This window comes from Pseudomonas sp. LBUM1648 (genome assembly GCF_059716145.1).
Genome location: NZ_CP166808.1, coordinates 819349 through 934691, shown reverse-complemented (window position 1 = coordinate 934691; position 115343 = coordinate 819349). Strand labels below are relative to the sequence as shown.

The 115343-nt window shown below is 59.0% G+C and carries 101 protein-coding genes, 3 tRNA genes, 1 other RNA gene and 1 pseudogene (2 of these 106 only partly in view); 41 read left to right on the top strand and 65 right to left on the bottom strand.

Features of this window, described 5'->3' with window-relative positions; translation table 11 throughout:
• The 4 genes in view from ACA043_RS04045 to ACA043_RS04030 are tightly spaced (at most 10 nt apart) and all read left to right on the top strand, a layout consistent with a single transcriptional unit that may run on beyond the window.
• On the top strand, positions 1–797 hold the 3' portion of the coding sequence (locus ACA043_RS04045) for an ABC transporter permease subunit (protein ID WP_008085273.1). Its footprint begins 214 nt before the window's first position; 797 of the gene's 1011 nt are visible here — the last part of the coding sequence; its start codon lies beyond the left edge, outside the window; it ends in the stop codon at positions 795–797.
• 10 nt (positions 798–807) lie between these two features.
• On the top strand, positions 808–1719 hold the full coding sequence (locus ACA043_RS04040) for an ABC transporter permease subunit (protein WP_187676745.1): 912 nt from the start codon (positions 808–810) through the stop codon (positions 1717–1719).
• A gap of 10 nt (positions 1720–1729) precedes the next feature.
• Complete coding sequence (locus ACA043_RS04035; RefSeq protein ID WP_187676744.1) at positions 1730–2698, top strand: ABC transporter ATP-binding protein; 969 nt, start codon at positions 1730–1732, stop codon at positions 2696–2698.
• On the top strand, positions 2698–3678 hold the full coding sequence (locus ACA043_RS04030; RefSeq protein ID WP_053117064.1) for a peptide ABC transporter ATP-binding protein: 981 nt from the start codon (positions 2698–2700) through the stop codon (positions 3676–3678). The genes ACA043_RS04035 and ACA043_RS04030 overlap by 1 nt, the downstream gene beginning before the upstream one ends.
• A 189-nt stretch (positions 3679–3867) precedes the next feature.
• Here the strand turns inward: ACA043_RS04030 and ACA043_RS04025 are convergent, their stop codons facing one another.
• The 4 genes from ACA043_RS04025 to ACA043_RS04010 all read right to left on the bottom strand — a co-directional run bounded on the left by ACA043_RS04025 (position 3868) and on the right by ACA043_RS04010 (position 9005).
• Positions 3868–4122 (bottom strand): hypothetical protein, encoded by a 255-nt coding sequence (locus ACA043_RS04025; RefSeq protein WP_497616417.1) that lies wholly within the window; start codon positions 4120–4122, stop codon positions 3868–3870.
• 180 nt (positions 4123–4302) lie between these two features.
• Positions 4303–5496 (bottom strand): MFS transporter, encoded by a 1194-nt coding sequence (locus ACA043_RS04020; protein WP_497658654.1) that lies wholly within the window; start codon positions 5494–5496, stop codon positions 4303–4305.
• A 134-nt stretch (positions 5497–5630) separates the two neighbouring features.
• Positions 5631–6602: an IS110 family RNA-guided transposase gene (locus ACA043_RS04015; RefSeq protein ID WP_497657778.1), complete on the bottom strand. Its 972-nt coding sequence runs from the start codon at positions 6600–6602 to the stop codon at positions 5631–5633.
• Positions 6603–7421: 819 nt separating this feature from the next.
• Positions 7422–9005 carry a peptide chain release factor 3 gene (locus ACA043_RS04010; RefSeq protein WP_187676741.1) on the bottom strand — a complete coding sequence of 528 codons (1584 nt, stop codon included), beginning with the start codon at positions 9003–9005 and terminating at the stop codon, positions 7422–7424.
• A gap of 357 nt (positions 9006–9362) precedes the next feature.
• Between ACA043_RS04010 and ACA043_RS04005 the strand changes: the two genes are divergently transcribed.
• Genes ACA043_RS04005 through ACA043_RS03990 form a run of 4 tightly spaced genes read left to right on the top strand, consistent with a single transcriptional unit; the run spans position 9363 to position 12800 of the window.
• Positions 9363–10052, top strand: coding sequence for an ABC transporter permease (locus tag ACA043_RS04005; protein ID WP_178120922.1), 690 nt, complete (start codon positions 9363–9365; stop codon positions 10050–10052).
• A gap of 21 nt (positions 10053–10073) precedes the next feature.
• Entirely contained in the window at positions 10074–10979 is a 906-nt protein-coding gene (locus tag ACA043_RS04000) for a glycine betaine ABC transporter substrate-binding protein (RefSeq protein ID WP_497658653.1), read from the top strand.
• Between the two features lie 13 nt (positions 10980–10992).
• Positions 10993–11646 (top strand): ABC transporter permease, encoded by a 654-nt coding sequence (locus ACA043_RS03995; RefSeq protein WP_007915307.1) that lies wholly within the window; start codon positions 10993–10995, stop codon positions 11644–11646.
• Positions 11643–12800: an osmoprotectant ABC transporter ATP-binding protein OsmV gene (locus tag ACA043_RS03990; protein WP_489879249.1), complete on the top strand. Its 1158-nt coding sequence runs from the start codon at positions 11643–11645 to the stop codon at positions 12798–12800. Before ACA043_RS03995 ends, ACA043_RS03990 begins: the two co-directional genes overlap by 4 nt.
• Positions 12801–12849: 49 nt before the next feature.
• Here the strand turns inward: ACA043_RS03990 and ACA043_RS03985 are convergent, their stop codons facing one another.
• Positions 12850–13770, bottom strand: coding sequence for a hypothetical protein (locus ACA043_RS03985; RefSeq protein ID WP_489879250.1), 921 nt, complete (start codon positions 13768–13770; stop codon positions 12850–12852).
• A gap of 507 nt (positions 13771–14277) precedes the next feature.
• Between ACA043_RS03985 and ACA043_RS03980 the strand changes: the two genes are divergently transcribed.
• A complete protein-coding gene (locus ACA043_RS03980) occupies positions 14278–15441 on the top strand; it encodes a type III PLP-dependent enzyme (RefSeq protein ID WP_010213203.1) in 1164 nt (387 codons plus the stop codon).
• A gap of 65 nt (positions 15442–15506) precedes the next feature.
• Here the strand turns inward: ACA043_RS03980 and ACA043_RS03975 are convergent, their stop codons facing one another.
• Positions 15507–16256 (bottom strand): tetratricopeptide repeat protein, encoded by a 750-nt coding sequence (locus tag ACA043_RS03975; RefSeq protein ID WP_497658652.1) that lies wholly within the window; start codon positions 16254–16256, stop codon positions 15507–15509.
• Positions 16253–16933 carry a Fe2+-dependent dioxygenase gene (locus ACA043_RS03970; RefSeq protein ID WP_187676737.1) on the bottom strand — a complete coding sequence of 227 codons (681 nt, stop codon included), beginning with the start codon at positions 16931–16933 and terminating at the stop codon, positions 16253–16255. The genes ACA043_RS03975 and ACA043_RS03970 overlap by 4 nt, the downstream gene beginning before the upstream one ends.
• 207 nt (positions 16934–17140) lie before the next feature.
• Here ACA043_RS03970 and ACA043_RS03965 point away from each other — a divergent pair, with 207 nt between their 5' ends.
• The 3 genes from ACA043_RS03965 to ACA043_RS03955 all read left to right on the top strand — a co-directional run bounded on the left by ACA043_RS03965 (position 17141) and on the right by ACA043_RS03955 (position 22856).
• Positions 17141–19444 carry a TonB-dependent receptor gene (locus ACA043_RS03965; protein WP_497658651.1) on the top strand — a complete coding sequence of 768 codons (2304 nt, stop codon included), beginning with the start codon at positions 17141–17143 and terminating at the stop codon, positions 19442–19444.
• Positions 19445–19662: 218 nt separating this feature from the next.
• Complete coding sequence (locus ACA043_RS03960) at positions 19663–22191, top strand: PepSY domain-containing protein (protein ID WP_497659617.1); 2529 nt, start codon at positions 19663–19665, stop codon at positions 22189–22191.
• 296 nt (positions 22192–22487) lie between these two features.
• Positions 22488–22856 carry an endonuclease domain-containing protein gene (locus ACA043_RS03955; protein WP_401268889.1) on the top strand — a complete coding sequence of 123 codons (369 nt, stop codon included), beginning with the start codon at positions 22488–22490 and terminating at the stop codon, positions 22854–22856.
• A gap of 262 nt (positions 22857–23118) precedes the next feature.
• Here ACA043_RS03955 and ACA043_RS03950 read toward each other — a convergent pair whose 3' ends face one another.
• The 4 genes from ACA043_RS03950 to ptsP all read right to left on the bottom strand — a co-directional run bounded on the left by ACA043_RS03950 (position 23119) and on the right by ptsP (position 30383).
• Positions 23119–24660: an alkaline phosphatase D family protein gene (locus ACA043_RS03950; RefSeq protein WP_497658650.1), complete on the bottom strand. Its 1542-nt coding sequence runs from the start codon at positions 24658–24660 to the stop codon at positions 23119–23121.
• 175 nt (positions 24661–24835) lie between these two features.
• Positions 24836–26569, bottom strand: a complete 1734-nt coding sequence (locus ACA043_RS03945) for a PTS fructose-like transporter subunit IIB (RefSeq protein ID WP_497658649.1) — start codon at positions 26567–26569, stop codon at positions 24836–24838.
• Between the two features lie 11 nt (positions 26570–26580).
• Entirely contained in the window at positions 26581–27522 is a 942-nt protein-coding gene (gene pfkB, locus ACA043_RS03940) for a 1-phosphofructokinase (protein ID WP_497658648.1), read from the bottom strand.
• The gene (gene ptsP / locus ACA043_RS03935) at positions 27522–30383 is read right to left on the bottom strand and encodes a phosphoenolpyruvate--protein phosphotransferase (RefSeq protein WP_497616402.1); all 2862 of its coding nucleotides are present in this window, start codon (positions 30381–30383) and stop codon (positions 27522–27524) included. Before ptsP ends, pfkB begins: the two co-directional genes overlap by 1 nt.
• A gap of 305 nt (positions 30384–30688) precedes the next feature.
• Here ptsP and cra point away from each other — a divergent pair, with 305 nt between their 5' ends.
• Both cra and ACA043_RS03925 read left to right on the top strand, forming a co-directional pair.
• Entirely contained in the window at positions 30689–31684 is a 996-nt protein-coding gene (gene cra, locus ACA043_RS03930) for a catabolite repressor/activator (protein ID WP_187676730.1), read from the top strand.
• Between the two features lie 3 nt (positions 31685–31687).
• Complete coding sequence (locus ACA043_RS03925) at positions 31688–32464, top strand: TatD family hydrolase (protein ID WP_489879256.1); 777 nt, start codon at positions 31688–31690, stop codon at positions 32462–32464.
• 16 nt (positions 32465–32480) lie between these two features.
• On the opposite strand, the gene ACA043_RS03920 is transcribed toward ACA043_RS03925, so the two are convergent.
• The 4 genes from ACA043_RS03920 to ACA043_RS03905 all read right to left on the bottom strand — a co-directional run bounded on the left by ACA043_RS03920 (position 32481) and on the right by ACA043_RS03905 (position 38321).
• Positions 32481–33185 carry a methyl-accepting chemotaxis protein gene (locus tag ACA043_RS03920; protein WP_410457990.1) on the bottom strand — a complete coding sequence of 235 codons (705 nt, stop codon included), beginning with the start codon at positions 33183–33185 and terminating at the stop codon, positions 32481–32483.
• A gap of 1491 nt (positions 33186–34676) precedes the next feature.
• Positions 34677–35516, bottom strand: coding sequence for a regulatory signaling modulator protein AmpE (ampE, locus tag ACA043_RS03915; RefSeq protein WP_489879257.1), 840 nt, complete (start codon positions 35514–35516; stop codon positions 34677–34679).
• Entirely contained in the window at positions 35513–36073 is a 561-nt protein-coding gene (gene ampD, locus ACA043_RS03910) for a 1,6-anhydro-N-acetylmuramyl-L-alanine amidase AmpD (RefSeq protein WP_497658647.1), read from the bottom strand. Before ampD ends, ampE begins: the two co-directional genes overlap by 4 nt.
• A gap of 64 nt (positions 36074–36137) precedes the next feature.
• Positions 36138–38321 (bottom strand): DUF1631 domain-containing protein, encoded by a 2184-nt coding sequence (locus ACA043_RS03905; protein WP_497658646.1) that lies wholly within the window; start codon positions 38319–38321, stop codon positions 36138–36140.
• A gap of 279 nt (positions 38322–38600) precedes the next feature.
• Between ACA043_RS03905 and nadC the strand changes: the two genes are divergently transcribed.
• Positions 38601–39449 (top strand): carboxylating nicotinate-nucleotide diphosphorylase, encoded by an 849-nt coding sequence (nadC, locus tag ACA043_RS03900; protein WP_489879259.1) that lies wholly within the window; start codon positions 38601–38603, stop codon positions 39447–39449.
• Positions 39450–39500: 51 nt separating this feature from the next.
• Here nadC and ACA043_RS03895 read toward each other — a convergent pair whose 3' ends face one another.
• The 17 genes from ACA043_RS03895 to rlmE form a co-directional block, all read right to left on the bottom strand.
• Positions 39501–39806, bottom strand: a complete 306-nt coding sequence (locus tag ACA043_RS03895; RefSeq protein ID WP_497616396.1) for a DUF6388 family protein — start codon at positions 39804–39806, stop codon at positions 39501–39503.
• 229 nt (positions 39807–40035) lie between these two features.
• Positions 40036–40111: transfer RNA gene (locus ACA043_RS03890), tRNA-Thr, on the bottom strand.
• A 131-nt stretch (positions 40112–40242) separates the two neighbouring features.
• A complete protein-coding gene (pnp, locus tag ACA043_RS03885) occupies positions 40243–42348 on the bottom strand; it encodes a polyribonucleotide nucleotidyltransferase (RefSeq protein ID WP_187676722.1) in 2106 nt (701 codons plus the stop codon).
• Positions 42349–42542: 194 nt separating this feature from the next.
• Positions 42543–42812, bottom strand: coding sequence for a 30S ribosomal protein S15 (rpsO, locus tag ACA043_RS03880; RefSeq protein ID WP_003177875.1), 270 nt, complete (start codon positions 42810–42812; stop codon positions 42543–42545).
• Positions 42813–42954: 142 nt separating this feature from the next.
• Complete coding sequence (truB, locus tag ACA043_RS03875) at positions 42955–43872, bottom strand: tRNA pseudouridine(55) synthase TruB (RefSeq protein WP_187676721.1); 918 nt, start codon at positions 43870–43872, stop codon at positions 42955–42957.
• A gap of 4 nt (positions 43873–43876) precedes the next feature.
• Positions 43877–44278, bottom strand: coding sequence for a 30S ribosome-binding factor RbfA (gene rbfA, locus ACA043_RS03870; RefSeq protein WP_095191053.1), 402 nt, complete (start codon positions 44276–44278; stop codon positions 43877–43879).
• Between the two features lie 159 nt (positions 44279–44437).
• Positions 44438–46966: a translation initiation factor IF-2 gene (gene infB, locus ACA043_RS03865; RefSeq protein ID WP_187676720.1), complete on the bottom strand. Its 2529-nt coding sequence runs from the start codon at positions 46964–46966 to the stop codon at positions 44438–44440.
• A gap of 27 nt (positions 46967–46993) precedes the next feature.
• Positions 46994–48475 (bottom strand): transcription termination factor NusA, encoded by a 1482-nt coding sequence (gene nusA / locus ACA043_RS03860; protein WP_187676719.1) that lies wholly within the window; start codon positions 48473–48475, stop codon positions 46994–46996.
• A gap of 47 nt (positions 48476–48522) precedes the next feature.
• The gene (rimP, locus tag ACA043_RS03855; protein ID WP_305441326.1) at positions 48523–48981 is read right to left on the bottom strand and encodes a ribosome maturation factor RimP; all 459 of its coding nucleotides are present in this window, start codon (positions 48979–48981) and stop codon (positions 48523–48525) included.
• 139 nt (positions 48982–49120) lie between these two features.
• Positions 49121–49197: transfer RNA gene (locus tag ACA043_RS03850), tRNA-Met, on the bottom strand.
• A 97-nt stretch (positions 49198–49294) separates the two neighbouring features.
• Positions 49295–49380: transfer RNA gene (locus ACA043_RS03845), tRNA-Leu, on the bottom strand.
• 22 nt (positions 49381–49402) lie between these two features.
• Positions 49403–49789: a preprotein translocase subunit SecG gene (gene secG / locus ACA043_RS03840; protein WP_027610782.1), complete on the bottom strand. Its 387-nt coding sequence runs from the start codon at positions 49787–49789 to the stop codon at positions 49403–49405.
• 4 nt (positions 49790–49793) lie between these two features.
• Entirely contained in the window at positions 49794–50549 is a 756-nt protein-coding gene (gene tpiA, locus ACA043_RS03835) for a triose-phosphate isomerase (RefSeq protein WP_187676717.1), read from the bottom strand.
• A gap of 65 nt (positions 50550–50614) precedes the next feature.
• Complete coding sequence (glmM, locus tag ACA043_RS03830) at positions 50615–51952, bottom strand: phosphoglucosamine mutase (RefSeq protein WP_401272058.1); 1338 nt, start codon at positions 51950–51952, stop codon at positions 50615–50617.
• Positions 51953–51968: 16 nt separating this feature from the next.
• Complete coding sequence (folP, locus tag ACA043_RS03825) at positions 51969–52820, bottom strand: dihydropteroate synthase (protein WP_401272057.1); 852 nt, start codon at positions 52818–52820, stop codon at positions 51969–51971.
• A gap of 8 nt (positions 52821–52828) precedes the next feature.
• Positions 52829–54736, bottom strand: coding sequence for an ATP-dependent zinc metalloprotease FtsH (ftsH, locus tag ACA043_RS03820; RefSeq protein WP_489879283.1), 1908 nt, complete (start codon positions 54734–54736; stop codon positions 52829–52831).
• A 202-nt stretch (positions 54737–54938) separates the two neighbouring features.
• The gene (gene rlmE, locus ACA043_RS03815; RefSeq protein WP_401272055.1) at positions 54939–55568 is read right to left on the bottom strand and encodes a 23S rRNA (uridine(2552)-2'-O)-methyltransferase RlmE; all 630 of its coding nucleotides are present in this window, start codon (positions 55566–55568) and stop codon (positions 54939–54941) included.
• A 101-nt stretch (positions 55569–55669) separates the two neighbouring features.
• On the opposite strand from rlmE, the gene ACA043_RS03810 reads away from it, so the two are divergent.
• On the top strand, positions 55670–55978 hold the full coding sequence (locus ACA043_RS03810) for a YhbY family RNA-binding protein (protein WP_016771761.1): 309 nt from the start codon (positions 55670–55672) through the stop codon (positions 55976–55978).
• A gap of 9 nt (positions 55979–55987) precedes the next feature.
• Here ACA043_RS03810 and ACA043_RS03805 read toward each other — a convergent pair whose 3' ends face one another.
• The 8 genes from ACA043_RS03805 to grpE form a co-directional block, all read right to left on the bottom strand.
• The gene (locus ACA043_RS03805; protein WP_489879263.1) at positions 55988–56392 is read right to left on the bottom strand and encodes an MFS transporter; all 405 of its coding nucleotides are present in this window, start codon (positions 56390–56392) and stop codon (positions 55988–55990) included.
• Positions 56393–56420: 28 nt separating this feature from the next.
• The gene (gene greA / locus ACA043_RS03800; protein WP_187676712.1) at positions 56421–56897 is read right to left on the bottom strand and encodes a transcription elongation factor GreA; all 477 of its coding nucleotides are present in this window, start codon (positions 56895–56897) and stop codon (positions 56421–56423) included.
• Entirely contained in the window at positions 56894–60115 is a 3222-nt protein-coding gene (gene carB, locus ACA043_RS03795) for a carbamoyl-phosphate synthase large subunit (protein WP_187676711.1), read from the bottom strand. Before carB ends, greA begins: the two co-directional genes overlap by 4 nt.
• A gap of 126 nt (positions 60116–60241) precedes the next feature.
• Complete coding sequence (gene carA / locus ACA043_RS03790) at positions 60242–61378, bottom strand: glutamine-hydrolyzing carbamoyl-phosphate synthase small subunit (protein WP_187676710.1); 1137 nt, start codon at positions 61376–61378, stop codon at positions 60242–60244.
• Positions 61379–61635: 257 nt separating this feature from the next.
• The gene (dapB, locus tag ACA043_RS03785) at positions 61636–62442 is read right to left on the bottom strand and encodes a 4-hydroxy-tetrahydrodipicolinate reductase (protein ID WP_401272169.1); all 807 of its coding nucleotides are present in this window, start codon (positions 62440–62442) and stop codon (positions 61636–61638) included.
• A 9-nt stretch (positions 62443–62451) separates the two neighbouring features.
• Entirely contained in the window at positions 62452–63576 is a 1125-nt protein-coding gene (gene dnaJ / locus ACA043_RS03780; RefSeq protein ID WP_038357478.1) for a molecular chaperone DnaJ, read from the bottom strand.
• Positions 63577–63872: 296 nt separating this feature from the next.
• A complete protein-coding gene (gene dnaK / locus ACA043_RS03775) occupies positions 63873–65789 on the bottom strand; it encodes a molecular chaperone DnaK (RefSeq protein ID WP_497658645.1) in 1917 nt (638 codons plus the stop codon).
• A gap of 102 nt (positions 65790–65891) precedes the next feature.
• Positions 65892–66458, bottom strand: coding sequence for a nucleotide exchange factor GrpE (grpE, locus tag ACA043_RS03770; protein ID WP_103303213.1), 567 nt, complete (start codon positions 66456–66458; stop codon positions 65892–65894).
• A 240-nt stretch (positions 66459–66698) separates the two neighbouring features.
• Between grpE and recN the strand changes: the two genes are divergently transcribed.
• On the top strand, positions 66699–68372 hold the full coding sequence (recN, locus tag ACA043_RS03765) for a DNA repair protein RecN (RefSeq protein WP_187676706.1): 1674 nt from the start codon (positions 66699–66701) through the stop codon (positions 68370–68372).
• Positions 68373–68454: 82 nt separating this feature from the next.
• Here recN and fur read toward each other — a convergent pair whose 3' ends face one another.
• Positions 68455–68859 carry a ferric iron uptake transcriptional regulator gene (gene fur, locus ACA043_RS03760; RefSeq protein ID WP_187676705.1) on the bottom strand — a complete coding sequence of 135 codons (405 nt, stop codon included), beginning with the start codon at positions 68857–68859 and terminating at the stop codon, positions 68455–68457.
• A gap of 97 nt (positions 68860–68956) precedes the next feature.
• Here fur and ACA043_RS03755 point away from each other — a divergent pair, with 97 nt between their 5' ends.
• Positions 68957–69484 (top strand): outer membrane protein assembly factor BamE, encoded by a 528-nt coding sequence (locus tag ACA043_RS03755; RefSeq protein ID WP_187676704.1) that lies wholly within the window; start codon positions 68957–68959, stop codon positions 69482–69484.
• Positions 69485–69544: 60 nt separating this feature from the next.
• Here ACA043_RS03755 and ACA043_RS03750 read toward each other — a convergent pair whose 3' ends face one another.
• Genes ACA043_RS03750 through ACA043_RS03740 form a run of 3 tightly spaced genes read right to left on the bottom strand, consistent with a single transcriptional unit; the run spans position 69545 to position 71697 of the window.
• The gene (locus ACA043_RS03750) at positions 69545–69859 is read right to left on the bottom strand and encodes an RnfH family protein (protein ID WP_187676703.1); all 315 of its coding nucleotides are present in this window, start codon (positions 69857–69859) and stop codon (positions 69545–69547) included.
• Positions 69852–70286, bottom strand: a complete 435-nt coding sequence (locus tag ACA043_RS03745) for a type II toxin-antitoxin system RatA family toxin (RefSeq protein ID WP_016986510.1) — start codon at positions 70284–70286, stop codon at positions 69852–69854. Before ACA043_RS03745 ends, ACA043_RS03750 begins: the two co-directional genes overlap by 8 nt.
• 7 nt (positions 70287–70293) lie before the next feature.
• Positions 70294–71697, bottom strand: coding sequence for a sodium-dependent transporter (locus ACA043_RS03740; protein ID WP_497658644.1), 1404 nt, complete (start codon positions 71695–71697; stop codon positions 70294–70296).
• 119 nt (positions 71698–71816) lie between these two features.
• Here ACA043_RS03740 and smpB point away from each other — a divergent pair, with 119 nt between their 5' ends.
• Positions 71817–72299, top strand: a complete 483-nt coding sequence (smpB, locus tag ACA043_RS03735) for an SsrA-binding protein SmpB (RefSeq protein WP_007915208.1) — start codon at positions 71817–71819, stop codon at positions 72297–72299.
• 98 nt (positions 72300–72397) lie between these two features.
• Here the strand turns inward: smpB and ACA043_RS03730 are convergent, their stop codons facing one another.
• Positions 72398–73165 carry an FCD domain-containing protein gene (locus tag ACA043_RS03730; protein WP_187676701.1) on the bottom strand — a complete coding sequence of 256 codons (768 nt, stop codon included), beginning with the start codon at positions 73163–73165 and terminating at the stop codon, positions 72398–72400.
• Between the two features lie 262 nt (positions 73166–73427).
• Here ACA043_RS03730 and ACA043_RS03725 point away from each other — a divergent pair, with 262 nt between their 5' ends.
• The 8 genes from ACA043_RS03725 to ssrA all read left to right on the top strand — a co-directional run bounded on the left by ACA043_RS03725 (position 73428) and on the right by ssrA (position 82409).
• Entirely contained in the window at positions 73428–75122 is a 1695-nt protein-coding gene (locus ACA043_RS03725; RefSeq protein ID WP_401272164.1) for a lactate permease LctP family transporter, read from the top strand.
• A 150-nt stretch (positions 75123–75272) separates the two neighbouring features.
• Positions 75273–76097, top strand: a complete 825-nt coding sequence (locus ACA043_RS03720) for a (Fe-S)-binding protein (RefSeq protein ID WP_401272165.1) — start codon at positions 75273–75275, stop codon at positions 76095–76097.
• The gene (locus ACA043_RS03715) at positions 76094–77548 is read left to right on the top strand and encodes a LutB/LldF family L-lactate oxidation iron-sulfur protein (RefSeq protein WP_489879268.1); all 1455 of its coding nucleotides are present in this window, start codon (positions 76094–76096) and stop codon (positions 77546–77548) included. Before ACA043_RS03720 ends, ACA043_RS03715 begins: the two co-directional genes overlap by 4 nt.
• Complete coding sequence (locus ACA043_RS03710) at positions 77548–78219, top strand: LutC/YkgG family protein (protein WP_489879269.1); 672 nt, start codon at positions 77548–77550, stop codon at positions 78217–78219. The genes ACA043_RS03715 and ACA043_RS03710 overlap by 1 nt, the downstream gene beginning before the upstream one ends.
• Complete coding sequence (locus tag ACA043_RS03705; protein ID WP_497658643.1) at positions 78216–81026, top strand: FAD-binding and (Fe-S)-binding domain-containing protein; 2811 nt, start codon at positions 78216–78218, stop codon at positions 81024–81026. The genes ACA043_RS03710 and ACA043_RS03705 overlap by 4 nt, the downstream gene beginning before the upstream one ends.
• A 132-nt stretch (positions 81027–81158) precedes the next feature.
• Positions 81159–81440, top strand: a complete 282-nt coding sequence (locus ACA043_RS03700; protein ID WP_497616382.1) for a PA2433 domain-containing protein — start codon at positions 81159–81161, stop codon at positions 81438–81440.
• Between the two features lie 204 nt (positions 81441–81644).
• Positions 81645–81920 (top strand): PA2433 domain-containing protein, encoded by a 276-nt coding sequence (locus ACA043_RS03695; protein WP_489879272.1) that lies wholly within the window; start codon positions 81645–81647, stop codon positions 81918–81920.
• A 96-nt stretch (positions 81921–82016) separates the two neighbouring features.
• Positions 82017–82409: a transfer-messenger RNA gene (ssrA, locus tag ACA043_RS03690) on the top strand.
• Between the two features lie 108 nt (positions 82410–82517).
• Here the strand turns inward: ssrA and ACA043_RS03685 are convergent.
• Complete coding sequence (locus tag ACA043_RS03685; RefSeq protein ID WP_497658642.1) at positions 82518–83558, bottom strand: DMT family transporter; 1041 nt, start codon at positions 83556–83558, stop codon at positions 82518–82520.
• Positions 83559–83799: 241 nt separating this feature from the next.
• Between ACA043_RS03685 and ACA043_RS03680 the strand changes: the two genes are divergently transcribed.
• The 4 genes from ACA043_RS03680 (at position 83800) to ACA043_RS03665 (ending at position 87638) form a co-directional block, all read left to right on the top strand.
• A complete protein-coding gene (locus ACA043_RS03680; protein WP_497658641.1) occupies positions 83800–84726 on the top strand; it encodes a hypothetical protein in 927 nt (308 codons plus the stop codon).
• A 197-nt stretch (positions 84727–84923) separates the two neighbouring features.
• Entirely contained in the window at positions 84924–85295 is a 372-nt protein-coding gene (locus tag ACA043_RS03675) for a DUF6124 family protein (RefSeq protein ID WP_187676633.1), read from the top strand.
• Between the two features lie 246 nt (positions 85296–85541).
• The gene (gene rimJ, locus ACA043_RS03670; RefSeq protein WP_497658640.1) at positions 85542–86129 is read left to right on the top strand and encodes a ribosomal protein S5-alanine N-acetyltransferase; all 588 of its coding nucleotides are present in this window, start codon (positions 85542–85544) and stop codon (positions 86127–86129) included.
• A gap of 69 nt (positions 86130–86198) precedes the next feature.
• Positions 86199–87638: an ArnT family glycosyltransferase gene (locus ACA043_RS03665; RefSeq protein WP_497658639.1), complete on the top strand. Its 1440-nt coding sequence runs from the start codon at positions 86199–86201 to the stop codon at positions 87636–87638.
• Here ACA043_RS03665 and ACA043_RS03660 read toward each other — a convergent pair.
• Both ACA043_RS03660 and pmrG read right to left on the bottom strand, forming a co-directional pair.
• Complete coding sequence (locus ACA043_RS03660) at positions 87620–88459, bottom strand: phosphatase PAP2 family protein (RefSeq protein WP_497658638.1); 840 nt, start codon at positions 88457–88459, stop codon at positions 87620–87622. The two genes, ACA043_RS03665 and ACA043_RS03660, sit on opposite strands and share 19 nt — an antisense overlap.
• Positions 88456–89127 carry a lipopolysaccharide core heptose(II)-phosphate phosphatase PmrG gene (gene pmrG / locus ACA043_RS03655; protein WP_497658637.1) on the bottom strand — a complete coding sequence of 224 codons (672 nt, stop codon included), beginning with the start codon at positions 89125–89127 and terminating at the stop codon, positions 88456–88458. Before pmrG ends, ACA043_RS03660 begins: the two co-directional genes overlap by 4 nt.
• Before the next feature lie 244 nt (positions 89128–89371).
• Here pmrG and ACA043_RS03650 point away from each other — a divergent pair.
• Positions 89372–90433: pseudogene (locus ACA043_RS03650) on the top strand (methyl-accepting chemotaxis protein); the annotation flags it as partial.
• Complete coding sequence (locus ACA043_RS03645; protein ID WP_401270513.1) at positions 90428–91291, top strand: methyl-accepting chemotaxis protein; 864 nt, start codon at positions 90428–90430, stop codon at positions 91289–91291. The pseudogene ACA043_RS03650 and the gene ACA043_RS03645, both read left to right, overlap by 6 nt.
• 90 nt (positions 91292–91381) lie before the next feature.
• Here the strand turns inward: ACA043_RS03645 and ACA043_RS03640 are convergent, their stop codons facing one another.
• Positions 91382–91801 (bottom strand): type II toxin-antitoxin system VapC family toxin, encoded by a 420-nt coding sequence (locus tag ACA043_RS03640; protein WP_497658636.1) that lies wholly within the window; start codon positions 91799–91801, stop codon positions 91382–91384.
• Positions 91798–92043, bottom strand: coding sequence for a FitA-like ribbon-helix-helix domain-containing protein (locus tag ACA043_RS03635; protein WP_401270478.1), 246 nt, complete (start codon positions 92041–92043; stop codon positions 91798–91800). The genes ACA043_RS03640 and ACA043_RS03635 overlap by 4 nt, the downstream gene beginning before the upstream one ends.
• 193 nt (positions 92044–92236) lie before the next feature.
• On the opposite strand from ACA043_RS03635, the gene gliR reads away from it, so the two are divergent.
• Entirely contained in the window at positions 92237–93253 is a 1017-nt protein-coding gene (gene gliR / locus ACA043_RS03630; protein ID WP_497658635.1) for an AraC family transcriptional regulator GliR, read from the top strand.
• Between the two features lie 415 nt (positions 93254–93668).
• Positions 93669–94034: a DUF6124 family protein gene (locus ACA043_RS03625; RefSeq protein ID WP_187676624.1), complete on the top strand. Its 366-nt coding sequence runs from the start codon at positions 93669–93671 to the stop codon at positions 94032–94034.
• A gap of 227 nt (positions 94035–94261) precedes the next feature.
• On the opposite strand, the gene ACA043_RS03620 is transcribed toward ACA043_RS03625, so the two are convergent.
• The 7 genes from ACA043_RS03620 to mdaB all read right to left on the bottom strand — a co-directional run bounded on the left by ACA043_RS03620 (position 94262) and on the right by mdaB (position 101434).
• Complete coding sequence (locus ACA043_RS03620; RefSeq protein ID WP_187676623.1) at positions 94262–94630, bottom strand: glyoxalase superfamily protein; 369 nt, start codon at positions 94628–94630, stop codon at positions 94262–94264.
• Positions 94631–94748: 118 nt separating this feature from the next.
• The gene (locus tag ACA043_RS03615; protein ID WP_497658634.1) at positions 94749–96206 is read right to left on the bottom strand and encodes an N-acyl-D-amino-acid deacylase family protein; all 1458 of its coding nucleotides are present in this window, start codon (positions 96204–96206) and stop codon (positions 94749–94751) included.
• A 1-nt stretch (position 96207) separates the two neighbouring features.
• On the bottom strand, positions 96208–97068 hold the full coding sequence (locus tag ACA043_RS03610) for a MurR/RpiR family transcriptional regulator (protein ID WP_489881296.1): 861 nt from the start codon (positions 97066–97068) through the stop codon (positions 96208–96210).
• A gap of 15 nt (positions 97069–97083) precedes the next feature.
• Complete coding sequence (locus ACA043_RS03605; protein WP_401270467.1) at positions 97084–98433, bottom strand: GntP family permease; 1350 nt, start codon at positions 98431–98433, stop codon at positions 97084–97086.
• Positions 98434–98743: 310 nt separating this feature from the next.
• Entirely contained in the window at positions 98744–99637 is an 894-nt protein-coding gene (locus ACA043_RS03600; RefSeq protein WP_497658633.1) for an NAD-dependent epimerase/dehydratase family protein, read from the bottom strand.
• A gap of 103 nt (positions 99638–99740) precedes the next feature.
• Positions 99741–100652: a LysR substrate-binding domain-containing protein gene (locus tag ACA043_RS03595; protein WP_187676617.1), complete on the bottom strand. Its 912-nt coding sequence runs from the start codon at positions 100650–100652 to the stop codon at positions 99741–99743.
• A gap of 191 nt (positions 100653–100843) precedes the next feature.
• Positions 100844–101434: an NADPH:quinone oxidoreductase MdaB gene (mdaB, locus tag ACA043_RS03590; protein WP_497658632.1), complete on the bottom strand. Its 591-nt coding sequence runs from the start codon at positions 101432–101434 to the stop codon at positions 100844–100846.
• Between the two features lie 182 nt (positions 101435–101616).
• Between mdaB and ACA043_RS03585 the strand changes: the two genes are divergently transcribed.
• A complete protein-coding gene (locus ACA043_RS03585; RefSeq protein WP_497658631.1) occupies positions 101617–101931 on the top strand; it encodes a putative quinol monooxygenase in 315 nt (104 codons plus the stop codon).
• Here the strand turns inward: ACA043_RS03585 and ACA043_RS03580 are convergent.
• Positions 101921–102685, bottom strand: coding sequence for a sulfite exporter TauE/SafE family protein (locus ACA043_RS03580; RefSeq protein WP_497658630.1), 765 nt, complete (start codon positions 102683–102685; stop codon positions 101921–101923). The genes ACA043_RS03585 and ACA043_RS03580 overlap by 11 nt on opposite strands.
• A 134-nt stretch (positions 102686–102819) precedes the next feature.
• On the opposite strand from ACA043_RS03580, the gene ACA043_RS03575 reads away from it, so the two are divergent.
• The 4 genes from ACA043_RS03575 to ACA043_RS03560 all read left to right on the top strand — a co-directional run bounded on the left by ACA043_RS03575 (position 102820) and on the right by ACA043_RS03560 (position 105199).
• Positions 102820–103701, top strand: coding sequence for a LysR family transcriptional regulator (locus ACA043_RS03575; RefSeq protein WP_497658629.1), 882 nt, complete (start codon positions 102820–102822; stop codon positions 103699–103701).
• Positions 103702–103747: 46 nt separating this feature from the next.
• Positions 103748–104323, top strand: coding sequence for an NAD(P)H-dependent oxidoreductase (locus ACA043_RS03570; RefSeq protein WP_401270448.1), 576 nt, complete (start codon positions 103748–103750; stop codon positions 104321–104323).
• A gap of 47 nt (positions 104324–104370) precedes the next feature.
• Positions 104371–104742 carry a MerR family transcriptional regulator gene (locus ACA043_RS03565; RefSeq protein ID WP_401270446.1) on the top strand — a complete coding sequence of 124 codons (372 nt, stop codon included), beginning with the start codon at positions 104371–104373 and terminating at the stop codon, positions 104740–104742.
• Between the two features lie 106 nt (positions 104743–104848).
• Positions 104849–105199 carry a cupin domain-containing protein gene (locus tag ACA043_RS03560; RefSeq protein WP_016770579.1) on the top strand — a complete coding sequence of 117 codons (351 nt, stop codon included), beginning with the start codon at positions 104849–104851 and terminating at the stop codon, positions 105197–105199.
• A 104-nt stretch (positions 105200–105303) separates the two neighbouring features.
• Here ACA043_RS03560 and mmsB read toward each other — a convergent pair whose 3' ends face one another.
• Positions 105304–106191 carry a 3-hydroxyisobutyrate dehydrogenase gene (gene mmsB, locus ACA043_RS03555; RefSeq protein ID WP_187681272.1) on the bottom strand — a complete coding sequence of 296 codons (888 nt, stop codon included), beginning with the start codon at positions 106189–106191 and terminating at the stop codon, positions 105304–105306.
• A 10-nt stretch (positions 106192–106201) separates the two neighbouring features.
• On the bottom strand, positions 106202–107728 hold the full coding sequence (locus ACA043_RS03550; protein WP_187681271.1) for a CoA-acylating methylmalonate-semialdehyde dehydrogenase: 1527 nt from the start codon (positions 107726–107728) through the stop codon (positions 106202–106204).
• A 149-nt stretch (positions 107729–107877) separates the two neighbouring features.
• Here ACA043_RS03550 and ACA043_RS03545 point away from each other — a divergent pair, with 149 nt between their 5' ends.
• A complete protein-coding gene (locus tag ACA043_RS03545; RefSeq protein WP_489881307.1) occupies positions 107878–108825 on the top strand; it encodes a LysR family transcriptional regulator in 948 nt (315 codons plus the stop codon).
• On the opposite strand, the gene yfiB is transcribed toward ACA043_RS03545, so the two are convergent.
• The 5 genes from yfiB to recB all read right to left on the bottom strand — a co-directional run.
• A complete protein-coding gene (gene yfiB / locus ACA043_RS03540; protein ID WP_187681269.1) occupies positions 108822–109322 on the bottom strand; it encodes an outer membrane lipoprotein YfiB in 501 nt (166 codons plus the stop codon). The two genes, ACA043_RS03545 and yfiB, sit on opposite strands and share 4 nt — an antisense overlap.
• On the bottom strand, positions 109322–110590 hold the full coding sequence (gene dgcN / locus ACA043_RS03535; protein ID WP_489881273.1) for a diguanylate cyclase DgcN/YfiN: 1269 nt from the start codon (positions 110588–110590) through the stop codon (positions 109322–109324). Before dgcN ends, yfiB begins: the two co-directional genes overlap by 1 nt.
• Positions 110587–111162, bottom strand: a complete 576-nt coding sequence (gene yfiR, locus ACA043_RS03530) for a regulatory sequestration protein YfiR (RefSeq protein ID WP_187681267.1) — start codon at positions 111160–111162, stop codon at positions 110587–110589. The genes dgcN and yfiR overlap by 4 nt, the downstream gene beginning before the upstream one ends.
• Positions 111163–111284: 122 nt before the next feature.
• The gene (recD, locus tag ACA043_RS03525; protein ID WP_497658628.1) at positions 111285–113390 is read right to left on the bottom strand and encodes an exodeoxyribonuclease V subunit alpha; all 2106 of its coding nucleotides are present in this window, start codon (positions 113388–113390) and stop codon (positions 111285–111287) included.
• Positions 113387–115343 carry the 3' portion of an exodeoxyribonuclease V subunit beta gene (gene recB / locus ACA043_RS03520; protein WP_497658627.1) on the bottom strand. The gene runs 1733 nt beyond the window's last position, so only the last 1957 of its 3690 coding nucleotides appear in the window; its start codon lies beyond the right edge, outside the window; it ends in the stop codon at positions 113387–113389. Before recB ends, recD begins: the two co-directional genes overlap by 4 nt.

The window sequence follows — 115343 nt, the reverse complement described above, 5'->3', positions numbered from 1 at the left end:
AACTGGCCCACGGCGATCTCGGCGAATCCCTGCGTACCCGTGAGAGCGTCTGGACCGAGTTCACCTCCCTTTTCCCGGCGACCCTGGAACTGTCCATGGCCGCCCTGCTGTTCGCCGGCATTCTGGGCCTCTTGGCCGGGGTGATCGCGGCACTCAAACGAGGATCCCTGTTCGACCACGGGGTGATGGGCATCTCCCTGGCGGGGTATTCGATGCCGATCTTCTGGTGGGGCCTGATCCTGATCATGTTCTTCTCGGTGAGCCTGGGCTGGACGCCGGTTTCCGGGCGGATCGACCTGCTTTACGACATCGAGCCACGCACCGGTTTCATGTTGATCGATACGCTGCTGGCCGATGACGTCGGCGCGTTCTTCGATGCGCTGCATCACCTGATTCTGCCGGCCATCGTGCTCGGCACCATTCCACTGGCAGTGATCGCGCGGATGACCCGTTCGTCGATGCTTGAAGTGCTGCGCGAAGACTACATCCGCACCGCCAAGGCCAAAGGCCTGTCGCCGTCGCGCGTAGTGTTCGTCCACGGTCTGCGCAACGCGCTGATTCCGGTACTCACCGTGGTCGGCCTGCAAGTCGGCACCCTGCTGGCCGGTGCAGTCCTGACCGAAACCATTTTCTCCTGGCCCGGCATCGGTAAATGGCTGATCGAAGCCATCGGCGCCCGGGACTACCCGGTTGTGCAAAACGGCATCCTGTTAATCGCCTGCCTGGTGATTCTGGTCAACTTCGTAGTGGACATCCTCTACGGCTTTGCCAACCCACGCATCCGTCATCAGCGCTGAGATCATGACCATGACCACTCCAACTCCAGCGGTAGCAGTCGATCAAAGCCTGCTGTATCCGTCCCCGTACAAAGAATTCTGGCAAGCCTTCTCCAAGAACAAAGGCGCGGTTGCCGGCCTGCTGTTCATGCTGCTGATCATCTTCTGCGCGCTGTTCGCGCCGTGGGTTGCGCCGCATAACCCGAGCGAGCAATACCGTGACTTCCTGCTGACGCCGCCGGCGTGGCTTGAAGGCGGGCAGATGCAGTTTTTGCTCGGTACCGATGAACTGGGTCGCGACCTGCTGTCGCGTCTGATCCAGGGTTCGCGCCTGTCGCTGCTGATCGGCTTGTCGTCGGTGGTGATGTCGCTGATCCCGGGGATTCTGCTCGGTCTGTTCGCCGGCTTCTTCCCGAAGATGATTGGCCCGACCATCATGCGTCTGATGGACATCATGCTGGCCCTGCCGTCCTTGCTGCTGGCTGTGGCGATCGTCGCCATCCTCGGCCCTGGCCTGATCAACACCGTGATCGCTATCGCTGTGGTGTCCTTGCCGTCCTACGTACGTCTGACCCGTGCAGCCGTGATGGGCGAACTGAACCGCGACTACGTGACCGCCGCGCGCCTGGCCGGTGCCGGTCTGCCACGCCTGATGTTCATCACCGTACTGCCGAACTGCATGGCGCCGCTGATCGTTCAGGCAACCTTGAGCTTCTCCTCGGCGATTCTCGATGCCGCCGCCCTGGGCTTCCTCGGCCTTGGCGTACAACCGCCAACCCCTGAGTGGGGCACCATGCTGGCCTCGGCCCGCGACTACATCGAACGCGCCTGGTGGGTGGTGAGCCTGCCCGGTTTGACCATTTTGCTCAGCGTGCTGGCAATCAACCTGATGGGCGACGGTCTGCGCGATGCGCTGGACCCGAAACTCAAGAACGCCGCCTGAGGAGATTCCAATGTCACTGTTAGAAATCAAGAATCTCAACGTTCGTTTCGGCGACAAGACGGCTACACCCGTTGTTGATGGACTCGACCTGAAAGTCGACAAAGGCGAAGTGCTGGCCATCGTTGGCGAATCGGGTTCGGGTAAATCCGTGACCATGATGGCGCTGATGGGGCTGATTGAGCATCCCGGCATCGTGACCGCCGACTCGCTCAGCTTTGACGGCAAAGACATGCTCAAACTGAGCAATCGTCAACGTCGGCAAATCGTCGGCAAAGACTTGTCGATGGTGTTCCAGGATCCGATGACCGCGCTCAACCCGAGCTACACCGTAGGTTTCCAGATCGAAGAAGTGCTGCGCCTGCACCTGAAAATGTCCGGCAAGCAAGCGCGCAAACGTGCGATCGAACTGCTGGAAAAAGTTGAAATCCCAGGCGCCGCGAGCCGTATGGACGCCTACCCGCATCAACTTTCGGGCGGTATGAGCCAGCGTGTTGCAATCGCCATGGCGATTGCCGGTGAGCCGAAACTGCTGATCGCGGATGAGCCGACCACGGCACTCGACGTGACGATTCAGGCACAGATCATGGATCTGCTGCTGGCGTTGCAGAAAGAACAGAACATGGGCCTGGTGCTGATCACCCACGACCTCGCCGTCGTGGCCGAAACCGCCCAGCGCGTGTGCGTGATGTACGCAGGGCAAGCCGTTGAAGTCGGTCAGGTGCCACAACTGTTCGACATCCCGGCGCACCCATACAGCGAAGCGCTGCTCAAGGCGATTCCGGAACACAGCCAGGGCGCCGAGCGCCTGGCGACGCTGCCGGGCATCGTCCCGGGCCGTTACGACCGTCCGCAGGGTTGCCTGCTGTCGCCACGCTGCCCGTACGTGCAAGACAGCTGCCGCACGCAGCGTCCGACCCTTGACCCGAAAAGCAACAGCCTCGCCCGCTGCTTCTACCCGCTGAACCAGGAGGTGGCGTAATGGCCGTCGTACTTACCGCCCGCGACCTGACCCGTCACTACGAAGTCTCCCGTGGCCTGTTCAAGGGCCACGCGACCGTGCGCGCCCTCAACGGTGTGTCGTTCGAACTGGAGGCCGGCAAGACCCTCGCGGTTGTCGGCGAGTCGGGCTGCGGCAAATCCACCCTCGCCCGCGCCCTGACCCTGATTGAAGAACCGTCGTCCGGCTCCTTGAAAATCGCCGGCCAGGAAGTGGCCGGTGCCGACAAGGCCCAGCGCAAGCAACTGCGCAAAGACGTGCAGATGGTGTTCCAGAGCCCGTACGCGTCGTTGAACCCACGGCAGAAAGTCGGTGATCAACTCGGCGAGCCGCTGCTGATCAACACCAACCTGTCCGCCGCCGAGCGTCGCGAAAAAGTCCAGGCGATGATGAAGCAGGTCGGCTTGCGTCCCGAGCACTACCAGCGTTATCCGCACATGTTCTCCGGCGGTCAGCGCCAGCGGATCGCCCTCGCTCGCGCGATGATGCTGCAACCGAAAGTGCTGGTGGCAGACGAACCGACTTCGGCGCTGGACGTGTCGATTCAGGCGCAGGTGCTGAACCTGTTCATGGATCTGCAGCAGGAGTTCAACACCGCCTACGTGTTCATCTCGCACAACCTGGCGGTAGTGCAACACGTGGCCGATGACGTGATGGTGATGTACCTCGGTCGCCCGGTGGAAATGGGCCCGAAAAACGACATCTACGAACGCCCTCTGCACCCGTACACCCAGGCGTTGCTGTCGGCGACCCCGACCATTCACCCGGACCCGAACAAGCCGAAAATCAAAATCGTCGGCGAATTGCCCAACCCGCTGAACCCGCCGCCGGGCTGTGCGTTCCACAAGCGCTGCCCGTATGCCACCGAGCGTTGCAGCACTGAAGAGCCGGCCCTGCGCCCTCTCGACAACCGCCAAGTGGCTTGCCACTACGCGGAGCAGTTCCTCGACGGCGCGGCGTAAGGCACAACACCTGTAGGAGCTGCGGCACGCTGCGATCTTTCTTTTGATTTTTAGAATCAAGATCAAAAGATCGCAGCGTGCCGCAGTGCCTACAGGGATTGAGTTGTTTGTGATTCAAGTGTTGAGCAAACCCCTTCCACCTCGATTGCGCATCGGTCGAGGTAGAAGGGGTTTTCTTTTGCCTGAAATCTACGTCTGGCTGTCGCCCTCGTCATCGCTGTCCGGCTCATCGGTTGTCGAGTCGTCATCATCCTCGCTGCCGCCCTGCCCCTGATCACCCGGCTCGGACTCGGACTTGGCCAACATCAAGCCGCTGTGCCCCACCTGCCCGTTAAAGGCCTGGGAATCATGATCCTCGCACTCGGCCCAGGCCGTCGCGGTGCCGAGGGACAGCATGACCATCACTTTCAACAGCAGTAAAACCCGTAGAAACCTGTTTTTCATGATCGATTCCATCCTGTGCAGGTGAAACACCAATGCCGATCCGGCGCTGAATGAAATCTAGTTCCGATCAGCCGGGTTCACCAGATAGGACGTTATCGAAGCCATAGAAATGCCGTCGCCCGGCAGAACGCTTTCGAATAATCCCTAGTACCGATTCGGCTAAGCAGCACGTGCAGCCATTTAGAGGGTGGACGCACGGGTTGCCCGCCACGCCAACGGGATCGCCGCCAGCGCGAGTACGGCACTGACCACCCAGACACTGTGCCCGCCAAATTGGCCGTAGATCTGCCCGCCCAGCACTGGCGACAACAGTGCGCTGGCGCTCCAGCACATGAAGAACAGGCCGAAGTACTGCCCGCTTTTGCCACCCTGCGCGTGTTGCATGACCAGCACATTCAACGGCGGCATGAACAGCGCCTCGCCCAGTGTCCAGATCAGCGTCGACAAACAGACATAAGCCAGCCCGGACCCCAGCGGCAACATGCCCAGCCCGATGGCCAGCAACACGCAACCGGCGACCAGTTGTGCACGCACGCCCCAGCGCTCGCCCCAATGGCTCAGCGGAATCTGCAAGGTCACCACCAGCACCGCGTTCAAGGCGAACTGCCAGCCGATGGCCTCGGTGCTCAAACGGTAGTAATCGGTGAGGTAATTGCCAAGCATGCTGTAGACCGTGTCGAAGGCCATGCCGAGCAGAACGGCCGCAGCCAGCAGCCATAGAAATGGCCGGTCGCGATAGGGGACACCAGGGGATTCAGCGCTGTCGGCTGAGTGCTCCGGTGCGAGCACCGAACGGCGCCATGTCGTGCGGACAAACCACAGCAAGGCCAGCAACGTCATCGCCGCACTGGCGAAGAACACCCAGCGAAAATCAGTCTGCGCCAGCAGCCCGCCAGCAATGCCGGCGGCGGCCATACCGAGGTTGCGCGCGACCCGGCTCAAAGCCTGCGCGCGTGAGCGTTGCGCGGTTTCGCAATACTCCATGATCAGCCGCTGATGCAGCGTGCGGATCGCCCCATCGAGTACGCCACTGAACAGCAACAACGCCGCGAGCCACGGCACCTCGGTCACCAGCCCCAACAGCAGCAGAGTCCATGCCGACAGGAAAAACAGCGCCGCCGTAAGCCGCGCCGTGGGAAAGCGGTCGCTGAGCAACCCGCCGACCATCGAACCGATCAACAGTCCCGCGCCGTAACCGGACAGCAGCCAGCCAACGGTCTCAATCGCCAGCCCCAGTTCCTGACGCAGATACAGCGCCATGAACAACTTGACCATGCTGCTCAGACGATTGATGAACAGCAGCGCCGCGAGCACCCAGGCCATGACGCCGAAATAGCCATCGAGTCGTAACAGGTGAGTCAGTCGACTCGTCATTCCATTGACCTCTCAAAGCGACGTTCGTGAACCTGAAACACTAACGGCCAGCTCGCTGGTTGTCGCGCTCAAGTATGCCGAGATCACAAAAAACGGAGTCGCCCTACAACCCCCTGTAGATACCGTCTTGCCCCTCATCGGGCAAGGGCAATTTTCGGGTCAAATGGCTGGCCCGATTTAAGAACGGCGTAGACAAAATGTAGGAGTTTGCGCATCGCTGCACAGATGATTTGCTTGGGGGCCTTGCCGTTGGCCTTCAAGCGGTCCTTCATGGCGATGATTGCCTTGTTGTGCTTCAGTGCAACCAACCCAGGCATGTATAGACCCGCCCGAACGCGAGCCGATCCGATCCTCGAAATCACTGTTCTGCCTTTGAATTTTCCCGAGTCCTGCAGCTTTGGGTTCAACCCGGCGGCAGCGACCAGCTTGCGAGGGTCGTCATATTTACGCAGGTCGCCCAACTCGGCCAGCAGCCGCTCAAGGGTTTTCTGGCCGATACCGTCGATGGTCACGATCAAGTCGCGCATTTGGCGCATGTCTGGATCATCGTCGATGTGTTTTTTGATTGATTTGTGAGTTTCAACGATCTCTTTCTCGATGTGACGCAGCACAGAGTTGATCGAGTCTTTGACCTTTTCGTCGGATACATCCAGGCGATTGAGCTCCATTTGCTCCATTTCCTGAAGGTCATCCAAGCGACGTACCATCGCCTTTAGCTGACGATATTTCAGCGGCTCTGGAGCCCAAAGCTGAAGCTTTTCAGCCTTTTCCCGAGCAAAGTCAGCGATCAATTTGGCGTCGCTTTTGTCGGTTTTGATCCGGCGCAGCTCGCTGTCGGCGTAAGCGTGGGTCGTAGCCGGATTGACGACGCAGACCCGGTAACCCTTGTTGTAGACGAACTCGGCAAGTTCCAGGTGATAAACGCTGGTGGCTTCCATCACGATCAGAGCTGTAGGCTCGACCTGCTTGTTCAGCCAGGCGTCAAACTCTTTGAAACCTTTTGAGTCGTTAGCCAGTTTGGCCTTGGTTTTGTGCTTGCCGTTTGGCAGGTGAGTGGCGATATCAAAGGTATTTTTAGCGACATCGACGCCGACGAAATTGGACATGACCGTTTCTCCATTAATCCGTTTTCGATCATCACTGCACTCTGTCCAACCTTGCGAATGCGGGCTCTCGCCAGAGACGGGCCCAAGATACCGTTCGAACTATACGAGTGAGTGTGGAGGGCTGGAGCACGATCTACATCACAGGCAAAAAGCCTAAGGAGCTGCACGGCTTCCAAGTCCCTCCCTCGATGATCAGTCGAGAACTATCGCTCCTGACGGAGCGATAGTCGAGATACAAGGAGCTGCCGCAGGCTGCGATCTTTTGACTTTGCTGCTTTCGGAAGCTCAGTTGTTGAGTGCACTCAGCTAGAAAATGGTCGGCTGTAAGGCCGCCATCGCTGGCAAGCCAAGCTCCCACAGAAAAGCAAAATCAAGATCAAAAGATCGCAGCCTTCGGCAGCTCATACACAGGATGAGCGCAAGCTCGGCTGCAGCTCTTGATCTTGATCCACAGGCCGCGTCGGCAGGCTGAGTGGAGGGATTGATCCGGGGTGGGCGCGAAGCGCCGTTTGGCGGAGCCAAACACATCGAAAGGAGGTGCAGCGAAGCAAACCGGAAGCGATGCGGCCGGATCAATTCCGGAGCGAAGGAACCCCGAGCCTCAGCGAGCGGGCCGTACGTTGCGGCAAGCCTTTTTGGGTACTTTTTCGGCGTTTGGAAAAAGTACCTCGCCGTAAGGGCGAAACCGCCAGCCGCAACACCCAAAAAAACGGATATTCACAAAGAACACCCAGAGCCTGGTCGGCCCACAGGCCGCCAAGACCAAAAAAAGCCCCCGAGGCGTACACCTCAGGGGCTTCGGACATAACAGCTCAGCGCTTAGTGATGCTCACGCGTCGCCCGGAACTTCACATCCGGCCAACGCTCTTCCATCAACGCCAGGTTAACCCGCGTCGGTGCGAGATAAGTCAGGTGACCACCGCCGTCCAATGCCAGGTTCTCCACAGCCTTGTTGGAAAACTCCTCAAGCTTCTTCTTGTCGTCGCATTCAATCCAGCGCGCCGAGTAAACAGTGATCGGCTCATAGGAGCACTCGACCTTGTATTCCTCTTTCAAACGACTGGCGACCACATCGAACTGCAGCACACCCACGGCGCCGAGAATGATGTCGTTGCTGCGCTCCGGGAAGAACACCTGAGTCGCGCCCTCTTCGGCCAATTGCTGCAGACCTTGGCGCAGTTGCTTGGATTTCAGCGGATCGCGCAGACGCACGCGACGGAACAGTTCCGGCGCAAAGTGTGGGATGCCGGTGAAGCTCAGGGCTTCGCCTTCGCTGAAGGTGTCGCCAATCTGGATCGTGCCGTGGTTGTGCAGACCGATGATGTCGCCCGCAAACGCCTCTTCCAGTTGCTCACGCTCGGAAGAGAAGAACGTCAGGGCGTCGCCGATGCGCACGTCCTTGCCGGTACGCACATGGCGCATCTTCATGCCTTTTTCGTATTTGCCAGAGCAGATACGCATGAAAGCGATGCGGTCGCGGTGTTTCGGGTCCATGTTCGCCTGGATCTTGAAGATGAAGCCCGAGAACTTCTCTTCCACCGGCTCCACGGTGCGCTCGTTGGCCACACGGGCCAGCGGGCGTGGCGCCCAGTCAACGACTGCGTCCAGGACGTGGTCAACACCGAAGTTGCCCAGCGCGGTACCGAAGAACACCGGGGTCAGTTGACCGTCGAGGAACTCCTGCTGGTTGAACTCGTGGCAGGCACCCTGCACAAGCTCAAGCTGTTCGATGAAGCGCTCGTACTCGTCGCCCAGATGCGCGCGCGCTTCGTCGGAGTCGAGCTTCTCGATGATCTTGGTTTCGGTGCGTTCGTGACCGTGACCGGCGGTGTAGACAATGATGTAGTCGTCGGCCAGGTGGTACACGCCCTTGAAGTCGCGGTAGCAACCGATCGGCCAGGTGATCGGCGCAGCCTTGATCTTCAGGACGGCTTCGATCTCGTCGAGCAGTTCGATCGGGTCGCGGATATCACGGTCGAGTTTGTTGATGAAGCTGACGATCGGCGTGTCACGCAGACGGCAGACGTCCATCAGCGCGATGGTCCGTGGCTCGACACCTTTACCGCCGTCGAGAACCATCAATGCCGAGTCCACCGCCGTCAGGGTGCGGTAGGTATCTTCGGAGAAGTCTTCGTGGCCCGGGGTGTCGAGCAGGTTGACCATGTGGTCGCGATACGGGAACTGCATGACCGACGTGGTAATGGAAATACCACGCTGCTTCTCCATCTCCATCCAGTCGGATGTCGCATGGCGGTCGGATTTACGGGATTTCACCGTGCCGGCCACAGCAATCGCCTTGCCCATCAACAGGAGCTTTTCGGTGATCGTGGTTTTACCGGCATCGGGGTGGGAAATAATGGCGAAAGTGCGGCGTTTCGCGACTTCGGCGGCCTGGTTGGTCATGGGAAATCGCCTGGCGGTGATTCAAAAAAGGGCCGCGATTATAGCCCAAGTCAGTGCAATAACCGAACCGTTGAGCACATTAAGGGTGGCCAAATGCTGCCTCAGATGGGAACCTTTTAAAGCACGGAGACGTCCATCCCCTGTTACGACATTTCGTCAGGGGCTGAAAAATCAGCAAGTTAGCCTGACGAGGCTGCGCTCATGGCTCGCTTTCAGACCGCTTTTTGCCGGTGCTGAGGGAGCTGCTTCTCGCGAACGTTTTTCCCGGCAGCCAAGGTTTGGCATGCCACACGGGATTGCGCTCGCCGACTATAAAAAAGGAGTCCGCCTGTGGCTATCCGCTATGGCAAAGGGCTGATGGGAGGTGCGGTGGTTATCGCGCTCCTGGCCCTGCTGGTCCACTGGATCGGCATCAACACGATCGAACACTACCGCGACGATTTGTTGTTTTACCTGCAAGCTCATCTGATTCTCGTCCTCGCTTCAATGCTGGCCGCCCTTGTCGTGGGCATCCCCGCCGGCATCTTCCTCAGTCGCCCGACCATGGTCGGCCGTGCTGAACGCTTCATGCAGATTTTCAATATCGGTAACACCGTGCCGCCGCTGGCCGTTCTCGCGATTGCCCTGGGGATTCTGGGCATCGGCAGTGGTCCGGCGATCTTCGCTTTATTCCTCGCCTCGTTGCTGCCGATTGTGCGCAACACCTACGAAGGCCTGAAGAACGTTCAGGGTTCACTCAAAGAAGCCGCCGTCGGCATCGGCATGACCCCACGTCAGGTGCTGTGGCGAGTCGAGTTGCCCAACGCCGTGCCAATCATCGTCGGTGGCGTTCGTGTCGCGCTGGCGATCAACGTCGGGACCGCGCCGCTGGCGTTCCTGATCGGCGCCAACAGCCTTGGCAGCCTGATCTTCCCCGGCATCGCCCTGAACAATCAGCCGCAACTGCTGCTCGGCGCCGCGTGTACCGCGCTGCTGGCCTTGCTGCTCGATGGCGTGGTCACCCTCGCCAGCCGTCTCTGGCTGGAACGCGGTTTGCGCCCGTCTTAAGGCTCTTGCGAAGGAATGAATATGAAACGACTTAGCTTGATCTCAGGCCTGATCCTGAGCAGTGCCCTGCTGTTCGCAGGCATCGCCCAAGCCGCTGAAAAACCGGTCATCCGCCTCGGCGCCCGGGTGTTCACCGAGCAAACCCTGCTCGCCGAAATCACCGCGCAATACTTGCGCAGCAAAGGCTACGACGCGCAGATCACCGGCGGTCTGGGCAGCAACCTTGCCCGCAGCGCCCACGAAAGCGGGCAACTGGACATGCTCTGGGAGTACACCGGCGTCTCCTTGGTGGCCTACAACCATGTCACCGAAAAACTCGACAGCGCCCAGTCCTACGCCCGGGTCAAAGAACTCGACGCGAAGAAGGGACTGGTCTGGCTCACGCCGTCGAAATTCAGCAATACCTACGCCCTCGCCCTGCCGAAAAACGTCGCCGAGCAATATCCACAGATCAGCAACATCAGCCAGTTGAACGAAGTGCTGCGCGCTGAAGCCAAGACCAATCACCTGGTGGCGCTGGACACCGAGTTCGCCAACCGTTCAGACGGTCTGGACGGCATGGTCAAGCTCTACGACATGAACCTGAGCCGCAAGAACATCCGCCAGATGGATGCGGGGCTGGTCTACACCGCACTGCGTAACGGTCAGGTGTTTGCCGGTCTGGTTTACACCACTGACGGTCGCCTGAATGCCTTCGGCCTCAAGCTGCTGGAAGACGACAAGCATTACTTCCCCGACTACACCGCAGCTCCCGTAGTGCGTCAGGCCTACCTCGACGCGCACCCGAAACTCGCCGAGCAGCTCAAGCCGCTGGCCGAACTGTTCGATGACGAAACCATGCGCCAGCTCAACGCGCGGGTCGATGTCGATCATGAAAGCCCGTCGTCGGTTGCCGCCGATTTCCTGCGCCAGCATCCACTGAATTAAGAGAGGAGAAGTCATGGAATTCTTGAACGCCTTTTCCCATCTCGACTGGCAGCAGGTGATGCACCTGACCTGGCAGCACATCACCCTGGTCGGCATCGCTGTGACGCTGGCGATCGTCGTCGGTGTACCACTTGGCATTCTGATGACGCGCTTCCCGACACTCGCCGGCCCCTTGCAGGCCAGCGCCACGGTGCTGCTGACCGTGCCGTCGATTGCCCTGTTTGGTTTGCTGCTGCCGTTCTACTCCAAATTCGGCCAGGGCCTCGGCCCAATGCCGGCGATCACTGCCGTGTTCCTTTATTCACTGCTGCCGATCATGCGCAACACCTACCTCGCCCTCACGGGTGTGGAACCGGGCATTCGTGAAGCCGCACGCGGCATCGGCATGACCTTCGGCCAGCGCCTGCGCATGGTCGAGCTGCCGATCGCAGTGCCGGTGATCCTCGCTGGTGTGCGCACCGCCGTGGTGATGAACATCGGCGTGATGACCATCGCCGCGACCATCGGCGCCGGTGGCCTCGGTGTGTTGATCCTCGCTTCAATCAGCCGCAGCGACATGTCGATGCTTATCGTCGGCGCGCTGCTGGTCAGTCTTCTGGCGATTTTCGCCGACCTCTTCCTGCAGTGGCTGCAACGTTCGCTGACTCCAAAAGGATTACTCAAATGATCGAACTTCAAAACCTCAGCAAGACCTTCCAAAGCAACGGCAAAGATGTGAAAGCCGTGGACTCGGTGAGCCTGACCGTCAATGAAGGCGAAATCTGTGTGTTCCTCGGGCCATCGGGCTGCGGCAAAAGCACCACGCTGAAGATGATCAACCGCCTGATCAAACCGACCTCGGGCAAGATCCTGATCAACGGCGAAGACACCACCGATCTCGACGAAGTGACCCTGCGCCGCAACATCGGTTACGTGATCCAGCAGATCGGTCTGTTCCCCAACATGACCATCGAAGAGAACATCGTCGTGGTGCCGAAACTGCTCGGCTGGGACAAACAGAAGTGCCACGACCGCGCCCGCGAACTGATGAGCATGATCAAGCTTGAGCCCAAGCAGTATCTGCATCGTTATCCGCGTGAATTGTCCGGTGGCCAGCAACAACGCATCGGCGTGATCCGCGCACTGGCAGCTGATGCACCGCTATTGCTGATGGACGAACCGTTCGGCGCGGTCGACCCGATCAACCGCGAGATGATCCAGAACGAGTTCTTCGAGATGCAGCGCGCGCTGAACAAGACCGTGATCATGGTCAGCCACGACATCGACGAAGCAATCAAACTGGGCGACAAGATCGCGATCTTCCGTGCCGGCAAACTGTTGCAGATCGATCACCCGGACACCCTGCTCGCGCATCCGGCGGACGACTTCGTGAGCAGCTTCGTCGGTCAGGACAGCACACTGAAACGCTTGCTGTTGGTCAAGGCTGAAGACGCGGCGGACAACGCGCCGTCGGTGAGCCCGGAAACCCCGGTGGCCGATGCGCTGGAGTTGATGGACGAGCATGACCGTCGTTACGTGGTGGTTACCTGTGCCGAGAACAAGGCACTGGGTTACGTGCGTCGTCGCGACCTGCACCGCCAGACCGGCACCTGCGCGCAGTACCTGCGTGAGTTCAACGCCACGGCGGCGTACGACGAACACTTGCGTATCCTGCTGTCGCGCATGTACGAGTTCAACCGTGCGTGGTTGCCGGTGATGGATGCCGAGCGAGTGTTCCTGGGCGAGGTGACGCAGGAGTCGATTGCGGCATATCTGAGCTCGGGCAGATCCCGTGGGGGCAAGACCAGCATCGTCTCTCCCGCCGAGACTGCACCGGCCTGACAGAAGGCCGCCTGCGTCTCTTTCAAGGGGCACGGGCGGTCCGCTCTGATCAGGAAGAAATGGCCTGGTCTGCGGGGATGAACTCGAACCGCACATCAGCCGCCGTTGTCTGCGGCAACGTGATCTTGATCGCTGGAATCCAGATACCCGTCTGCCCCTTGAAATCTCGCTGGTCATACTGCGCGCCGGCCTTGCCCGTATCGTTCACATAAAAAACCGCCTCGATCGGCAATGTCGCCCCCAGGTTCTGTGCCCACTTGGCCAGACGGAACTCATTCTGCGTACTAAAAGCGAAGGCTCCCCCTTGCCCCTGAGCCTTGACCGCTTCGTTAAAGGCGGTCGTGGCTCCCTGATCCAGAACATCGCGTACATCAAAACCGCAGAGCGAGCCATATTTGCTCGACTGCTGATTGTAATGCGCCAGGTATTGGGCAGCGGTATTAATGCCTTGGGATTGGCACGGCCGACTGGACGCTAACCCCGGGGTTTGGCCACAGCCCTGATCAGTACGAGCGGTCGTTGCACCATCCACCGGAAAGAAACAAAGTATTTCCGGCTCGATTTTTCCGATCGGTTTGAAAAAATAGGGATACAGGATAAATCCATTGTTATAGCCGAAGACCAGCTTGCTGAACTTCGCGTCAGCTCTAAGGTAGGAAAAAGATACCCCTGTAGACGTTGGATTGGGGTTCCAGAAATGAAACTGGGTGGAGTGTTGTGTAGCTCTCAACATGACGCCGGAACACAGAAATGCAGGTGCTCTCGGGTTGTCTCGGCACATGTTGACTTTATTGTGGTAGGCCTCCGTCAGATAGGCCGCGATTTGCGGCCCGGTGCCTGCGGCCATCACCCCCGATGCCTGGGCGCCAATCTGTTGCTCTTGATGAACGGCAACCGTTGGCGTCACGACCTCATGCCTCACGCATCCGGACAGCGTAAACACAATCAGCCATAGCCATAATCTGTTCACTACGATTCTCCCTGCGCTCGTTTGATTAATGAACTGCCGGGTCGATCATAGAAATAAAGCTGGACGTAAACACCTGTCAGAAATACTAGTGTTTCGCCCCTTTTCAAGGCCTATTCGAAATTAAAAAACCAGGCCTTATTTCTGTTTTTCTATGATGCGCGGAGCGTGTCAAACGGAGCACCGGGGAACATCAGCCTGTCATATCGGTCGGTTACATCAGTAGCGGGGCAAGACCGCACGACGGAAGCGTGCAAAAACGCGACATTTTTAGTTGATCTCACGCCCCTCACGCCCTAAAGTTCGCGCCGAACGTCCATGCTGGAAACGATCCATCCGGCTCAAGTACTGACGACGAGACAGCAAGGCCAAGGGAAAGAAGCTGCATTTCCCATGGCCTTTTTGCTTTCGGCGACATGCCTTGGGAAGTAGGCGAACCAAAGTGGGGATACGGAGGACGTTCATTTGCACCCATTGATCAATTCAGTTTGCCCTTAGGAGTCTCCCAGCATGTCGATCAACGTCGAAGATTATTTCGCGCGCGCCACTTTTGACAAAATGAAGGCGTTCGCCGACAAGCAAGAAACCCCGTTCGTGGTGATCGACACCGCGATGATCAGCCAGGCCTACGATGACCTGCGCGCCGGTTTCGAATTCGCCAAGGTCTACTACGCGGTCAAGGCCAACCCGGCCGTCGAGATCATCGACCTGCTCAAAGAGAAAGGTTCGAGCTTCGACATCGCCTCGATCTACGAGCTGGACAAAGTGATGGATCGCGGCGTCAGCGCCGACCGTATCAGCTACGGCAACACCATCAAGAAATCCAAGGACATCCGCTACTTCTATGAGAAGGGCGTGCGTCTGTTCTCCACCGACTCCGAAGCCGACCTGCGCAACATCGCCAAGGCTGCGCCGGGCTCGAAAGTTTATGTACGTATCCTTACCGAAGGCTCGACCACGGCCGACTGGCCACTGTCACGCAAATTCGGTTGCCAGACCGACATGGCCATGGATCTGCTGATCCTCGCTCGCGACCTGGGCCTGGTGCCTTACGGCATCTCGTTCCACGTTGGCTCGCAACAGCGCGACATCAGTGTTTGGGACGCAGCGATCGCCAAGGTCAAAGTGATCTTCGAACGTCTGAAAGAAGAAGACGGCATCCACCTGAAGCTGATCAACATGGGCGGTGGCTTCCCGGCCAACTACATCACCCGCACCAACAGCCTGGAAACCTACGCGGAAGAAATCATTCGCTTCCTGAAAGAAGACTTCGGTGATGACCTGCCGGAAATCATTCTGGAGCCGGGCCGTTCGCTGATCGCCAACGCCGGCATTCTGGTCAGCGAAGTGGTGCTGGTTGCACGTAAATCCCGCACCGCCGTCGAGCGTTGGGTGTACACCGATGTGGGCAAGTTCTCCGGCCTGATCGAAACCATGGACGAGGCGATCAAGTTCCCGATCTGGACCGAGAAAAAAGGCGAGATGGAAGAAGTCGTCATCGCCGGCCCGACCTGCGACAGCGCCGACATCATGTACGAGAACTACAAGTACGGCTTGCCGCTGAACCTGGCGATCGGTGATCGTCTGTACTGGTTGTCGACCGGTGCGTACACCACCAGTTACAGCGCAGTTGAGTTCAATGGCTTTCCGCCGCTGAAATCGTTCTACGTGTAACGCACACACGCCGAAATGCAAAAAGCCCATGACGTGTCATGGGCTTTTTCGTATCCGCCGATCCCCTACAAGGATTGCGCGTAGCGTTGAGAATATTGGTTGGCCATGGCCTGGATTCTGGGATCCGTTGCGCTCGCCAGCGTCTGACTCGCTACTCGCAGGAAATTCAGGTTGCCACCGGCCAAGGCCTTCTCAAGCCAGAAAATGGCTTCATCGACATTGCCCTCATCCGCCAACACCGCCGCGTAACTGAACTGCCCACGAAAATCTCCGCCCTCAGCCGAACGTCGATACCACTCGCGCGCCGCTGCCGAATCCGCGGGGCACACCTGCCCTTCTTCCAGATATCGCCCGAGCAAGTTCATCGATTTCGCATGGCCCGATTCGGCGGCACGCTGATAAAGCGCAAACGCCTGAAGATGATCCTCAGCCACGCCTCGTCCGGTCGCCCGCAAGTTGGCCAGGTTATACATCGCCCAGTCCAGCCCTGCCTCGGCGGCCATTCGATAATGTTGCGCCGCAACCGCGGCATCCAGTGCACAACCCCAGCCATGCTCGTGACAACGGCCGAGCATATTGCGCGCCATCAGATGCCCTCGCCCCGCAGCGATGCCGAACCAGCGCAGCGCCAGCGCTTGATCCTGGGCAATGCCTCGGCCATCGAGCAGGATCTGCCCGAGCAACGCCTGCGCCTCTAGGACACCCTCGCCCGCCGCCAGCAAAATCGCCTGTGCCGCACGGGCCGGGCTCTCTTCGAGCATGGCGCTGAGCTGCTCAACGTTGAGGACTTCTTCGCGGCGCAGATGAAAACTCATACCTCGACCCAGCGACGCAGCAGGTTGTGATAGGTGCCGGTGAGGCGGATCAGCGACGGGTGATCAGGCATGTCCTGGGTGAGCTGCTGGATCGCCCCGTCCATCTCGAACAGCAACGCGCGCTGACTGTCTTCGCGCACCAGACTTTGCGTCCAGAAGAACGACGCATACCGCGCGCCGCGAGTGACTGCATTGACCTTGTGCAGGCTGGTGCCGGGGTACAGCACCATGTCACCGGCGGGCAGTTTCACCCGTTGGGTGCCGAAGGTGTCCTGGATTTCCAGTTCGCCGCCGTCGTAATCCTCAGGTTCGCTGAAGAACAGTGTTGCCGACAGATCGGTACGCACCCGCTCGATGCTGCCCTTGGGCTGGCGCACGGCGTTGTCGATGTGGAAATCGAAACTGCCGCCAGCCGTGTAGCAGTTGAGTAACGGCGGGAACACTTTGTGTGGCAGCGCGGCAGACATGAACAGCGGGGTTTGCCACAGCCGTTCAAGCATTGCCGCGCCGATTTCCTTGGCCAGCGGATGGCCTTCAGGCAGTTGCAGATTGTGCTTGGCCTTGGCCGACTGGAAGCCGGCGGTGATCTTGCCATCGGCCCAATCCGCTTCTTCCAGCGCCTGGCGGATACGCTGCACTTCTTCTTTCGCGAACAGGCCGGGAATGTGCAGCAGCATGGCAAACGTACCTGATGGTAAAGGGGCGCCAATGGTATTGATTCTTATTGGCCAAGTAAAACCCGAGAGACGAATGAATCAGTAAAAACCGTAAGGCCAAATTGTAAAGAATGTAAATTCAGTGCGAATAACAATGTTTCGCAATTGATACGAATAACTGTTTACCCTATATTCCGCGACCTCAAATCCTTGGGGAGGGGAATAAAAATGGCACGTCAACACGCACAATTACCGGTCAGTTCACCACGCTTGCTCGCCTCTGCAATCGGCGTGGCAATCACCGCTGGCTCCGCCGGCCACATGGTGTTCGCCGCCGAAAAGACCGACAGCAAAGCTGCCGGCAATGCCATCGCCCTGGACGCCACGTCGATCACCGGCGAAGCCCAGGACGCGACTTCCTATCAGGTCGAGAAAGCCTCCTCGCCCAAGTACACCGCACCGCTGGTCGACACGCCGCGCTCGGTGACTGTGATTCCACAACAAGTCCTCAAGGATACCGGCGCCCTGAACATGCAGGACGCGCTGCGTACCGTGCCGGGCATCACCTTCGGTGCCGGTGAAGGCGGCAACCCGCAGGGCGACCGTCCGTTTATCCGTGGCTTCGACGCCCAGGGCGACACTTACCTGGACGGCGTGCGCGACACCGGTTCGCAGAGCCGCGAAATCTTCGCGGTGGAAAACATCGAAGTCAGCAAGGGTCCGAATTCCGCCATCGGCGGTCGCGGTGCGGCCGGCGGCAGCATCAACCTGGTGAGCAAGAAAGCGCACCTGGGCAACTCGTTCGACGGTGGCTTCACCTGGGGCTCCGACCAGACCCAGCGCTACACCCTCGACGGCAACTATCAGTTCAGCGACACCGCTGCCGGCCGTCTGAACCTGATGAGCCACGAGAGCAACGTCGCCGGTCGCGACAAGGTCGACTACGACCGCTGGGGTATCGCGCCATCGCTGGCCTTCGGCCTGGGCACCGACACCCGCGTCAACCTCGATTACTACCATCTCGAAAGCAACGACACCCCGGATTCGGGCGTGCCTTACACGCTGTCGAATCCGCGCTCCAAGTCCAATCCGGACAAGCCCTACGCCGGCGGTGATGACAGCAACTTCTACGGTCTGGATCGCGATTTCCGCAAGGGCCGCACCGACACCGCGACCTTCGCCATCGAGCATGACCTGAGCGACTCGCTGACGATCAAGAACACCCTGCGCCACGGCACCAGCATGCAGGACTACATCCTGACCCAGCCGGATGACAGCAAAGGCAACGTCAACAACGGCAGCGTCTGGCGTCGTGCGAACACTCGCGTGAGCAACACCGAGACCACCACCAACCAGACTGACTTGTTCGGCAACTTCTACGTCGCCGGCTTCAAGAACAGCTTCTCCACGGGCGTGGAATACACTCGCGAGGAAAGCAAGAAATCCTCGTACAACGTCAACACCGACACCACACCGCGCACCACTGCCGCGTCCACCAACTGCACCCCTTCGATGATCGGCGCAACGAGCGGCTACAACTGCACCTCGCTGTCGAACCCGAACCCGAACGATGCGTGGAACGGCGCGATCTCGCGCAACTACGCCGGCACCGACACCAAGGCCAACACCTACGCGCTGTATGTGTTCGACACCCTGGAATTGTCCGAGCAGTGGCTGGTGAACATGGGTCTGCGCTACGACCACTTCGACACCGAGTACAAGACCTACACCGCTGCTGGCGCCACCACCTCCAAGGGCGATGACACCAGCGAGTTCGTTACCGGTCAGTTCGGCGTGGTCTACAAACCGGCGGAAAACGGCAGCATCTATGCTTCTTACGCCACCTCCGCCACACCGCCGGGCAACACCCTCGGCGAAGGTCAGGAAGGCAACCCACTGGGTGGCACCCCGGATCGCAGCGGCAACCTGCTGAGCAGCGACATGGAGCCGGAAACCACCAAGAACTACGAAATCGGTACCAAGTGGGATCTGCTCAATGATCGCCTGTCGTTGACCGCCGACATCTTCCGTACCGAGAAAGAAAACGCGCGTGTGCAAGTCGATACCACGTCGTACGAAAACGCCGGCAAAACCCGCGTGCAAGGTATCGAACTGTCGGCCAGCGGCAAGATCACCGACAAATGGCAAGTGTTCGCCGGTTACGCCTACATGGACAGCGAGCAAGTTGATGGCGGCGCTTTGAACCGCGCCACCGACGGCAATCAACTGCCTAACACACCGAAAAACAGCGCCAGCCTGTGGACCACTTACCAAGTCACGCCGAAGCTGACCATCGGTGGCGGTGCGTTCTATGTCGACGACGTGTTCGGCAACGTGGCCAACACCACCATGGTCGACTCCTATGTTCGCTACGACGCAATGGCCGCTTACAAGCTGACCAAGAACGTCGACCTGCAACTCAACGTGCAAAACCTGACCAACGAAACCTATTACGACAAAGCCTTCTCGACCCACTTCGCCAACCAGGCGGCGGGCCGTACGGCACTGTTGAGCACCAACTTCCACTTCTAAGGAACCTGTAGGAGCTGCGGTACGCTGCGATCTTTTGATCCTGCTTTTGACTCTGGGAAATCCAAGAACAAAAGATCGCAGCGTGCCGCAGCGCCTACAAACAACAAAGCCCCGTTCATTAGATTGAACGGGGCTTTTGTGCGTAATCAAAGAAGCTCTCGATAACCCACGGCATAATGTGCGCCGTGATGACAATTTCCGAACGGACGGCGAGTGACGTGTTGAAGAAAACCCTGTTCCAGTTGCACTGGTTTTTTGGCATCACTGCCGGCCTGGTGCTGGCCCTGATGGGCATTACCGGCGCCGCCTATTCGTTTCAGGACGAGATCCTGCGGACGCTGAACCCGTCGGTGTTGCAGGTGGAAAAACAAGTTGCCGGCGTGCTGCCTCCCGTTGAACTGGTAGAACGCATCGAAGCCACCTCGGGCAAAAAAGTCTCGATGCTGTGGGTCGAGACCGACAGCGGCAACGCCGCGCGGGTGTACTTCACCCCGCCCAAAGGCGAGCGCCGTGGCGAGATGCGCTACTTCGATCCGTACACCGGCGAGTTCATGGGCAATGCCGTGGGTCAGGACTTCTTCGGCCTGATGCTGCAGTTGCACCGTTTCCTCGCCATGGGCGACACCGGTCGCAACATCACCGGCGCCTGCACCCTGATCCTGTTGTTCTTCTGCCTCTCGGGCCTTTACCTGCGCTGGCCGCGCCAGTGGAACAGCTGGCGTGTGTGGCTGACCCTCGACTGGAAGAAAAAGGGCCGCGCCTTCAACTGGGACCTCCACTCAGTAGCCGGCACCTGGTGCCTGTTGGTGTATCTGCTGCTGGCGCTGACCGGGTTGTCGTGGTCTTACGAGTGGTACAACAAGGGCCTGACCAGACTGCTTTCCGACGCCCCGCAAAACGAACGCGTACGCGGTGGTCGCGGGCCTGCGCCGCAAGGGCCTGCGCCCACAGCCGACTACGCCGCGATGTGGAGCAGCATCTACAGCGCCGCCGGTCCAGGCCTGTCTGCCTACAACATCCGCATGCCGCCCGTGGCTGGCCAACCGGCGACGGTGTTCTACCTGCTCGACAGCTCGCCCCATGATCGTGCGCTGAACCAGATCACCCTCGACCCGGCCACCGGCATCGTCAAACGCGTCGACCGCTACGCCGACAAGAGCTTCAAGGCGCAACTGCTGACGAGCATTTATGCACTGCACGTCGGCAGCTATTTCGGTCTCATCGGGCGGATCATCATCACTGTCGCCGCCATATGCATGCCGCTGTTTTTCATCACCGGGTGGCTGCTGTATCTGGATCGTCGCCGCAAGAAAAAGCAAATCAAAGATGCGCGCAAAGGCCTCGCACAACCGGCCGGCGATGCTCCGGCGTGGCTGATCGGCTTCGCCAGCCAGAGCGGTTTTGCCGAGCAACTGGCCTGGCAGACCGCCGGCCAATTGCAGGCCGCCGGGTTGCCGGTCAAGGTGCAGCCGCTGGCCAATGTCAGCGAACAGGATCTGCGTGATTCAACCAACGCGCTGTTTGTCGTCAGTACCTTCGGCGACGGCGAAGCGCCGGACAGCGCCCGTGGTTTCGAACGCAAGGTGCTGGGCAAAGCCTCGACACTCGACAGCTTGAACTACGCGGTACTGGGCCTCGGTGATCGTCAGTATCAACACTTCTGCGGGTTCGCCCGTCGTCTGCACCAATGGTTGAGCGAGCACGGCGGCAAGACCCTGTTTGCCCCGGTGGAAGTCGATAGCGGCGATCCGTATGCCCTGCGTCACTGGCAAACCCAGCTGGGCCAACTCACCGGGCAAGCACCGGTCGACACCTGGCAGGCGCCGAGCTACGACAACTGGACGCTGGTCCGCCGTGAACTCATGAACCCGGACAGCAGCGGTTCGCCGGTTTATCTGTTGGGCCTGAGCGCACCGAATACCAGCAGTTGGCTGGCCGGTGATCTGGTGGAAGTGCTGCCACGCAACTGCCCGTGGATCATCGAGCACTTCCTCGACGGCCTCGGCATTCGTGGCGAGACCACGGTGAACATCAACGGACTCGAAGAACCGCTTGATGTGGCACTGGCCTCGCGCCAACTGCCAGAGCATCGCGCGCATCTGGTGGGTCTGCATGCGCAGGCGCTGGTCGATGCCATGGTGCCGCTGGCCATGCGCGAATACTCGATCGCGTCGATTGCCGCTGACGGTTTGCTGGAGCTGATCGTGCGTCAGGAACAACACAGCGACGGCAGCCTTGGCGTCGGCTCCGGCTGGTTGACCGAGCATGCGCCGGTGGGTGGCAGCATCAGCTTGCGGGTGCGCCGAAACAGCGGCTTCCACTTGCCGAATGAACCGGTGCCGATGATTCTGATCGGTAACGGCACCGGCCTTGCCGGGTTGCGCAGTTTGCTCAAGGCGCGGATTGCCGACGGTCAACAACGTCAGTGGTTATTGTTTGGCGAACGTAATCGTGAATACGATTACCTGTGCCGTGCGGAGCTGGAAGAGTGGTTGATCAATGGTGATCTGGAGCGGCTGGATCTTGCGTTTTCGCGGGATCAGGCCGAGAAGATTTATGTGCAGGATCGGTTGCGTGAGTCGGCTGATGAGTTGAAGAAGTGGCTGGCCGACGGTGCTGTCATCTATATCTGTGGCAGCTTGCAGGGAATGGCATCAGGCGTGGACCAGGCACTCAACGAAATCCTCGGCGCCGCCGAAGTTGAACGTCTGATCGAACAGGGCCGTTATCGCAGGGACGTTTATTGAAATCACTGAAAAGCCCCTCACCCTAACCCTCTCCCGGGGGAGAGGGGACTGATTGGGAGATGCCGGAGAGTTACGCCGACCTGAACGCTCTGTGCCGAATCCATAATCGCCTTCGCGCGCTGTGCCAGATCCATTTCGCCATCCGCGTCTGTACCAAATCCATAATCGACTCGGTCTTTCAGGTCGATGTACAACCTGAAACAACTCCGTAGGCCCCCTCTCCCCATGGGAGAGGGCTGGGGTGAGGGTCGTGAACTAAAGTGAAATCTCAAGCCACTTCACAAGGATCGTGAAGCATGCCAAACCGCCCCACACTCGCTCAATTCGCCCGCCATTTACGCACTCACCAAACCGACTGTGAACACCTGCTCTGGCAAAGAATACGTTCGCGCCAAATCGTTAATCTCAAGTTCCGCAGGCAATTCCCCTGCCCGCCCTATGTGCTGGATTTTTATTGTGTTGAGTTGAAACTGGCCATCGAATTGGACGGCGGTCAGCACTATGAAACGGCGGGTGTGATTCACGACCAGCGTCGGACGCTGTTCCTTCAACGTCAGGGCATTGAGGTTGTGCGGTTTAGCAATCTGGAAGTGATTCAGCAGATGGGGGATGTGCTGGAGCAGATCATCAGGATTGCGGAGGGTCTGAAAAACCCCTCACCCTAGCCCTCTCGAAACGTCGGACCGCCCAAAGGGAGAGGGGACTGATTGGGGGATGCTACAGAGTTACGCCGACCTGAAAGCTCTGTGCCGAATCCATAATCGCCATTCGCGCGCTATGTCAAATCCATAATCAACCTGAAACTGCTTCACCAAATCCATAATCGACTCGGTCTCTCAGGTCGATGTATAACGCCAGACACCCCGGTCGGCCCCCTCTCCCTCAGGGAGAGGGCTGGGGTGAGGGTAGCTTTTGACTCCCCCCATCTCAAACCGGCTGCAACTTCTTCTCAAACACCGCCACCCCATCCAGATCCCGCAACACCACACTCATCTCCCCGCTCTGCCCTTCAATATTCACCTCGCCAAAAAACTGAAACCCGGCAAACGGTGAAGTGTTCTGTGCCGGCGGAGCCTTCTCGAACACCACCTCGGGGCCGAAGGTTTTATCCAATGGATTAGGTCCAAAACTCCCGGCGTTCAACGGCCCCGCGACAAATTCCCAGAACGGTTCGAAATCCTGAAACGCCGCACGATCGGGGTGGTAGTGATGCGCCGCGCAGTAATGCACGTCTGCCGTCAGGAAGACAAAATTGCGCACCTGTTGCGCTCGCAGATAACCGAGCAATTCAGCGATTTCCAACTCACGTCCCTGCGCTGGTCCCGGGTCGCCGTTGGCCACCGCTTCCCAGCGCGCCACGCCCGGGCTCACCTCGCCATCAGGCACGCCAAGACCAATCGGCATGTCGGCGGCAATCACCTTCCATTGGGCTTTCGATTTCTTCAAGCCACGCTTGAGCCAGTCCAGTTGCTCACGCCCCAAGAACGGTTTCGCCGCCCCGAGGTTGTCGTCGTTGGCTTCTCGATAACTGCGCATATCCAGCACAAACACATCGAGCATCGGCCCATAACTGATCTTGCGATAGATCCGCCCGCCACCGTCGGCCGCCTGTAAACGCATGGGCGAATATTCCAGCCAGGCCTTGCGCGCACGGCCGACCAGGGTGTGGATATCTTTTTCCTGATAACGCTCGTCGAGCTGTTTGCCGGGTGACCAGTTGTTGACCACTTCATGGTCGTCCCACTGCCAGATCTGCGGCACTTCGGCGTTGAAGCGGCGGATGTTTTCGTCCATCAGGTTGTAGCGGTAGTTGCCGCGATAGTCGTCGAGGGTCTGGGCGACTTTGCTCTTGGCTTCGGTGGTGATGTTGCGCCACACCCGACCGTTTTCGGTGGTCAGTTGGGCCGGCACCGGGCCGTCGGCGTAGATGGTGTCGCCGCTGTGGATAAAGAAGTCCGGCAGGCGCAGGCGCATCGCTTCGTAGATACGCATGCCGCCGATGTCCGGGTTGATGCCGAAGCCCTGGCCGACGGTGTCGCCGCTCCAGACGAAGCGAATATTGCGCCGCGCCGTCGGGGCGCTGCGCAAGTGGCCGAGCCACGGTTCGCTGGCCACACCAGTGCGAGCGTCCTTGAAGTACACGCGATAGAAAATCGCCTGATCGGCGGGCAGCCCGGTGAGCTCAACACGGGCGGTGAAATCGCTGTGGGCATCGGCGAGCGCCGAGACGACGCGGCGTGGATTGCGAAACTGGCTGCGGGTGTCCCACTCGACCACCATCCGCGCCGGACGATCGCTGCGGCTCCAGATCATCGCGCGGTCGCCTTGCAGGTCGCCGGACTGCACGCCATCGGTGAGTTGCGGACGATCCTTGACCGACGCAATCACCGCCGGCGCCAGGCTCGGCATCAACAGACCGGCGCCGACGACTTGCATGACACGCCGGCGGCCCACATTGAAATCGCTCATGCTGTTCTCCCTGAAAAAAGGAAAACTAAAGCACGCGATGATGAATCCGGCATGACAACACATCCTCCTGTGGGAGCGAGCCTGCTCGCGAAAGCGGTGTGCCAGTCAACATCCATGTGACTGACAGATTGCATTCGCGAGCAGGCTCGCTCCCACAGGGGATTTGTGTTGTCAGTCAGGCCTTGGCGGGTTCCAGCGCCAGCTCAACGGCCTCCGGGCGTTTGACCGTTGCGTAGACAACGGCGGTCAACAAACTCCCCGCCACAATCGCCAGCAGATACAGCAGCGCATGATTGATCGCATTCGGGATCAGCATGACGAACAAGCCACCGTGCGGCGCCATCAGTTTGCAGCCGAAGTACATCGACAACGCACCGGTCAGCGCACCGCCAGCGATGCTCGCCGGGATCACCCGCAATGGATCTTTCGCGGCAAACGGAATCGCCCCTTCGGAGATAAAGCACAGCCCCAGTACGAAGGCAGCCTTGCCGGCCTCGCGTTCGGTCTGGGCGAACTTGCGCCGGGTGATGAACGTGGCGATGCCCAGACCAATCGGCGGCACCATCCCGGCCGCCATGGTCGCGGCCATCGGCGCGTAACTCTGCGAGGCCAGCAGCCCCACCGAGAACGCATACGCGGCTTTGTTGATCGGCCCACCGAGGTCGACGCACATCATGCCGCCGAGCACGATCCCAAGCAGAATCGCGTTGGTGGTGCCCATGCTGTCGAGAAACTGCGTGAGCGCCGCGAGCATGCCCGCCACCGGTTTGCCGACCACGTAGATCATCACCAGGCCGGTGAACAGGCTGGCGAACAACGGGATGATCAGAATCGGTTTCAGTGCCTCAAGACTTTGCGGCAACGCGACATAACGACTGATCGCCTTGGCCGCATAACCAGCGATAAACCCGGCGACGATCCCGCCGATAAACCCGGCGCCCAAAGTGCTCGCCAACAGGCCGCCAATCATCCCCGGCGCCAGGCCTGGACGGTCGGCAATCGAGTAGGCGATGTAACCGGCCAGCAGCGGCACCATCAGCTTGAACGCGGTCTCGCCGCCGATCTGCATCAGTGCCGCCGCCAGTGTGCCTTCCTCTTTGAACGCGGTGATGCCGAAGACAAACGACAACGCGATCATCAAACCACCCGCCACCACCATCGGCAGCATGTACGACACGCCGGTCAACAGGTGTTTGTAGACGCCAGTTTTCTCCGACTTGGCCGGTGCCTTGCCGTCGCTGGCGGCGCTTTCCTGCTGGCCTTCAGCGAGGGCTTTTTTCAGTGTGGCTTCGGATTGCTTCAACGCAATGCCGGTGCCGCAGCGGTAGATTTTCTTGCCGGCGAATCGCTCGGTGGCGACGTCGATATCCGCCGCCAGCAGCACCACGTCAGCCTCGGCAATCGCTGTCGCGCTCAGCGGAGTTTTCGCGCCGACCGAGCCTTGGGTTTCGACCTGCAATTCATAGCCCAGACGCTTGGCCGTTTGCTGCAACGCCTCGGCCGCCATGAAGGTGTGGGCGACGCCGGTCGGGCACGCGGTGATGGCGACGATGCGTGGCGCACGCTGCGCAACGGCAGCCGGGGCAGCTGCGCTGGCGACATAAATTTCGGCTTCTTCGGCACCACGACGCAGCACCGCTTCGACGTCCTGAAGGGCTTGCGCCGGGGCAATCTGAAAGACCCGTTTGCCGACGAAACGCGTCATGTCGACGTTACCGGTGGCGACCAGCAACACCCACTCCGCCGCTTCGATGGTCGCTGCCGACAATTCACGTTCCGGGTGCGCCGCGTCGACCACTTCGACGCTGGTGCTCCAACCCTGACGCTGGGCCGCCGCATCGAGCAAACGGGCGCACAGCACACTGGTGACCATGCCGTTCGGGCAAGCCGTAACAATGGCTAACTTCATGACAAACCCTCTTATTGTTCTGTCAGGGGGCGCACGCGCACGCCCTGTTCGAGCTGCGCCAGTTGCGCGGCGTCGTTGATGCCAAAACCGATCTGAGTCACCGCCATTGCGGCAATCGCCGTGGCTGTGCGCAAGGTTTGCTCCGGCGTGTCGGCACTGAGCAAACCGTGGAGCATGCCGGCCAACAGTGAATCACCGGCACCCACGGTGCTGGCGACGCTGACCTTTGGCGGCGAGGCATGCAGCGCCGAGCCGACGCTGAACCAGTTCACGCCGTCGGCGCCGTGGGAGATCACCACGTGTTCGATGCCTTGCCCGTGCAACTGCGCCGCTGCGTGCGCCTCGGCGGCGTGGGAAACCACTTCGCAACCAAGCGCATCGGCCAACTCTTCCGTATTCGGTTTGATCAGCCACGGACTGGCCTTGAGCGCTTCGCGCAATGCTTCGCCGCTGGAATCGAGGGCGACTTTCAGGCCAAGGGAATTGAGCCGTTCGATCAGTTCGCGCAACCACCGTGCAGTCACGCCGCGCGGCAGACTGCCGGCGACCACGACCGCGTCGTGCCCCGGCGCAATCTGCACCAGACGATCGAGCAATGCCTGCTGCGCCGCTGCATCGACCACCGGCCCCGGGCCGTTGATGTCGGTGATACGGCCATCGCGCTCGGCGACTTTGATGTTGCTGCGCGTTTCGCCCGGTACACGGACAAACGCATCGACAAAGCCACGCTTGGCGAACAGGGTCTCGAACGCTTGCAGATTGTCTTCGCCGAGAAAGCCGCTGACTGTCAGTTGATGGCCGAGGTCGGCCAGCACCTGCGCGACGTTCACGCCTTTACCGGCAGCATGGGTGTGCATCTCATTGCTGCGATTGACCTGACCGGCAGCCAGTACCGGCAGCTCGACCGTGAGGTCCAGCGCCGGGTTGAGGGTCAGGGTGAGAATCTTGGCCATTACAGGGCCTCCACTAATGCACGCACTTCATTGGCGCTGCCCACGGTGAGGGCTTGTTGAGCAAGGGTTTGCGCCTGGGTCAGGCTGATTTCGCGGATGCGTGCCTTGACCTCGGCAATGCTGCGGCCGGACACGCTCAACTCATCGACACCGAGCCCGACCAGCACAGGTACTGCCAACGGATCGGCCGCCAGCTCACCGCACACGCCGACCCATTTGCCATGGGCATGGGCCGCACGCACGGTGATGTCGATCAGTTGCAGTACCGCCGGGTGCAAGCCGTCAGCCTGGGCCGACAGCGTCGGGTGACCACGGTCGATGGCCAGGGTGTATTGAGTCAGGTCGTTGGTGCCGACGCTGAAGAAGTCGACTTCCTTGGCCAGCACCGGCGCGAGCAACGCGGCGGACGGCACTTCGATCATGATCCCCAGTTGCAGATCGGCGACCGGGATTTCCAGACGCAGACGTTCGGTCATGTCGCGGGCCTGACGCCACTCTTCGACACTGCCGACCATCGGGAACATGATCCGCAATGGGCGGTTATCCGCCGAACGCAGCAAGGCACGCAATTGCGCTTCCATGATCTGCGGGCGCTGCAAGGTCAGGCGAATGCCGCGCACGCCGAGGAACGGGTTTTCTTCCTTGGCAATCGGCCAATAGGGCAGCGGTTTGTCACCGCCGACATCCAGCGTGCGCACCACCAGCGGTCGACCAGCGAGGCCGTCGAGGACGCGGCGGTATTCGGCTTCCTGAGTCGCCTCGTCCGGCGCCTGCGGGTGGGCCATGAAAATCAGTTCGGTGCGCAGCAGACCGATGCCTTCGGCGCCCTGCTCCACCGCACTGATCACACCGGCGCTTTCGCCGATGTTGGCGAACACTTCTACCGCGTGACCGTCGGTGGTGTGCGCCGGTTGATGGCGTTGTTCGGCGGCTGCTTTGAGGCGTTGCTCACGGGTGTCGCGTTCTTCGGTGGCGCGTTGCAGGGTCGCCGCATCGGCGTCGACATGCAGGCGACCGCGTTGGCCGTCGAGCAGCAACGGCGTGCCCGGCGCCAGCAGCAACACCGCTGCACCTGCACCGACCAGCGCCGGAATGCCCAAGGCACGGGCGACGATGGCGCTGTGCGCGGTGGCGCCGCCGCGAGCAGTTAGAATCCCTGCCACTCGCGCCGGATCGAGCCGCGCCACGTCGGACGGGCCGACTTCGTCCATCACCAGAATGTACGGCTGCTCTGGCTCGTTCGGCGTCTGCACGCCACATAGTTGCGCCAGCACCCGGCGGCCGATATCACGCAGATCCGCCGCCCGTTCGGCGAGCAAGGCGTCCTGCAGCGATTCCTGCTGTTTGGCTGCGGCCTCAATCACTGCCATCCACGCAGCTTCAGCGCTTTCGCCTTGCTTGAGGCGCGTGTCGACTTCGTCGGTCAGTTCCGGGTCGTCGAGCATTTCCTGGTGGGTGATGAAAATCTCGCGAATGGCTTTGGCTTTGCTGCGTTCGATCAAGCCTTGAATGTCGCTGCGCACATCGCTCAGCGCTTGCTTGAGGCGCTCGCGTTCGACGGCGGCGGACTCGCCACGCAGCGGGTATTCGATGGTTTGCTGCACTTGAATGTGCGCCGGGCCAATGGCGATGCCCGGTGCAGCGGGAATCGCTTGCAACTGAGTGCCGGACGCCGGAGCGATCACGACTTCGGCGATATCGGCGATGACTTCGCGTTGCTGACTCACGGCCGGTAATGGCTCGACCTCTTCGCCAAGACCTTCTTCGATGGCCGCAAGCAATGCCGGCAACGCATCGGCAGCGATGCTTGGCTCGGCGATAAGCTCCAGCACCTGACCACGACGGGCGCCGAGGCTGAGCAGTTTGCTCAGGCTCTTCACCGACACGGCGCTGTCCTGACTGTCGACGATGCGTACACGAATCTCGCCGTCAAAACTCTTCGCCAGTTGCGCCAGGATTTTCGCCGGACGCGCGTGCAAACCATGGGCGTTGGCCAGCGCGATGCGTGCGCTCGGCCAGTCGGCAGGCAGCTCGCCGCCGAGCACTTCAAGGACTTTGCGGCTGCTGGTGGCGCGGCCCAGTTCATGGCCGCGACCTTCGATCAACAATGCGCAGAGGCGTTCAAGCAGCGCCTGATGGGCTTCGCCAAGGCTGGCCAGGCAGAACAGACCGCTCAGCGGTTGACCGAGGTAGCGTATTGGCTTGTCCGGGGTGACGAAGGCCAGCCCCGGACGCTTCACGGTTTGTTCGCTGTGCAGCCACCACAAACCATCGCCCAGCGGCAGCGCTTCGACTTGCTGCAACACGCCGGCAAAACCGTTGCTCACACAATCAGCCTGACGCAGCAGACGCGCCCCCCGCCAGACCAATTCTTCAAAATCGTCGGCAGCGACACCGAGGCCGATCATCTGTGCGTCCAGCGCCAATTCCTGCGGCGCGCCTTGCAGCAGTTTCAGCAGCGCTTCGGGGGAACTGGCGCGACGCAGGGCCTGGCCCAGATCGGTCTCGCCGAGGGCACGGGTCAGCAGTTGCAACAGGCGCAGGTGTTCGTCGGATTTGGCGGCGATACCGATGGCCAGATAAACGATCTGGCCGTCGCCCCAATCCACGCCCTCGGGAAACTGCATCAGGCGCACGCCTGTGGCGAACACCTGATCGCGGGTTTCGGGCGTACCGTGGGGAATGGCAATACCTTGACCGAGAAAGGTCGAGCCCTGGGCTTCTCGGGCCTGCAATCCGGCGAGGTATCCGTCGGCGACCAGTCCATCGGCGACCAGATGATTGGCCAGCAATTGCAGAGCAGCGGGTTTATCCACAGCCGATTGGCCCATGGATATCTGCTCTATAGTGAGCTCGAGCATGCGATCTCCTTTTTGGCACATGAAGGCGCCAGGTATTGTTTTGGATGGTTGCAGCTTAGGCGCTTGTCAGCCTCCTTTTCAGGGGCAGTTTTGGCGGTTTCACGGCAGAACCGGCCAAAAGCGTCTAAAACGTAGAAAATACGCTTGCTGAAACGTTTAATCTAGATTGATCGGCACGTTACTCGATAATGTCTCATCGTTGAAGTCCAACTTGTCGGATGCGTTGCGACAATGGTCGTCTGCCCGAATCGGGTAGGATTGGCGAAAATCTCGCCGTACGCTCGAAAAAACAAGGAAATACCGGGTTGAAACTCAGTGATATCGCGCGGTTGGCCGGAGTGTCCGTGACCACCGCCAGCTACGTCATCAATGGCAAGGCCGCACAGCAACGCATCAGCACCGCCACCGTCGAGCGGGTGCGTGCGGTGGTTGAGCAACACGGCTTCACGCCCAATCCACAAGCCGCCGGGTTACGCAGTCGGCATACCCGCACGCTGGGCTTTATCCTGCCGGATCTGGAAAACCCCAGTTACGCGCGGATCGCCAAACTGCTGGAACAAGGTGCGCGGGCGCGCGGCTATCAGTTGCTGATTGCCAGCTCCGACGATGCGCCGGACAGCGAACGCCAACTGCTGCAACTGTTCAAGGCGCGCCGTTGCGATGCGCTGATCGTCGCCAGTTGCCTGCCGGCCGGGGATGACAGCTACCGCCAGTTGCAGGCCAAGGGCCTGCCGATCATCGCCATCGACCGGGTCATGGAACCCGAGCATTTCTGCTCGGTGATCAGCGACGACCGCGAGGCCAGCCTGCACCTGACCCAAAGCCTGCTCGATCCTCAGTTGAAGCAGATCGTCCTGCTTGGCGCCCGCCCTGAGCTGAGTATCAGCCAGGAACGTGCCGCCGGCTTCAAACAGGCCCTCGTCGATTTCAAAGGCGAAGTGCTGGTCGAGCATGCCGAATCTTTCAGCCGCGAATGTGGCAAGCAACTGATGGAAGAACTCCTGCAACGTCTGGGGCATTTACCGGACGCGCTGGTGACGACTTCCTACGTGCTGTTGCAGGGCGTGTTCGACGCGTTGCATGACTTCCCGCTCAAATCCCGTCCACTGCGCCTCGGCACGTTCGGCGACACGCAGTTGCTCGACTTCCTGCCGCTGCCGGTCAACGCCATGGCCCAGCAGCACCAGTTGATCGCCGACAAGGCGCTGGAACTGGCACTGGCCGCCGTCGAACAGTCGGAATACAAGCCAGGCGTGCAAGCCATCGCGCGTACCTTCAAGCAGCGTATTCACCGGGACTGAACCGTGGAGCTGATCGACAGCCACACCCACCTGGACTTCCCCGACTTCGACGCCGACCGTTCGCAGTTGCTCGCCGAAAGCCGCGCCCTCGGGGTGCGGCGGATGGTGGTGCTGGGGGTCTGTGAAGGTAATTGGCAGCGGGTGTGGGATCTGGTGCAGAGCGATCCCGAGTTGTACGCGACGTTCGGTCTGCACCCGGTTTATCTCGATCAGCACCGCCCCGAAGATGTAAAGGCACTCGGCGACTGGCTGACGCGGCTGCGCGGTCATCGGCAGTTGTGTGCGGTGGGTGAGATCGGTCTGGACTACTTCATCGAAACCCTTGACCGCGAGCGCCAGCAGGCGCTGTTCGAAGCGCAACTGCAACTGGCGGCGGACTTTGCATTACCGGCGCTGATTCATGTGCGCCGCAGCCACGCGGCGGTGATTGCCACGCTCAAGCGTTTTCGTTTGAAGCGGGCCGGGATCATCCACGCCTTTGCCGGCAGCCGTGAAGAGGCGCGCGAGTACATCAAACTCGGTTTCAAACTGGGTTTAGGTGGCGCGCCGACCTGGCCGCAGGCACTGCGCATGCATCGGGTACTGGCGGATCTGCCGCTGGATTCGATCGTGCTGGAAACCGATTCACCGGACATGGCGCCCGCGATGTTTCCCGGTCAGCGCAACAGCCCGGCGCATCTGCCAGCGATTTGTGCAGTGCTCGCGCAACTGATGAATATCAGCGCGCAGCAATTGGCTGCTACCAGCACTGCCAACAGCTGCGAAGTGTTCGGCTGGTAAGTTAGCTGCGTACACGCTACACGCGGAAGGCGCTGATCAGCTGTTTCAGTTCCACCACCTGCGCCGACAAAGCCCGACTCGCATCTTCAGTCTGATGCGCGCCCTGCGCCGTGCGTTCGCCGGCACGGTTGATCTCGACGATGTTCTGGTCGATGTCATGGGCCACCGCTGTCTGCTGCTCCACCGCAGCGGCAATCTGCTGGTTCTGATCGACGATCATGCCCACCGCGCCAAGGATGTTTTCCAACGCCTGCTGAACCTTCTCCGACTGCCCGACCGTGCCGTTGGCCATCTGATGGCTGATGCCCATGGCCTTCACCGCCGCACCGACGCCGCCGTGGAGCTTGGCGATCATCTGCTCGATTTCTTCGGTCGACTGCTGCGTGCGTTTGGCCAACGTGCGCACTTCATCCGCGACCACGGCAAAACCGCGCCCCTGTTCTCCGGCGCGAGCGGCTTCGATCGCAGCGTTGAGTGCCAGCAGGTTGGTCTGTTCGGCGATGCTCTTGATCACTTCCAGTACGCGGCTGATCGACTGGCTGTCACTCGCGAGTTGATTGATCACCCGCACAGATTGATCGATCTCGCTGGCCAGCGCGGCAATGCTGCCCTGCTGCGACTCCACCAGACCACGACCATTGACGGTCTCGTCATTCACGCTGTGGGCGCTGCTCACCGCCGCTGCGGCACTGCGCGCCACCTCCAGTGAGGTCGCCGACATCTGGTTCATCGCCGTGGCCACTTGTTCTATCTGCGTGCGCTGCCCGGCAACGGCCTGATTGCTTTGCGCCGAGACATTTTCAACCTGCGCGGCCTGACGCTCGACTTCGCCAACGGTGTGGCCAACGCGCTCGATCAAGTCGTGAATTTTCCTCACCGTGCCATTGAACACTTCGCCCAACTCACCCAGCTCATCACGGCTGCTGGCCTTGAAGTTGACGGTCATGTCGCCGGCTGCAACCTTGTCCATCATCGCGCCAAGGCGTTTGAGTGTGGTGCGAGTCGAAGCGTAGAAACCGCCGTAGAGATAGAAAATCAGCACAAACACCACCGACAACGCCACAGCTTGCAAGACCATGTGCGTGCGGTTTTGCGCCAGACGCTGCTGCAATTGCGTGTCGAGGAATTTCAGGGAGGCTTCGTCGAGCTGGTAGGTCTTGTCGATCAGCCCGGTGATCTGGTCGTAAAAGGCCTGCCAAGGTGCGTCGAGGGTGTCGGCCATCACCACTTGCTCTTCGAACAATTCGCTGGCCTGTTTAAGCGACGCTTTACTCGTCTCGGCCTGAGCGCTGAGTGTTTCGTGCGCCGCTTTGCTGGAGCCGAGGGCGTCCTGTAGCTTCAGGCCATATTCAGCTTGAAGCTTTTCGATCTGCACCAGCAGTTCATCAAAACGGGTGCTCGACGAACTGTTGAGAAAACCCTGCCCCAGCGAATACGAACCCATCGCCCGGCCTTCGCCGAGGGTCTGGGTAACGGCCGGTGTTATCAAGGTAACGAGTTCGCTGAGCTGACGGATGTCACCCTGATTGTCGCGACTCAGGCCAGCCTGACCGGTGATGATCTGGCTGAAAATCTGCGCACTGGCCAGCAACTTGCCGATCAAGGCACTTTTGCTTTGCAGGGAGTTTTCCGCTTGCTGGGCTTTGAACGCGGCAATCATTTCATCGCGTTTACCGTCAAACACTTTGATCTGCTCAGGATCGTCGGTCATTGCCGTCAGCCCTTGCAGGCGCGCCAGAACGGCTTGTTCGAGAATGGTGATCTGCGCTTCGACATTGCCAGCCTTGCCGGACTGGCCGAGGGTGACGTTGATCTGCACCAGGTTGTTGAGGGTTTCCAGATCCCGACGCAGGCTCAGGCTGCTGCCCAGCAGGTCGAGGCTTTGCAGCTCGACGCGAGTGCCCTGAAATTCGCGATAGGAATCGCGCACCAGATAGAAATTGGTCACCAGCATCGGCACCAGGAACAGCACGCTGATCAGGCTGAACTTCATGCCGAAGCTCAGACGGTTCATCAGCGAGACGGCGGGATAGAGCAAGCTCTTCACTGGAAGTCTCCCTTGGTTTTTCTTGTTTTTATTGGCAGGCGCGCAGAGACAGCAGATAGCCACCATCGGGCGCTATCTCTGTATAGCTCAAATCGGAGGGAGGTTTTGTAACTTAAGGTTAACGGTGGCGTGTGCCGAGGGAGTTTGCTCACTCGGCACCATCAATCAGTGAATCAGCACCGTCCACAAGGCAAACCCGGCATACCACAGCACCGCCGCGCGCAGCAGCAATTCCCACAGGCAATCGAGGGTGTTGATGCCTTCAGGCCCAACGGCAGGAGCCGGGATCTCCCCCGCTGCCAATCCGACCTTGTTGATCAGTTGCGCAGCACTGATGTTCCAGTTCAGCAACTCATGCAGCATCACTCGGCTGACCGCGACGAAGTTGCCGACCAACGCAAAACTCGCCGCCAGCAAGCGCACAGGCACCCAGTCGAAGGCGTGGCGCAGTTGCGCGGCACGCTCGACCAGCGCCGGGTTCTGACCGTGCTCTTCGGCCAGCGCCAACAAGCGATAGGCCAGGGCCGCCACCGGGCCGAGCACGAAATACCAGAAGATCACCGCGAAGAAGCTCTGGTAGGCCTGCCACAACAGATGCCCCTGCACCCGGTCGAGCAATTGCTCGCCGCTGTCGGCACAGATATCCAGATCACGCTTGGCCACATGCGCCGCCGCTTGCAGATCCTCGCGCCGCCAGGCATCGCGGAACGGCCCGAGCCCGCCGAGCAAGTCACCACGCCCCAGGCTGTAAATCACCACCAGCAAATGCACTGGCAGGGCCAGCAGGCCGTATGCCACTGGTTCCAGCACTACCAGCAACAGACCCAGCAACGCCAACGGCAGCAACACCAGAATCGTCAGCACCAGCCAGGGCTGTTTGGCCAGACGCTCGCTGCTTTCGAGTTTGTTCAGTTCGCGGATCCATCCGCCATCGCGTTGAACCCGATGGCGCAAGGCCGAGAATTTCTCGATCCAGACCGCCAGCAGTAACACCAGAAAACTCATTGTCCTTCCTCTTGTGCCAGGGCCGCGCGGTAACGCGCCCAGTCGAATGCCGGGCCAGGATCGGTCTTGCGCCCGGGTGCAATGTCGCTGTGTCCGCAAATACGTGCGCCGGTGATGGCCGGAAATGCGCTTTGCAACTGGCGGGTCAGCACGGTCAGCGCCTGATACTGCGCGTCGGTGAACGGCAGATCATCGGTGCCTTCAAGCTCGATGCCCACAGAAAAATCGTTACAGGTTTCGCGCCCCTCGAACATCGACACGCCCGCATGCCACGCCCGCTCAAGACAGGAGACAAACTGGATGACCTTGCCGTCACGTTCGATCAGAAAATGCGCAGAGACCCGCAGGTCGGCAATCCCTGCAAAGTAGGGATGTTCGGTGACATCCAGACGATTCTGGAAAAATTCCTGCACCTTGCCGGTGGCGAACTGCGCTGGTGGCAGGCTGATGTTGTGGATCACCAACAGGGAAATTTCGCCCGCAGGGCGTTCATTGAAGTTGGGCGATGGGCAGGCCTGCACCCCGTGACACCACCCGCTAGCGGGATCCAACTGCATACCGATTCCTTCAACGCCGACTGTGTTGGCGCCCAGTATGCCGTGATCGGCCCCCGGCGCGCGATCACTTGGCGCGATTGAGTCGTCGCAGATTGCCGAGCACCGACTCCAGCGCGCGATCGAACAGCAGGGTGTCATCGAGCGCGCGCACCGCACCGCGCTGGAATTCAAGGGCCAATCCGATGCGGCTGCGCTCCAGCACTTTCATCCCGGTGCGGTCGACAAAGACGTATTTGTCGGTGACGTCGATGATCGCCGCGAGTTTGCAGCGCAGGGTGTGTTCATCTTCTTCCTGAAACACTACCCAACTGCCCATACGCAGTTGATCGACCTGTTGCAGGCCTGCTTCGTCGCGGGACGAGCGCGCCGATGCCAGCGCCATCACGCCTTCATCTGAGGTTTGCAACCGGATCTGCTGCGACACCTCGATCAGCGCCGGCGCCGCTTCATCGGCCACAGTTGAAGGTTCAAGCACCCGTACGTGAAGCGCTTCCAGCTCGCTGAAGAATTCGCTGGTGGCAAACGGATCGAATGCCGATCTGCTCAAACCATCACGCAGCGATTTCAGCAACCCCGGTACCAGCGCCAACAAACGCATGCCGGACTCGGTATCGTCATGACGCTGCACACTCCAGATCAGTTGTTCCAGAGTCTGCACATCAGCCTGCCACTCGGCAGACTGCTCGCCATGCTTGAGGCCGGTCAGCAGCAGCACTTTACTCCAGGCGTTCTGGACGAATGTCACCACCGACGGTGGCAGGACTTTGCCCAACAGTGCCTGATTCAAAGCCTGCTCGACCCGTCGACGGGCCAGCTCGGTTTTCGCCCGACCTTCTTCGGCATCCCGCAGACGCTGTTCGAGCAACTCGCTGCGACGGCGTTCATCACTGGTGAAGGCGAGGAAGTCGGCGAGCAATTCGGAAAAAATCGCCGGATCATCGACAAAGTCTGTGAGCAAGCGCTGCACCACCTGCTCGATTCGCAGGTACAAGCTGTCACGCGTCTCACCGTCGCAATCACCCCAACCCATCGCCGCTTCGGCAATTTCATTGAGCAAGCGACGCGCCGGATGGCTGCTGCGACTGAAGAAACTCTTGTCGAGCACCGCCACCTTGAGCATCGGAATCTGCAAACGGGCGATCAGTGCCTTGAGCGAGTCCGGGACATTGCGATCATCAAGAATGCAGTCGAACACCATGGCAATCAGGTTGATCACGTCTTCATCAGCGCCGCCGACGATCCGCGATTTGCCACTTTTGACGCTGACCCGCGTAAGCAGCTGTTCAAGTTGGTTACGCAGATCGAAGTCGTCCTGTGAAGCCAGTGCCGGCACATATTGCTGCAAGTGCGAGAGCAGGCGCAGCAGGTCGCGGGTGGAGATGGGTTGAGCCGCAGCGCTCGACTCCAGAATCGGCGCAACGCTGCCGCGCACGTGCAACAGCAACTCCTGCAACGCGGCAAAGACTTCCTGCACACCTTCGTCTGCTGGCGGCGGATCGTTACTTTCTTCGCTGTTCACGTCGGCCACTGCGCGATCGATAGCGCGGCGCGCGGGCACCGGTTTCAATTCGGGCAACACGCCGGTGGCGCTGAGCAACTGATTGGCTTCGGCATACAGCTGTTCGGTGTCCGCCAATACATAGCGTTCGAACAGTTTGAGCAGGATCAGCTTGACCTTGATCTCCACGCCCAGGTTGCGCCCGGCCTGAAGGAAATATTCACAGAGCAGCGCCGGACCGAGCGGGTTGTGCTGGTCGTGGAGGGGATTGCCGAGCAATGCACTGAGACGCGCGGTCAGTTGATCGAGCGCGAAGCCATCACGCTTGAGCACGCGGCCGACCATGGTCTCTACGGCCACATTGCGCTCCATGTCATCGGTGCGCGGCGCGGATTCTTCGTATAGCAAAGTGCGCGGAAGCGCGTTGTGCGCAGAATCGTTTTGAGTGAGACCGACAAAAGCCTCGAAGAACTGCTCAAGAAAGCCGCGCTCGATGTTTTTGCGCTTGAGGCGCAAGTCGCGCATGGCTTCGAAGAAAATGTTCTGTTCGACGTCGTTGCGCGCCCGGTCGGCCATTTCGAACAGGGTGTCGTCGGCGTTGTCGAACAGCTCCTGCAGACCGTGGCGCAATTGCTGAGCAGCCTTGTCGCGAACCTGAAGCAGAATCACAGGCAGGCGGGCGAGCGGCGAATGATTCGCCTGATCGGTAGCGGCCTTGTGCAAAGGCACTACTTTCCCGTCTTTGTGCATCCAAGCCTCCTGAAACGGTGATTCTTTCGTTGATCAGCAACATCGATGGCAACGTCAAAGCTATGACGTCAAACGCAAGGCGAATTATCTTGCAAAAGTTATCCCCGGCGCCATAGGCGTCAGGGTTTCCCCTATGCCCCGGACACCTTCCACTGACCACGTGCGAACACTGTTTGCTCAAAGAAAATCGACCAGATGCAGTCAAGCAGGCGAGTTATCGCCTTGGGTTGGCTCGTGCCATGCCCCTATAATCGAATCACTTTGTTTGTGGAGCCCGTTATGCCGAATCTACGTCTCGCCGATTTGACCGCCGAAATCGAAGCCAACGTGCGCCGTGCGTTGCTCGAAGACATCGGCAGCGGCGACATCACCGCACAACTGATCCCGGCCGAACGCCTGGCCAAAGCCACCATCATCACGCGCGACGACGCCGTCATCTGCGGCACTGCTTGGGTAGATACGGTGTTTCGCCAGCTCGATCCGCGTGTGGCGGTGCATTGGCAAGTGGTCGATGGCGAGCGGGTCAAACCCAATCAGCCACTGTTTCACCTGGAAGGCCCGGCCCGTTCGCTGTTGACCGGTGAACGCAGCGCCCTGAACTTCCTGCAATTACTCTCGGGCGTGGCAACCCGCGCGCAGTATCTGGCGGACTTCGTCGCCGAAACCCAGGTCAAGCTGCTCGACACCCGCAAGACACTGCCAGGCCTGCGTCTGGCGCAGAAATACGCCGTGACCTGCGGTGGCTGCCACAACCATCGCATCGGCCTGTACGACGCCTTTCTGATCAAGGAAAACCACATCGCTGCCAGCGGTGGCATTGCGCAAGCCATTGAAGCCGCGCACAGGATTGCCCCGGGTAAACCGGTGGAAATCGAAGTGGAAAGCCTGGATGAGCTGAAAGAAGCTCTGGCGGCCGGCGCCGACATCATCATGCTCGACGAACTGAGCCTGGACGACATGCGCGAAGCGGTGCGCCTGAACGGCGGCAAGGCCAAACTGGAAGCCAGCGGCGGGATCAACGAAAGCACACTGTTGCCGATCGCCGAAACCGGAGTGGATTACATCTCGATTGGTGCGATGACCAAGGATGTGAAGGCGGTGGATCTGTCGATGCGTCTGAGCCTCTGAAGACTGCACGCCATAAAAAACGCCAGCCTGGTTGAGGCTGGCGTTTTTGTTTCAAACCACCAGATTGTTCATCTCGCAGTACTCTTCCCACTCGACGCCCAGTACGTCGGCAGCCTCTTTGTGCAATACGAGACGCTGAGCCTCGAACTCTTCAGGCGTGCTGGTGTACTTGAGCGTCAGTTCCCACGGCTGCAAACCCTGGGCCTCGGCTTCATCTTCGAATGCCCACTGGATCTGGTCTTTCTGATCATCGGCACTCAAGTCTTTGATCTCTGCAGCCAACTGAGGCGACTCGAGGAGATACTTTTTTAGTGCTTCTTCGTGTGTTGCTTCTTGGGTCAATTCTTTCGCGGTCATGGCGTTCTCGCTGATCTTAGGAATGGAAGATGGATCTGGATCATCAAGGATCTCTCTGACGCGGTTAGCCCGGCCTTCGGAACCATTCGGGATCATCTGAAAACTGCTAAGCGATGCTCATGCAGGCACCGAATATAGGACGTTTGCATGACGAATTACACGGCTCTTTACATCTCTTGCACAAAAAGCTGACCTGCGGAACATGAATCGGAGGGTGAAATTGCGGAGGTGGTGCCCGAGACAGGAATCGAACCTGCGACCTTCGCGTTACGAGTGCGCTGCTCTACCGGCTGAGCTACACGGGCGGTGGGCTAAACCTAGCACCGGTCCTGGACTCCGGCAACTTGACTGGGGCACTGTTGCTTTACAGCAGACAAAAAAATGCCCCACCGTTTCCACAGTGGGGCATTTTTATTGCGCTAAAGCGTTCGGGTGATTAAACGCCCGAAGCCTTGGCCGCTGCCACGTCTTTGATGGACAGCTTGATACGGCCGCGGTTGTCCACGTCCAGTACCAGCACTTCCACTTCCTGGCCTTCTTTCAGGATGTCGGTCACTTTCTCAACACGAGCGTCGCTCAGCATCGAGATGTGAACCAGACCGTCCTTGCCCGGCAGGATGTTGACGAATGCGCCGAAGTCGACGATGCGCTCAACCTTGCCGACGTAGATCTTGCCGATCTCGGCTTCAGCAGTGATACCCAGAACGCGCTGACGTGCAGCTTCAGCCGCTTCCTTGGTTTCGCCGAAGATCTTGATCGAACCGTCGTCTTCGATGTCGATCGAAGCCTTGGTTTCTTCGCAGATCGCACGGATGGTCGCGCCACCTTTACCGATAACGTCACGGATCTTGTCGGTGTCGATCTTCATCGCGATCATGGTCGGAGCGTTGGCCGACAGTTCGGTACGCGACTGGCCGATGATCTGGTTCATCTGACCGAGGATGTTCAGGCGCGCTTCCAGGGCTTGGCCCAGAGCGATTTCCATGATCTCTTCGGTGATGCCCTTGATCTTGATGTCCATCTGCAGCGCGGTCACGCCTTTGGCGGTACCGGCTACTTTGAAGTCCATGTCGCCCAAGTGGTCTTCGTCGCCGAGGATGTCGGTCAGGACTGCGAACTTGTCGCCTTCCTTAACCAGACCCATCGCGATACCGGCAACCGGTGCCTTCATCGGTACGCCAGCGTCCATCAGAGCCAGGGACGCGCCGCAAACGGAAGCCATCGAGCTCGAACCGTTCGATTCGGTGATTTCCGAAACCACGCGGATGGTGTACGGGAACACGTCAGCGGCAGGCAACATGGCCGAAACCGAACGACGGGCCAGACGGCCGTGACCGATTTCACGACGACCAGCACCACCCATGCGACCACACTCGCCTACCGAGAACGGAGGGAAGTTGTAGTGCAGCATGAACGGGTCTTTTTTCTCGCCTTCCAGGGTGTCCAGCAGCTGTGCGTCACGGGCGGTGCCGAGGGTCGCAACTACCAGAGCCTGGGTTTCACCACGGGTGAACAGGGCCGAACCGTGGGTCTTCGGCAGAACGCCGACTTCAATGTTCAGCGGACGTACGGTGCGGGTGTCGCGGCCGTCGATACGTGGCTTGCCGTTTACGATGTTTTCGCGAACGGTGCGGTATTCGATTTCGCCGAATGCAGCTTTGACTTCGCTGGACGAAGGCTGGCCTTCTTCACCGGACAGCTTGGCAACCACCTGATCCTTCAGCTCACCCAGGCGAGCGTAACGGTCGGCCTTGATGGTGATGGTGTAAGCCTGGGAGATCGCTTCGCCGAACTCGGAACGGATTGCGTTCAGCAGTTCGGTAGCTTCTGGCGCAGGAGCCCAGGTCCAGGTTGGCTTGGCAGCTTCAGCAGCCAGTTCTTTAACGGCGTTGATCACAACCTGGAACTCGTCGTGAGCAAACAGTACCGCGCCCAGCATCTGGTCTTCGGTCAGCTCTTTGGCTTCCGATTCAACCATCAGCACAGCGTCGGAAGTACCGGCAACGACCATGTCCAGGCTCGAAGCAGCTTGCTGCTCGTAGGTCGGGTTCAGCAGGTAGCCGGTGCTTTCGTGGAAAGCGACACGAGCGGCGCCGATCGGGCCGTCGAACGGGATACCCGAGATGGCCAGGGCTGCCGAGGTACCGATCATCGCAGCGATGTCCGGATCGGTCTTCTTGCTGGTGGAAACGACGGTGCAGACAACCTGCACTTCGTTCATGAAGCCTTCTGGGAACAGCGGACGGATCGGACGGTCGATCAGTCGGGAAGTCAGGGTTTCTTTCTCGGAAGGACGGCCTTCACGCTTGAAGAAACCGCCAGGGATCTTACCAGCAGCGTAAGTCTTTTCCTGGTAGTGAACGGACAGAGGGAAGAAGCCCTTGCCCGGATCGGCTTGCTTGGCACCAACAACGGTCACCAATACGCTGACGTCGTCGTCAACGGTGACCAATACTGCGCCGGAGGCCTGACGGGCGATACGGCCAGTCTCGAGGGTAACGGTCGACTGACCGAACTGGAATTTTTTGATTACCGGGTTCACGGTGTCCTACCTTCTTTGTGGCTCTTGGGGGAACTGGTTTCTTGCGAAATTCTTGGGCAATGTCGGGAATCGGCCCAACGCCTGTCCAGGGTAAAACGTGTATCCAGATAAAACTTGAGGCTGGGAGCCTGCAAGGCGCCAGCGGTAAACCGCTGACGCCTGACAGACAACCAACCTCATAGCGCAATCGCTGATTAGCGACGCAGACCCAGGCGACCGATCAGAGTCTGGTAACGACCCAGATCCTTGCCTTTCAGGTAGTCCAGCAGCTTACGGCGCTGGTTTACCATGCGGATCAGACCACGACGGGAGTGGTGATCTTTACCGTTGGCCTTGAAGTGACCTTGCAGTTTGTTGATGTTGTGGGTCAGCAGTGCAACTTGCACTTCTGGCGAACCAGTGTCACCAACAGCTTGCTGGTAGTCAGCAACGATTTGAGCTTTTTCTTGAACGTCGAGAGCCATGAGGCAATCCTTTTATCAGGAAACTGTTTCAGGGAAACAGCTTCAACAGGCCAGGGACAAATCCCTGTATCTATAAATGAGTCGTGACCGTGCCTGTTAACAGCCACACTCGCCGACCTGCTGTTACACAGGCCGGTTCCGGTCATTCTGACCGAATCAAGCGACGCGGCGCGATACGCCCGTCTTCGCTCACTTCACCGATACCGATGAAGCGACCATTGTGATCCTGTACCCGCACCATGCCGAACTTCGGAGCATCCGGGGCACGTACCGGCTGGCCGTTGAGCCAGTAGAACGCGCTCGCTTCCGAGAAGTGCAACAGCGGCCAATCCTGCAGGCCGCTGTCCGATGGCATCAGGAAGCGGTCGACCGCTTCGTTGCCGCCTTCGGCATGTACCGCTTCGAGCTCTTCGAGGGTCACGGTCTGCGCCAGGGTGAAAGGCCCGGCCTGGGTACGGCGCAACTCTGCGACGTACGCACCACAACCGAGTTGCTCACCGATATCCTCCACGAGGGTGCGAATATAGGTGCCCTTGCTGCAATCCACCGCAAGTCGCGCAGTATCGCCTTCGAAGGCCAGTAATTCCAAGCGCGCAATAGTAACAGAACGCGGTTCGCGCTCCACTACTTCGCCTGCACGGGCCAGCTTGTACAGCGGCTGGCCATCACGCTTGAGCGCGGAGTACATCGGCGGTATCTGACTGATTTGGCCGCGAAATTTCGGCAAGACAGCCTCGACATCGGCGCGACCAACGGTCACCGGGCGTTCCTGCAAAACCTCACCTTCGGCATCCGCCGTGGTGGTGGTCTTGCCCAGTTGCGCCAGGGTTTCATAAGCCTTGTCGGAATCGAGCAGGTATTGCGAAAACTTGGTCGCTTCGCCGAAGCACAACGGCAACACACCGCTGGCCAATGGATCGAGACTGCCGGTGTGCCCGGCCTTCTCGGCGTTGAGCAGCCAGCGAACCTTCTGCAACGCGGCGTTGGAGGTGAACCCCAGCGGCTTGTCGAGCAGAATGATACCGCTGACGTTACGACGGATACGTTTGACCTGAGCCACCGAATTACTCCTTGGTGTCTTCAGGTTCAGCAACTGCCGGGTGCTGATTGTCTTCAGCAACGGCACGCTCGATCAGGGCCGACAGGTGCGCACCCCGCACGACGGATTCGTCGTAGTGGAAGTGCAATTGCGGCACGCTGCGCAGCTTCATTTCGCGGGCCAGTTGCATACGCAGGAAACCCGCAGCGGCATTCAGGACCTTGATGCTTTGCGCAATATCTTCAGCGTTGTCCTGCCCCATTACGGTGATGAAAATCTTTGCGTGACCGACGTCACGGCTGACTTCCACAGCGGTAATGGTGACCAGACCGACGCGCGGATCTTTGACTTCACGACGGATCAGTTGGGCCAGCTCACGCTGCATCTGATCGCCGATACGTTGGGTACGGCTGTATTCTTTTGCCATGACTTGTTACCTGTTACTGCCCCACGGTGAAACCCGCAAGGTCTGAAAGCGGCAAACGCCCGGCCTGACAAAAGCCAGACCGGGCGTTGCGTTTAGAGTCCTGACGCCGTGGCGCGCATCTGCATGCGGCGGCTCGACGTGGCCCTTGAAGTGCGCGAGTTAGAGGCTGCGAGCAACCTGAACCTTCTCGAAGACTTCGATCTTGTCACCGACTTTGACGTCGTTGTAGCTCTTCACGCCGATACCGCATTCCATGCCGGCACGTACTTCGGAAGCGTCATCCTTGAAGCGGCGCAGGGATTCCAGCTCGCCTTCGAAGATAACGATGTCTTCACGCAGTACACGGATCGGACGGTTACGGTGCACAACACCTTCGATCACCATGCAGCCTGCGATCGCGCCAAACTTCGGCGAACGGAACACGTCACGCACTTCGGCGATACCCAGGATGTTCTCGCGAACATCGCTGCCGAGCATACCGGTCAGGGCTTTCTTGACGTCTTCGATGATGTCGTAGATCACGTTGTAGTAACGCATATCCAGACCTTCCTGCTCGACGATCTTGCGAGCGCCAGCATCGGCACGCACGTTGAAGCCAAACAGTACAGCGTTGGAAGCCAGTGCCAAGTTAGCGTCGGATTCGGTGATACCACCGACACCGCCGCCGACTACGCGCACTTGCACTTCGTCGTTGCCCAGGCCATTCAGAGCGCCCTGCAAAGCTTCCAGCGAACCACGGACGTCGGATTTGAGGACGATGTTGAGCGTCTTCTTCTCTGCCTGACCCATGTTTTCGAAGATGTTTTCCAGCTTGCCGGCGTGAGCGCGAGCCAGTTTGACTTCGCGGAACTTGCCTTGACGGAACAGAGCCACTTCACGGGCTTTCTTCTCGTCTGCAACTACGCTCATCTCGTCGCCAGCGTCCGGGGTACCGTCCAGGCCGAGGATCTCGACAGGGATGGAAGGACCGGCTTCCTTGATTGGCTTGCCGTTCTCGTCGAGCATGGCGCGAACGCGGCCATAGTTCGAACCGACCAGAACCATGTCGCCTTGGCGCAGGGTACCGTCTTGAACCAGAACGGTTGCAACCGGGCCACGACCTTTGTCGAGACGCGATTCAACCACAACACCACGGCCAGGAGCCGATGGGGTCGCTTTCAGTTCGAGAACTTCGGCTTGCAGCAGAACAGCTTCGAGCAGTTCGTCCACGCCAGTACCGACTTTCGCCGAAACCGGTACGAACGGCGTATCACCGCCCCACTCTTCCGACGTCACGCCGTGAACCGACAGCTCACTACGGATGCGATCAAGATCAGCGCCCGGCTTGTCGATCTTGTTCACTGCAACCACCAGTGGAACGCCAGCCGCTACTGCGTGCTGAACAGCTTCAATGGTCTGCGGCATTACGCCGTCATCGGCTGCAACGACCAGAATCACGATGTCGGTCGCCTTGGCACCACGGGCACGCATTGCGGTAAACGCGGCGTGACCCGGGGTGTCGAGGAAAGTGACCATGCCGCGTTCGGTTTCAACGTGGTACGCACCGATGTGCTGGGTAATACCGCCGGCTTCGCCAGCAGCAACCTTGGCACGACGGATGTAGTCGAGCAGCGAGGTCTTACCGTGGTCAACGTGGCCCATTACGGTCACGACTGGTGCACGGGAGAACGACTCACCTTCAAACTTCAGGGACTCGGCCAGGGAATCTTCCAGAGCGGTGTCGCTGACCAGGGTCACTTTGTGGCCCAGCTCTTCGGCTACCAGCTGAGCAGTTTCCTGATCAAGCACCTGGTTGATGGTCGCTGGAGTACCCAGTTTGAACATGAACTTGATGATTTCAGCAGCCTTGACCGACATCTGATTGGCGAGATCGCCAACGGTGATGGTCTCGCCGATCTGCACATCACGCACGACAGGGCCGGTTGGGCTCTGGAAACCGTGAGCGTTGCGCTTCTTCAGCTTGGCCTTGCCGCGACCACCACGACGGAAGCCATCGCTTTCTTCGTCGGTAGTACGTGGCGCGACACGTGGTGCTGGCGCTTTCTCTTTGACCGATGCGCGATGCGGAGCGTTTTTACGCTCGCCATCACCACCGCCACTGCGACGATTGTTGTCATCGGCACGTGGTTTGTCCGGACGGCGCTGTTCGTTCTGCTTGTTACGAACGTCAGCAGACGGTGCTGGAGCAGCGGCTACCGGTGCGCTTTCGCGTACTGGCTCAGCAACTGCGGCCGGCGCCGAAGCGGCGTCGTTAGTAGCGGCTTGCGCAGCAGCAGGCTGGCGGCGCGCTTCTTCTTCGGCGCGCTGCTTGGCTTCTTCTTCAGCCTTCTGGCGCGTAGCATTTTCTACTGCGCGACGCTCATCCAGTTCACGCTTGCGCTCGGCTTCGATTTCTTCCGGGCTGCGCTGTACGAAAACTTTCTTTTTGCGAACTTCTACGCTGATGCTTTTGCTACCAGCCACACGCAGGGTGCTGGTGGTTTTACGCTGCAGCGTGATCTTGCGTGGTTCTTCCACTTTCGCCTTGTGACTGCTCTTCAAGTGAGTCAGCAGGGATTGCTTCTCACTGTCAGTCACATTTTCTTCGGCGGCGGTGTGCGGCAGACCTGCCTCACGCATCTGCTGCAACAGGCGCTCTACCGGTGTTTTGACCTCATCGGCCAGTTGTTTCACCGTGACTTGCGTCATGCACTTCTCTCCTCAGGCCGCGCCTAATTACTCGAACCAATGGGCTCGGGCGGCCATGATCAACTTGCCGGCACGATCATCGTCAATGCCGTCGATGTCGAGCAGATCGTCAATAGACTGCTCGGCCAGGTCTTCGCGGGTAATTACGCCGCGCACCGCCAGTTCCATCGCCAAATCCTTGTCCATACCCTCAAGCGAGAGCAGGTCTTCGGCCGGATGGGCGTCTGCCAGCTTTTCCTCAGTAGCGATGGCTTTGGTCAACAAACGATCCTTGGCACGAGCGCGAAGCTCGTTGACGGTGTCTTCGTCAAAGCCGTCGATGTTGAGCATTTCTTCCAACGGTACGTAGGCAATCTCTTCCAGGCTGGTGAAGCCTTCATCTACCAGCACCTGTGCCAGATCTTCGTCGACTTCCAGCTCGTCGATGAAGTTGCGCAGGATGTCGCCGGTTTCTGCTTGCTGCTTAGCCTGGATGTCCGATTCGGTCATCACGTTCAGGGTCCAGCCAGTCAACTGGCTTGCCAGACGCACGTTCTGACCACCACGACCGATGGCCTGAGCCAGATTGTCTGCGCCAACGGCGATGTCCATGGCGTGGGCATCTTCGTCAACGATAATTGCCGCAACCTCGGCCGGGGACATGGCGTTGATTACGAACTGAGCCGGGTTGTCGTCCCACAGGACGATATCAACACGCTCACCGCCCAACTCACCCGACACTGCCTGGACGCGCGAACCGCGCATACCGATGCAAGCGCCCTGCGGGTCAATGCGTTTGTCCTTCGAGCGAACGGCGATCTTGGCGCGCGAACCCGGATCACGGGACGCAGCCATTACTTCGATCAGGCCTTCGGCAATTTCCGGCACTTCGATGCGGAACAGCTCGATCAGCATTTCCGGCGCGGTACGCGACAGGATCAGCTGCGGGCCGCGGTTCTCGGTGCGGATTTCCTTTAGCAGCGCACGCAGACGCACGCCGACACGGAAGGTTTCGCGAGAGATGATGTCTTCACGGGCCAGCAACGCTTCAGCGTTATTGCCCAGATCGACGATCACGTTGTCGCGGGTCACTTTCTTCACGGTGCCGGAGATGATTTCTCCCAGGCGCTCGCGATAGGCATCAACCACTTGAGCGCGCTCGGCTTCACGCACTTTCTGCACGATGACTTGCTTGGCAGTCTGCGCAGCAATGCGGCCGAACTCGATAGAATCGATTTTTTCTTCAACGACGTCGCCAACCTTGGCACCAGGATGCGTTTCGGCAACCTTGGTTGGCCAGGTTTCGATAGCCGGATCGTCGAGATCATTCTCTTCGACGACCGTCCAGCGACGGAAAGTTTCGTAAGAACCGGTGTGGCGGTTAATTTCCACACGCAGGTCAACTTCGTCTTCAAAACGCTTTTTGGTAGCAGTGGCCAGGGCCAGCTCCAGCGCTTCAAAAATTACGCTTGCCGGTACGCCCTTTTCATTGGATACCGACTCAACAACCAGCAGTACTTCTTTGCTCATCGTACGCCTCGCCTTTCGCAAGCCATTGGATCCGCGGGATCCGCGTCTCAGTCAAAACTGGGAATAATGTTGGCCTTGTCGATCATATCGATCGGCAACAGGAACTCATGGTCATCTACCTGCACCACGACGTCCTGCTCTTCTACACCGCGCAGAAGGCCCTGAAAGTTGCGTCGACCTTCAAAAGGCGAGCGCAGCTTGATCTTCACTTGTTCACCGGCAAATTTTGCAAACTGCTCAATAGTGAACAGTGGGCGCTCCATGCCAGGCGAGGAAACTTCGAGGGTGTATTCAACAGAGATCGGATCTTCAACATCTAGAACACCGCTGATCTGACGGCTGACAATGGCGCAATCGTCCACCAGCACGCCACCCTCTTTATCGATATAAACGCGCAACATCGAGTGACGACCCTGAGCCGAAAACTCGATACCCCAGCATTCATAGCCTAGGGCCACGACCACCGGGGCCAGCAAGGCCTGCAACTCTTCTAGCTTGCTCGACACCTGAACCCCCTAGTGCATGATATGTGCATGCTATGCAAAATAAAAAAATGGGCATAACGCCCATCCTTGAAACGCCGTCGAACAGCGGCGTTGAAAGTGTCCAGCTAACAAAAAGCCCCTTAAAAGGGGCTCCTAAAACTGGTTGCGGGGGCCGGATTTGAACCGACGACCTTCGGGTTATGAGCCCGACGAGCTACCAGACTGCTCCACCCCGCGACAAAGCTGGGGCGGAAGTATACGACCGATCCCTTATAGGGTCAATGTAACCTTCCACCTGCAAGAAAGCCCGCAACAGCGGGCTCTCCTGACTAATTGGTACCGAGAAGGGGACTCGAACCCCTACACCCTATGGGCACAACCACCTCAAGGTTGCGTGTCTACCAATTCCACCACCTCGGCAAAACTACTTTTGAAACCCTTCTTACTTCTGCTCTTGAGCTGGAGGTACGTCAGTCGCTGGAGTAGCCGACTTTTGCTCTTGAAGCACCGGTACATCATCAGAAGCCGGTTGTTGTTGCTTAGGTACTTCCAACACTGCTGGATCTGGCAATCCTGCTTGAGTCAGCTGATGAGCCTTCTCTTTAGCAAAGTAACCTAACCCCAGGCTGGTTATGAAGAAACCGGCGGCAAGTATAGCAGTAAACTTACTAAGAAAGGTAGAGGAACCTTGGCTTCCGAACACAGTATTTGAAGCACCTGCTCCGAAAGACGCACCAGCATCCGCACCTTTACCCTGCTGCAGCAAAACCAGAGCAACTACGCCCAATGCACCCAGCAGATGAAAAACGACTACGACTGTTTCCAGCATTTTTTCAGTTTCCCGCGGCGCGACAGATCGCACCGAACTCATCTGCATTCAGGGAAGCCCCACCAATGAGCCCCCCATCGATATCCGGCATGCCGAACAGTTCGACCGCATTGGCCGCCTTCACGCTGCCGCCGTATAGAAGCCGCACACCTCGTGCGACTTCAGAATTCTCTGCCGCCAACTGCTCACGAATGGCTTTATGCACATCCTGAGCCTGTTGCGGCGTCGCAGTCAGTCCGGTACCAATGGCCCAGACAGGCTCGTAAGCAATGACTGCCTTGGCAAAGGCACCTACACCCAGCTCCTCGATGATGCTGCCCAGCTGACGCCCGACAACCTCAAGAGTTTTACCAGCTTCGCGCTGCTCGAGGGTCTCCCCTACGCACAACACCGGGATTAAGCCACATGCCTGTGCCGCTGCGAACTTGCGATTCAGCATTGCGTCTCGCTCGCCCATTATCTGACGGCGTTCGGAATGCCCGACAAGTACCAGGGAACAACCTGCATCCACCAACTGACTCGGCGCAATCTCACCAGTCAACGCACCTTGCATGGATTCCACCGCAGAGTTCTGCGCGCCGACCGAAATCGACTTGCCTTTCAAGCCATCAACCACTTGATTGATATACAAGCAAGGCGGGAATACCGCGACATCAACACCGCTAGGCAAGGCCAGATGACGAAGGCCGTTGATCAGCTCAGCGACGCTGGCGCGGGTACCGTGCATCTTCCAGTTACCAGCTACCATAGGGCGACGCATGCTGTACCTCGTCGGTCAAAGTGGGCGCAGATGTTACCCAACACAATCATGGCTTGCAAGCCGAATCAGGCAGAAACTTCAGTTACCAGTTTTGCCAGTTCTTCGGCGTAACTGCGAACCTGAGCTTCATCCTCGCCTTCGACCATTACGCGCACCAGAGGCTCTGTGCCGGACTTGCGCAAAAGCACACGGCCGCGCCCCGCCATTGCCTGGGTTACACGCGCACTGGCTTCCTTGACAGCCGCATGCTCCAGCGGGCTTTCGCCACCACCAAAACGCACATTGATCAGCACCTGAGGGCACTTGCGCAGTGCTTGCCGGGCTTGCGCCAGACCTTGATTACGCGTCTTGAGCGACATCAGCACCTGCAGTGCAGCGATGATCGCATCGCCAGTCGTGGTGTGATTGAAGCAAACGATGTGCCCCGAGTTCTCACCACCGACCAGCCAATTGCGCTCCAGCAACTCGGCTATCACATAGCGGTCGCCGACATTGGCACGAATAAATGGAATCGAAAGTTCAGCGAGGGCCAATTCCAGACCGAGGTTACTCATCAGAGTACCGACCACGCCACCCTGCAACTTGCCACGCTCATGCAGATCACGCGCAATGATGAACAACAAGTCATCACCATCAACGATTGTGCCAGTGTGATCGACCATCAGAACCCGATCGCCATCGCCATCAAAAGCGATGCCCAGATCAGCGTGCTCAGCCAGGACGGCCGCCTGCAACTGCCCCATATGGGTTGAGCCACAGTTGTCGTTGATGTTCAGACCATTGGGCTGGGCCGACAACACGACAACTTCCGCGCCAAGCTCACGAAAAACGCTTGGGGCAACTTTATAGGTAGCACCGTGGGCGCAGTCGATGACAATCTTGAGACCGGAAAAGTTGGTCCCTGTCGGCACGCTACTCTTGCAGAATTCAATGTAACGACCGGACGCATCGTTGATTCGCGAAACCTTGCCGATCTTGCTCGACTCAACCACGGTCATTGGCGTATCGAGCAACTCCTCAATCATCAGCTCCAGCTCATCCGGCAGCTTGGTGCCTTTACCGGAGAAGAACTTGATGCCGTTATCATCGTGCGGATTGTGCGAAGCGCTTATTACAATTCCGGCCTCAGCCTGGAACGTGCGCGACAGGTAAGCAATCGCCGGCGTCGGCATCGGGCCGAGCAGCATCACATCAGCACCTGCCGATGTCAGGCCAGCCTCAAGGGCCGATTCGAACATGTAGCCGGAGATTCGCGTGTCCTTGCCGACCAGCACCTTGCACGCGCCCATCTTGCGGAACGCCATGCCAGCAGCCCAACCGAGTTTAAGCATGAAGTCAGGAGTAATCGGGTATACCCCGACTCGGCCACGAATGCCGTCAGTACCAAAGTATTTCTTGCTCATAAGTGCTCCATCATTCTTATTCGGCTGATTCGACGGCCGCGATCATTCTCACCACGTCCACCGTCTCCGCTACATCATGGACGCGCAATATACGCGCGCCTTTGACAGATGCCAGTGCCGCGAGTGCCAGACCACCATGCAGACGCTCACCTACCGGGCGATTAAGCGCCTGGCCGATCATGCTCTTGCGTGAAACACCGACCAGCAATGGCCGCCCCAGCGCATGCAGGGCTTCCATATGCTTGAACAAGCTTAGATTGTGCTGCAGGGTTTTGGCGAAGCCAAAGCCCGGGTCGAGAACGATCCGGTCTGCGGGGATACCCGCCAGCGCACATTGAGCCATGCGCTCAGCGAGAAACTCACCCACTTCCCGCGTGACATCCTGATACTGCGGATTGTTCTGCATATCACCCGGCTCACCGAGCATATGCATGAGGCAGACCGGCAAACCCGTTGCCGCCGCCGCATCCAGTGCGCCATCGCGCCGGAGCGACCGCACATCGTTGATCAAACCCGCGCCCAGCCGCGCAGTTTCGCGCATCACGGCGGGGGTCGACGTATCGACCGAGATAATTACATCGAGTTCGCGATTGATCAGCTCAACGATTGGCGCCACGCGTTCTAGCTCTTCCAGCGGCGAAACCGCTCGCGCGCCGGGACGAGTGGACTCACCACCCACATCGATCAGCGTCGCACCAGCCGCAACCATAGACTCGGCATGGCGCAAGGCCGCGTCGAGTTGGCTGTAGCGGCCGCCATCGGAGAACGAATCGGGAGTGACATTGAGAATACCCATGACATGCGTCCGGGCCAAATCAAGAACCCGGTTGCCGCAAGGCAACCGGGTCAGGGACTGTACAGAAGTCATTAAAAACCTTAAACGTCAGCAGCCGGACCGCCAATCGGTGTTTCCGGACGCTCATCCTGAACAACCGGAGGCGGCGGCGTACCAGTGCCTCCCGACCAGTCGCGAGGCTCGCGAGGCGGACGACCAGCCATGATGTCGTCGATCTGCTCGGCATCAATCGTTTCGTACTTCATCAGCGCATCAGCCATGGCATCAAGCTTGTCACGGTTGTCCGTGAGGATCTGCTTGGCAGTGCCGTAGCACTGATCAATGATGCTGCGCACTTCGGAGTCGATCAGTTTGGCTGTCTCACCGGAGAAGCTTGCAGCCTGGCCACCGCCGCCGCGACCAAGGAATACTTCACCCTCTTCTTCGGCATACATCAGCGGACCGAGTTTTTCCGACAGGCCCCACTTGGTCACCATGTTCCGCGCAATCTGGCTGGCACGCATGATGTCGTTGGAAGCACCGGTGGTCACACCATCGAAGCCAAGGGTCATTTCCTCAGCAATACGGCCGCCATACAGGGAGCAGATCTGGCTGATCAACGCACGCTTGGACAGGCTGTAGCGATCTTCTTCCGGAAGGAACATGGTCACACCCAACGCACGACCGCGCGGAATGATCGAAACCTTGTAGACCGGATCATGCTCAGGCACAACACGACCAACAATGGCGTGGCCAGCTTCGTGGTAAGCAGTGTTCTGCTTCTCTTTCTCGGACATGACCATCGATTTGCGCTCGGCGCCCATCATGATCTTGTCTTTGGCCAGCTCGAACTCTTTCATCTCGACGATGCGCTTGCCGGCGCGAGCCGCAAACAGCGAGGCTTCGTTGACCAGGTTGGCAAGGTCGGCACCGGAGAAGCCCGGAGTACCGCGAGCGATAACGGCCGGAGCAACGTCGTCGCCCATTGGCACTTTACGCATGTGAACCTTGAGGATCTGTTCGCGACCACGAATATCCGGCAAACCGACCACGACCTGACGGTCGAAACGGCCCGGACGCAGCAATGCAGGGTCGAGTACGTCAGGACGGTTGGTCGCAGCGATTACGATGATGCCGTCATTCATTTCGAAGCCGTCCATCTCAACCAGCAACTGGTTGAGGGTCTGCTCACGCTCGTCGTGCCCACCACCCATACCGGCGCCACGATGACGACCGACGGCGTCGATTTCGTCGATGAAGATGATGCAAGGCGCGTGCTTCTTGGCCTGCTCGAACATGTCGCGAACGCGGCTCGCGCCGACACCCACGAACATTTCAACAAAGTCGGAACCGGAGATGGTGAAGAAAGGCACCTTGGCTTCACCGGCAATTGCCTTGGCCAGCAAGGTTTTACCGGTACCCGGAGGGCCCACCATCAGCACACCGCGAGGAATTCGACCGCCCAGACGCTGGAACTTGCCCGGATCACGGAGGAACTCAACCAGCTCACCAACTTCTTCCTTGGCTTCGTCGCAACCGGCAACGTCAGCCAAAGTGGTTTTCACCTGATCTTCGGACAGCAGACGCGCCTTGCTCTTGCCAAAGCTCATCGGCCCGCCCTTGCCACCGGCGCCGCCCTGCATCTGGCGCATAAAGAACATGAACACCGCGATGATCACCAGGATCGGGAAGCTGGCCACCAGAAGCTGGGTCCAGATGCTTTGCTGCTCAGGCTGCTTGCCTTCGACCACAACATGGTTATCGACCAGGTCGCCGATCAGGCCATTGTCCTGAATCGCCGGACGAATGGTCTTGAAGCTATCGCCATCGTTGCGCTTGCCGGTAATCACATAGCCATCAACCGCTACGCGCTCGACCTTGCCATCCTTGACCTGCTGGATGAAGTCGGAATAGTTGAGGGTCTGCGGCTCGTTAGGGCTGGAGAAGTTGTTCATCACCGTCACCAGGACAGCCGCGATGATCAACCACAGGATCAGATTCTTTGCCATATCGTTCAATTAACTACCCTCTGAAGCAAGCTCCGCTACTGGCGCGCGCTTCGCATGATATTCACCGGCCTAACTTACTACATTACCTACAACTCTGGCAGGCGCCGTCTGTAACCCTTTGTGAAACACTTTCTACACAATATTCGCTTATGCACGCAGGGCAAAATACGAAAAACCTATCACCCCGCACAAAAACCTCGTTTTATTCACTGCGACCGCGGTAGCCCCAAGCCAACATGTATTGCTCGCGGGAACTGCCACGGGAAGAGTCAGGCTTGATCATCTGGATCTTGTCGAATTTCCGACGAGCATCCTTCAGGTAAACATCAAACCCTTCGCCCTGAAAAATCTTGATCACGAAATTTCCACCCGGCTTGAGTATTCGTTCCGCCAGATCAAGCGCCAGCTCGCAAAGAAACATGGCTTTTGGCATGTCCACCTCAGGCGTACCACTCATATTGGGGGCCATATCGGAAATCACAAGGTCAACCTGCGAATTACCCACAGCTTCAAGGATCCGCGCGAGCACTGCGTCTTCGGTGAAGTCACCCTGGATAAAAGTCACGTCCGGAATGCTGTCCATTTCCAGGATGTCCGAAGCGATCAGACGCCCCTGACCACCGATCAGCCGACTGGTAACCTGCGACCAGCCACCGGGCGCAGCCCCGAGGTCGACAACGCTCATGCCAGGGCGGATCAGCTTGTATTTCTCCTGGACTTCCAGAAGCTTGTAACTCGCACGCGAGCGGTAGCCATCCTTCTGCGCCTGCTTCACGTAAGGATCATTGACATGTCTTTTCAGCCAACCAAGGCTTGTCTTGGAACGCGCCATTGGGCACCTCGATGATAAGGGTCGTGATTAATTGGGCGGATCCACGAACCCTCGGGTAAAATGGCCGCCATTTTACAGAATCCAGACGAAAGGGTCAGATTATGCCGCTCACTCCAGAGCAGAAGAAACAGTACAAATCCATTGGCCATCACCTGAAACCGGTTTTGACTGTGGCTGACAACGGTTTGACTGAAGGTGTGCTAGCCGAACTTGAACGCGCCTTGGCGGATCACGAACTGATCAAAATCAAGCTCAACATCCTCGATCGTGAGTCACGCCTCGCGCACATTGCAGAGCTGTGCAAGGTCGGCAAAGCGGATCTGGTACAGGTCATCGGCAAGATGGCACTGGTTTACCGCAAGAACTTCAGCGCCAACAAGCAACTGTCGAACGTTCATCGCTTCAAGTGATGAAAAGGGTCAAGGGTGTGCTTCGCGCACCCTGCCACTCCATCCCGGCACCGGCTGCATCACCAGCACCAGCCCGGAAAACCCCAGAACCAGATAACTGAACACCTGCCAGCGCTGCGCATCCGGCCAGCCGATTCGTACTGCGATAAACATCGCGCACGCATACAACGCCATCAACAGCACTTGCCCGCGAAAATCCCGCCATAGACTGCCAAGGCCCTCGGCCTGTACCAGCACCAAAGCCTGAAAAATAACGCATGCGGCGGAAAAACCCACCACCAGCACTTCAAATGCACTGGCGACTTCATCGATCAGCAGCGGCGCCAGGCCAATCCTGCCCAACACCGGCTGCAAACCGAAATGAATCAACCAGAGACCACCGACCCACAGCATCTGGGTCAGCTGCCAAAGCATGGCGCCCGCATGCAGCGGGCGCCCGGTTTCAGATGTGACGGACTTCGACAATCTCGTACTCGATAACGCCACTTGGCGTTTTCACGGCAACAACGTCGCCCTCTTCCTTGCCGATCAAGGCGCGGGCCAGAGGCGAACCGACCGAAATCTTGCCGAGTTTGAAGTCAGCCTCATCCTCACCCACGATGTGGTAAGTGACGCTTTCATCCGTCTCGACGTTAGCGATTTCCACGGTAGTACCGAAAATCACTTTGCCGGTGTGAGGAATTGTTGTGACATCAATAACGACCTGATTCTGAATCCGGCCTTCAATGTCACGAATCCGCGCTTCGACCATGCCTTGCTGTTCGCGGGCGGCATGGTATTCAGCGTTTTCCTTCAAATCACCCAACTCGCGGGCCGTACCGATGTCCTGGCTGAGCTTCGGACGGACGACCTTGGTCAGGTGAGCGTGTTCTTCTTCCAGAGCTTTCGCGCCCTGGACGGTCATTGGGTACTTGATCATGCCTTCAATCCTGCGTGTAGATCCTGCAAGCGACGCACGGTCTTTTCCGGACCGAACTTCAGCGCTTCACAGATAGCTTCGCCCGCCGCAATGGTGGTGGTGCAGTAAATCTTGTGCTGCAAGGCATTACGGCGAATGGAGTAAGAGTCAGCGATCGACTGACGACCTTCAGTGGTGTTGATGATCAGCGTGACTTCGTCATTCTTGATCATGTCGACCACGTGCGGACGACCCTCGGTCACCTTGTTAACACGGCGCACTTTCAGGCCTGCAGCCTCGATCAGCTTGGCAGTACCGGCAGTGGCAACCACTTCGAAGCCCAAGTTGATCAGATCACGGGCCACGCCTGCAACCAACGGCTTGTCATCGTCGCGCACGCTGATGAATGCAGTACCGCCAGTCGGCAGCACTTCGCTCGCGCCCATCTGGGCCTTGGCGAATGCCTCACCGAAGGTGTCGCCGACACCCATCACTTCACCGGTCGACTTCATCTCTGGGCCAAGGATCGGGTCAACGCCAGGGAATTTGGCGAACGGGAACACCGCCTCTTTCACGCTGTAGAAGTTCGGAATGATTTCTTTGGTGAAGCCGATTTCTTTCAGGGTTTTACCAGCCATCACGCGAGCCGCGATCATCGCCAGGGAAACACCGATGCACTTGGAGACAAACGGCACGGTACGCGAAGCGCGCGGGTTGACTTCGATGACGTAGATGTCTTCGCCTTGCAGCGCCAATTGCACGTTCATCAGGCCGACAACACCCAACTCCAGGGCCATTTTCTTGACCTGTTCGCGCATCTCGTCCTGGATATGCAGCGGCAGCGAGTACGGCGGCAGCGAGCACGCGGAGTCACCGGAGTGAACGCCGGCCTGCTCGATGTGCTGCATGATCGCGCCGATCACGACATCAGTACCGTCGCAGACTGCATCAACGTCCATCTCGATGGCGCAGTTGAGGAAGTGGTCGAGCAGCACCGGGCTGTCGTTCGACACTTTCACCGCATCACGCAGGTAGCGTTTGAGTTCTTCTTCTTCGTAAACGATTTCCATCGCCCGGCCGCCCAGTACGTAGGACGGACGCACGACCAGCGGATAACCGATCTTGCTGGCGGCACGGATCGCTTCGTCCTCGCTACGCACGGTGGCGTTTGGCGGCTGACGCAGGTTCAGACGCTCAACCATTTGCTGGAAGCGCTCACGGTCTTCGGCGCGGTCGATGGCGTCAGGGCTGGTGCCGATGATCGGCACACCGGCGGCTTCCAGGGCACGGGCCAGTTTCAGCGGAGTCTGGCCACCGTACTGGACGATAACGCCTTTCGGCTTCTCGACACGAACGATTTCCAGCACGTCTTCCAGGGTTACCGGCTCGAAGTACAGACGGTCAGAAGTGTCGTAGTCAGTGGAAACGGTTTCCGGGTTGCAGTTGACCATGATGGTCTCGTAACCGTCTTCGCGCAGAGCGAGCGCAGCATGAACGCAGCAGTAGTCGAACTCGATGCCCTGACCGATACGGTTTGGACCGCCGCCCAGGATCATGATCTTGTCGCGACCGGACGGCGCAGCTTCGCACTCTTCCTCGTAAGTCGAGTACAGGTAAGCGGTATCGGTGGCGAACTCGGCCGCGCAGGTGTCAACGCGCTTGTAGACCGGGAACACATCCAGCTTGTGGCGGTGAGTACGCAGGTTTTTCTCGGTGACGCCCAGCAGCTTGGCCAGACGCTGATCGGAGAAGCCTTTGCGCTTGAGCTTGAACATCAGGTCGCGGTCGATAGCGGACAGACCGAGGGTCTTGACCTTCTCTTCGTCTTTGATCAGATCTTCGATCTGCACCAGGAACCACGGGTCGATCATGTTCATGCCAAAGATTTCTTCGACGGTCATGCCGGCGCGGAAAGCGTCGGCCACGTACCAGATACGCTCGGCGCCCGGCACAGTCAGCTCACGCTTGAGCACGCTCATGCTTTCCGGGTTGCTCAGGTCGAGTTTCTCGTCCAGACCGCAAACGCCCACTTCCAGACCGCGCAGGGCTTTCTGCAGGGATTCCTGGAAAGTACGGCCGATGGCCATGACTTCACCCACCGACTTCATCTGAGTGGTCAGGCGTGCGTCAGCCTTGGCGAACTTCTCGAAGGCGAAGCGCGGCAGCTTGGTGACGACGTAGTCGATGGACGGCTCGAAGGACGCCGGGGTCTTGCCGCCGGTGATGTCGTTCGACAGTTCGTCGAGGGTGTAACCCACAGCCAGTTTGGCCGCGACTTTGGCGATCGGGAAACCGGTGGCTTTCGAAGCCAGCGCCGAGGAACGCGATACGCGCGGGTTCATTTCGATCACGACCATACGGCCAGTGTCAGGGCAGATACCGAACTGCACGTTGGAACCGCCGGTCTCGACGCCGATCTCGCGCAGTACCGCCAGAGAGGCGTTACGCAGGATCTGGTATTCCTTGTCGGTCAGGGTCTGAGCCGGAGCCACGGTGATCGAGTCACCGGTGTGCACGCCCATCGGGTCGAAGTTTTCGATCGAGCAGACGATGATGCAGTTGTCCTTTTTGTCGCGGACAACCTCCATTTCATATTCTTTCCAGCCGATCAGCGATTCGTCGATCAGCAGCTCTTTGGTCGGAGACAAGTCCAGACCACGGGCGCAGATTTCTTCGAACTCTTCGCGGTTGTAAGCGATACCGCCGCCAGTGCCGCCCATGGTGAAGGACGGACGGATGATGCACGGGAAGCCCAGGGTTTCGAGAACCGCGTTGGCTTCTTCCATGCTATGGGCGATACCGGAACGCGGGCACGCCAGGCCGATGGATTTCATCGCCTTGTCGAAACGCGAACGGTCTTCAGCCTTGTCGATGGTGTCGGCGTTGGCGCCGATCATTTCCACGCCGAACTTCTCCAGAACGCCTTCGCGCTCCAGATCCAGGGCGCAGTTAAGAGCGGTCTGGCCGCCCATGGTAGGCAGCACGGCATCCGGACGTTCTTTTTCGATGATCTTGGCAACAGTCTGCCACTTGATCGGCTCGATGTACGTGGCGTCAGCCATGTCCGGGTCGGTCATGATGGTGGCCGGGTTGGAGTTCACCAGGATGACGCGGTAACCCTCTTCGCGCAGGGCTTTGCAAGCCTGGGCGCCGGAGTAGTCGAATTCGCAGGCCTGGCCGATAACGATCGGGCCAGCGCCGAGAATCAGGATGCTTTTAATGTCTGTACGTTTTGGCATGGGTTTGTCACTCAAATCCGCAGGTCAGTCGGCAAGCCGTCTTGATCGATTTCTGAAGTCTCGAAGGGGCCGCCGGGTTCGGGGCCGCCCTCGAGGAGCTTCTCTCTACAGTCTCAAGGCGAACGCTTAGCGTCGCTTGGCCATCTCGTTGATGAAGCGGTCGAACAGTGGCGCTACATCGTTCGGGCCCGGGCTCGCTTCAGGGTGGCCCTGGAAGCTGAACGCGCTCTTGTCTGTGCGCTCGATGCCTTGCAAAGTGCCGTCGAACAGCGATTTGTGGATCGCCCGAACGTTGGCTGGCAAGGTCGCTTCGTCTACCGCGAAACCGTGGTTCTGGCTGGTGATCATCACGACGCCAGTGTCCAGATCCTGCACCGGGTGGTTGGCACCGTGGTGGCCGTGACCCATTTTCAGGGTCTTGGCACCGGAAGCCAGAGCCAGCAGTTGGTGGCCGAGGCAGATGCCGAATACCGGAATTTCGGTTTCCAGCACGTCCTTGATCGCCTGGATCGCGTAGTCGCACGGCTCCGGATCACCAGGACCGTTGGACAGGAACACGCCATCCGGCTTCAGTGCCAGCACGTCAGCAGCCGGAGTTTGTGCCGGCACGACGGTCACGCGGCAGCCGCGCTCGACCAGCATGCGCAGGATGTTGACCTTGACCCCGTAGTCGAAGGCAACCACGTGATATGGAAGCTCGGAAGCTTCGATGGTCGCGTGGCTGTCGGTTTTCAGATCCCAGACAGTCGAACGCCATTCGTATTGCTTCTTGGTGCTGACGACTTTCGCCAGATCCATGCCTTTCAGGCCCGGGAAGCCTTGGGCAGCGGCAATCGCAGCTTCTTCGGAGATGTTGTCACCGGCCATGATGCAGCCGTTCTGTGCGCCTTTCTCACGCAGGATGCGGGTCAGGCGACGGGTGTCGATACCGGCGATTGCCACAACATTGTTGGCTTTCAGGTAGTCGGACAGGGACATCGTGTTACGCCAGTTGCTCGCTACCAGAGGCAGGTCACGGATGACCAGGCCAGCGGACCAGACGCGGTCGGACTCGGCGTCTTCCGGCGTGGTGCCGGTGTTGCCGATGTGCGGGTAAGTCAGGGTAACGATCTGTTGGGCGTAGGAAGGATCGGTAAGGATTTCCTGATAGCCGGTCATTGCGGTGTTGAACACCACCTCACCAACGGTTTGACCGTCGGCTCCAATGGCTTCGCCGCGAAAAATGCTGCCATCAGCAAGGGCAAGTATGGCTGGCTTAGTCAAGAAGACCTCCCGTAAATAACGCATGAAAGGGCGATCGCAGGTTGTAAAAAAGCGGAGTGACGTATGGACACGTCACCCCGCTTCTTCACTGAATTATTCTGCGCGCTTTTAGTGGACACACTAAAGCTGTAGCTTACAGAAAAAGGCTTTTTTGGTCCACCGCTAAAGAGCCTTAAAGGCCGGAGAATGCGACAGGAAGTCGCCAAGCGGAGAAAAACCAGCGCAAACAGGGCGTTTGCGCCGGATTCAATAACGGCTCAACGCAGGTCGAGCACATCCTGCATGTCATAAAGACCCGGCTCACGACCCTCCAGCCACAAGGCTGCACGTACCGCGCCCTTGGCGAAGGTCATGCGACTGGAAGCCTTGTGAGTGATCTCCAGGCGCTCGCCTTCGCAGGCAAACAGCACGGTGTGATCACCGACGACATCACCACCACGAACAGTGGCAAAACCGATGGTTTCACGCTCGCGCGCACCGGTATGACCTTCACGACCGTAGACGGCAACTTTCTGCAAGTCACGATCCAGCGCACTGGCAATGACCTCACCCATGCGCAACGCAGTACCCGAGGGCGCATCGATCTTGTGTCGGTGATGCGCTTCGATGATCTCGATGTCCGCCTCATCACCCAACACGCGTGCCGCCATGTCGAGCAACTTCAGCGACAGATTGACGCCAACACTGAAGTTGGCGGCGAACACGATTGGAATATCCTTGCCCGCCTCGACCAGCAACTGCTTCTGCGCAGCATCCAGACCCGTAGTGCCGATGACCATGGCCTTGCCCGCCTTACGGCAGAACGCCAGGTTCTTCAGCATCACTTCCGGAAGCGTGAAGTCGATCAACACATCAAACTCATCAGCGACCGCTTCCACATGACCGGACAGCGGCACACCAATTCGCCCCAGCGAAGCCAACTCACCGGCATCCACCCCGATCAGCGTGCTGCCAGGACGGACGACAGCGGCAGTCAAACCGGTCAGAGGCGCGCGCTGCTGCACGGCCTCAACCAGAATCTTGCCCATGCGCCCGGCGGCGCCCATCACTGCAATACGTCGCATGCCGACTCCTTACAAATCGCCGAAGAAGCGCTTCACACCGTCGAACCAACCGGTGGTTTTCGGGGAATGGCTATTGTCGTCTGCCAGAGAACTGCGGAACTCTTCCAGCAATTCGCGCTGACGACGGTTCAGGTTGACCGGGGTCTCGACCGCTACACGGCACATCAGATCGCCCGCACCACCGCCACGCACCGGCGCCACGCCTTTGCCGCGTACGCGGAACTGCTTGCCGGTCTGAGTGCCTTCAGGGATTTTCAGCTTGACGCGACCGTCGAGGGTCGGGATTTCCAGTTCGCCACCCAGCGCCGCATCAACGAAGCTGATCGGCACTTCGCAGAACAGATGCTTGCCGTCACGCTGGAAGATGTCGTGTTCGCGGACGTTGATGACCACGTACAGATCGCCAGTCGGGCCGCCTTGAGTACCCGCCTCGCCTTCGCCGGACAAGCGAATGCGGTCGCCAGTGTCGACGCCGGCCGGCACTTTGACCGACAGGGTTTTGTACTCTTCGACGCGGCCGTCACCGTGGCAGGAATCGCACGGATCGGAAATGATCTTGCCCTGGCCATGGCAGCGCGGGCAGGTCTGCTGCACCGAGAAGAAGCCTTGCTGCATGCGCACCTGACCGATGCCACCGCACGTCGGGCACGTCGAAGGCGACGAGCCTTTTTTGGCGCCCGAGCCATCGCACGGCTTGCAGTTGACCAGCGTCGGCACACGAATATTCACGCTCGTGCCGCGCACTGCCTCTTCCAGATTCAGCTCCAGGGTGTAGCGCAAGTCGCTGCCACGCTGAGCGCCGCCACGGGAACCGCCGCGACCGCCACCAAAGAAATCACTGAAGACATCACCAAAGATGTCAGAGAAGTTCTGACCGCCGAAACCTGCACCGCCACCACCCATGCTCGGGTCGACACCGGCATGACCGTACTGGTCGTAAGCTGCACGCTTGCTGGAATCGGACAGCACTTCATAGGCCTCGTTGGCCTCTTTGAACAGTTCTTCCGATGCTTTGTCATCGGGATTACGGTCCGGGTGATGCTTCATCGCCAGACGACGATAGGCCTTCTTCAGATCCGCATCGCTTGAGCCACGCTCAACACCCAACACTTCGTAATAGTCACGCTTTGCCATAAGTCTTTGCACTCTTGAGGACGTCCGGCAAACCCCTCCTGAGGATCGCCAAACTCGCTGAGCCCCAATACAGGCCCGGACCCAACTCACGTCAATTCAACGATCCTGGTCTTTGATTCATGCGGTACTTTCGGCGCGAAAAGCAGGAGCATTTCCGGCCATACCACCAGCATTCGAACCTTGTCGCATGCTGTAAAAATTCGCGTATTCCAGATACGCCAACGCGGGAGCAAGCTCCCGCGCGGCGACATCCTACCAGTCACCGCCTAAAGGCAGTCAACCGGCCGACCAACAACTTACTTGGGGTCTTTGACTTCTTCGAACTCGGCATCGACAACATCGTCAGTCTTTTCAGCTTTCTCGTCGTGCGGTGCTGCGCCTTCAGCAGGCTGAGCCTGTTCGGCGTACATCTTCTGAGCAACCGGAGCAGAGACTTTCGACAGCTCTTCAACCTTCGCTTCGATAGCAGCCTTGTCGTCGCCTTTAACAGCAACTTCCAGAGCAACCACAGCAGCCTCGATCGCAGTCTTCTCTTCGGCGGTAACTTTGTCGCCCGCTTCGGTGATCATTTTGCGAGTCGAGTGAACCAGTGCATCACCCTGGTTACGGGCAGCGGCCAGTTCTTCGAACTTGCGGTCTTCGTCAGCGTTAGCTTCGGCGTCACGCACCATGCGCTCGATTTCTTCGTCGGACAGACCGGAGTTGGCCTTGATCACGATCGACTGGGTCTTGCCGGTCGCCTTGTCTTTCGCACCGACGTGCAGGATGCCGTTGGCGTCGATGTCGAAGGTCACTTCGATCTGCGGCACGCCACGTGGAGCAGGTGGAATGTCGGCCAGGTCGAACTTGCCCAGGGACTTGTTCTGTGCGGCTTGCTTACGCTCGCCCTGCAGGACGTGAATGGTCACGGCGCCCTGGTTGTCGTCGGCAGTCGAGAACACTTGCGATTTCTTGGTAGGAATCGTGGTGTTTTTCTCGATCAGCGCAGTCATCACGCCACCCATGGTTTCGATACCCAGGGTCAGCGGGCTGACGTCGAGCAGCAGTACGTCTTTCACGTCACCGGCCAGAACAGCGCCCTGGATAGCAGCGCCCATGGCAACAGCTTCGTCCGGGTTGACGTCTTTACGCGCTTCTTTACCGAAGAAATCGGTAACCAGCTTCTGCACCAGCGGCATACGGGTCTGACCGCCGACCAGGATCACGTCGTTGATCGCGCCAACGTCCAGGCCTGCGTCTTTCATGGCGATGCGGCAAGGTTCGATGGTGCGCTGAACCAGGTCTTCAACCAGTGCTTCGAGCTTGGCACGCGAGATCTTCACGTTCAGGTGCTTAGGACCGGTCGCGTCTGCAGTGATGTACGGCAGGTTGACGTCGGTCGACTGAGCAGAGGACAGCTCGATCTTGGCTTTTTCAGCGGCTTCTTTCAGGCGCTGCATGGCCAGCGGGTCACCCTTAAGGTTCATGCCGCTTTCTTTCTTGAATTCGTCAACGAGGTAGTCGATCAGACGAATGTCGAAGTCTTCACCGCCCAGGAACGTGTCACCGTTGGTGGCCAACACTTCGAACTGATGCTCGCCGTCAACTTCAGCGATCTCGATCACGGAAACGTCGAAAGTACCGCCACCCAGGTCATAAACGATCACAGTGTGATCACCCTTGGCCTTGTCCATACCGTAAGCCAGAGCGGCTGCGGTTGGTTCGTTGATGATACGTTTTACGTCCAGACCGGCGATGCGGCCGGCGTCTTTGGTCGCTTGGCGCTGGCTGTCGTTGAAGTAGGCCGGAACGGTGATCACCGCCTCAGTCACTGGCTCGCCGAGGTAGTCTTCGGCGGTCTTCTTCATCTTTTTCAGAATTTCAGCCGAGATTTGTGGCGGTGCCATTTTCTGGCCGTTCACTTCAACCCAGGCGTCGTTGTTGTCAGCCTTGACGATCTTGTAAGGGACCATCTGGATGTCTTTCTGCACAACTTCTTCGTCGAAACGACGACCGATCAGACGCTTTACCGCGTACAGAGTGTTGTGCGGGTTAGTCACTGCCTGACGCTTGGCAGACTGACCGACCAGGATTTCGCCATCGTTGGCGTAAGCGATGATCGACGGCGTGGTACGCGCGCCTTCAGCGTTTTCAATAACTTTTGCTTTGCCGTTTTCCAGCACGGAGACGCAGGAGTTGGTAGTCCCCAGGTCGATACCGATAATTTTGCCCATGTTCACTCTCCCGAAACTTTGGATTTGGATGCCGCAGCAGTGGTGGCTAACTGCGGTAGCACTTAAACGCTTGACTTCTAAATGGGGGCCTTGCGACTAATTTCAAGCCTTCTCGTCAATCGAAGGCGAAATTGGCGCCGGCGCCTTGCTGACCACAACCATGGCCGGACGCAACAGGCGACCGTTAAGTTGGTAGCCCTTTTGGAACACCTTCAGGACACTGTTCGGCTCGACGTCGGCACTTTCCTGCATGGCCATCGCCTGATGCTGAACGGCGTTGAATGGTTCGCCATGCGGATCGATCGCTTCAAGCTGATAACGCTTGAGGGTGTCGTGGAACATTTTCAGGGTCAGCTCGATGCCTTCACGCATCGGACGGATGCTTTCGTCGTCCGGGTTCGACAGCTCGAGGCCGCGCTCCAGGCTGTCGACGATCGGCAGCAGGTCGCCGGCGAACTTTTCCAGCGCAAACTTGTGCGCCTTTTCCACGTCCTGCTCGGCACGACGACGGACGTTCTGCAGATCGGCAGCGACACGCAGAGACTGATCCTGCGCGGCGGCCAATTGCTCTTCGAGCACTTGTACACGGGTCGCCAGGTCGTCACCCGAACCCTCGGGCGCCTGATTGGCTTCTGGGTTTTGCTTATCTACTGTCTGTTCGTCAGCCATAGAATTCTCCTTTCAATATCGTCCGCGAGTTCGACTCGCGCTTCTGCCCCGATATATGGGGCCGCAAAATCAGGCTTCAAGGGCCTTCAACGATTAACCCTACAAAAAAGTGCCGCATTCTCATTCCTCGATGCACTAAGCAGAAATTGCGTTCAAGCAAATCGAGCTAAGGGAGGGCATTGTCAGCCCGAAACAAAACACTGTATAAATAACCAGACCTAAAGCCTGGGAGCGGCCTTTATGCTGGTGCACCTGTCCGTACATAACTACGCCATCGTTGAACATCTCGATCTCGAACTTGATCGCGGGATGAGCGTGATCACCGGGGAAACCGGCGCCGGCAAGTCGATCATGCTCGACGCCCTGGGCCTGACCCTTGGCGATCGCGCCGACAGTGGCGTGGTTCGCCCGGGCGCCGACAAGGCCGATATCCTCGCGACCTTCGATCTTGCCGACATCCCCGAGGCCAGCGCCTGGCTGGCCGAGCGCGATCTGGACATCGACGGCCCGTGCATCCTGCGTCGGGTCATCACGTCTGAAGGACGTTCTCGCGGCTATATCAACGGCACGCCCTGCCCGCTTGGCGATCTCAAGGCACTCGGCGAACTGATGATCGACATCCATAGCCAGCATGAGCACCAGTCCCTCCTGAAAACCGATACCCACCGTCGCCTGCTCGACGAATACGCTGGCGCTACCGACCTGGCTCGCCAGGTGCAACTGGCTGCCCAGCGCTGGCGGCAGACTCGCCAGGAGCTGGAGCGACTCTCCAACTCCGGCGATGAACAACGCGCCCGCCATCAACTGCTCAGCTACCAGCTCGAAGAACTGGAAAACCTCGGCCTCGGTGATAACGAACTCGAACAGCTGGAGCAGGAACACAAAAACCTGACCAACGCTGAAACCTTGCTTGGCATTTGCCGGCAAGTCGTCGAGCAGTGCAGCGAAAGTGACTCCGGCAATGTACTGAACGCGCTGACCGCCAGCCTCAATCGCCTCTCGAGCGTGAACAATTCCGTTGGTGCTCTTGGCGAAGCCAGCAGCTTGCTGACCAGCGCACAAATACAGGTTGAGGAAGCGGTCGGTGAACTCAATCGTTTCCTCGACAACTTCGATGCCGATCCGGCACGCCTGCAATATCTGGAAGAGCGCCTCGACGCTATTTACACGCTGGCACGCAAACACCGGATCCAGCCGACCGAAGTCGGAGAGATGCAGCAGAAACTGCTGGATGAAATCGAAAGCCTTAATGCCAATGACGAGTCCATTGAGCGACTGGGCGAAGAACTGGCCTCCTATGCCCGTCACTATCAGGAAAAAGCGCGAGAACTGAGTGATTTGCGCCACCAGGCTGCCGGCAGCCTTGCCAGCGCGGTGGAACAAGAGATTCAACGTTTGGGCATGCCCGGCGGTCGCTTCACTATCGAACTACGCGCCAATAGCAGCGATGAACTGCTGCCCAACGGACTCGAACAGGTCGAACTGCTGGTCAGCGCCAACCCTGGCCAGCCACTCAAGGCACTGGCGAAAGTGGCGTCCGGTGGCGAGCTGTCGCGGATCAGCCTGGCGATTCAGGTCATCACTGCACAGACCTCGCGCATTCCGACACTGGTGTTCGACGAAGTCGACGTGGGCATTGGCGGCCCTACCGCTGAGATTGTCGGCCAGTTGTTGCGCCGACTCGGTGAACGCGGACAGGTGCTGACCGTGACGCACTTGCCGCAAGTGGCGGCGCAGGGGCATCAGCATCTGTTCGTGCACAAGGTACGCGGCGAACAGGCGACGCATACAGCCGTCTCCAAGCTGAGCAAGAACGACCGTATAGAAGAAGTGGCGCGGATGCTAGGCGGAATCGATCTGACCAAAGAATCCTTGGCTCACGCCAAAAAGATGGTCGTTACCGCAAAAGCTTAAATTTCACACACAGCAGAAAGCACGAAGGCGACCCACGGGTCGCCTTCGCTCGTTTCGCGAACCTGAAATTCGCGCGACATGCTTACTTTTTCTTGCGTACGTACAGCACCAGGTTGTGATCCACCAACTCGACACCGTGCTCGTCGGCAATTGCCTTCTGAAGCTTTTCGATTTCAACGCTGACGAATTCGACAACCTCACCGGTTTCCACGTTGACCATATGGTCGTGGTGTCCACCGTCGGCCAATTCGAAAACCGCGTGGCCACCGTCGAAGTTGTGACGGACCACGAGGCCAGCCGCTTCGAACTGGGTCAGAACACGGTAAACCGTGGCCAGACCGACGTCCTCGCCAGCTTCCATCAACGCCTTGTAGACGTCCTCGGCACTCATGTGACGCTGCTCGGTAGAGTCGAGCATTTGCAGGATCTTGACCCGTGGCAGGGTCACTTTGAGGCCGGCTTTGCGTAGTTCGCTATTTTCAACCATGGTCAGCTTTCTCGCGATGCTGCTTCGCAGCTTCTCTTAATGCGGGTATGATCGGCGTTTACGTTGTCCCAGCCAAGATAGTGGAAGTCGCCCACCGATGCAAAACACCAAGCTCTTGCTAACCAGTTTCACCTTTGTGGGACTGCTCGCACTCGCCGGTTGTTCATTCCCCGGGGTTTACAAAATCGACATCCAGCAGGGCAATGTCGTCACGCAGGACATGATAGACCAGTTACGCCCGGGAATGACCCGGCCGCAAGTACGGTTTATCATGGGCAATCCCCTGCTTGCCGATACGTTCCATGCCGATCGCTGGGATTATCTGTACAGCCTGCAACCGGGTGGCGGTGAACGCCAACAGGAACGCGTCAGCGTTATTTTCAACTCAAACGACCAGCTTGTCAGCCTGTCCGGTGACTTTATGCCGGGCGTCAGCCGTGACGAAGCCATTCTCGGCAAGGACAGTGGCACGACCGTGACCGCTCCTGCTGAAAACGCCGAGAAGCCAACACCGGAAAAACCGGTAAAGCCAGGTTCCTTGCTGGATCAGATCCAGAAGGACGTCGATGGTGTAGAAACCGTTCCGGTTCCGACACCAGAGCCGCTGGACACCTCGCCGCAATAATTTGCGACGCAATAAAAAACCCGGAATTCCGGGTTTTTTATTGCCTGTCGTTTAGCCGACCTACTGATTTCTAGCTTTCGCCTCGGCAGCCTTGGCCGCACGCAGGCGCCGCACTTCTTTCGGATCAGCGAGCAAAGGACGATAAATTTCAATGCGATCCCCTGCCCGAATCAGGCGAACCTGCGGATCGGCAATCACTTTGCCGAAGATTCCCAACGGGCATTCAGTCAGATCAAGCTCAGGGAACTCGTCACCAATCCCGGACTTGATCAAGGCCTCACGCACAGTATTCCCTTCGGGGACACTCACCGCACGCAAGACCTGACGATCAACGGCCGCATACACGACCTCTATCTCGATCACTGACTCAACCATGCATCTGCTTGGCGCGCTGACAGAACGCATCCACCAGCGTATTCGCCGCCTGATTGAACAGCGGCCCCAGAGTGGCACGCACCAAAGGGCCCGCGTAGTCGAACGAAAGATCCAGACTGATCTTGCAGGCCTTCTCGTTCAACACCTTGAACACCCAGACGCCATGTAACTGATTGAACGGGCCTTCTTCGAGGTTCATCTCGATCGACTGCCCCGGCACCAACGTGTTGCGCGTCACGAAATGCTGACTCAGACCGCCCTTGGCCACGCCGACACTGGCGCGCATATGCTCCGGCGAGCTTTCCAGCACTTCGGCGGACGAGCACCACGGCAAGAACTCAGGGTAACGCGCCACGTCGTTGACCAGGTCATAAAGGAACTGGGCCGGGTAAGGCAGCAATGCTGATCGTTGAATATGTGTCGTCATGTAAGCGTTACTTCCAGAGCTGAGCGGCAAACACTACAACTATGCCGATAGGCGCCACGTAGCGCATCAATAACAAGGACAGACCAAACAGTACCGGGTTACGGATCGACAACTCGTCACGCACCGCTTCACGCCCCATCACCCATCCGGCGAATAGCACGAAGCACAGTCCGCCGAGCGGCAACATGATCCGCGAGGTGAAGAAGTCGATCACACCGAAGAAGTCCAGACCGCTTGCCGCACCCCATTGGTAGAGATGGAACATCCCGCCTTCGTTCACGAAAAATTTGGCTTCCTTCCAGATATTGAAGGAGAAAACAGTGCCCAAACCTACGAACCAGCAAACGAATGCCAGCCAGAAAGTCACCCAGGCGCGGCTGACTTTGGTGCGTTCGACCAGATAAGCCACCATCGGCTCAAGCAGAGAAATGGCCGAACTCCAGGCCGCAACCGCGACCAGCACGAAGAACACCACGCCCATCAACTGACCAAACGCTACGTTACCAAAGGCAAATGGCAAGCTGACGAACATCAGGCCAGGGCCTTCGCTCGGGTTCAGGCCGGCGGCGAACACAATCGGAAACAAGGCCAGACCAGCCACCAGCGAAACGAAAGTATCGAGCAGCGCGACACCGACGACCGTACCGGATAACGATGCATCCTTGGGCATATAAGCCCCGTAGATCATGATCGAGCCGACACCCACGCTCAGGGAAAAGAACGCGTGGCCCATGGCTGGCAGCAGTCCGCCGAGGACTTTTTCGGGGTGGAAGTCGAACATGAAATGCACGCCTTCCATGAAGTGGCCGGTTGTCATGCTGTAGCCCAGCAACACCAGGATCATCACAAATAGCAGCGGCATCATGATCCGCAGACTGCGTTCAAGCCCCGCAACCACGCCTTTGGCAATCACCACGGCCGATAGCAGCATGAAAATCGTGTGCCAAAGTGTCAGGCGCCATGGGTCGGCGATGACATTGCCGAAATACGCACCAACCTGATCCGGGGTCACCCCCTGAAAGTCCCCGCGGCCCATATCGACGATGTAGTCCAGCGACCAGCCGCCCACCACACTATAGAAAGACAGGATCAGCAGCGCCGTAATCATCCCGGCAAAGGCGCCCCACGACCATTTCGCCGAGTGCCCGGCTTCCAGTGCCAGCACCTTCAAGGCATTCGCCGGACTCTGCCGCGCACGCCGGCCGATCAGGGTTTCAGCCAGCATTACCGGAATGCCGATCAGTGCGATGCACGCCAGAAACATCAGTACAAACGCACCGCCGCCGTAGACCCCGACCATGTAGGGGAACTTCCAGATACTACCCAGTCCCACGGCCGAACCGGTCGCGGCGAGTATGAATACCCAGCGGCTAGCCCAACTGCCGTGGACAGAAACCTTGTCTGTCGACATCGTTTATCACGCCCAAGCGTTAGAAAAAGAGGCCGCATTGTCCGGGATTCACTCAACCTGCTCAAGCACGCAGCATCACCGTAGCCGACGGCCGTTTATCTCCATATAATGCCGCCCCTATGGCTAAACAGAAGAAACACCCAACAGGGACCATCGCGCAGAACAAAAAGGCGCGACACGATTACTTCATCGAGCATAAGTTCGAGGCTGGTCTGGTCCTGGCCGGCTGGGAAGTAAAAAGTCTGCGGGCAAGCAAGCTGCAACTGGTCGACAGTTACGTGCTGCTCAAGGATGGCGAAGCGTGGCTGCTCGGCAGTCACATCACGCCTCTGATGACCGCCAGCACCCACGTCATCGCCGACCCGGTGCGCACACGCAAATTGCTGCTCAACCGCCGCGAACTGGAAAAGCTTGCCGCCGCTGTGCAGCAAAAGGGTTACGCCTGCGTATGCCTGTCCTGGTACTGGAGCAAGCACATGGTCAAGTGCGAGATCGCTCTGGGCAAGGGCAAGAAGGAATACGACAAGCGTGACACCGAGCGCGAGCGTGATGCGGGTCGTGAGCTGCAGCGTGCGGTGCGCAACAAAGGCAAGGAAGACTGATCTTTCTGCTTGAGTTGTGTGACGCCAGCAAAAGATCGCAGCCTTCGGCAGCTCCTACAGAGAGCTAACGCGGGCTGCGATCTTTTGCTTTTAAAAAGCTACATCCCCTTGCGCCGCTCCGCCCGAGCCATGCGCTGAACCTCCTGCCGCACCTCTTCCAGCACTTCCTGCACATACAAAATGTGTCGACTGGAAACTTCACGCGCCTGCTCTGCACGCCCTTCGATAATCGCCAGATACAATTCCCGATGCTGAGTGATCAGCATGTCGCGGGTTTCCGTACGCTGCTTGTACATCCCGCCGATGTTGGTCACGACGTTGCGTTTGAGCAGATCAAACAACCCACGAATGGTGTGCAGCAACACCGCGTTATGACTGGCCTCGGCAATCGCCAAGTGAAATTTCGCATCCGCCGCACCCTCCTCCGTCCGGCTCACTTCGTCGTGACGCGAATAGCAGTCCTGTAACTCTTCAAACGCCGCAGTCAGCCGCTCGCGATCCACGTCGGTGGCGCGTAATGCGGCGTAATAGGCGCACGATGCTTCCAGAGTGTGGCGAAATTCCAGCAAGTCACGCTGTGCCTCGGGATTGCTTTCGAGCAATTGCAGCAGTGGATCGCTGAACGTCGAACCCAGACTTTCCACCACATAATTGCCGCCACCCTGACGGCTGACCAGCAGACCTTTGGCCGCCAGTTTCTGAATCGCTTCGCGCAATGACGGACGTGATACGCCAAATTGCTCGGCCAGTGCGCGTTCCGCCGGAAGCCGCTCACCGGACTTCAGCGTGCCCTCAAGGATCATCCCCTCGAGTCGCTCGACAATATCGTCAGACAAACGGCGCTGACGTATCTGATCAAACCCCATAACTCATTTCTCCACGATCCCGATCGCTTGCCGGGGCCTCTATTCTGGCCTATCCGCGCCTTGGCCACACCTACCAGACGACACCCGCTCAAACCGGATCAGATGCAATCTGCTCCGCTTATTCGACAAAAGTTTCAGGGCGACAAATTGACACACCGACATCAAGGCTTTTACCCTAGCCAACAGCGATTGTAAATTGGTATTACCAATTATCCAAATACGCTGACAGTGCCTGACCAACAACAATTAGGGGCCACCCCATATGCAAACCTGGCAACAGCTCTACAGCCCGCTCGGCAGTCTCGGCGTTTCCGCACTCGCGGCCGTCATCCCCATCGTTTTCTTCTTCCTCGCCTTGGCGGTGTTTCGTCTCAAGGGCCATGTGGCCGGCAGCATCACGCTGGCCTTGTCGATTGCCGTGGCGATCTTCGCGTTCCAGATGCCGGTCGATATGGCCTTCGCCGCCGCTGGATATGGCTTCGCCTACGGCCTTTGGCCGATTGCCTGGATCATTGTCGCGGCGGTATTCCTCTACAAACTGACGGTCAAAAGTGGTCAGTTCGAAGTTATTCGCAGCTCGGTACTGTCGATCACCGACGACCAGCGCTTGCAGGTATTGCTGATCGGTTTCTGCTTCGGCGCGTTCCTTGAAGGTGCCGCCGGCTTCGGTGCACCGGTGGCGATCACCGCGGCCCTGCTTGTCGGACTCGGTTTCAACCCGTTGTATGCCGCAGGTCTGTGCCTGATCGCCAACACCGCGCCGGTTGCCTTCGGCGCCCTGGGGATTCCGATCATCGTTGCCGGACAAGTCACTGGCATCGACGCCTTCAAGATCGGCGCGATGACTGGCCGCCAACTGCCACTGCTGTCGTTGTTCGTGCCGTTCTGGCTGGTGTTCATGATGGACGGCATGCGCGGCGTGCGTGAAACCTGGCCGGCCGCACTGGTCGCGGGCCTGAGCTTTGCCATCACTCAATACTTCACGTCGAACTTCATTGGTCCCGAACTGCCTGACATCACCTCGGCCCTGGCCAGCCTGATTTCCCTAACTCTGTTCCTCAAAGTCTGGCAGCCGAAACGTACCGCAGGCGCGCAAATCGCCGGCGCTACATCCAGCGCTGCGATTACAGCCTGCGTCGGCGGTTTCGGCCAGAAACGCACCACCGTGGTTTCGCCTTACAGCCTCGGGGAAATTTTCAAAGCCTGGTCGCCGTTCCTGATCCTCACCGTGCTGGTGACGATCTGGACGCTGAAGCCTTTCAAAGCCATGTTCGCAGCCGGCGGGTCGATGTATGCGTGGGTATTCAACTTCGCGATCCCACACCTTGATCAACTGGTGATCAAGACTGCACCTATCGTGGCCGCGCCAACCGCGATCCCGGCGGTATTCAAACTTGATCCGATTTCCGCGACGGGCACCGCGATTTTCTTCTCTGCGCTGATCTCGATGCTGGTCCTGAAGATCAATTTCAAAACTGGTCTTACCACTTTGAAAGAGACCTTTTACGAACTGCGCTGGCCGATTTTGTCGATTGGCATGGTGTTGGCGTTCGCCTTCGTCACCAACTATTCCGGCATGTCTTCGACCATGGCCCTGGTGTTGGCGGGAACCGGCGCAGCATTCCCGTTCTTTTCGCCGTTCCTCGGTTGGCTCGGCGTCTTCCTGACCGGTTCCGACACCTCGTCCAACGCCCTGTTCAGCTCCTTGCAAGCCACCACTGCACACCAGATTGGCGTCAGCGACACTCTATTGGTCGCCGCGAACACCAGCGGCGGCGTGACCGGCAAGATGATCTCGCCGCAATCGATCGCAGTGGCCTGCGCCGCAACCGGTCTGGTGGGCAAAGAATCGGATCTGTTCCGCTTCACACTCAAGCACAGCCTATTCTTTGCAACGATTGTCGGCCTGATCACTTTGGCTCAAGCCTACTGGTTCACCGGCATGCTGGTGCACTAACCCTACAGGCAACACGGAAATAACCGACGCCGGTTCGTGATTCCGGCGTCAGCAATTCACAACCCGGTCTGTAAGGCTGCTGAAAGCAACGCTCTTTATATTCAGCAGCCGCAACAGACGGATAACCGGGCCCACCCGGAGACACGCCTGATGAGCGAGCTTTATTACAACGCTGTGCCGAACGCGACCCGCGTTGCACCGCCACTGCCCGAACCTCGGCAATACCCCAGCGAGAAACCGTCGCGGGTCTATCTGTTCGGCACGTGCGTGGTTGACCTGTTCTACCCCGAAGCCGGGATGGACGCGATTCACTTGCTGGAGCGCGAAGGCATTCGGGTTGAATACCCGCAAGGGCAGAGTTGTTGCGGACAACCGGCCTACACCTCGGGTTACACCGAGCAGGCGCGGACCGTGGCGCGCTCGCAACTGGCGCTGTTTGCCGGGGATTATCCGGTGGTGGTGCCATCGGGTTCTTGCGCGGGTATGTTGCGCGAGCATTACGCCGACTTGTTCAAGGACGAGCCGCAAACCTTGAAACAGGTTCAGGCCCTTGCGGCGCGGACCTATGAATTGGCCGAGTTCCTGCTGTTTGTCTGCAAGGTGCAGCTCAAGGACAGCGGCGAACCGGTGAAAGTGGCGCTGCACACGTCGTGTTCGGCACGTCGCGAGATGAACACCCACCTGCACGGCCGCGAGTTGTTGGCGCAGTTGAGCAACGTGGAACGGGTCAATCACGATCACGAAAGCGAATGCTGTGGCTTCGGTGGGACATTCAGCGTCCGTATGCCAGACATTTCCGGCGCGATGGTGGCTGACAAGACCCGCGCGTTGAAGGAATCCGGCGCGCACAAGGTGCTGAGTGCCGACTGTGGCTGTTTGATGAACATCAACGGCTCGCTGGAGAAACAGCAGGAAGCGTTGCGCGGCCAACATCTGGCCAGTTTCCTTTGGCAGCGAACCGGAGGTGCGAAATGAGCACCTCGACGATTATTCCTACGGTCGCCGTAGAAGAAGATTTCCGCACCCGGGCGCACAACGCCTTGGGTGATGCGCAGCTACGGAATAACTTCCGTACCGCGATGGATTCACTGATGACCAAACGGGCAGCGTCTTTCAGCGATGCCCACGAAAGAGAACATTTGCGTGCTTTGGGCAACTCGATCAAAGCCCGCGCGCTCTCCAAGTTGCCCGACCTGCTCGAGCAACTGGAACAGAACCTGACCCGCAACGGTGTGACAGTGCACTGGGCGGAAACGGTGGACGAAGCCAATGGCATCGTCTTATCGATCATCCGCGCTCACGAGGCGCGGCAAGTGATCAAGGGCAAATCGATGGTCAGCGAAGAGATGGAGATGAACCATTTCCTCGAGGCTCAAGACATTGAATGTCTGGAGTCCGACATGGGGGAATACATCGTCCAGCTCGACCACGAGAAGCCTTCACACATCATTATGCCGGCGATCCACAAGAATGCCGGTCAGGTCGCGTCCTTGTTCCACGACAAACTTGGCGTGGAATATACCAAGGACGTTGACCAACTCATTCAGATCGGTCGCAGAGTCCTGCGGCAGAAATTCTTCGAAGCGGACATCGGCGTCTCCGGCGTCAACTTCGCCGTGGCCGAAACCGGCACCCTGCTGCTGGTGGAAAACGAAGGCAACGGCCGCATGACCACCACCGTGCCGCCGGTGCACATCGCTGTCACCGGTATCGAAAAAGTCGTGGAAAACTTGCGCGACGTGGTGCCGCTGCTGTCGCTGCTGACCCGTTCGGCGCTGGGTATCCCGATCACCACCTACGTCAACATGATCTCCGGACCACGCAAGGATCATGAACTCGACGGCCCGCAAGAAGTGCATCTGGTCCTGCTCGACAACGGGCGCACCCAGGCCTTCGCCGACAGCGAATTGCGTCAGACCCTGAACTGCATACGCTGCGGCGCGTGCATGAATCATTGCCCGGTCTACACCCGAATCGGTGGCCACGCCTATGGCGAGGTTTACCCCGGGCCTATCGGCAAAATCATCACCCCGCACATGGTCGGTCTGGCGAAAGTCCCGGATCACCCGAGCGCCTCCTCCTTGTGCGGCGCCTGCGGCGAAGTGTGTCCGGTAAAAATTCCTATCCCTGCTTTGTTGCGTCGCCTACGCGAAGAGAACGTCAAAGCCCCGGACAGCCCACATCAAGTGATGCGCGGCCAGGGCAGCAAGTATTCGCGCAAGGAACGCTTCATCTGGAACGCCTGGGCCAAGCTCAACAGCTCGCCAACGCTGTATCGGCTATTCGGCTTCTTCGCCACGCGCCTGCGCGCCCTCACTCCGAGCAACGTCGGCCCTTGGACGCAGAACCACAGTGCGCCGAAACCCGCCGCCCGATCACTGCATGACATGGCCCGCGAGCACCTGGCCAAACAGGGAGACCGCTGATGAGCGCCAAGCAAAATATCCTCGGCAAGCTACGTAAAAGCCTGATCGGCGCCACGCCGATAGCCGACAACTTCGATATCGAACTGGTGACCCAGCCTTACACCTACAGCGCCGAACAACGCATTTCACAACTGCGCAAATTGATGGAATCGGTACACACCGAGATTCACCTGAGCACTGGCGAAGAGTGGCCAGCGCTGCTCGCGCAATTGCTGCGCGACCGCCAGTTGCCGAGTCTGTTGATCGCACCGACAACACCCCACGGGCGACGCATCACACAACACTGGGCGAACAATCCCGATCTGCCGGCACTGAAATCCTACGACCGGCCGATGGAAGAATGGAAAGCCGAGTTGTTCAACGACACGCCGGCCAGCCTCACTGGCACCCTCGGCGCCATTGCCGCCACTGGCAGCCTGATTCTCTGGCCGACCCGCGAAGAACCACGGCTGATGAGCCTGGTGCCGCCAGTGCATTTCGCCCTGCTCAAGGCCAGCGAAATCCGCGACAATTTCTATCAGGTGCAGCAGGAATTCGAATGGGCGCAAGGCATGCCGACCAATGCCTTGCTGGTGTCGGGCCCGTCGAAAACCGCTGACATCGAGCAAGTGCTGGCCTACGGCGCCCACGGCCCGAAAGACCTGGTGGTTCTGATTCTGGAGGACCAATGACGTTACCGGCGAATTTCCTGCGCGATGTGCAAAAACTGATTCCGGCAGATCGCCGCTTCGATGATCCGCTGTCGACATTGGCCTTCGGCACCGACGCCAGTTTCTATCGACTGATTCCGCAACTGGTGATCCGCGTCGAGTCTGAAGACGAAGTGGTGGCGCTGCTGCAACTGGCCCAGCGCGACCGTGTCCCGGTGACCTTCCGCGCCGCAGGCACCAGCCTGTCCGGGCAGGCAATCAGCGACTCCGTTTTGATTGTGCTTGGGGATAACTGGAACGCTCGCGAGATACGCGGCGAAGGCACGCAAATCCGTCTGCAACCGGGAGTGATCGGCGCACAAGCCAATGCGTGGCTGGCTCCGTTCGGGCGCAAGATCGGCCCGGATCCGGCGTCGATCAACGCCTGCAAAATCGGCGGAATCGTCGCCAATAACGCCAGCGGCATGTGCTGCGGCACCGCGCAAAACACTTATCACACGCTGGCCGGGATTCGTCTGGTACTGGCAGACGGCACGCGCCTTGATACGGAAGATGCCGCCAGTGTTGCGGCGTTTCACGCAAGCCATGCGGATCTGCTGGAACGCTTGGCGACTTTGGGCCGCGAGACCCGCGCCAATGCCGAACTGGCTGCAAGAATTCGCCACAAGTATCGTCTGAAAAATACCACCGGCCTGTCGCTCAACGCCTTGGTGGATTTCGACGACCCTGTGGATATCTTGAGCCACTTGCTGGTGGGTTCCGAAGGCACCCTTGGCTTCATCAGTGCAGTGACTTACGACACGGTGATCGATCATCCGAACAAGGCTTCGGCGCTGATCGTATTCCCGGATGTGGAGACCTGCTGCAACGCCGTCACCGTACTGAAAAGCCAACCGGTGTCGGCGGTGGAGTTGCTGGATCGGCGGAGTCTTCGCTCGGTGCAGGACAAACCGGGCATGCCCTCTTTCGTACAACAGCTGTCGAATAATGCCTGTGCGTTACTGATCGAATCCCGCGCGGCGTCTTCCACGTTGCTACAGGAACAACTGGCGCAGATCATGACGTCGCTCAGCGGCTTCCCGGTGGAAAAACAGGTCGACTTCACCGAAGACCCGGTCGAGAACGCCCGACTCTGGGCAATCCGCAAGGACACCTTCCCCGCCGTCGGTGCCGTGCGTAAAACCGGGACCACGGTGATCATTGAGGACGTGACCTTCCCGATCGAGCAACTGGCCATCGGTGTAAACCGCTTGATCGAACTGTTCGACAAACATTCCTACGACGAAGCGATCCTTTTCGGGCACGCCCTGGAAGGCAATCTTCATTTCGTCTTCACCCAAGGCTTCAACAGCCCGGAAGAAGTCGCACGCTATCAAGCGTTCATGGACGACGTCGCGCAACTGGTGGCAGTGGAATTCGGCGGTTCGCTGAAGGCTGAACACGGCACCGGGCGCAACATGGCGCCGTTCGTGGAGCTGGAATGGGGCAGCGATGCCTATCAATTGATGTGGCAACTCAAACGCCTGCTCGACCCGAGCGGCATTCTTAACCCGGACGTAGTGCTGAGTGAAGATCCGCAGATCCACCTCAAGCACCTGAAGCCGCTGCCGGCAGCCGACGAGATTGTCGATAAGTGCATCGAGTGCGGTTTCTGCGAACCGGTCTGCCCGTCGAAAGGCCTGACCCTCAGCCCACGCCAGCGCATCGTGATCTGGCGCGACATTCAGGCGAAAAAACGTTCAGGCGTCGATACCACTGAACTGGAAAAAGCCTACGAGTATCAAGGCATCGAGACCTGCGCGGCGACCGGGTTGTGCGCACAACGTTGTCCTGTAGGCATCAACACCGGAGACCTGGTGAAAAAGCTCCGTGGCCGACACGCGACGCATCAGAAAACCGCTGACTGGATTGAAGGAAATTTCGCCAAGACCCTGCAAGGGGCGCGCTTCACCCTGCACGTGGCCAACGGTGCGCGGATGTTGCTGGGTGCGCCGCGTCTGGCGAAACTTTCGGCAACACTGACTCGCCTGTCCAAAGGTCAGGTACCGCTTTGGACGAATGCCATGCCGCAGCCGGAGAAAGCCATTCGCTTCAGCCCGAGCGTGTCGGATGAGCGCCCGCGTGTGGTCTACCTAGCCGCGTGCGTATCGCGGGTCATGGGCCCGGCGGCGGGTGATAAAGAGCAGATGTCGCTGTACGACAAAACCCGTGGATTGCTGGAAAAGGCTGGTTATCAAGTGATCTTCCCGGACAATCAGGACAACCTTTGCTGCGGCCAACCCTTCGCTTCCAAAGGCTATGCCGAACAAGCCGAACACAAGCGTCAGGAGTTGATCAGCGCACTGCTGCATGCGAGTCGCGGCGGACTTGATCCGATTTATTGCGACACCAGCCCGTGCACGTTGCGACTGGTGCAGGATGTGGGAGATGTTCGCCTGGACCTGTACGACCCGGTGCGTTTCATCCGTACGCATCTTCTTGATCGATTGGACTTCACCCCACAGGAAGCGCCGATTGCCGTGCACGTCACCTGCAGCACTCAGCACCTTGGCGAAAGCCAGGCGCTGATTGATCTGGCGCGCAAGTGCAGTAAAAACGTGGTGATTCCGGAGGGCATTCACTGCTGTGGTTTTGCAGGCGACAAGGGCTTTACCACTCCAGAGCTGAACAGCCACTCGCTGCGCACACTCAAGGACGCGGTGCAGCATTGCAGCGAAGGAATTTCCACCAGCCGGACGTGCGAAATCGGCCTGACACAGCATGGCGGGATCGACTATCACGGATTGGTTTACCTGGTCGATCGGGTGACTCAGGCAAAGGCCTGCTGAAGAAAAACAGAACCCTTGAGCAAGACGACAGTCCACAGAACAAGCCCCCCGAACACTCGGGGCTTGTCCTCTTTTCGGTGGCCCGCTTTGACGGTCAGCGAAGTCTGGATTCCTCAGTGCAAGGAGATACTCATGAAGCGTTCTGTACTGTTAGGTCTGTTCGTTACTGCCTCGATGATAGCTTCCATTTCGTTCGCCGCAGGCAAGCCAGAAAGCCTGTGCGATGCCAATTTGAATCAAATCGAAAGTGCCAAGACGCAATACCAGACGTCGCCCGATCTGAATGCACGCGTCTCGGCCAGTGTTAGTAAAGCCCAGGCCCTCAGGGCCCAAGGCAAAACCGACGAATGTCTTGCCGAAACCCAGCAAACCCTTCTGGAAATCCAGAAATCGACGGGGAACACCAACAAATAACCCAAGAGCCGACTAACATTCGAGTCGGCCTGATCGGTTTGAAGGGGTGATCCTACTTTTTCATACCCGCTACAAAAAAACCGAATTCCTGCGTGCCGTCGCGGTCGATTGAACAGGTCCGCTACGAAACGCGGCCTGTTACGAACTCGGCATCGCCGCCAGATCATCCGGCAGCACCGAGCCCAACCGTTCAAGGAGATACCCATGAAGCTTTCTGCAATTGCTGGATTGTTCATCGCTGGTGCCCTGCTGACGTCGCCGGTGTTTGCGGCAGACAAAGACCTTTGTGCCGGGAATCTTCAAACCATAAAAGACTTCGTGACCAGTCAGCCATCCATTCCTGAATCGTCCATGAACAACGTCAAGGAAGCACAGGAGAAGGCCCAAGCGTCGCAGGCGGCCGGCAATGACAAAGATTGCGTAGAGGTCACCTCTGCCCTGATCACCAAAATGCAGATTCGCAATCCAACACGTAACTGACCCACCACAAGGCCAACCTTCGGGTTGGCCTTGCTCGCCGATTGGCGTACACTGCGCAGGCTTGTTGCTCACCAAGATGTACTGAGCAATGAGTTCGGGGCCGTTTAGGATTCGACGCCGGTTGCGAAACTTTAGGTGCATGCCGAGTTGGTAACAGAACTCGTAAATCCACTGTTGCAACTTCTTATAGTTGCCAATGACGAAACCTACGGGGAATACGCTCTCGCTGCGTAAGCAGCCTTAGCCTTCCCTTCTGGTACCTTCGGGTCCAGCAATCATCAGGGGATGTCTGTAAACCCAAAATGATTGTCATATAGAACAGAATCGCCGTGCAGTACGTTGTGGACGAAGCGGCTAAAACTTACACAACTCGCCCAAAGCACCCTGCCCGTCGGGTCGCTGAGGGTTAACTTAATAGACACGGCTACGCATGTAGTACCGACAGCGGAGTACTGGCGGACGGGGGTTCAAATCCCCCCGGCTCCACCAACTCTCAACGACAAGGCCCGCCCAGTGCGGGCTTTGTCGCATCTGGGGCCTAGACAACTCAGTTCGCAGCGTCCCAAAAATCAAAACTCCCCCTCTCGTTTCAGCTAATCAATGCCGATGCCGATGATGAACATCGGGAAAATGTGCATGGCTGTGGCTTATCGGAGTATGCCCATGCGGATGACTGTGCGGCTCGGTGCCGTCCCACGCAAAGTCATGTTCATGCTGGTGATGCTCGTCGTGGGTATGGCGATGGTCGTGCTCTAGCGGTTCATGCTGATGCTCGTGTGTATGGTTTTCCATCAGGTGAACCCACACACCGAAGGCCATCAGCGCTGCCGCGAGTGCGAACATCAGCGATACCGACTCGCCCAGCACCATGATCGAAATAACCGCGCCGAGAAACGGCGCCGTGGAAAAGTACGCGCCCGTGCGAGCGCTGCCCAGTCCGCGAAGGGCGAGAACGAACAGCACCAGGCTGACACCGTAGCCGAGAAATCCCACCAGCATGATTGAGACCAATGAGCCCGCAGCAGGCAGTTGCATGCCGATGACCAATGCCAGAGAGCAATTGACCACACCGGCCGCCAGACCTTTGCTGCCGGCGATAAACAGCGCGTCCGAGGCCGAGACTTTACGGGTCAGATTGTTATCGATCGCCCAACACAAACAAGCGAAAGCCACCGCCAGCGGCCCCGTCCAGTCATGGGCCGTCGCCGTCTCTTGTGGCCATGCCAGCACGACACCGCCCAGGACAATCGCGATCATGCCGAGCACGATCCGGCGATCAGCATTTTCCTTGAACACCACCCACGCCAGCACCGCCGTCAGCACCGACTCAAGATTGAGCATCAGCGAGGCTGTGGCCCCGGTCGTTCGAGTCAGACCGAACATCAGGGCGGTCGGCGCCAGTACACCGCCAAAGACGATGGCACCGATCAGCCATGGCCACTCCTCTGCCGTTAGCCCTGAACGCTGCCACGCTCGATCGCGAACAACACGAACAACGCCCAGCCCCAGACCACTTCCCAGATAGAGCAGCCCGGCCAACAGGACGGGGTTTGTCTCCACCCCCAAAAGCTTGGCGAGTGGCGTGCTGGCGCCGAACAATGCCGCAGCCGCCAACGCGTAGAGAACATTCAAATTCATAATGGAGCCGCCCTGTCTGGCCCAATGCACATGCCCGAACATCATAGCTTTGCTTGCGTAAGAATTATGTGAACAGCCGATGCGCCCCTGACTGTCGCCTCATCGCCGGGCCAATCGGATGAGTGACTCACGTCAAACACCCCCTGAAATCCACCGAGATTTAAGCAAAGGTGCGGTTGGACGGGGGCGCGCCTGTGGAACTATCCTTCGAGGCACCCAGGCCCTTACCCCAAGGACACTCATGAATATCTGGCTCGGCGCCGCACTGGCGGCCCTCGTTTCACTGTCTGCCCACGCAGCCAACAGCGAGAACCCTCCAAGGATCCAGCCAGTCGTCTACAAAAGCGGCTATGGCAGCGTGCAATTCAAACAGTCGATCAAGGGCTATAAAACGGCCGAGTACACGCTCAACGCCAAGGCTGGGCAGATCCTGACGGTAGGTTTTAAAACCTCCAACAATTCCGCCAACTTCAACGTCACCGCCAAAGGCGCTGATTACGCCCTGTTCAACAGCTCGATCATGGGCAATCACTTCACTGGCTCGCTGCCCGCCGATAGCGAATACACGGTTCAGATCTATCTCATGCGCAATGCGGCACGGCGCGATGAAGTGGCCAATTACGAAATTTCCCTGGTTCTCGCCAATGGCGACGCTGTGGAGAACAGCCAATCCTTCGACAAGAACCTGACGTTGCAGGGCATCGACTTTCATGTGAAAGCGGATGAGGTCGACGGCAAACCCGCCTTGCGCATCGAGCCTAAAGGGCTGGAAATCGATAACTCGACGATCACCCGCCCGCTCAACGGCAACATCGTGCGCGCCGAAGTCGCCGATCTGAATAACGACGGCTCCCCCGAGATCTACGTATTCACACGTCCTCCCGGGCGCAGCATGCCGGGCGAATTGATCGCCTACTCGGCCAACAACAAAAAATCCCTCAGCGAAATCTACCTGCCACCGGTCAGCGACAACCCGAAAACAGCCGAGGGCTATCAGGGCGAGGATTCATTCTCGGTGGTGGAAAATACGCTGGTGCAGCGCTTTCCGGTGTACGACAGCGCGGATGCCAACGCAGGGCGAACAGGGAAGATGCGACAGATTCAATACAAGTTGATACAGGGTGAAGCGGGATGGGTCTTGCGCGAGGATAAAGTCTCGGAGTACTGAAAAACCTCCCGGACGTGGTTAGCCAGCGACTTTCGCTTCCTACATTCCACGTCCTAGGAAATTTCCCTCAACACGCGTCGACTTTCATGAACTGGTGAACCGATTTTCAGGGCGCTACCCTCCACGACTCGCTGCCCTCCAGCGGACGGTTTGACAGACCGCCCCCGCAGAGATTGTTCACTCCACGGAGCCACGTCATGAAAAAAATCACCCGACTTACGCTTGTTGGACCGGTACCTGCCGATGCGCAAATTTCCGGCCCGCAACAACAACCCGGCACCACCGGTTCGAACCCACGCAAACGCCGCCGCACCGTTCCCCTCAAGCAGATGCTCAGCGTGCGCGACGATGTCGACACATTGACCCTGCTCACGCATGCCAGCGATCTGCTCGAGTCCCTTGTGGACATCAGTGCAAACTTTGCCGACGAATTCGATGGTTCCAAGCGCCATGTCGCTGTGGTCATGAAGCAATTGAGTGCGCTGGCCGAAATCGTGATCTGCCGGGCACGGGATCAGGTTGCTCAACAGGGATCGCCTGACTCGCCCACCCCTGAAGTTCGCCACTGACCCACGAAGTCTGTACAGGCCGGCAGCGGCATCGAAGCGGTCCATCGAGATGAATTTTTCTTCACTGCCGCTGTTCAGCCGAAGCTGTACAGTCCACTCGCTCATTCAAGAAACTACGGTTCGCCCGCGGCTCTCCCGCGGGCTTTTTTTTGCCTGGCATTCAACGTCCCCCCACTCTCCATCACTTGCCGAACCCTGGGTATTGCGCGAACCTGCCAGCAATCTTCTCGCCCACCGGAGCGCCCGATGCCGCTGCTGACTTTGCCCTGCCAACGCCTGACGCTGGCGATACTTGCTCCGGAGCAAGCAGAGCTGGAAAGTGATTTCTACCAACGCAACCAGCGCCACCTCGCGCCGTGGTCGCCAATCCGCACCACCGACTACTTTTCCACGGCACAGATTCGCCGCCGCCTCGACATCCAGGCCAGCGCCTTTGAAGCCGGGCTGGCCATGCATTTCGCCCTGCTGACGCCGGACGGCCAGCAGATGATCGGCGCGTGCAATTTCAGCGGCATCATTCGCGGGGCGTTTCAGGCGTGTTATCTGGGCTATCACATTGATGAAGGGCATCAGGGCCAAGGCTTGATGCAGGAAGGCCTGGAGGCTGGCATCGGCTACATGTTCGATACCCAGAACCTGCACCGGATCATGGCCAATTACGTTCCCGGCAACGAGCGCAGCGCACGATTGCTGGAGCGACTGGGCTTCGAACGGGAAGGCTATGCCAAGGCGTATCTGAACATTGCCGGGCGCTGGCAGGATCATGTGCTGACGGCGCTGGTCAATCCGGCATTCGAAGCGCCAGATCAGCGTTGGTCGCGCCGTCTGGGGTGATGTTCACAATTTGTTCAGCAATGGCGGTTTATGCTCAGGCCTCCCGCCCCTTCCGGTTGCCTGATACCCATGTCGCGTGCCGCCACTTCGCTGTTTCTGCTTGCTGCCCTGCTGTTTTTCTTCGCGCTGGGCAACCATCAATTGCAAGGCTCCACCGAAGCCCGCGTCGCCGGGATCGCCATGGAGATGCATCTGGACAATGACTGGGTGACGCCCCGTCTGTTCGGCGAGCCGTTTCTGGAAAAACCACCGCTGAGCTTATGGCTGGATGCCGGCGCGATGCGCGTATTCGGCGTTTCGCCGTGGGCGGTGCGGCTGGCGTCGGCGGTGGCCGGGTTGCTCAGCGTAATGTTGCTGTACGGCATGCTGCGCCGCTTTGAACGGCCGAAAGCCATCGCGTGGACGGCCGGGATTCTGCTGGCGACGATGGCCAGTTACTGGAGCAACGTGCGTGGGGTTGGCGAGGACGCGCTGCTGGCGCTCGGCGTGACGGCAGCGCTGCTGGCGTTTTTCCAGGCGCAACGCGCATCAACTGCGGGCAATTCGCTGCTGTTTGTCGTCGGGATTGCCATCGCCACCTTGAGCAAAGGTGTGCTGGGACTAGCCATGCCGGGGGTGGTGATTTTTGCTTATCTGCTGGCCGATAACCTGATCGACAGACGTCTGAAGATCGGCGACTGGCTGCGCCCGGGATTGCTCACCTTGGCAGGGCTGATTCCACTGCTGATCTGGCTCGTCGTTCTTTATCAACACGGCGGTGTGCAAACGGTAAAAGAAGTGTTGCTGACCAACAGCGTCGGTCGCTTCAGCGGATCGTTCGTCGAGGCCGGGCACTATGAGCCGTTCTATTACTACCTGGCCAAACTGCCCGAAGCGTTCCTGCCGTGGAACGTTCTGGTGTACCTGGGGCTGTGGCATTTCCGTAAACAGTTGAAGACCAATCGTTACCTGCTGTTTTTCAGCCTGTGGATAATTGCGCAATTCATCATGCTCACCCTGGCCTCAAGCAAGCGCACGGTGTACCTGATGTCGATGACACCGGCGGCGGCTGTGATCGCTGCGGAGTATGCGGGCGTGTTGTTCGAGCGATTGAAAGAGTACGAAAGCACCAAACGATTTATCGGAAGAATCGCCCGTCATCGTCAGGCACTGGGCGCCGGTGTACTGACCCTTGTGATCGCCAGTTATCTCGCCGCCGCGCAGTGGGCGCTGCCCCATGCCGATAAAAAACTGTCGTTCCTGCCGCTGACCGAACACATTCAGACGCTGCAAGCCGAAGGGCATCAGGTCGCATTGTTTCAAGCCAATGAACGGGTCGGCGGCGCCAGCGTTTTCTACACCCAACAGGTGCTAAGGGGCTTGGACACCGACGCGCAACTGAGGGAGTTTCTCGCGGCCGCGCCTGCGAACGTAGTGGTGATGGCCGGTGACAGCATTCCCGCCGCACCGCTCAAAGTGCTCAAGACCCTGATGGTCGGGCGCCAGGCGTATTACTTCGTCAGCGACTGAAGCCCATCAGATAGCGGCTTGGCGGCGTAATCAGGCGGCTGAGGCTTGTGCAACACCGGTACCTGCAACCGTGCCCGCCCATAAAACGCCAGCGCCGTCAGCAAACATGCCAGCCACACAAAGATTCCGGCCCAGAACGTGTGGGACATGTAGTGCCACCCCTGCAGAACCCGCGTCGTGCCGTAGACGAAACCAAGCAACAACGAGCCCCACAACAGCGCACTGGAAAAACGCCACTGGTAACGGCGCCCCACGAAATACAACGCCAGCATGGTGAAACCGCCGGATGCATGTCCGCCCGGCCAGCAGCGGCCACTACCCGCTTCGTGGAACAGCTGGAAATTGCTGTACCACTCGATGTGGGCCATTTTGCCGCCATACAACGTTGTCTCGATCGGGCAGTAAACGCTGGTGTGGGATTTGAGGAAATGGATCACCCCGGTACACACCGCGAAAGCAACGACAACAAACAGAAAATCCCTACGATGATCAGCGGCAAATCGCAGCACTGGCGCGACTTTACTGCGTTCCAGAAACGCGCCGAGTCGCGGGCGTTTCTGTGGATTGACCAACGGCCAGACCATCGACAGCATCGCGCCGATGAGGGCAATTTCGGCAGTCCAGTTCGGAATGATCCGCGCCCACTTGTGGGTGAGCTTTTCAAAGAAGTGAATCTTGTCGAGCGGGAAGCTCTGGGTCAGCGGATCGAATAGCAGATTGCTGAAGGCGATATCGATTTTGGTCATGTCGAACATCAGGAATACCAGCGCCGCGCAGACCAGCGGGATGCCGAAGTTGTAAGCGTAAAAACGTGATTTCATCGGGTGGTCACCGTGCGCCAGTCGGAGGCTTCAATAAAGCCGAGCATTTTGGGAGCCGCCGGGCTGGCAGCGGAAACAAACAGTGAAGCGCCGTAACCCAGATTGGACGTCGGTACTTTCAGGTCTTTTTCCAGTTGTGCCATGCATTCACTGTGGGTCACCAGAATCAGGTTGCGACCGGGGATCTTGTGGGCGAGTGCGTCCTGCAACATGCGGCCCTTGCAGTTGATCAGCCAGTCTTCGCCGCTGGCGGCATGGTTGAACATGTAACCGGCGGTTTGCACGGTACGCATTACCGGGCTGTTATAGATGTCGGCGTTGTTCAGGCCCAAATGCTCGAACTGTGCGCCGACGCTCACTGCCGCGCTGCGCGAGCGGTCGGTGATGCCGTCATGGCCGCTCAGACACGGAGCCTTGGAGTGATCGCAACGCTCGACATGGCGCACCAGCACGATCATGTCACCCTTGGCCCACCCTGCCGCCAACGCCTGCGCACCGGCGACATTGCCGTGGGCCAGATCCGGTACCGCCGCCGGAGCCAGCAGCCATAAGGTCAGCGGCAGCACCAGTATCGATGCTGCGAGCACCACCCAGGTGTTGCGAAAGCGCGCAAAACCACTCAGGTCAACCGAGCGCTTGACGCCGAACAGACTCAGTCTCAATTCCACAGAAAAGCCGCCATCACTTGTCATTCGATGCGGCGAAGCTACAGATGTCCGCGTAAGCAGCCGGTGAAACCCTTGTGAAAAAAATCTTGGGATGAGCTTGTTACAAATTCTGTCGGACAAAATCCTTTCAGCTCTCGGGTTTGCGGCCGATACAAACCTGCTAACACCCTTGCTGGCTCAAAAAAACAACAATCTTCCAGCCTGACCGACGATCAAGAAGCACAACGTTCCTGGAGGAATTGTGATGAATAGCTGGTTCGGCAACATCAGCGTGAACATGAAATTGGGGCTGGGCTTCGGCCTTGTCCTGGCACTGACCTGCGTCCTGGCCCTGACCGGCTGGACGAGCCTGGGCGGCCTGATTGACCGCAGCAACTGGATGAGCGACATCACCCAGTTGAACTCTGGCCTGACCAAACTGCGCGTGGTGCGCCTGCAATACATGCTGACCAACGGCGACGAAACCGCCGCGCAGAATGTGCAGACCACCCTTGAAAGCTTCGCCGCACAGCAGCAGGCGCTGATCAGCAAATTCAAGAGCCCGGAAAACGTCAAACTGCTCAAGGCGCAGGCGGCGACCATCGCCGAGTACCAGACGTCCCTGAACAAAATGCGCAACGCCTACCGCACCGGTAACAGCGCCCGCGACGTCATGGGTACCAACGCCGACGCCGCTTACAACCTGATCGAGTCGATCAGCAAGCGCATCCAGCAGATGGACTTGAGCGAGCAGCGTTTCGAACAGTTCCAGGCCATCACCGCCGCCAAGGAAGCATTCATCCTCGCGCGCTATGAAGTGCGTGGCTACACCGCCACCACCAATGCCGAAACCGAGCAGAAAGCCATCGGCCAGATCGACGTGGCAATCGCCAGCCTCAAGCAACTGAACGTGCGCTTCGCCGATACCCAGCAAGACGCTCTGCGTCAGTTGGAAACGGCATTGACCAACTATCGCAGCGCGTTGATGGCGTACAAAAACGCCAACAGCGAAGCCGTGCAGGCACGTAAGGAAATGACCGATCAGGGCACCACCATCGTGAGCCTGAGCGAGCAGCTGTACCAGATCCAGCTTGACCGTCGTGACATCGAAAGCGCCCAGGCGCGCACCTTCCAGTTGATCAGCACCCTGCTGGCCCTGCTGGTCGGTGTGATTGCCGCCGTGATCATCACCCGTCAGATCACCCGTCCGCTGCAAGAAACCCTGGCCGTGGTCGAGCGCATCGCCAGCGGCGACCTGTCGCAGAACGTGGTCGTCACCCGCCGCGACGAACTCGGCGTGCTGCAACAAGGCATCGCCCGCATGGGCGTGACCCTGCGCGACCTGATCAGCGGTATCCGCGACGGCGTCACCCAGATCGCCAGCGCGGCTGAAGAACTGTCGGCCGTGACCGAACAGACCAGTGCCGGCGTGAACAGCCAGAAGGTCGAGACCGATCAGGTCGCCACCGCCATGCACGAGATGACCGCCACCGTGCAGGAAGTCGCGCGCAACGCCGAAGAAGCCTCGCAAGCCGCAGCGGCCGCTGACGGCGAAGCCCGTGAAGGCGACAAGGTTGTGAATGAAGCCATTGCCCAGATCGAGCGTCTGGCCAGCGAAGTGGCGCGTTCCACCGAAGCCATGAGCGTGCTGCAACAGGAAAGCGACAAGATCGGCAGCGTCATGGACGTGATCAAGGCTGTTGCTGAACAGACCAACCTGCTGGCGCTCAACGCGGCCATTGAAGCGGCGCGTGCCGGTGAAGCCGGTCGTGGTTTTGCCGTGGTCGCCGACGAAGTCCGTGGCCTGGCCCAGCGTACCCAGAAATCCACCGAAGAAATCGAAGGCCTGGTCGCCGGTCTGCAAAACGGCACCCAGCAAGTCTCGGCCGTGATGAACAACAGCCGCGCCCTGACCGACAGCAGCGTCGCCCTGACCCGCAAGGCCGGCGTCTCCCTGGAAAACATCACCCGCACGGTGTCGAACATCCAGTCGATGAACCAGCAGATCGCCGCCGCTGCCGAACAGCAAAGCGCCGTGGCCGAAGAGATCAGCCGCAGCATCATCAACGTGCGCGACGTGTCTGAACAAACCGCCGCCGCCAGTGATGAAACCGCAGCGTCCAGTGTTGAACTGGCGCGATTGGGTGGTCAGTTGCAGCAGATGGTGAGCCACTTCCGCGTCTGACTTGGCCGGCAACTGAAAAGCCCGCTACCAAACCCATTGGGTGTGATAGCGGGCTTTTTTGTGAGCGCTATTGAACAGCAACAGAAGCCGTCAGCTAGCCCACGGATCGATGACTTCAACACCGCTGAACGCAAAATCCTTCACATTACGAGTGGCAATGGAGGCGCCGTGAGTTCGGCAAATTGCAGCTATTTGCGCATCAGCCATGGACACCGCGCGGCCCTTTGCTTCGCAATCAGCAACCAGTGTCGCGTATTCGACGGCGGCGTGAGCATCGAACGGCAAAATGCGCCCGGCGAAGTCCTCTTCGAACATGGCCATGGCATGCGCCTCAAGTTTTTGCTTGCGCTTGCCAGAAGGCAGGCGTGCGATGCCGTGGAGGATTTCTGCCACGGTGACGGCGCTGATTGCCAGATCCATCGCTGGCTGCGCATCCACCCAATCAAGTACCCGAGCTGCAGGCTCGGCTCGCATAAACTCTGAAAGAACATTGGTATCGAGCACTCTCATTCAGAAAAATCCACCCCGGTGGCTTTCTCTGAACGCTTTGGCAGTTCCAGTTCCACTGCGTCCACATCGCTGAATCTGTTGCGTATACGGCTGCCAAGTCCACCGGCGCGATCAACCGTCGCCAAGGCTCTGCCCAGAATCAGGCGAGCCTCTTCCTCCATGGAATGTCCGTTATGAGCAGCAGTGATGCGCAACTGTTCCTTGAGCTTCTCGTCGAGGTTTCGAATCGTGATGCTGGCCATAACGCCCCCTGCAATCAATGAAATCATTGATTGCAGGCTAGCACATCCCATCATGCTCAAATCCGGCAATCTTCCCGGCGGCGCATAGCAGCCTCACCGCATTCCACGCTGGGAATTTACTTCAGCCATGGTTTGCAACTACCTTTCAAGGCACTCATCCGCTCACGCGCGCCTTGATCCAGGAATGACGATCATGCAATCGCTTGGCTTCACCTCCGTTCCGCCGCTGCTCAAATACCTGCGCCACGCCGAGCATTTGGGTATGGCCATTGAGCCTGCGTTAGCGGCGGCCGGGTTGCAGGCGCAGCAGTTGAGTGACAACACCCTGCGTTTGCCGGGTGAGGCGCATGAAAAGTTGCTCGATTATTTCTGCGAACACTCGGGTGATCCGTTGTTCGGGCTTAACGCGGCGAAATTTGTGTTGCCCAATTCCTGGAGCGTGTTGGGTTACATCACCATGAACTGCGCGACGCTGGGCGATGCCATGAGCCGGATCATGCCGTTCGAAAAACTGGTGGGCGACATGGGCGTGAGTCGCGCCGAGGTGCAGGACGGCCATGTGCATCTGATCTGGAGCTGCCGTTATCAGCGCCCACGGATTCGCCGGCATCTGGTGGAAAACGTGCTCGGTTCGTGGTTGCACTATGCGCGCTGGATTGCTGATACGCAGGTGTCGCCTGCCGCTGTCTGGCTGGAACATTCGCGCCCGGCCGAGACGACGTTGGCGCAGTACGAAGCGTTTTTCGGTTGTCCAGTTTTGTTCGATCAGCCTTATTCGGCGCTGATTGTGCCGATGGCGTATCTGCAATTGCCGTTGCGCCAGGCCGATGCGCAATTGCTGCGCACGCTTGAGGAGCATGCGATGGGGTTGATGGCGACGCTGGAGGACGCGTCGCTTGCGCAGCGAGTGAAAAACATCCTGCGTCAGTTGCTCAAGGAGGGTTTGCCGCGCAAGGAGCAAGTGGCCGGGCAGCTCAAAGTGTCAGTGCGTACGTTGCAGCGTCAGTTGCAGCAGGCGGGGACGTCGTATCAGCAGATTCTTGATGATCTGCGTCAGGAACTGGCTGAGCATTACTTGCTCAACAGCAACCTGCCCATCCAGGACATTGCGCAGTATCTGGGGTTTACCGAACCGCGCTCGTTTCATCGCACGTTCAAGAGCCGGCGGGGGATGCCGCCGGGGGAGTTTCGGCAGACGCATCGGGGGTGACTGTGCGGGCCTCTTCGCCGCCCGTATTCCGACAGGCAAATCCTCAATCTCTGTAGCGCAATAAACCCATTCCACCCTAGCCGTTTAAAGACACTCAGTGTTACGCCCGAAAGCCTACAAATCCTTGCGCCGCTGCCTACGCCTACGCCAGAATCCGCCGGCTTGTGCGCCCCGGAGCCCATCGGTAACTTGAGTCCGTCACTGATTTCCAGTGATCGGGTTTAGTAGCCCGAGGTAATTCGCTTGGTCGTACATTCATCACAGGTGCTTGCGTACCTGAGTTTTATGGTGGCTGTACGTAGGGCGCTTCGGCGCGCCGGCTTAAGCTGAGTTCCCCGGTCTACTAACCTGCGTACAGCTGCCACCCCTTCGTTTAGTAGCAAAGGGTTGGGGCTCAATGAAGGGAACACAGCTTATGTTCAAACCAACGCCTAACCCGCCGGTCACCGACCCGGGCTCTCCTTACGAATCGCCCGATTCAAAGAAATTCCACGACGCCGCCGAACGTGCCCTCGACCACTATCTCGGCCCACCGACCGCCGCCATCATGGCTGCGCCCTACAAACCCAACGCCCTGTACATGGCACACCCCGAGGCCAACACCGAATCCCTGATCGCGGACGCCAGTGAAACCCTCGGCTCGGCCATCGTGTTGCTGCACAACCATGTCGCGATGGTTGAAGGCACGCACCGCAAGACCCTGCAAGGCATCGCTCAGGTGGTGATGCTGGCCGAGTTGGCGGTCAATCGAGTGCTGGATAAGTTAGTGCCGACCGAGTAACGGAAAAACCCGCTGTCAGGCAGAACGGGTTTGGCAGCGGCCCTCACCCCAGCCCTCTCCCGGAGGGAGAGGGGGCCGACCGAGGTGTCTTGCGCTGTACATCGACCTGAACGCCCCGGTCGATTATGGATTCGGTCAATCACTTTCAGGTCGGCGTACTTCTCAAGCATCCCCCAATCAGTCCCCTCTCCCTCCGGGAGAGGGCTAGGGTGAGGGGTTTTTCCAGCTCAGACGCTGATCGCATTGGTAAACACCAACCGATTGCCAAACGGATCAGCAATGGTCATGTCCTGGCTGCCCCATGGCATCGCCTGAATTTGCGGGTGCGAGAATTTGTAGTCCTTGGCCACCAATTGCTGCTGAAACGCCTCCAGCTCATCGGTCTCAATCCGCAATGCCGACCCCGGCGTCGCATCACCATGGTGCTCGGAAAGATGCAACACACACTCACCCCGCGACACCTGCAGATACAACGGGTAGTTCGCTTCGAAACGATGCTGCCAGTCGATCTTGAACCCGAGGAAGTCGACGTAGAATTCTACGGCTTTGGCTTCATCGAAAATCCGCAGGATCGGGGTGGTTTTGCCGAAGCTCATGGGGTGCTCCCTGACTGGTTGGCCCAAGAGTTTAGCTGGGCTTGATGTCAGCAATTCGGCTTGTTGATGGCTTTCTTTAATTGCAATGTGCCACTACTGTGACGCACTGCGCGAAACTTCAACAAAAGCCGTCACGCAAATCGCCCTGCCGCGCAAGAAAACGCCCTTCCCTTCGGCCATTTGCCTTTCCGTCGCGATAACTCAAAACGCCGTTGACCCAAACGCCGTCGATGCCCTGTGCCGCGCGTTGCGGGTCATTGAAATCCGCCACATCACGCACCGTCGCCGGATCAAACAACACCAGATCCGCCCAATGTCCTTCACGAATCTCACCCCTTTCCTTCAGCCCGAATCGCGCGGCCGACAGACCGGTCATCTTGTGCACGGCGGTGTGCAGCGGAAACAGCCCGACGTCGCGACTGAAATGTCCGAGCACCCGTGGGAAAGCGCCCCACAAACGTGGATGCGGGAACGGGTCTTCCGGTAGTCCGTCAGAGCCGACCATCGACAACGGATGCGCGAGGATTCTTCGTACATCGGCCTCGTCCATGCCGTAATACACCGCACCCGCCGGTTGCAGGCGTTTGGCGGCGTCGAGCAGCGGCAGGTTCCATTCGGCGGCGATGTCGATCAGGTCGCGGCCGCTGACTTCCGGATGCGGCGTCGACCAAGTGATGGTGATGCGGTGGGCGTCGGTGACTTGCTTCAGATCCAGCGTCGATGAACTCGCCGCGTAGGGATAGCAATCGCAGCCCACCGGGTGAGTTTTCGCCGCCTCTTCCAGCGATGCAAGCAACTGCGGACTGCGCCCCCAGTTACCGACTCCGGCACACTTGAGGTGGGAAATGATCACCGGTGACTGTGCGTGTTTTCCGATGCGAAACGCCTCGTCCATTGCCTCCAGCACTGGTGCAAATTCGCTGCGTAGGTGGGTCGTGTAAACCGCGCCGAATGCCGTGAGCTCTTCGGTCAGTTGCATGACTTCATCGGTGGAAGCGTTGTAGGCGCTGGCGTAGGCCAGGCCTGTGGATAACCCAAGCGCACCGGCCTCAAGGCTTTCGCGTAACTGCTCGCGCATGGCGCTGATTTCTTCCGCCGTTGCGGTGCGAAACAAATCGTCGAGGTGATTGCTGCGCAGTGCCGTGTGCCCAATCAACGCGGCCACGTTCAACGTGGTATTGGCCGCTTCGACCGCCGCGCGGTAATCGCTGAAGCGTGGATAAACGAACGCTGCGGCAGTGCCGAGCAGGTTCATCGGGTCCGGCGGATTGCCTTTCAAACTGACCGGTGAGGCGCTGATTCCGCAGTTGCCGACAATCACCGTGGTCACGCCTTGGCTAAGCTTGGGCAGCATCTCGGGTTGGCGGATGACCACGGTGTCGTCATGGGTGTGTACGTCGATAAAACCCGGCGCCAGCACGCGGCCGGCGGCGTCGATTTGTTCGCTGGCGGTGGCGTCGTGCAAGTCGCCGATTCGCTCGATGCGACCATTGAGAATCGCCACGTCGGCGCGGTAACCGGGCGTGTTGCTGCCGTCGATGATCAGGGCATTGCGAATCAGCGTGTCGTATTGCATGTCAGTCTCCCAGTGGCAGGTGATCGTCGCCGCCACGGTATTCGTCGAGGGCGAGTTTGATCCGCCGCAGACGCTCTTGATTGTCTTCAGGATTGACCAGCGCCAACTCGGTGGCGAGCACGTCGATGGCGAGCAACATGCCGTAGCGCGCCGCCGTCGGTTTGTAGATGAACGAGGTTTCTGCGCCTTGCAGCGGCAGGACGATGTCGGCCAGTTCGGCCAGTGGCGAGTCGGCGCGGGTGATGGCGAGGATGCGTGCGCCGTAGTTGCGCGCCAGTTCGACGGTTTCCAGCAGTTCGGGGGTGATCCCGGTCAGCGAGCAGACGATCAATACTTGCTCGGCGTTCAGGCTGGCAGCGGTGACGCGCATCATCACCGCGTCGTGACACACCGCGATCGGGTAGCCGAGGCGCACCAGCCGCACCTGCAATTCATCGCTGCACAGGGTCGAGCAACCGCCCATGCCAAACGCGTGAATCATCCGCGCCTGGCCGAGCAATTTCACCGCGTCGGCGAAGCGTGATTCGTCGAATCCAGCGAGATGCTGACGCAGTGTGGTTTCGATATCGCCGACAATCTGCCCATAAAACGCCGACTGCTCAGGCGTGCCCGCCGGGTCTAGAAAGCGACTGCCGACGCCGCTGGCCTGGGCCAGTTGCAGACGCAGATCGCGCAGGTCACGACAGCCGACGGTGCGGGCGAATCGCGACAGTGTGGCGGTGCTGACTTCGGCCCGTTGCGCCAGATCTTCGAGGCTGGCGGAGGCGGCAAAGCCAACGTCGTCGAGCATCAGTCGGGCGATGCGGCCTTCGCCGGCGCTGAAGGAATCCTGGCGGGCGCGGATCTGGTAGAGGATGTCCATGGCGGCGGGCTCCGGTTACAGCAGGTAGGAAAGGCCGACGGTCAGACCGAAAGCGACCAGCGAGATCAACGTCTCGAGCACGGTCCAGGTCTTGAACGTCTGCGCGACCGTCATGTTGAAGTATTCCTTGATCAACCAGAAGCCGCCGTCGTTGACGTGGGAAAAGATAACCGACCCGGCGCCGGTCGCCAGCACCAACAATTCAGGATGTGGATAACCCAGACCGATGGCGACGGGCGCGACCACGCCAGACGCGGTGGTCATCGCCACGGTTGCCGAGCCAGTGGCAACGCGCATCAGCGCCGCAAACAGCCAGCCCATGATCAGCGGCGACAGGTGGAATTCGTGGGCGAGGCCGACAATCTGATCGGTCACGCCTGCGTCCACCAGAATCCGGTTCAAGCCGCCGCCGGCGCCGACCAACAAGGTGATGCTGGCGGTGGGCGCCAGGCATTCATTGGTGAATTTGAGGATCGATTCGCGGTTGAAACCCTGGGCAATCCCCAGCGTCCAGAAGCTCAGTAACGTTGCCAGCAACAGCGCAATCACCGAGTTGCCGATGAACAACAGGAATTGATTGAAACCGCTGCCCGGCGTGGAAATCAGGTTGGCCCAACCGCCAATCAGCATCAACACCACGGGCAACAGAATGGTCGCCATGGTGATGCCGAAACCCGGCAGTTTGTCGCGCGGTTCACGGTCGAGAAATTGTTTCTCCAGCGGGTTATCCGCCGGCAACTGAATACGCGGGACGATGAATTTGGCGTACAGGGGACCGGCGATAATCGCCGTCGGAATGCCGATGGCAATCGCATACAGCAGCGTCTGCCCGACCGACGCCTGATAGACCTGCACCGCGAGCATCGCCGCCGGGTGCGGCGGCACCAGCGCGTGCACCACCGACAAGCCTGCAACCATCGGCAGGCCGACCATCAGAATCGACACGCCGACCCGCCGCGCCACGGTGAAGGCAATCGGCACCAGCAACACGAAACCGACTTCGAAGAACAGCGGCAGCCCCACCAGAAACGCGATGCAGACCATCGCCCAGTGCGCGTTTTTCTCGCCGAATTTGTCGATCAACGTGCGCGCCATCTGCTCGGCACCGCCGGACTCGGCCATCATCTTGCCGAGCATCGTCCCCAGCGCTACCACCAGCGCAATGTGCCCCAGCGTCTTGCCCACCCCGGCCTCATACGCGCCCACCACACCGGATGGCGGCATGCCCGCCACCAGCGCCAGACCGATGGAAATCAGGGTGATAACAATGAACGGATTGAGCCGGTAACGGGCGATCAGCACGATCAAAGCGATGATGGCGACGGCGGCATAGACCAGCAGCCAATAGCCGAAGGAAGGCGTCATGCGGTACTCCTCGAAAGGGTCACGTTCGAATGGGTTGTGAAACTCATAAATCATTTCGAGATCGAGTTTTCAAACCACATGAAAGTAATTTTCGTGGAGAGGTAAGAGGTGTCGCTAATAGATATGCCGTGTCGCGATTAATGAAAATCGAGGGGCGGGATTTTCATGTTTTCAGGCAACAAAAACCAATGTAGGAGTGAGCCTGCTCGCGATTGCGGTGTGTCAGAACATAATTGTTTGACTGATACACCGCAATCGCGAGCAGGCTCACTCCTACAGGGGCACTGTGGTAATAGTGGAATTGGTGGGCTTACACCATTTCGTTACGAATCCATTCAACCACCGACGTACGCTTCGGCGCCCAGCCCAGCAATTCGCGGGCATGTTTGCCACGTACACGGCTGTTGGAGCCGAGGCCGTAGTTGGCCATTTCGTAGCCCCATTCGGCTTCGGCGTCTTTCAGTGGCCAGTCTTGTGGCTGGTCCAGATTCAGCGCTTGCGCCATGGCAGTGGTCATGTCGATGAACGACGCTTCGCCGCTTTCAACGAAGTAGAACGTGCCCGGGACGTTTTTGGTCAGCGCCAGCAGGTACAGCGCAACAACATCTTCGATGTGTACGTTGGACCAGATGTTCTGGCCGGTGCCGACATGGCGCACCACGCCACTTTTGCGCGCCTGTTTGAGCAAGCGCGGCAACTGCACGCTGTCGCGGTTGACGCCCAGGCTGTGGCCGTAGATCAGGGTGTTGCAGATCACCGCCGAGTTCACGCCGTCGTTTGCCGCTGCGAGGATCAGGTTGTCGATCGCCACGCGGGCGGCTTTGTCGACGGTCGGTTCCGGCAGGTTGTCTTCGTAGTAGATGACGTCGCTGGACTTACCGCCCGACGCATCGCCGACGATGCTCGAACCGCTGGTGTGCAGGAATACTTTGTTGGAACCGCGCACGGCGTCGAGCAAGGCTTCGACCGCGCCGCGATGGTCGCTGCTGGCGGCGTTGATCACCGCGTCGGCGGCGCGGGCCTGTTCGGCGAGCAGCGTTTTATCGTCGAGGGTGCCGATCACCGGAGTGATACCCAGAGCTTTCAGTTCATCAGCCTGCTCAGTGCTACGCACCAAGCCAGTGACGTTATGCCCGGCCTGGACCAGACCGGTGGCGATGGAGCCGCCGATAAAACCGGCAGCGCCGGTAACAAATACGTTCATGGAGAAACTCCCTGCGTGAATAAGTGATGGGACGAGTATCGACCGACGAGCCCTGTGGAAAAACCCGTCCTCACCCAATTCACTCTTGCGCAGAGGTCACGAATCAGCCCTTGAAATCGGCGCTGGCGTAGGCGGCGAGTTTGCTCTGGATGAAGTCGAGGAAGCACTGAATGCGCAGCGCCAATTGCGAGTTTCGGTAGTACACGGCATTGATCGGCTGGCGATAACCGCTGTTGAATTCCGCCAACACCACTTTCAAACGCCCGGCGCGGATGTCCTCAATCGTCATGAAGTGCGACAGGCACGCGATGCCCTGCCCCTCCAACGCCAGGTGCCGCACCGTCTCGCCGCTGGAGGCGCTGATCGCCGGGGTGATCGGCCAACGGTCACCGTGCACGTAACGCAGCGGCCATTGGTTGAGGCCTTCGTTCTGGGTGAAGCCGAGCAAGGTGTGTTCGCTCAAGTCCGCCACTTGTTGCGGCGCGCCATGTTTTTCCAGATACGCGGGACTGGCGACGATCAGCAGCGGACTGCAACCGAGCGAACGCGCGTGCAGCGTCGAATCAGCAAGGGTGCCGATGCGGATGGCGACGTCGGTGCTTTGTTCCAGCAGATCAATGATCAGGTCATTGCTGTTGAGTTCGAGCTGGATGTCCGGGTAGAGCCGGCGGAATTCGTCGATATACGGCACGACCGCATGAAGCATGAACGGCGACGCGGCGTTGATCCGCAGGCGTCCGGACGGGGTTTGCTGGCGTGAGGACAGCCGTTCTTCGAGTTGATCCATCTGATCGAGAATCAGCTTGGCCTGCTCGAAGAAATACTTGCCCTCCTCGGTCAGATCCATACGCCGCGTGGTGCGGTTGATCAGCGTGGTGTCGAGCTTGGCCTCCAGCCGCGACAACGTCCGGCTGACAGCCGATGGCGTCTGCCCGACCTGCTCGGCGGCGGCGGAAATCGAACCGCATTCGATCACGCAGACGAAAATCTGCAACTCATCGGATCTGGCTTTCACGGGTGTCCCTTAATTGATCGTCGGCACAAATTCATTGTGGAGAGAGAACACCTTTGTGGCGAGGGGATTTATCCCCGATGGACTGCGCAGCAGTCCCCTTCTTTATCAGGATCAAGAGCGGGGCCGCTGTGCGACCCATCGGGGATAAATCCCCTCACCACAGATAAATCCATTTGCCAGAGGAAAGCACCTCAAGCCTTGAGAGCGAACACCTCTTTCAGGTGCTGCTCATAACGCGCCACATCGTTTTCGATGTTCGGGCGTTTCATCACGTCTACACAGAGGAACGTCGGCAAAGCAGTCATGCCTAAAAATTCGTTGGCCTTGTGAAACGGGAAGTACACGGCGTCGACGCCTTTGGCTTCGAAGAAATCGGTCGGGTCATCGAAGGCTTGCTGCGGCGCGTTCCAGGTCAGCGACAGCATGTATTGCTTGCCCTGAATCAGGCCGCCGCTGCCGTACTTCTGCGACGCATCGGAACGGGTGCGGCCATCGCTGGCGTAGAGGCTGCCGTGGCCTTCGGTGAAGACTTCGTCGAGGTACTTTTTCACGGTCCACGGCGCGCCCATCCACCAGCCCGGCATCTGATAAATGATCACGTCGGCCCAGAGGAATTTGGCCACTTCTTCGGCGACGTCATACCCATCGTCGATGAAGGTGGTCTTGACGTCGAGACCGCCGCGATCCAGCACGCTCAGCGCGGCTTCGTGCAGGGTGGCGTTGTAGCGACCGTCGGAGTGGGCGAATTTTTTACCGCCATTGAGCAACAAAACTTTTTTCATGAGAAAGCCTCGGCGCAGCCATTGGGCTGGAGGGAGAAGGGAAAATTGAATGGCGGCAGATTAACGATCTGCCTCGCACGGAATAAGCCAGGGTTGCGCAAAATACATTTGAGTAAAACGCACGAATCCATTGCGGATTGTTGCCGTAGCATTCGCAGCCATCAGAATTTGAGGAGTTTGTGATGACTGAACGTCTGGGTTTCATCCTGCACGCCAAGACCCGCCCGGAAAAAGCCGAGGCTTTCGAGGCGCTGTTCCGTGCCTACGTTGAGCCAAGCCGCGCCGAGCCGGGCTGTTTCGAGTACCACATGCTGCGCGATAAAGAAGATCCGACGCTGTTCATCTTCTACGAGATCTGGGAATCCCAGGCGCATCTCGATGTGCATTCGACGCTGCCGCACATGAAGCAGTTTTACGATCAGCGCATGGACTATCTGGAGCGCGATTTCGATATTCGCCTGATCGACATGCTCAGCGAAGCATCGGCTAACCGCTGATCAGCAAATGGGCGCCGAGCATGCCCAGACCGATAAAGAACACGCGCTTGAACAGCACGGCGCTAATCCGCTGACGCAGCCATTGGCCGAGCAACATACCAAGCACCGCCGGGATAAACGCCAACAGCGACGCACTCAATTCGCCGCCGCCAAGGGCGCCGCGCCAGAGCAGTCCGGCGGCCAGTGCCAGGGTCGAAACGGTGAAGGACAAACCGAGCGCCTGCACCAGTTCATCGCGACTTAAATTGAGCGCCTGCATATACGGCACAGCCGGGATGACAAATACGCCGGTGGCCGACGTGATGACGCCAGTGATGACACCGCAGACCGGGCCGAGCCACGGTTCATGACGCGGCTTGATGTGCAGCGTTGGCAGGAATAATCCGCTCAACGCGTATAGCAACAGCGCCGCGCCGAGTCCGCGCCCGACCCAATGCCCACCCGCCATGCCGATCCACAACGTGCCGACGCCGGTACCGAGGAAGATCATCAACAGCATGGGCCACAAGCGTTCGATCAGCCCTTTCAAGTGACCGCCGAATGCCAGTTGCCAGAGATTGGTCAGTGTGGCCGGAATGATCAGCAACGCCGCAGCCTGTGACGGTGCCATAGCCAGACCAAGCAGGCCCATGGCGACGGTGGGCAGGCCGAGGCCGATCACGCCTTTGACCAGGCCGGCCAGGACGAAAGTGACGATCACCAATACAGACAGGGCGAGACCGAGGTTTTGGTAGAAATCTGCGAGTGTATTCATGGCGCTAATGTGCGCCGGTCGAGGGCGGTTGAAAATCTGCCATATACTGAGGTTGCCTCTCTCCATACAAGAGGCTGGCATTTTCTTTGAAGCTTCGGGCCTCAGCCCGGACACCACCACTCCAGAGGCTACCCATGCACTTCGACCTCACCGACCTGCGCCTCTACCTGCACATCCTCGACACCGGCAACATCACCGCCGGCGCCGCCCGCAGCCATCTGTCCCTCGCCGCCGCCAGCGCACGCATACGCGCCATGGAAGCCTCATTGGGCACCGATTTCCTGGAGCGCGGCCGTCGCGGCGTCACCCCGACAGCGGCCGGCAAAGCCCTGGCACAGCACGCCCGCATCCTCCTGCAACAGGCCGAACGCATGCAGCAGGACTTGGCCGAATACGCCCAAGGCGTCAAAGGTCAGGTGCGTTTGTTGTGCAACACCACCGCGATCACCGAATACCTGCCGGAAGTGCTGGCGGACTTCTTGCGCAGTCATCCCAACCTCGACATTGATCTGCAAGAGTTGCCGAGCGCGCGCATTACTCACGCCTTGCGCCAGGGCGCGGCGGATCTCGGGATTGTTTCCGACGCGGTGGACACCAGCGACTTACAGACCCAGCCGTTTCGCGACGATCCACTGGTGCTGATTCTGCCCCTCGACCACCCCTTGTCCGACGCTGCCGAGGTCAGTTTCAGCGACACCCTGCACCATGACTTCGTAGGACTGAGCGCCGACAGCGCCTTGGCGATCTACCTCGAAGAACAGGCCCTGCACAGCGGCACTCGCATGCAGATCCGCATCCGCGCGGATGGTTTCGATGGCGTGATCCGCATGGTCGCCCGTGGCGCCGGGTTGGCCATCGTGCCGCTGGCCGCCGTTGAGCGCGCAAAGCCGCAGTCATTCAAAAGCATCGCCCTCGATGAGCTGTGGGCGCGTCGCAGGTTGATGTTGTGCGCCAGGGATTTCAGCGCCCTGCCCAATTACGCCAAAGCCCTGCTGCACGCCTTGACTCTCCCCTAAGGGGCAGACTTCATCCTTGGCTTTTTCATCAGCAAGGACAGTGACCATGGGCAAACGCATTCTGCTGATTCTCGGCCATCCTTCGACGTCAAGCTTGTGCGCCGCACTCGCCGATGGGTACGCACAATCGGCACTCGATGCCGGACATGAAGTGCGCCAGTTGCGGCTGGGGGAACTGAACTTCGACCCGGTGTTGCGCGAGGGTTATCAACAGATTCAGGCGCTGGAAGATGACTTGCGCGCAGCACAGTCCGACATCCTCTGGGCCGAACATCTGACCCTGGTTTACCCGATTTGGTGGGGCGGCATACCGGCACTGCTCAAAGGCTTTTTTGATCGGGTGTTGCTGCCGGGTTTCGCCTTCAAATACCGCAAAGGCAAAGCCTTCCCCGACAAATTGCTGAAGGGGCGCACTGCGGATTTGCTGGTGACCATGGACACGCCGCCCTGGTATTACCGCTGGTTTTATCGCATGCCGGGGCTGCATCAGGTACGCAAAACCACCCTTGATTTCTGCGGCATCAAACCACTGCGCACGCTCACGTTCGGCCCGGTGCTGGGCTCAAGCGATCAGCAGCGACACGCCTGGTTGCGACAGGTGCAGGCTATCGCGAGTCGCTGAGTGTGCTGATAATGCGCCGCACAGTTACACACTGAAAAAGGACTTTTATGTACATCGGCCAAGCCGCGCAACGCTCCGGCACCACCATCAAAAGCATCCGTCACTATGAGTCGATTGGTCTGTTGCCCACGCCCCGGCGACAGGGCAACTACCGCCTCTACGATCAACAGAGTGTCGAACTGCTGATCTTCATCAAATGCGCCAAAGACATGGGTTTCCGGCTCAAGGAGTTGCAGGTGATTTTCGCCGAGCATCACGGTGAGGCGATGCCGTGGGAGCGAGCCCGACAAGCTATCGAAATGAAGAAACGCGAAATCAGCGCGGCCCTGAGCGAACTCACCCGGCAATACGCGCAACTTGAAGTGTTCGAATCCAGCCTCGAACAGGCCAGGGTCAGTTGCCCGTTGGAAAAGCTATAACAGTCAGCGCGTTTCTGAGCAGCTCGATGTCGAGCACAGACAACTGACCCGCGACCGGGCGCTATAGGGTGCGACTTCAGTTCACAGCCAACCGCCCGGAGTTCTCATGACCGCGACCGCCCCTATCACCGTTCTGCGCGACACCCACCCACTGCCGGTACTCGACGCCTGCAAATGGGAAAAACTCGAAGGCGACCCGCACACCGTCAACCTCAACGCCTACACCAGCGAAGACGGCAGCAAGATCATGGGCACGTGGATTTGCACCCCGGGCAAGTGGCGCGTGGATTACGTGAAGTGGGAGTACTGCCATTTCCAGGAAGGCTACTGCGTGATCACGCCGGATGGCATGGCACCGATTCATCTGCGCGCCGGCGATATCTTTGTGGTCGAGCCGGGCATGAAAGGCACGTGGGAAGTGGTCGAGACCGTGCGCAAATATTTCGTGTTCGCCTGATGCAAAAAAGCCGGGAGATCACCCGACGTGATTTCCCGGCAACACCTACTGCATCTGAAGGTTGGACACGGTGGCAAGACGCCTCGCCACCGTTCTACAAATGATTACTGCGGCTTGCGATAGCTGTTGATGATCGCCGAGAAGTCTTTCCCGCCGTCCCCACGCTGGCTCATCGCTTGATACAACTGCTGCGCCACCGCGCCAAGCACCACCGGTTGATGCGCCTGACGTGCCGCTTCCGTGGCCAGGCCCAGATCCTTAAGCATCAACTCCGCACCAAACCCGCCGGTATACCCGCGCGAGGCCGGCGCCGTTTCGACGATGCCCGGCCATGGGTTGTACATTTCCGAACTCCAGCAGCGACCGGTGGAGCTGTTGATGATCCCGGCCAGCACCGAGGTGTCGATCCCCAGTGCATCGCCCAACGCCATGGCTTCACTGACGCCGACCATCGAAATCGCCAGCAGCAGGTTGTTGCAGATCTTGGCGATCTGCCCGGTGCCGACTTCGCCACAATGGACAATGTTGCGGCCCATCTGCGCCAGCACCGGTTGCAGGGTAGCGAACAGCTCCGGGGTGGCGCCGACCATGAAGGTCAGTGTCCCGGCGGTCGCACCACCCGTGCCGCCGGAGACCGGTGCATCGGCCATGGCCACGCCTTGTTTCGCAGCGGCCGCCGCCACATCGCGAGCGGTCTGCGGATCGATGGTGCTGCAATCGACTGCCGGCACGCCTTTGCCGATACCGGCCAAGACACCCTCCTCACCGAGCCAGACGCTGCGCACATGCACGGCGGCCGGGAGCATGGTAATCACCAGTTCGGCGTCCTCGGCAGCCTCGCGGGCCGAAGCGCGGATGGTACCGCCCAGTTGCTCCAGTTCCGCCAGCACGGTTTTGTTCAGGTCGACCAGATTCAGCGAATGGCCGGCCTTGATCAGGTTGCGCGCCATCGGCGCGCCCATGTTACCCAGACCGATAAATGCGATTTTCATGGCACGTTCCTCAGCGCAGGTTGATGGTGGTGTTCACGCCGTCGTTGACGCTGTCGTCATCGAACCAGCGCGCCGTGACCGTTTTGGTCTGCGTGTAGAACTGCACCACTTGCTTGCCGTACGGGCCGAGGTCGCCGAGTTTCGAACCACGGGAACCGGTGAAGCTGAAGAACGGCACGGGTACTGGAATAGGGATGTTGATGCCGACCTGACCGACGTCGATTTCAGTCTGGAATTTACGCGCCGCCGCACCGCTTTGGGTGAACAGGCCAGTGCCGTTGCCGAACGGGTTGGCGTTGACCAGCGCAATGGCCTGGTCGAGGGTGTCGACTTCCAGCACCACCAGCACCGGGCCGAAGATTTCCTGGGTGTAGATCTGCATGTCAGTCGTCACCCCGGAGAATAGGGTCGGGCCGACGAAGTTGCCTTGCTCGTAACCCGGCACGCTGATCTCGCGACCGTCCAGCTCAAGCTTGGCGCCTTCCTTGATGCCGCTTTCGATCAGGTCGAGAATCCGCGCCTTGGCCTTTTTCGAAATCACCGGGCCAACATCAGTGCCCGGCTCGCTGCCGGCGTTGACCTTGAGTTTCTGCGCCAGCGCTTTCAGATCCGGCAGCCATTGTTTCGCCGCACCGACCAGCACCACCACCGAAGTGGCCATGCAGCGTTGCCCGGCAGCACCGAAACCGGCACCGACCAGGGCGTTCAGCGCTTGCTCGCGATTGGCATCCGGCAGAACCACGGCGTGGTTCTTTGCGCCCATCATCGATTGCACGCGTTTGCCGTGCTTGCCAGCCAAGTCGTAGACATGAGTGCCGACAGCGGTCGAACCGACGAACGAAATAGCCTTGATGTCCTTGTGCGTGCACAGGCCATCCACCACATCTTTACCACCGTGAACCACGTTGAGCACGCCAGCCGGAACACCGGCCTCAATCGCAAGCTCTACCAGCAGCATGGTCGACAACGGATCCTGCTCCGAAGGCTTCAATACGAAGGTGTTGCCGCAGGCGATGGCCATCGGGAACATCCACAGCGGAATCATCGCCGGGAAGTTGAACGGTGTGATGCCGGCGCAGACACCGATTGGCTGACGCAGGGTGTAGGTATCAACGCCGCCCGCGACGTTCTCGGCGAACTCGCCCATCTGCAGGCTGCCGATGGAGCAAGCGTGCTCGACCACTTCCAGGCCACGGAAAATATCGCCCTCGGCGTCGGCAATGGTTTTGCCCTGCTCGGCGCTCAGCACCACGGCGATGCGCTTGGAATGCTCGCGGATCAGCGCTTGCAGCTTGAGCATGATGCGCATGCGTGCGCCGATCGGGGTCAGTTTCCAGGTCTGGAAGGCGCGCTGCGCGGCGCTTACGGCGGCGTCGACTTCAGCGGCAGTGGCGAACGGGACTTTGGCCAGCACTTGTTGGGTCGCCGGGTTGACGATGTCGTGCCACTCGGTGGTCTGCGACTCGACCCATTCGCCGTTGATCAGCAGCTTGACCTTCTGGACCGTGGTTTCGTTGGGCGTAAGCGATGCGTTCATGCTGGTCTCCGAAATTTGTTTTTATCGTAGGAGCCAAGGCGAAAGGTTCGCCTTGAGATGAGGCGTGTGTCACGAATTGGTTGTCGGACTGTTTTTGGAGTATAGATGTGCAAACTTCTAATAAGAACGCACATATAAGCCCGTCCATCATGCAAAAAAACATCACCTCTCTAGGTTCGCTGAACTGGGACGACCTCAAGTTTTTCCTCGAAGTCGCCCGCACCCGCAAGGCCAGCACCGCCGCCAAACGGCTGGCCGTCGACTACACCACAGTGTCGCGACGGATCAGTTCGCTGGAAGCGGCGCTGGGTACATTGCTGTTCGAAAAGTCGCGCACCAGCGGCTTCGTCTTGACCACCGAAGGCCAGCGCTTGCTGGGTTATGCCGAGTCGATCGAAAGCACGCTGCATATGGCCTGCGAGCAGGTGTCAGGCTCCGGCGTGGCGCTGTCCGGGCATGTGCGCATGGGCTGCACCGAAGGGTTCGGCAGCTTTTTCATCACACCGCAGTTAAGCCACTTCGTCGACGCTTACCCGGCGATCTCAGTGGACATCCTGCCGCTGCCGCACTTCATAAGCCTGTCCAAGCGCGAGGCCGATATCGTCATTGCCCTTGAGCGCCCGGAGCACGGGCCATACGTGTGCTGCAAACTCTGCGACTACCGGTTGCAGCTGTACGCGACCCAGGACTACCTCGACAAACACCCACCGATCCGCCGCCCGGCGGATTTGAGCAAGCATCAATTCATCAGTTACGTGGATGACTTGGCGTTCAGTTCGGAGCTGCTGTACCTGGCAAACGTGCTGCCCGGCGCCAACGCACATTTGCGCAGCACCAGCGTGATCGCGCAATTCGTCGCGGCGCAGCAAGGGCGCTCACTGGCGATTCTGCCGTGCTTCCTCGCCGCGCAGGATCCGCACCTGCTGCCAGTGCTGCCAGATGAAATCGACATCACCCGGCAGTTCTGGATGTACTGCCGCGAGGACCTGAGGAAGCTCAAGCGGATTACCCTGTTGTGGGATTACATCCGTGAGGTGACCGAGCGCAATCAGGGGCTGTTGATGGGGCAGACCCGCGAGATGCAGTTCGCCGATTAATCGGCGCTGACCACAATCGACACTCGGCGGTTTTCCGTGCGGCCCTCCGGGGTGTCGTTGGAGGCCACGGGTTCGCTGCTGCCCAGACCTTGCAGTTGAATGTTCTCTTGCTTCATGCCGACCGTGCCCAGCACTTTGGCGACACTTTTGGCTCGGCGCAGCGACAGTTGCTGATTGTAGGTTTCCTTGCCCGAGGCATCGGTGTGGCCATCGACCCGCACGCGCTCGATGCCGACGCCCAACAACGCCTTGCCGATACGTTCGACGATCTCGGTGCTCTGGTTGTTCAGGCTTTCGACATCGCTGCCAAACAGCACTTTGCCGGACAGGCCGAACTCCCAGCCCTCGTCGGTCAGCTCAAAGCCTTGTTGTTTGAGCACGGTGACTTGCGCCGGGGTCAGGCCTTTTTGCGGTGCGGTCTGGCAACCGGTCAGGGCCAGTGCGGCCATCAACAGCAAAGCGGAAAAAAATCGAGTAGGAAGTGTGAACACGGGCATCAGCTCCTGGATTGCACGGGATCGACCGGGTGCTCCGACCCGGCCGTGAATTGGGCGCCGCGCGACAAGCGTTTGGCTTGATACATCGCCGCATCTGCAGCATTGAGCAAGCCACCCGGCGTAGCGCCATGATCGGGGTAAACCGCAATGCCGATACTGAGCGACGTCATGACACTAGACTCGTCCGGTAGCACGATGGGCATGTCCATGCTGGCCAGAATCTTGTCGGCGATGCGTTCGGCGTCTTCGACCTTGTGCAGCGGTGTGAGCAAGACGGCGAACTCGTCACCACCCAATCGCGCCACCAGATCTTCCTCGCGCAGTTGCGCGCGCACCCGACTGGCGATCGCCACCAACACCGCGTCACCGGCGGCATGACCGAAATTATCATTGATGCCTTTGAACCGATCACTGTCGAGAAACAGCACCGCCACCCGCTCGTTGAGTTTGCTGGCATTACGCAGCGCGCGAATCAATCGGCCCTCGAAAAAGGCGCGGTTTGGCAGCCCGGTCAGGCTGTCGTGACTGGCTTGGTGGGCAAGTGTTTCATTTTCATTTTGCAGATGGGTTTGCCAGGATTCCAGTTCGTCGAGCAAGGCGTTGAAGTCGTTGCCGAGGTTGTCGAGTTCGGCGATCTTCGCGGGCGGCACGCGACGGTCCAGCGCTCGGTCGCTGCGAGCAGCGTGAGCCACAGCAGCCAGGCTGCGCAGCGGGCCAGTAATGCCGCGCAGTTGCCGACGCGCCAGATAGAGCGCGACCCAGGCACTGATCGCAGTACAGAGGATGATTCCCGCCAGACCGCTGAGCAGAAAGCGCATCAGACTGCCGCCGTGACCGGTGAGCAGGACGCGCCCGATTTCGCGATCCTGGTGCACGATCGGCAGGCTGACCGGTTTCTCCAGAAGGGTGCGGGTGACCTGCATTTCCAGCTCGGAGAACAGACCGTTTTCCGGTCGCTGCCAACGTGCGAGCAACTGGCCCTTAGCATCGAGCACTTGGGCATCGGCCACCTCCTCGGTGGAGGCGATCACCGCCAGTGCTTCAGTTGCAGCAGACTTGTCGTTGAACACTACTGCCGCTTCGACGGTGTAACTGATCGAGCGGGCGATCAGGTGCAAGTTGTGATCGGCGTAAACCCGTAGCGCCAGAACCCCCAGCAGGGTCAACGAGACACTGGCCATAGCCACGGCCACCAGCGCAACAATCAAATGCCCGCGACCGATGACCGAGCCCAGCGTGGGGCGGATTTTGGAACTGAACAGTTTCATGGCGCCGCCGGTTTGCGGCGCGACAACTGCAGCACGCTTGGGTGAATGCGCACACCGCTGCGGGCAACGGAGTCGAGATTGACTTCGAAAGACACCTGATCGTCGCCAACCCGCAGGCAGAACAGACTGCCAACCGTGCACTGATCGTCACTTTCACTGATGCTCAGCACCGGATGGCCAATCAATGAGGTAAACAGGCGACTGCGTTCATCCGCCGTGAGTTTGCCGATGTAAACCGCATCGCATTCGCTGATGATGGCCGGATTATCCGCCAACAGTCGTCGCACGATGACCGCCCGGCCAGTGGCTTGTGTAGTGCCTTTGACCAAGTCGTCGGTGTATTCGGTAGGGCCGACGATGCACAGGCGCAACTGCGCAGGCTCCACCGGCCAACGCGCGTAGCTGAGAATACCAAGCACGACTTTGGTGACAGACTGGGCACGTTGCTCGGCCATGCCCGTCGGCGTTGGCGATTGTGCGACGGCTGCCCCCGTCAACAACCAGAGCAGACCGACAAGCACTGCGTGCTTGCAGCCAACCACGCGATCTGTCGCCCAGACAGCCACCTTCATGCAGGGATTCTCTTGGATCGTAACGAAATGATGCCGCAACGATAGCACAGCGCTGAATCACCAGCGAGACAGCGACTCCTGACTGGCTGGTCAGTAATCGCCGCAAATCGCAGCGTTCATCATCACCGAACCTCAGCGCCCTCTTCCAGTTCCAGCATGAGTCCGCTAAGACGCTTCACCTTGCGCTGCACCGCCTCTTCAAAGACCCCGGCGCGCGGCTCGATCAAGGTGAACCAGTGCTTGGCCCGGGTGATACCGGTGTAGATCAACTCCTTGGTCAGCACGGGATTCAACGCGTCCGGCAGGATCAACGCGGTATGGGCGAACTCCGAGCCCTGGGATTTGTGCACGGTCATGGCGTACACGGTTTCGACGTCGTTGAGCCGACTCGGCAACACGAAGCGCACGCCGCCCTGACCATCGTTACGCGGGAAGGCCACGCGCAACACCGGTTTGCCAGCGTCAGGCCCTTCGCGCTCGGGGAGTTTCAAGGCAATACCGATATCGCCGTTCATCAAACCCAGACCGTAGTCGTTGCGGGTCATCAACACCGGGCGGCCCTCGTACCATTGCTGGTCGCTTTCGATCAGGCGAGCCTTGAGCAGTGCGGCCGTGATGCGCTGGTTCAGACCTTCAACACCCCATGGTCCCTTGCGCACCGCACACAGCAACTGAAAGGTGTCGAACGCCTGCAAGACTTCACGGGCCCAATTGATCCAGTCCGGATGTTCGAGCGGCCTGCCGAGCGGTGGGCGCTGATTGCGCAGCACGCTCAGATAATGCCGATAACCTTGCGGGCCATCACCATGCCCCTCAAGCAGCAGTTGCTCCAGTTTGTGATCGTGCTCGCCTTTGAGCGGCAATGAATACACATCGTTGTAATGCCCCGCCGCCAGTAGCTGGCGCGCCTCATCCGGCAACTGCTGATTGACCCGCCGCGCAAGTTGGCCGATACCACTGCCTTCGCCGAATCGCCGGGAGTGGCGCAACATCACCACTTGTTGCGCAAGCGGATGGGTGTCGTCGACGTCCTCATGCAAACCACTGCCCTGCAAGGTTTCACCGCTGACCGACTCAAGCCACTGCCGCGTCTGAGGGCTATACCAACCGCTTTCGGCGTCGCGGCACAGATCTCCCAGCACCGCTCCGGCCTCTACGGAAGCCAGTTGATCCTTGTCACCCAGCAACACCAATCGCGCATGGGCCGGCAAGGCATCAAGCAGATTGGCCATCATTTCCAGGTCAATCATCGAGGCCTCATCGACCACCAGCACATCCAGTGGCAAGCGATTGCCGGCATGGTGGCGGAAGTGTCGGGTGCCGGGACGGCTACCGAGCAAGCGGTGCACCGTGGTCACGTCGCAGGGGATTTTGGCCCGCACGTCTTCAGCGACTTTCAGCGATTGCACTTGCTGACTGATGGACTCGGTCAACCGTGCCGCCGCTTTGCCAGTCGGCGCCGCCAGACGAATTCGCAACGGATGCCCCGCCTCCACCGCTGGCGCCTGAAGCAATGCCAGCAAACGCACCACCGTGGTGGTTTTGCCGGTGCCCGGGCCGCCAGTGACAATGCTGAAGGCTCCGCGTGTCGCGATGGCGCAGGCGAGTTTCTGCCAGTCGATCACATCGTCGGTTTTGGCCACTCCGAACAATCCGTTCAGCCGTTGCGGTAGATCGATTGGCGTCGCTTCGCCCTGAGAAAGGCGTTGGCGCAATGCCGTATCGATGCGGCGCTCATAGGTCCAATAGCGTCTCAGGTAAAGCCGTTTGCCGGACAACACCAGTGGACGTTGCTGTGCGGAATCACTGCTATCAGCCGACAATGCAACCAACGGGCTGCCTGCCAGCGCTTTGCACCAGTGCGCACCGTCGAGTGCCTCCAGTAATTGCGAAGGCAGCAACAGCACCCCGCCTTGTACATCGCCTTCGGGCGGTAGCGACAGGGCGAAATCCGGCGCTTTGAGGGTTTCGAACAGGTCCAGGCATACATGGCCATGACCGAGTTGATGGCTGGTCAGTGCGGCGGCGAGCAACACCAATGGATCAGTATCGGGGTCTAGCTCGTGAAGAAACGCGACGAATGCTTTGTCCAGCGCACGCAGCCAGCCTCGCTCGACCCACCGGGTGAGCAGCAACAGCAGATCATCGGAGCGCGTCAGTGGCGAGAGTGAAGACAGGCTGTCCGCAGTCAGCGGCGTCGGTAACAGATCGTCGAAGGTGCGGCTCATAGCAAGACTCCCTGTTCCCATGCGGGTTCGGCTTTGGGTTTGGGTTTGCCTTGAAACATCCGGTCAAGACGCTCGATCAGCTCACGCGGCGGACGGGCAAAGTAAACGCCGCGACTGTCCGCGCGAGTACCGCGCAGGAACAGGTACAGCGCGCCACCGACATGCCGGTCGTAATCGTAGTCGGGCAATCGTGCCTTGAGCTGGCGATGCAACGCCAACAGGTACAACACGTATTGCAGGTCGTAGCGGTTTTCGAGGATCGACTGCTCCATGGCCTGTTCGGTGTAGGCCAGGTCATCGGCACCCAGCCAGTTGGATTTGTAGTCGGCCACGTAATAGCGACCGTCGTGCTCGAAGGTCAGGTCGATGAAGCCTTTGAACATGCCATTGAGCTGCACCGGTTCGGCCGCCACCCGCGCCACGCCATTGTGGGTGTACTGGCGCACCAGCTCGTCGAGTTTGAGTACGTCGACTTTATGGCTGGCGAACCAGAATTCCATTTCGACCCGGTACTGTTTCAGTTGCTCAAGAATGACCGGTGCTTGCCCGCCACCAACCAGTAGCGGGGATTTGAGCAAGTGTTGCAGCCAGTCAGTCAGGGTAATTATCCAGCCCTCCCAGCCGCGCAAATTACAACGCCGGGCAATCGCGTCCTCCAATGCCTCACGGGTAACGGCGAAACCATCGTCACCCGCCCACTCCAGCAAACCATGGAGAAACGTTCCCGGATTTGGGCCACGGGGGAAGCGATGGATATCGGCACCACCGGCAATGATTTCTCGCGGAGCATCGGGGTCGAGACGTTCGTCATCGAACAGTTTCTGGGCCTGAGGACTGTCCGGCGCTTCATCACTGCCGACACTCAATACGTCGCTGATGCGCAATGCGCTGTATGACGCGATCCACCAGTTTTCGCTGGCCTTGCGTTTGGGTAACAGAGTGGCACTGAGGACCGAGTCATTGCGCGGTGGCTGGTAATGCTCGTCGGTGGGTTGCGGCATTTCACCCATGCTGATGGCCGTGCAGTCTTGTTGCAGATCTTGCAGCCAACGACTCAGTCCGATGGACTCCTTCAAGGAGTCGCCACCACCCAGCAAGTAACCCAGCGCAGAAAGATTCAGAACGGAGCTATTGTTGTTGCCCCGTTTGAGATCCGTCACCCCGAGCCAGCAAGCATGTTGCGCCCGGGTCAGGGCGACGTAGAGCAAGCGTAAATCCTCGGCCAGACGCTCATCGTCCGCTTGCGCAATCAGCTCGGGGGTTGGCTTCAAGCTCACTTGAGCCTTGCCCGAAGCGTCGTGGTAATGCAGCGGCAATCGGCTACCGTCCACCGGTTTTGCCGAGCAGATGAAGGGCAAAAACACCAACGGATATTCGAGGCCTTTCGACTTGTGGATGGTCACGACTTTGACCAGTTGTTCGTCGCTTTCCAGGCGCAGAATCTGCTCTTCGCCGGCCTGACCGGACAACGCCAGAAGCTCGGCCAGATGACGGATCAACGCTTGCTCACCATCCAGTTCGGCGGCGGCTTGCTGCATCAGTTCCGACAGATGCAAAAGGTTGGTCAGCACACGCTCACCATCGCTACGTGCGATCAAGTTCTGCGGCAAGTGGAAGTCATGCAGCAGGCGCCGCAACATCGGCAGTACGCCTTGCTTGCGCCAAAGCTCGCGATAGCCCCGGAACTGCATGACGCGAGTTTCCCAGACCAGCTCATCCTGGTTCAGGCGTTCGAGCTCTGCCAACGGCAGGTTCAGGGTGATACAGGCCAGTGCCGCTTTCAGGGAACGTTCGACATCAGGCTCGGCGCAGGCCTTGAGCCAGGACAACAAGTCGTGAGCTTCCTGAGCCGCGAAAACCGAATCCTTGTCGGACAGATAAACGCTGCGCACACCGCGGTTGGCGAGTTCCCCGCGAACAGCCTGGGCCTCTTTTCCGTCACGTACGAGGATC

Bases quoted from the DNA above. Each gene is read 5' to 3' on its own strand.
- greA (WP_187676712.1), bottom strand. From the start codon at position 56,897: ATGATCAAGTACCCAATGACCGTCCAGGGCGCGAAAGCTCTGGAAGAA.
- ACA043_RS03580 (WP_497658630.1), bottom strand. From the start codon at position 102,685: ATGAATACACTCGCAGATTTCTACCAAAACCTCGGTCTCGCCCTGTCT.
- ACA043_RS03730 (WP_187676701.1), bottom strand. From the start codon at position 73,165: ATGGGGTTTGATCAGATACGTCAGCGCCGTTTGTCTGACGATATTGTC.
- ptsP (WP_497616402.1), bottom strand. From the start codon at position 30,383: ATGCTCGAGCTCACTATAGAGCAGATATCCATGGGCCAATCGGCTGTG.
- glmM (WP_401272058.1), bottom strand. From the start codon at position 51,952: ATGAGCAAGAAATACTTTGGTACTGACGGCATTCGTGGCCGAGTCGGG.
- ACA043_RS04025 (WP_497616417.1), bottom strand. From the start codon at position 4,122: ATGAAAAACAGGTTTCTACGGGTTTTACTGCTGTTGAAAGTGATGGTC.
- ACA043_RS03970 (WP_187676737.1), bottom strand. From the start codon at position 16,933: ATGCTGCTGCACATTCCCGGCCTGTTCGCGAAAGAAGAAGTGCAGCGT.
- dnaJ (WP_038357478.1), bottom strand. From the start codon at position 63,576: ATGGCAAAGCGTGACTATTACGAAGTGTTGGGTGTTGAGCGTGGCTCA.
- ACA043_RS04030 (WP_053117064.1), top strand. From the start codon at position 2,698: ATGGCCGTCGTACTTACCGCCCGCGACCTGACCCGTCACTACGAAGTC.
- ACA043_RS03990 (WP_489879249.1), top strand. From the start codon at position 11,643: ATGATCGAACTTCAAAACCTCAGCAAGACCTTCCAAAGCAACGGCAAA.
- carB (WP_187676711.1), bottom strand. From the start codon at position 60,115: ATGCCAAAACGTACAGACATTAAAAGCATCCTGATTCTCGGCGCTGGC.
- rbfA (WP_095191053.1), bottom strand. From the start codon at position 44,278: ATGGCAAAAGAATACAGCCGTACCCAACGTATCGGCGATCAGATGCAG.
- ACA043_RS04020 (WP_497658654.1), bottom strand. From the start codon at position 5,496: ATGACGAGTCGACTGACTCACCTGTTACGACTCGATGGCTATTTCGGC.
- gliR (WP_497658635.1), top strand. From the start codon at position 92,237: ATGCAATCGCTTGGCTTCACCTCCGTTCCGCCGCTGCTCAAATACCTG.
- recD (WP_497658628.1), bottom strand. From the start codon at position 113,390: ATGAGCCGCACCTTCGACGATCTGTTACCGACGCCGCTGACTGCGGAC.
- ACA043_RS03660 (WP_497658638.1), bottom strand. From the start codon at position 88,459: ATGAAATCACGTTTTTACGCTTACAACTTCGGCATCCCGCTGGTCTGC.
- ACA043_RS03745 (WP_016986510.1), bottom strand. From the start codon at position 70,286: ATGACGACACATATTCAACGATCAGCATTGCTGCCTTACCCGGCCCAG.
- dnaK (WP_497658645.1), bottom strand. From the start codon at position 65,789: ATGGGCAAAATTATCGGTATCGACCTGGGGACTACCAACTCCTGCGTC.
- rpsO (WP_003177875.1), bottom strand. From the start codon at position 42,812: ATGGCTCTCGACGTTCAAGAAAAAGCTCAAATCGTTGCTGACTACCAG.
- rlmE (WP_401272055.1), bottom strand. From the start codon at position 55,568: ATGGCGCGTTCCAAGACAAGCCTTGGTTGGCTGAAAAGACATGTCAAT.
- ACA043_RS04015 (WP_497657778.1), bottom strand. From the start codon at position 6,602: ATGTCCAATTTCGTCGGCGTCGATGTCGCTAAAAATACCTTTGATATC.
- ACA043_RS03965 (WP_497658651.1), top strand. From the start codon at position 17,141: ATGGCACGTCAACACGCACAATTACCGGTCAGTTCACCACGCTTGCTC.
- ACA043_RS03895 (WP_497616396.1), bottom strand. From the start codon at position 39,806: ATGACCGCGAAAGAATTGACCCAAGAAGCAACACACGAAGAAGCACTA.
- rimJ (WP_497658640.1), top strand. From the start codon at position 85,542: ATGCCGCTGCTGACTTTGCCCTGCCAACGCCTGACGCTGGCGATACTT.
- ampD (WP_497658647.1), bottom strand. From the start codon at position 36,073: ATGCAGTTGGATCCCGCTAGCGGGTGGTGTCACGGGGTGCAGGCCTGC.
- ACA043_RS04010 (WP_187676741.1), bottom strand. From the start codon at position 9,005: ATGACCAACCAGGCCGCCGAAGTCGCGAAACGCCGCACTTTCGCCATT.
- ACA043_RS03955 (WP_401268889.1), top strand. From the start codon at position 22,488: ATGCCAAACCGCCCCACACTCGCTCAATTCGCCCGCCATTTACGCACT.
- ACA043_RS03665 (WP_497658639.1), top strand. From the start codon at position 86,199: ATGTCGCGTGCCGCCACTTCGCTGTTTCTGCTTGCTGCCCTGCTGTTT.
- ACA043_RS03750 (WP_187676703.1), bottom strand. From the start codon at position 69,859: ATGGTTGAGTCAGTGATCGAGATAGAGGTCGTGTATGCGGCCGTTGAT.
- ACA043_RS03705 (WP_497658643.1), top strand. From the start codon at position 78,216: ATGACGTTACCGGCGAATTTCCTGCGCGATGTGCAAAAACTGATTCCG.
- ACA043_RS04035 (WP_187676744.1), top strand. From the start codon at position 1,730: ATGTCACTGTTAGAAATCAAGAATCTCAACGTTCGTTTCGGCGACAAG.
- dgcN (WP_489881273.1), bottom strand. From the start codon at position 110,590: ATGAAACTGTTCAGTTCCAAAATCCGCCCCACGCTGGGCTCGGTCATC.
- ACA043_RS03640 (WP_497658636.1), bottom strand. From the start codon at position 91,801: ATGAGAGTGCTCGATACCAATGTTCTTTCAGAGTTTATGCGAGCCGAG.
- infB (WP_187676720.1), bottom strand. From the start codon at position 46,966: ATGACGCAAGTCACGGTGAAACAACTGGCCGATGAGGTCAAAACACCG.
- ftsH (WP_489879283.1), bottom strand. From the start codon at position 54,736: ATGGCAAAGAATCTGATCCTGTGGTTGATCATCGCGGCTGTCCTGGTG.
- ACA043_RS04040 (WP_187676745.1), top strand. From the start codon at position 808: ATGACCACTCCAACTCCAGCGGTAGCAGTCGATCAAAGCCTGCTGTAT.
- fur (WP_187676705.1), bottom strand. From the start codon at position 68,859: ATGGTTGAAAATAGCGAACTACGCAAAGCCGGCCTCAAAGTGACCCTG.
- ACA043_RS03550 (WP_187681271.1), bottom strand. From the start codon at position 107,728: ATGAACGCATCGCTTACGCCCAACGAAACCACGGTCCAGAAGGTCAAG.
- ACA043_RS03755 (WP_187676704.1), top strand. From the start codon at position 68,957: ATGCAAAACACCAAGCTCTTGCTAACCAGTTTCACCTTTGTGGGACTG.
- secG (WP_027610782.1), bottom strand. From the start codon at position 49,789: ATGCTGGAAACAGTCGTAGTCGTTTTTCATCTGCTGGGTGCATTGGGC.
- nadC (WP_489879259.1), top strand. From the start codon at position 38,601: ATGCCGAATCTACGTCTCGCCGATTTGACCGCCGAAATCGAAGCCAAC.
- ACA043_RS03715 (WP_489879268.1), top strand. From the start codon at position 76,094: ATGAGCACCTCGACGATTATTCCTACGGTCGCCGTAGAAGAAGATTTC.
- ACA043_RS03545 (WP_489881307.1), top strand. From the start codon at position 107,878: ATGCAAAAAAACATCACCTCTCTAGGTTCGCTGAACTGGGACGACCTC.
- ACA043_RS03995 (WP_007915307.1), top strand. From the start codon at position 10,993: ATGGAATTCTTGAACGCCTTTTCCCATCTCGACTGGCAGCAGGTGATG.
- ACA043_RS03980 (WP_010213203.1), top strand. From the start codon at position 14,278: ATGTCGATCAACGTCGAAGATTATTTCGCGCGCGCCACTTTTGACAAA.
- ACA043_RS03565 (WP_401270446.1), top strand. From the start codon at position 104,371: ATGTACATCGGCCAAGCCGCGCAACGCTCCGGCACCACCATCAAAAGC.
- ACA043_RS03740 (WP_497658644.1), bottom strand. From the start codon at position 71,697: ATGTCGACAGACAAGGTTTCTGTCCACGGCAGTTGGGCTAGCCGCTGG.
- ACA043_RS03950 (WP_497658650.1), bottom strand. From the start codon at position 24,660: ATGAGCGATTTCAATGTGGGCCGCCGGCGTGTCATGCAAGTCGTCGGC.
- ACA043_RS03610 (WP_489881296.1), bottom strand. From the start codon at position 97,068: ATGGACATCCTCTACCAGATCCGCGCCCGCCAGGATTCCTTCAGCGCC.
- recN (WP_187676706.1), top strand. From the start codon at position 66,699: ATGCTGGTGCACCTGTCCGTACATAACTACGCCATCGTTGAACATCTC.
- yfiR (WP_187681267.1), bottom strand. From the start codon at position 111,162: ATGAAGGTGGCTGTCTGGGCGACAGATCGCGTGGTTGGCTGCAAGCAC.
- ACA043_RS03620 (WP_187676623.1), bottom strand. From the start codon at position 94,630: ATGAGCTTCGGCAAAACCACCCCGATCCTGCGGATTTTCGATGAAGCC.
- ACA043_RS03945 (WP_497658649.1), bottom strand. From the start codon at position 26,569: ATGAAGTTAGCCATTGTTACGGCTTGCCCGAACGGCATGGTCACCAGT.
- yfiB (WP_187681269.1), bottom strand. From the start codon at position 109,322: ATGCCCGTGTTCACACTTCCTACTCGATTTTTTTCCGCTTTGCTGTTG.
- ACA043_RS03680 (WP_497658641.1), top strand. From the start codon at position 83,800: ATGAATATCTGGCTCGGCGCCGCACTGGCGGCCCTCGTTTCACTGTCT.
- ACA043_RS03695 (WP_489879272.1), top strand. From the start codon at position 81,645: ATGAAGCTTTCTGCAATTGCTGGATTGTTCATCGCTGGTGCCCTGCTG.
- ACA043_RS03920 (WP_410457990.1), bottom strand. From the start codon at position 33,185: ATGTCGGCGACCTCACTGGAGGTGGCGCGCAGTGCCGCAGCGGCGGTG.
- ACA043_RS03710 (WP_489879269.1), top strand. From the start codon at position 77,548: ATGAGCGCCAAGCAAAATATCCTCGGCAAGCTACGTAAAAGCCTGATC.
- ACA043_RS03570 (WP_401270448.1), top strand. From the start codon at position 103,748: ATGGGCAAACGCATTCTGCTGATTCTCGGCCATCCTTCGACGTCAAGC.
- mmsB (WP_187681272.1), bottom strand. From the start codon at position 106,191: ATGAAAATCGCATTTATCGGTCTGGGTAACATGGGCGCGCCGATGGCG.
- mdaB (WP_497658632.1), bottom strand. From the start codon at position 101,434: ATGAAAAAAGTTTTGTTGCTCAATGGCGGTAAAAAATTCGCCCACTCC.
- ACA043_RS04005 (WP_178120922.1), top strand. From the start codon at position 9,363: ATGGGAGGTGCGGTGGTTATCGCGCTCCTGGCCCTGCTGGTCCACTGG.
- ACA043_RS03810 (WP_016771761.1), top strand. From the start codon at position 55,670: ATGCCGCTCACTCCAGAGCAGAAGAAACAGTACAAATCCATTGGCCAT.
- ACA043_RS03975 (WP_497658652.1), bottom strand. From the start codon at position 16,256: ATGAGTTTTCATCTGCGCCGCGAAGAAGTCCTCAACGTTGAGCAGCTC.
- ACA043_RS03560 (WP_016770579.1), top strand. From the start codon at position 104,849: ATGACCGCGACCGCCCCTATCACCGTTCTGCGCGACACCCACCCACTG.
- ACA043_RS03585 (WP_497658631.1), top strand. From the start codon at position 101,617: ATGACTGAACGTCTGGGTTTCATCCTGCACGCCAAGACCCGCCCGGAA.
- ACA043_RS03675 (WP_187676633.1), top strand. From the start codon at position 84,924: ATGAAAAAAATCACCCGACTTACGCTTGTTGGACCGGTACCTGCCGAT.
- pfkB (WP_497658648.1), bottom strand. From the start codon at position 27,522: ATGGCCAAGATTCTCACCCTGACCCTCAACCCGGCGCTGGACCTCACG.
- ACA043_RS03905 (WP_497658646.1), bottom strand. From the start codon at position 38,321: ATGCACAAAGACGGGAAAGTAGTGCCTTTGCACAAGGCCGCTACCGAT.
- ACA043_RS03615 (WP_497658634.1), bottom strand. From the start codon at position 96,206: ATGCAATACGACACGCTGATTCGCAATGCCCTGATCATCGACGGCAGC.
- grpE (WP_103303213.1), bottom strand. From the start codon at position 66,458: ATGGCTGACGAACAGACAGTAGATAAGCAAAACCCAGAAGCCAATCAG.
- ACA043_RS03625 (WP_187676624.1), top strand. From the start codon at position 93,669: ATGTTCAAACCAACGCCTAACCCGCCGGTCACCGACCCGGGCTCTCCT.
- ACA043_RS03575 (WP_497658629.1), top strand. From the start codon at position 102,820: ATGCACTTCGACCTCACCGACCTGCGCCTCTACCTGCACATCCTCGAC.
- ACA043_RS03645 (WP_401270513.1), top strand. From the start codon at position 90,428: ATGGGCGTGACCCTGCGCGACCTGATCAGCGGTATCCGCGACGGCGTC.
- ACA043_RS03605 (WP_401270467.1), bottom strand. From the start codon at position 98,433: ATGACGCCTTCCTTCGGCTATTGGCTGCTGGTCTATGCCGCCGTCGCC.
- nusA (WP_187676719.1), bottom strand. From the start codon at position 48,475: ATGAGCAAAGAAGTACTGCTGGTTGTTGAGTCGGTATCCAATGAAAAG.
- ACA043_RS03700 (WP_497616382.1), top strand. From the start codon at position 81,159: ATGAAGCGTTCTGTACTGTTAGGTCTGTTCGTTACTGCCTCGATGATA.
- ampE (WP_489879257.1), bottom strand. From the start codon at position 35,516: ATGAGTTTTCTGGTGTTACTGCTGGCGGTCTGGATCGAGAAATTCTCG.
- tpiA (WP_187676717.1), bottom strand. From the start codon at position 50,549: ATGCGTCGCCCTATGGTAGCTGGTAACTGGAAGATGCACGGTACCCGC.
- ACA043_RS03685 (WP_497658642.1), bottom strand. From the start codon at position 83,558: ATGAATTTGAATGTTCTCTACGCGTTGGCGGCTGCGGCATTGTTCGGC.
- folP (WP_401272057.1), bottom strand. From the start codon at position 52,820: ATGACTTCTGTACAGTCCCTGACCCGGTTGCCTTGCGGCAACCGGGTT.
- smpB (WP_007915208.1), top strand. From the start codon at position 71,817: ATGGCTAAACAGAAGAAACACCCAACAGGGACCATCGCGCAGAACAAA.
- ACA043_RS03600 (WP_497658633.1), bottom strand. From the start codon at position 99,637: ATGAACGTATTTGTTACCGGCGCTGCCGGTTTTATCGGCGGCTCCATC.
- dapB (WP_401272169.1), bottom strand. From the start codon at position 62,442: ATGCGACGTATTGCAGTGATGGGCGCCGCCGGGCGCATGGGCAAGATT.
- ACA043_RS03720 (WP_401272165.1), top strand. From the start codon at position 75,273: ATGAGCGAGCTTTATTACAACGCTGTGCCGAACGCGACCCGCGTTGCA.
- ACA043_RS03635 (WP_401270478.1), bottom strand. From the start codon at position 92,043: ATGGCCAGCATCACGATTCGAAACCTCGACGAGAAGCTCAAGGAACAG.
- ACA043_RS03805 (WP_489879263.1), bottom strand. From the start codon at position 56,392: ATGCTTTGGCAGCTGACCCAGATGCTGTGGGTCGGTGGTCTCTGGTTG.
- ACA043_RS03725 (WP_401272164.1), top strand. From the start codon at position 73,428: ATGCAAACCTGGCAACAGCTCTACAGCCCGCTCGGCAGTCTCGGCGTT.
- ACA043_RS04000 (WP_497658653.1), top strand. From the start codon at position 10,074: ATGAAACGACTTAGCTTGATCTCAGGCCTGATCCTGAGCAGTGCCCTG.